At 68.7% G+C, this 91,168-nt stretch carries 86 protein-coding genes, 1 tRNA gene and 14 pseudogenes; 46 read left to right on the top strand and 55 right to left on the bottom strand.

Features of this window, described 5'->3' with window-relative positions:
- Window positions 1-234: hypothetical protein (locus tag ACFWJO_RS23215; protein ID WP_386867923.1), on the top strand; the 234-nt coding region annotated here is incomplete at its 5' end.
- A gap of 450 nt (window positions 235-684) precedes the next feature.
- Window positions 685-1,125 carry a pyridoxamine 5'-phosphate oxidase family protein gene (locus tag ACFWJO_RS23220; RefSeq protein ID WP_384414187.1) on the top strand — a complete coding sequence of 147 codons (441 nt, stop codon included), beginning with the start codon at window positions 685-687 and terminating at the stop codon, window positions 1,123-1,125.
- A 402-nt stretch (window positions 1,126-1,527) separates the two neighbouring features.
- Here ACFWJO_RS23220 and ACFWJO_RS23225 read toward each other — a convergent pair whose 3' ends face one another.
- The gene (locus tag ACFWJO_RS23225) at window positions 1,528-1,818 is read right to left on the bottom strand and encodes a barstar family protein (RefSeq protein ID WP_384414184.1); all 291 of its coding nucleotides are present in this window, start codon (window positions 1,816-1,818) and stop codon (window positions 1,528-1,530) included.
- Between the two features lie 289 nt (window positions 1,819-2,107).
- Window positions 2,108-2,971: a hypothetical protein gene (locus tag ACFWJO_RS23230; RefSeq protein ID WP_386867925.1), complete on the bottom strand. Its 864-nt coding sequence runs from the start codon at window positions 2,969-2,971 to the stop codon at window positions 2,108-2,110.
- A 452-nt stretch (window positions 2,972-3,423) separates the two neighbouring features.
- On the opposite strand from ACFWJO_RS23230, the pseudogene ACFWJO_RS23235 reads away from it, so the two are divergent.
- Window positions 3,424-3,930, top strand: a pseudogene (locus ACFWJO_RS23235) (DUF2716 domain-containing protein).
- Between the two features lie 615 nt (window positions 3,931-4,545).
- On the opposite strand, the gene ACFWJO_RS23240 reads toward ACFWJO_RS23235, so the two are convergent.
- Window positions 4,546-5,133 (bottom strand): SMI1/KNR4 family protein, encoded by a 588-nt coding sequence (locus ACFWJO_RS23240; RefSeq protein WP_386867927.1) that lies wholly within the window; start codon window positions 5,131-5,133, stop codon window positions 4,546-4,548.
- Between the two features lie 42 nt (window positions 5,134-5,175).
- Window positions 5,176-5,424, bottom strand: coding sequence for a hypothetical protein (locus ACFWJO_RS23245; RefSeq protein ID WP_386867929.1), 249 nt, complete (start codon window positions 5,422-5,424; stop codon window positions 5,176-5,178).
- 174 nt (window positions 5,425-5,598) lie between these two features.
- Between ACFWJO_RS23245 and ACFWJO_RS23250 the strand changes: the two genes are divergently transcribed.
- Window positions 5,599-6,354: a hypothetical protein gene (locus ACFWJO_RS23250; protein ID WP_386868101.1), complete on the top strand. Its 756-nt coding sequence runs from the start codon at window positions 5,599-5,601 to the stop codon at window positions 6,352-6,354.
- Between the two features lie 164 nt (window positions 6,355-6,518).
- Here ACFWJO_RS23250 and ACFWJO_RS23255 read toward each other — a convergent pair.
- From ACFWJO_RS23255 to ACFWJO_RS23290, 8 genes and pseudogenes are all read right to left on the bottom strand, one after another.
- Window positions 6,519-6,710, bottom strand: a pseudogene (locus ACFWJO_RS23255) (transposase); the annotation flags it as partial.
- 202 nt (window positions 6,711-6,912) lie between these two features.
- Window positions 6,913-7,047: pseudogene (locus tag ACFWJO_RS23260) on the bottom strand (transposase); the annotation flags it as partial.
- A gap of 253 nt (window positions 7,048-7,300) precedes the next feature.
- On the bottom strand, window positions 7,301-7,906 hold the full coding sequence (locus ACFWJO_RS23265) for a hypothetical protein (RefSeq protein WP_386867931.1): 606 nt from the start codon (window positions 7,904-7,906) through the stop codon (window positions 7,301-7,303).
- Window positions 7,907-9,110: 1,204 nt separating this feature from the next.
- Window positions 9,111-9,806: a hypothetical protein gene (locus ACFWJO_RS23270; protein ID WP_386867933.1), complete on the bottom strand. Its 696-nt coding sequence runs from the start codon at window positions 9,804-9,806 to the stop codon at window positions 9,111-9,113.
- Window positions 9,807-9,980: 174 nt separating this feature from the next.
- Window positions 9,981-10,316, bottom strand: coding sequence for a hypothetical protein (locus ACFWJO_RS23275; protein ID WP_386867934.1), 336 nt, complete (start codon window positions 10,314-10,316; stop codon window positions 9,981-9,983).
- A 23-nt stretch (window positions 10,317-10,339) separates the two neighbouring features.
- Window positions 10,340-10,636, bottom strand: coding sequence for a DUF3027 domain-containing protein (locus ACFWJO_RS23280; RefSeq protein ID WP_386867936.1), 297 nt, complete (start codon window positions 10,634-10,636; stop codon window positions 10,340-10,342).
- Window positions 10,637-10,688: 52 nt separating this feature from the next.
- Window positions 10,689-10,814 (bottom strand): ATP-binding cassette domain-containing protein, encoded by a 126-nt coding sequence (locus ACFWJO_RS23285; RefSeq protein WP_386867938.1) that lies wholly within the window; start codon window positions 10,812-10,814, stop codon window positions 10,689-10,691.
- Window positions 10,815-10,854: 40 nt separating this feature from the next.
- Window positions 10,855-11,127, bottom strand: coding sequence for a hypothetical protein (locus ACFWJO_RS23290; protein WP_386867940.1), 273 nt, complete (start codon window positions 11,125-11,127; stop codon window positions 10,855-10,857).
- 231 nt (window positions 11,128-11,358) lie between these two features.
- Between ACFWJO_RS23290 and ACFWJO_RS23295 the strand changes: the two genes are divergently transcribed.
- Window positions 11,359-12,159, top strand: a complete 801-nt coding sequence (locus ACFWJO_RS23295) for a barstar family protein (RefSeq protein WP_386868081.1) — start codon at window positions 11,359-11,361, stop codon at window positions 12,157-12,159.
- Between the two features lie 62 nt (window positions 12,160-12,221).
- On the opposite strand, the gene ACFWJO_RS23300 is transcribed toward ACFWJO_RS23295, so the two are convergent.
- Window positions 12,222-12,578, bottom strand: coding sequence for a hypothetical protein (locus ACFWJO_RS23300; protein WP_386867941.1), 357 nt, complete (start codon window positions 12,576-12,578; stop codon window positions 12,222-12,224).
- Between the two features lie 332 nt (window positions 12,579-12,910).
- Between ACFWJO_RS23300 and ACFWJO_RS23305 the strand changes: the two genes are divergently transcribed.
- From ACFWJO_RS23305 to ACFWJO_RS23320, 4 genes are all read left to right on the top strand, one after another.
- Window positions 12,911-13,327 (top strand): hypothetical protein, encoded by a 417-nt coding sequence (locus ACFWJO_RS23305; protein ID WP_386867943.1) that lies wholly within the window; start codon window positions 12,911-12,913, stop codon window positions 13,325-13,327.
- The gene (locus tag ACFWJO_RS23310; RefSeq protein ID WP_386867945.1) at window positions 13,321-13,893 is read left to right on the top strand and encodes a hypothetical protein; all 573 of its coding nucleotides are present in this window, start codon (window positions 13,321-13,323) and stop codon (window positions 13,891-13,893) included. The genes ACFWJO_RS23305 and ACFWJO_RS23310 overlap by 7 nt, the downstream gene beginning before the upstream one ends.
- A 177-nt stretch (window positions 13,894-14,070) precedes the next feature.
- Entirely contained in the window at window positions 14,071-14,220 is a 150-nt protein-coding gene (locus ACFWJO_RS23315) for a hypothetical protein (RefSeq protein ID WP_386867946.1), read from the top strand.
- Window positions 14,221-14,241: 21 nt separating this feature from the next.
- Window positions 14,242-14,961 (top strand): hypothetical protein, encoded by a 720-nt coding sequence (locus ACFWJO_RS23320; RefSeq protein ID WP_386867948.1) that lies wholly within the window; start codon window positions 14,242-14,244, stop codon window positions 14,959-14,961.
- Window positions 14,962-14,989: 28 nt separating this feature from the next.
- Here ACFWJO_RS23320 and ACFWJO_RS23325 read toward each other — a convergent pair whose 3' ends face one another.
- A complete protein-coding gene (locus ACFWJO_RS23325) occupies window positions 14,990-16,111 on the bottom strand; it encodes a hypothetical protein (RefSeq protein WP_386867950.1) in 1,122 nt (373 codons plus the stop codon).
- 257 nt (window positions 16,112-16,368) lie between these two features.
- Here ACFWJO_RS23325 and ACFWJO_RS23330 point away from each other — a divergent pair, with 257 nt between their 5' ends.
- Window positions 16,369-16,593 (top strand): hypothetical protein, encoded by a 225-nt coding sequence (locus tag ACFWJO_RS23330; protein ID WP_386867952.1) that lies wholly within the window; start codon window positions 16,369-16,371, stop codon window positions 16,591-16,593.
- Between the two features lie 296 nt (window positions 16,594-16,889).
- Window positions 16,890-17,030, top strand: a pseudogene (locus ACFWJO_RS23335) (site-specific integrase); the annotation flags it as partial.
- On the opposite strand, the gene ACFWJO_RS23340 reads toward ACFWJO_RS23335, so the two are convergent.
- The 8 genes from ACFWJO_RS23340 to ACFWJO_RS23375 form a co-directional block, all read right to left on the bottom strand.
- Window positions 17,030-17,185: a hypothetical protein gene (locus tag ACFWJO_RS23340; protein ID WP_386867953.1), complete on the bottom strand. Its 156-nt coding sequence runs from the start codon at window positions 17,183-17,185 to the stop codon at window positions 17,030-17,032. The pseudogene ACFWJO_RS23335 and the gene ACFWJO_RS23340 overlap by 1 nt on opposite strands.
- Before the next feature lie 62 nt (window positions 17,186-17,247).
- Window positions 17,248-17,808 (bottom strand): DUF6232 family protein, encoded by a 561-nt coding sequence (locus tag ACFWJO_RS23345; protein WP_386867955.1) that lies wholly within the window; start codon window positions 17,806-17,808, stop codon window positions 17,248-17,250.
- A gap of 386 nt (window positions 17,809-18,194) precedes the next feature.
- The gene (locus tag ACFWJO_RS23350) at window positions 18,195-18,542 is read right to left on the bottom strand and encodes a hypothetical protein (protein WP_384414156.1); all 348 of its coding nucleotides are present in this window, start codon (window positions 18,540-18,542) and stop codon (window positions 18,195-18,197) included.
- 207 nt (window positions 18,543-18,749) lie between these two features.
- Window positions 18,750-19,157, bottom strand: a complete 408-nt coding sequence (locus ACFWJO_RS23355; RefSeq protein ID WP_386867957.1) for a DUF4259 domain-containing protein — start codon at window positions 19,155-19,157, stop codon at window positions 18,750-18,752.
- A 62-nt stretch (window positions 19,158-19,219) separates the two neighbouring features.
- Window positions 19,220-19,867: a transposase gene (locus ACFWJO_RS23360; protein ID WP_386867959.1), complete on the bottom strand. Its 648-nt coding sequence runs from the start codon at window positions 19,865-19,867 to the stop codon at window positions 19,220-19,222.
- Between the two features lie 246 nt (window positions 19,868-20,113).
- Window positions 20,114-20,770, bottom strand: a complete 657-nt coding sequence (locus ACFWJO_RS23365; RefSeq protein WP_386867961.1) for an ISL3 family transposase — start codon at window positions 20,768-20,770, stop codon at window positions 20,114-20,116.
- A 259-nt stretch (window positions 20,771-21,029) separates the two neighbouring features.
- Window positions 21,030-21,572 (bottom strand): SMI1/KNR4 family protein, encoded by a 543-nt coding sequence (locus ACFWJO_RS23370; protein ID WP_386867963.1) that lies wholly within the window; start codon window positions 21,570-21,572, stop codon window positions 21,030-21,032.
- A 488-nt stretch (window positions 21,573-22,060) separates the two neighbouring features.
- Complete coding sequence (locus ACFWJO_RS23375) at window positions 22,061-22,654, bottom strand: TetR family transcriptional regulator (protein WP_386867965.1); 594 nt, start codon at window positions 22,652-22,654, stop codon at window positions 22,061-22,063.
- A 73-nt stretch (window positions 22,655-22,727) separates the two neighbouring features.
- Between ACFWJO_RS23375 and ACFWJO_RS23380 the strand changes: the two genes are divergently transcribed.
- From ACFWJO_RS23380 to ACFWJO_RS23395, 4 genes and pseudogenes are all read left to right on the top strand, one after another.
- Window positions 22,728-23,612 (top strand): SDR family NAD(P)-dependent oxidoreductase, encoded by an 885-nt coding sequence (locus ACFWJO_RS23380; protein WP_386867967.1) that lies wholly within the window; start codon window positions 22,728-22,730, stop codon window positions 23,610-23,612.
- Window positions 23,609-23,875: pseudogene (locus ACFWJO_RS23385) on the top strand (helix-turn-helix domain-containing protein); the annotation flags it as partial. The gene ACFWJO_RS23380 and the pseudogene ACFWJO_RS23385, both read left to right, overlap by 4 nt.
- A gap of 721 nt (window positions 23,876-24,596) precedes the next feature.
- Complete coding sequence (locus ACFWJO_RS23390; RefSeq protein ID WP_386867969.1) at window positions 24,597-24,842, top strand: hypothetical protein; 246 nt, start codon at window positions 24,597-24,599, stop codon at window positions 24,840-24,842.
- Window positions 24,785-25,288: a hypothetical protein gene (locus tag ACFWJO_RS23395; protein ID WP_386868083.1), complete on the top strand. Its 504-nt coding sequence runs from the start codon at window positions 24,785-24,787 to the stop codon at window positions 25,286-25,288. Before ACFWJO_RS23390 ends, ACFWJO_RS23395 begins: the two co-directional genes overlap by 58 nt.
- A gap of 257 nt (window positions 25,289-25,545) precedes the next feature.
- Here ACFWJO_RS23395 and ACFWJO_RS23400 read toward each other — a convergent pair.
- The 3 genes and pseudogenes from ACFWJO_RS23400 to ACFWJO_RS23410 all read right to left on the bottom strand — a co-directional run.
- Window positions 25,546-25,707: pseudogene (locus ACFWJO_RS23400) on the bottom strand (helix-turn-helix domain-containing protein); the annotation flags it as partial.
- Window positions 25,708-25,820: 113 nt separating this feature from the next.
- Window positions 25,821-26,519: a response regulator gene (locus ACFWJO_RS23405; protein ID WP_386867971.1), complete on the bottom strand. Its 699-nt coding sequence runs from the start codon at window positions 26,517-26,519 to the stop codon at window positions 25,821-25,823.
- A complete protein-coding gene (locus ACFWJO_RS23410; protein WP_386867972.1) occupies window positions 26,516-27,880 on the bottom strand; it encodes a sensor histidine kinase in 1,365 nt (454 codons plus the stop codon). Before ACFWJO_RS23410 ends, ACFWJO_RS23405 begins: the two co-directional genes overlap by 4 nt.
- Before the next feature lie 160 nt (window positions 27,881-28,040).
- Between ACFWJO_RS23410 and ACFWJO_RS23415 the strand changes: the two genes are divergently transcribed.
- Both ACFWJO_RS23415 and ACFWJO_RS23420 read left to right on the top strand, forming a co-directional pair.
- Entirely contained in the window at window positions 28,041-28,748 is a 708-nt protein-coding gene (locus ACFWJO_RS23415) for an ABC transporter ATP-binding protein (RefSeq protein ID WP_386867974.1), read from the top strand.
- On the top strand, window positions 28,745-31,096 hold the full coding sequence (locus ACFWJO_RS23420) for an ABC transporter permease (RefSeq protein ID WP_386867976.1): 2,352 nt from the start codon (window positions 28,745-28,747) through the stop codon (window positions 31,094-31,096). The genes ACFWJO_RS23415 and ACFWJO_RS23420 overlap by 4 nt, the downstream gene beginning before the upstream one ends.
- A 156-nt stretch (window positions 31,097-31,252) precedes the next feature.
- On the opposite strand, the gene ACFWJO_RS23425 is transcribed toward ACFWJO_RS23420, so the two are convergent.
- Window positions 31,253-31,894 carry an asparagine synthase-related protein gene (locus ACFWJO_RS23425; RefSeq protein WP_386867978.1) on the bottom strand — a complete coding sequence of 214 codons (642 nt, stop codon included), beginning with the start codon at window positions 31,892-31,894 and terminating at the stop codon, window positions 31,253-31,255.
- 126 nt (window positions 31,895-32,020) lie between these two features.
- On the opposite strand from ACFWJO_RS23425, the pseudogene ACFWJO_RS23430 reads away from it, so the two are divergent.
- Window positions 32,021-32,448 (top strand): annotated as a pseudogene (locus tag ACFWJO_RS23430) (ATP-binding protein); the annotation flags it as partial.
- Window positions 32,449-32,860: 412 nt separating this feature from the next.
- Here ACFWJO_RS23430 and ACFWJO_RS23435 read toward each other — a convergent pair.
- Both ACFWJO_RS23435 and dnaK read right to left on the bottom strand, forming a co-directional pair.
- Window positions 32,861-33,817 (bottom strand): NmrA/HSCARG family protein, encoded by a 957-nt coding sequence (locus ACFWJO_RS23435; protein WP_386867980.1) that lies wholly within the window; start codon window positions 33,815-33,817, stop codon window positions 32,861-32,863.
- A 74-nt stretch (window positions 33,818-33,891) separates the two neighbouring features.
- Window positions 33,892-35,769, bottom strand: a complete 1,878-nt coding sequence (dnaK, locus tag ACFWJO_RS23440; RefSeq protein WP_386867981.1) for a molecular chaperone DnaK — start codon at window positions 35,767-35,769, stop codon at window positions 33,892-33,894.
- Between the two features lie 613 nt (window positions 35,770-36,382).
- Here dnaK and ACFWJO_RS23445 point away from each other — a divergent pair.
- The 3 genes from ACFWJO_RS23445 (at window position 36,383) to ACFWJO_RS23455 (ending at window position 40,255) form a co-directional block, all read left to right on the top strand.
- On the top strand, window positions 36,383-37,771 hold the full coding sequence (locus ACFWJO_RS23445; RefSeq protein ID WP_386867983.1) for a LuxR C-terminal-related transcriptional regulator: 1,389 nt from the start codon (window positions 36,383-36,385) through the stop codon (window positions 37,769-37,771).
- A gap of 146 nt (window positions 37,772-37,917) precedes the next feature.
- Window positions 37,918-38,829, top strand: a complete 912-nt coding sequence (locus tag ACFWJO_RS23450; RefSeq protein WP_386867985.1) for an alpha/beta fold hydrolase — start codon at window positions 37,918-37,920, stop codon at window positions 38,827-38,829.
- Window positions 38,830-38,932: 103 nt separating this feature from the next.
- Window positions 38,933-40,255 (top strand): FAD-binding oxidoreductase, encoded by a 1,323-nt coding sequence (locus ACFWJO_RS23455; RefSeq protein ID WP_386868085.1) that lies wholly within the window; start codon window positions 38,933-38,935, stop codon window positions 40,253-40,255.
- Window positions 40,256-40,460: 205 nt separating this feature from the next.
- Here the strand turns inward: ACFWJO_RS23455 and ACFWJO_RS23460 are convergent, their stop codons facing one another.
- Entirely contained in the window at window positions 40,461-40,631 is a 171-nt protein-coding gene (locus tag ACFWJO_RS23460; protein WP_386867987.1) for a hypothetical protein, read from the bottom strand.
- Between the two features lie 653 nt (window positions 40,632-41,284).
- On the opposite strand from ACFWJO_RS23460, the gene ACFWJO_RS23465 reads away from it, so the two are divergent.
- The 5 genes from ACFWJO_RS23465 (at window position 41,285) to ACFWJO_RS23485 (ending at window position 47,240) form a co-directional block, all read left to right on the top strand.
- Entirely contained in the window at window positions 41,285-42,295 is a 1,011-nt protein-coding gene (locus tag ACFWJO_RS23465) for a quinone oxidoreductase family protein (RefSeq protein WP_386867988.1), read from the top strand.
- A 227-nt stretch (window positions 42,296-42,522) separates the two neighbouring features.
- Window positions 42,523-43,257 carry an SOS response-associated peptidase gene (locus ACFWJO_RS23470; protein WP_386867989.1) on the top strand — a complete coding sequence of 245 codons (735 nt, stop codon included), beginning with the start codon at window positions 42,523-42,525 and terminating at the stop codon, window positions 43,255-43,257.
- Between the two features lie 580 nt (window positions 43,258-43,837).
- A complete protein-coding gene (locus ACFWJO_RS23475; protein WP_386867991.1) occupies window positions 43,838-44,983 on the top strand; it encodes an SMI1/KNR4 family protein in 1,146 nt (381 codons plus the stop codon).
- Between the two features lie 448 nt (window positions 44,984-45,431).
- Complete coding sequence (locus tag ACFWJO_RS23480; RefSeq protein ID WP_386867993.1) at window positions 45,432-45,938, top strand: hypothetical protein; 507 nt, start codon at window positions 45,432-45,434, stop codon at window positions 45,936-45,938.
- A 576-nt stretch (window positions 45,939-46,514) separates the two neighbouring features.
- Window positions 46,515-47,240 carry a hypothetical protein gene (locus ACFWJO_RS23485; protein ID WP_386867995.1) on the top strand — a complete coding sequence of 242 codons (726 nt, stop codon included), beginning with the start codon at window positions 46,515-46,517 and terminating at the stop codon, window positions 47,238-47,240.
- Between the two features lie 175 nt (window positions 47,241-47,415).
- Here the strand turns inward: ACFWJO_RS23485 and ACFWJO_RS23490 are convergent, their stop codons facing one another.
- The 4 genes and pseudogenes from ACFWJO_RS23490 to ACFWJO_RS23505 all read right to left on the bottom strand — a co-directional run.
- On the bottom strand, window positions 47,416-47,580 hold the full coding sequence (locus tag ACFWJO_RS23490; protein WP_386867997.1) for a hypothetical protein: 165 nt from the start codon (window positions 47,578-47,580) through the stop codon (window positions 47,416-47,418).
- Window positions 47,581-48,175: 595 nt separating this feature from the next.
- Entirely contained in the window at window positions 48,176-48,814 is a 639-nt protein-coding gene (locus ACFWJO_RS23495) for an HAD family hydrolase (RefSeq protein WP_386867999.1), read from the bottom strand.
- 261 nt (window positions 48,815-49,075) lie between these two features.
- Window positions 49,076-50,365 carry an amidohydrolase gene (locus tag ACFWJO_RS23500; RefSeq protein ID WP_386868087.1) on the bottom strand — a complete coding sequence of 430 codons (1,290 nt, stop codon included), beginning with the start codon at window positions 50,363-50,365 and terminating at the stop codon, window positions 49,076-49,078.
- A gap of 240 nt (window positions 50,366-50,605) precedes the next feature.
- Window positions 50,606-50,779, bottom strand: a pseudogene (locus ACFWJO_RS23505) (DUF397 domain-containing protein); the annotation flags it as partial.
- 707 nt (window positions 50,780-51,486) lie between these two features.
- On the opposite strand from ACFWJO_RS23505, the gene ACFWJO_RS23510 reads away from it, so the two are divergent.
- Window positions 51,487-52,581 carry a pentapeptide repeat-containing protein gene (locus tag ACFWJO_RS23510; RefSeq protein ID WP_386868000.1) on the top strand — a complete coding sequence of 365 codons (1,095 nt, stop codon included), beginning with the start codon at window positions 51,487-51,489 and terminating at the stop codon, window positions 52,579-52,581.
- A gap of 268 nt (window positions 52,582-52,849) precedes the next feature.
- Here ACFWJO_RS23510 and ACFWJO_RS23515 read toward each other — a convergent pair.
- The 4 genes and pseudogenes from ACFWJO_RS23515 to ACFWJO_RS23530 form a co-directional block, all read right to left on the bottom strand.
- A pseudogene (locus tag ACFWJO_RS23515) lies at window positions 52,850-53,308 on the bottom strand (transposase); the annotation flags it as partial.
- A gap of 87 nt (window positions 53,309-53,395) precedes the next feature.
- On the bottom strand, window positions 53,396-54,571 hold the full coding sequence (locus ACFWJO_RS23520) for a Kelch repeat-containing protein (RefSeq protein WP_386868002.1): 1,176 nt from the start codon (window positions 54,569-54,571) through the stop codon (window positions 53,396-53,398).
- A gap of 476 nt (window positions 54,572-55,047) precedes the next feature.
- Window positions 55,048-55,725, bottom strand: a complete 678-nt coding sequence (locus ACFWJO_RS23525; RefSeq protein ID WP_386868004.1) for a class I SAM-dependent methyltransferase — start codon at window positions 55,723-55,725, stop codon at window positions 55,048-55,050.
- 52 nt (window positions 55,726-55,777) lie between these two features.
- A pseudogene (locus ACFWJO_RS23530) lies at window positions 55,778-57,033 on the bottom strand (IS110 family transposase).
- Window positions 57,034-57,468: 435 nt separating this feature from the next.
- On the opposite strand from ACFWJO_RS23530, the pseudogene ACFWJO_RS23535 reads away from it, so the two are divergent.
- Window positions 57,469-57,923, top strand: a pseudogene (locus ACFWJO_RS23535) (IS5 family transposase); the annotation flags it as partial.
- Between the two features lie 79 nt (window positions 57,924-58,002).
- On the opposite strand, the gene ACFWJO_RS23540 reads toward ACFWJO_RS23535, so the two are convergent.
- Window positions 58,003-58,665, bottom strand: a complete 663-nt coding sequence (locus ACFWJO_RS23540; protein ID WP_386868089.1) for a hypothetical protein — start codon at window positions 58,663-58,665, stop codon at window positions 58,003-58,005.
- A 468-nt stretch (window positions 58,666-59,133) separates the two neighbouring features.
- Here ACFWJO_RS23540 and ACFWJO_RS23545 point away from each other — a divergent pair, with 468 nt between their 5' ends.
- Window positions 59,134-59,472 (top strand): hypothetical protein, encoded by a 339-nt coding sequence (locus ACFWJO_RS23545; RefSeq protein ID WP_386868005.1) that lies wholly within the window; start codon window positions 59,134-59,136, stop codon window positions 59,470-59,472.
- Between the two features lie 346 nt (window positions 59,473-59,818).
- On the top strand, window positions 59,819-60,694 hold the full coding sequence (locus tag ACFWJO_RS23550) for an endonuclease/exonuclease/phosphatase family protein (protein WP_386868007.1): 876 nt from the start codon (window positions 59,819-59,821) through the stop codon (window positions 60,692-60,694).
- A gap of 217 nt (window positions 60,695-60,911) precedes the next feature.
- Here ACFWJO_RS23550 and ACFWJO_RS23555 read toward each other — a convergent pair whose 3' ends face one another.
- Together ACFWJO_RS23555 and ACFWJO_RS23560 are read right to left on the bottom strand one after the other, a co-directional pair.
- The gene (locus ACFWJO_RS23555) at window positions 60,912-62,063 is read right to left on the bottom strand and encodes an ATP-binding protein (RefSeq protein WP_386868009.1); all 1,152 of its coding nucleotides are present in this window, start codon (window positions 62,061-62,063) and stop codon (window positions 60,912-60,914) included.
- 276 nt (window positions 62,064-62,339) lie between these two features.
- Window positions 62,340-63,551, bottom strand: coding sequence for an FAD-dependent monooxygenase (locus ACFWJO_RS23560; RefSeq protein ID WP_386868011.1), 1,212 nt, complete (start codon window positions 63,549-63,551; stop codon window positions 62,340-62,342).
- A gap of 179 nt (window positions 63,552-63,730) precedes the next feature.
- Between ACFWJO_RS23560 and ACFWJO_RS23565 the strand changes: the two genes are divergently transcribed.
- The 3 genes from ACFWJO_RS23565 to ACFWJO_RS23575 all read left to right on the top strand — a co-directional run bounded on the left by ACFWJO_RS23565 (window position 63,731) and on the right by ACFWJO_RS23575 (window position 67,924).
- The gene (locus ACFWJO_RS23565; RefSeq protein WP_386868013.1) at window positions 63,731-64,693 is read left to right on the top strand and encodes a TetR/AcrR family transcriptional regulator C-terminal domain-containing protein; all 963 of its coding nucleotides are present in this window, start codon (window positions 63,731-63,733) and stop codon (window positions 64,691-64,693) included.
- A gap of 450 nt (window positions 64,694-65,143) precedes the next feature.
- The gene (locus ACFWJO_RS23570) at window positions 65,144-67,015 is read left to right on the top strand and encodes an ATP-binding cassette domain-containing protein (RefSeq protein ID WP_386868091.1); all 1,872 of its coding nucleotides are present in this window, start codon (window positions 65,144-65,146) and stop codon (window positions 67,013-67,015) included.
- A gap of 621 nt (window positions 67,016-67,636) precedes the next feature.
- On the top strand, window positions 67,637-67,924 hold the full coding sequence (locus tag ACFWJO_RS23575; RefSeq protein ID WP_386868015.1) for a hypothetical protein: 288 nt from the start codon (window positions 67,637-67,639) through the stop codon (window positions 67,922-67,924).
- A 577-nt stretch (window positions 67,925-68,501) separates the two neighbouring features.
- Here the strand turns inward: ACFWJO_RS23575 and ACFWJO_RS23580 are convergent.
- The gene (locus tag ACFWJO_RS23580; RefSeq protein ID WP_386868017.1) at window positions 68,502-68,831 is read right to left on the bottom strand and encodes a hypothetical protein; all 330 of its coding nucleotides are present in this window, start codon (window positions 68,829-68,831) and stop codon (window positions 68,502-68,504) included.
- A 272-nt stretch (window positions 68,832-69,103) separates the two neighbouring features.
- On the opposite strand from ACFWJO_RS23580, the gene ACFWJO_RS23585 reads away from it, so the two are divergent.
- The gene (locus ACFWJO_RS23585; protein ID WP_386868018.1) at window positions 69,104-69,415 is read left to right on the top strand and encodes a hypothetical protein; all 312 of its coding nucleotides are present in this window, start codon (window positions 69,104-69,106) and stop codon (window positions 69,413-69,415) included.
- 13 nt (window positions 69,416-69,428) lie between these two features.
- Here the strand turns inward: ACFWJO_RS23585 and ACFWJO_RS23590 are convergent.
- Window positions 69,429-70,135, bottom strand: a pseudogene (locus ACFWJO_RS23590) (transposase); the annotation flags it as partial.
- A 196-nt stretch (window positions 70,136-70,331) separates the two neighbouring features.
- Here ACFWJO_RS23590 and ACFWJO_RS23595 point away from each other — a divergent pair.
- Window positions 70,332-71,120, top strand: a complete 789-nt coding sequence (locus tag ACFWJO_RS23595; protein WP_386868093.1) for an SDR family oxidoreductase — start codon at window positions 70,332-70,334, stop codon at window positions 71,118-71,120.
- Window positions 71,121-71,133: 13 nt separating this feature from the next.
- Here the strand turns inward: ACFWJO_RS23595 and ACFWJO_RS23600 are convergent, their stop codons facing one another.
- From ACFWJO_RS23600 to ACFWJO_RS23610, 3 genes are all read right to left on the bottom strand, one after another.
- Window positions 71,134-71,292 carry a hypothetical protein gene (locus ACFWJO_RS23600; RefSeq protein WP_386868020.1) on the bottom strand — a complete coding sequence of 53 codons (159 nt, stop codon included), beginning with the start codon at window positions 71,290-71,292 and terminating at the stop codon, window positions 71,134-71,136.
- Between the two features lie 149 nt (window positions 71,293-71,441).
- On the bottom strand, window positions 71,442-71,654 hold the full coding sequence (locus tag ACFWJO_RS23605) for a transposase (protein ID WP_386868095.1): 213 nt from the start codon (window positions 71,652-71,654) through the stop codon (window positions 71,442-71,444).
- Window positions 71,655-72,000: 346 nt separating this feature from the next.
- Window positions 72,001-72,438, bottom strand: coding sequence for a hypothetical protein (locus ACFWJO_RS23610; RefSeq protein WP_386868022.1), 438 nt, complete (start codon window positions 72,436-72,438; stop codon window positions 72,001-72,003).
- Between the two features lie 460 nt (window positions 72,439-72,898).
- Here ACFWJO_RS23610 and ACFWJO_RS23615 point away from each other — a divergent pair, with 460 nt between their 5' ends.
- Window positions 72,899-74,014, top strand: coding sequence for an NADAR family protein (locus tag ACFWJO_RS23615; RefSeq protein ID WP_386868024.1), 1,116 nt, complete (start codon window positions 72,899-72,901; stop codon window positions 74,012-74,014).
- Between the two features lie 870 nt (window positions 74,015-74,884).
- Here ACFWJO_RS23615 and ACFWJO_RS23620 read toward each other — a convergent pair.
- On the bottom strand, window positions 74,885-75,385 hold the full coding sequence (locus ACFWJO_RS23620) for a hypothetical protein (protein WP_386868026.1): 501 nt from the start codon (window positions 75,383-75,385) through the stop codon (window positions 74,885-74,887).
- Window positions 75,386-75,880: 495 nt separating this feature from the next.
- On the opposite strand from ACFWJO_RS23620, the gene ACFWJO_RS23625 reads away from it, so the two are divergent.
- Window positions 75,881-76,258, top strand: a complete 378-nt coding sequence (locus ACFWJO_RS23625) for a hypothetical protein (protein ID WP_386868027.1) — start codon at window positions 75,881-75,883, stop codon at window positions 76,256-76,258.
- 468 nt (window positions 76,259-76,726) lie between these two features.
- On the opposite strand, the gene ACFWJO_RS23630 is transcribed toward ACFWJO_RS23625, so the two are convergent.
- A complete protein-coding gene (locus ACFWJO_RS23630) occupies window positions 76,727-77,338 on the bottom strand; it encodes a hypothetical protein (protein WP_386868029.1) in 612 nt (203 codons plus the stop codon).
- 173 nt (window positions 77,339-77,511) lie between these two features.
- Window positions 77,512-77,898 (bottom strand): barstar family protein, encoded by a 387-nt coding sequence (locus ACFWJO_RS23635; RefSeq protein WP_386868031.1) that lies wholly within the window; start codon window positions 77,896-77,898, stop codon window positions 77,512-77,514.
- A gap of 226 nt (window positions 77,899-78,124) precedes the next feature.
- On the opposite strand from ACFWJO_RS23635, the pseudogene ACFWJO_RS23640 reads away from it, so the two are divergent.
- A pseudogene (locus ACFWJO_RS23640) lies at window positions 78,125-78,238 on the top strand (DnaB-like helicase C-terminal domain-containing protein); the annotation flags it as partial.
- A gap of 82 nt (window positions 78,239-78,320) precedes the next feature.
- Here ACFWJO_RS23640 and ACFWJO_RS23645 read toward each other — a convergent pair.
- Window positions 78,321-78,506: pseudogene (locus ACFWJO_RS23645) on the bottom strand (DnaB-like helicase C-terminal domain-containing protein); the annotation flags it as partial.
- 209 nt (window positions 78,507-78,715) lie between these two features.
- Between ACFWJO_RS23645 and ACFWJO_RS23650 the strand changes: the two are divergent.
- Window positions 78,716-79,297 (top strand): hypothetical protein, encoded by a 582-nt coding sequence (locus tag ACFWJO_RS23650; RefSeq protein WP_386868033.1) that lies wholly within the window; start codon window positions 78,716-78,718, stop codon window positions 79,295-79,297.
- 24 nt (window positions 79,298-79,321) lie between these two features.
- Here the strand turns inward: ACFWJO_RS23650 and ACFWJO_RS23655 are convergent, their stop codons facing one another.
- Window positions 79,322-79,819, bottom strand: a complete 498-nt coding sequence (locus tag ACFWJO_RS23655) for a hypothetical protein (protein WP_386868034.1) — start codon at window positions 79,817-79,819, stop codon at window positions 79,322-79,324.
- 406 nt (window positions 79,820-80,225) lie between these two features.
- Between ACFWJO_RS23655 and ACFWJO_RS23660 the strand changes: the two genes are divergently transcribed.
- Window positions 80,226-81,005 carry a tetratricopeptide repeat protein gene (locus ACFWJO_RS23660; RefSeq protein ID WP_386868036.1) on the top strand — a complete coding sequence of 260 codons (780 nt, stop codon included), beginning with the start codon at window positions 80,226-80,228 and terminating at the stop codon, window positions 81,003-81,005.
- 254 nt (window positions 81,006-81,259) lie between these two features.
- Here the strand turns inward: ACFWJO_RS23660 and ACFWJO_RS23665 are convergent, their stop codons facing one another.
- Window positions 81,260-81,937, bottom strand: a complete 678-nt coding sequence (locus ACFWJO_RS23665; protein WP_386868097.1) for a helix-turn-helix transcriptional regulator — start codon at window positions 81,935-81,937, stop codon at window positions 81,260-81,262.
- A gap of 83 nt (window positions 81,938-82,020) precedes the next feature.
- Here ACFWJO_RS23665 and ACFWJO_RS23670 point away from each other — a divergent pair, with 83 nt between their 5' ends.
- Window positions 82,021-82,455: a hypothetical protein gene (locus tag ACFWJO_RS23670; RefSeq protein ID WP_386868037.1), complete on the top strand. Its 435-nt coding sequence runs from the start codon at window positions 82,021-82,023 to the stop codon at window positions 82,453-82,455.
- 1,023 nt (window positions 82,456-83,478) lie between these two features.
- On the opposite strand, the gene ACFWJO_RS23675 is transcribed toward ACFWJO_RS23670, so the two are convergent.
- Window positions 83,479-84,000 carry an ATP-binding cassette domain-containing protein gene (locus tag ACFWJO_RS23675; protein ID WP_386868038.1) on the bottom strand — a complete coding sequence of 174 codons (522 nt, stop codon included), beginning with the start codon at window positions 83,998-84,000 and terminating at the stop codon, window positions 83,479-83,481.
- An 88-nt stretch (window positions 84,001-84,088) separates the two neighbouring features.
- Here ACFWJO_RS23675 and ACFWJO_RS23680 point away from each other — a divergent pair, with 88 nt between their 5' ends.
- The gene (locus ACFWJO_RS23680) at window positions 84,089-84,394 is read left to right on the top strand and encodes a hypothetical protein (RefSeq protein ID WP_386868039.1); all 306 of its coding nucleotides are present in this window, start codon (window positions 84,089-84,091) and stop codon (window positions 84,392-84,394) included.
- A gap of 56 nt (window positions 84,395-84,450) precedes the next feature.
- On the opposite strand, the gene ACFWJO_RS23685 is transcribed toward ACFWJO_RS23680, so the two are convergent.
- Window positions 84,451-85,053: a class F sortase gene (locus ACFWJO_RS23685; protein ID WP_386868040.1), complete on the bottom strand. Its 603-nt coding sequence runs from the start codon at window positions 85,051-85,053 to the stop codon at window positions 84,451-84,453.
- A gap of 6 nt (window positions 85,054-85,059) precedes the next feature.
- Complete coding sequence (locus ACFWJO_RS23690; RefSeq protein WP_386868042.1) at window positions 85,060-85,746, bottom strand: DUF4142 domain-containing protein; 687 nt, start codon at window positions 85,744-85,746, stop codon at window positions 85,060-85,062.
- 351 nt (window positions 85,747-86,097) lie between these two features.
- On the opposite strand from ACFWJO_RS23690, the gene ACFWJO_RS23695 reads away from it, so the two are divergent.
- The 3 genes from ACFWJO_RS23695 (at window position 86,098) to ACFWJO_RS23705 (ending at window position 87,891) form a co-directional block, all read left to right on the top strand.
- On the top strand, window positions 86,098-86,721 hold the full coding sequence (locus tag ACFWJO_RS23695; protein WP_386868099.1) for a GNAT family N-acetyltransferase: 624 nt from the start codon (window positions 86,098-86,100) through the stop codon (window positions 86,719-86,721).
- Window positions 86,722-87,011: 290 nt separating this feature from the next.
- A tRNA-Met gene (locus tag ACFWJO_RS23700) sits at window positions 87,012-87,086 on the top strand.
- A gap of 364 nt (window positions 87,087-87,450) precedes the next feature.
- A complete protein-coding gene (locus ACFWJO_RS23705) occupies window positions 87,451-87,891 on the top strand; it encodes a hypothetical protein (RefSeq protein ID WP_386868044.1) in 441 nt (146 codons plus the stop codon).
- A 496-nt stretch (window positions 87,892-88,387) separates the two neighbouring features.
- Here ACFWJO_RS23705 and tap read toward each other — a convergent pair whose 3' ends face one another.
- Complete coding sequence (gene tap, locus ACFWJO_RS23710) at window positions 88,388-90,619, bottom strand: telomere-associated protein Tap (protein WP_386868046.1); 2,232 nt, start codon at window positions 90,617-90,619, stop codon at window positions 88,388-88,390.
- A 171-nt stretch (window positions 90,620-90,790) separates the two neighbouring features.
- On the opposite strand from tap, the gene ACFWJO_RS23715 reads away from it, so the two are divergent.
- Complete coding sequence (locus ACFWJO_RS23715) at window positions 90,791-90,979, top strand: hypothetical protein (RefSeq protein WP_386868048.1); 189 nt, start codon at window positions 90,791-90,793, stop codon at window positions 90,977-90,979.
- Window positions 90,980-91,168 lie beyond the last annotated feature (189 nt).

The following is a 91,168-nucleotide window of genomic DNA, read 5'->3' on the forward strand; positions in this document are numbered from 1 at the left end:
CTTGCCGGGCGATGCGGTCATGTCGCCCGGCAAGCGACCGCCGGCTTCATCAGGGCCAATGTCCCGGTCGGGTCGACCGTCGCGCAGTTCGGGGCGCTTCTTCCGGTCGGTGCGGCAGGCGAGGAGGGCTTGGCGGATCTCGGCGACAGTCTTGCGGGCATGCTCGGTGGCCGCGGGGCCGGCTGTGCCGGCAACGAACCGGTTCTCGGGCTGCTGGCAGTGCGGGCAGGGTGAATCGTTGTGGAGGAGGCGACCGTCTTCGCACGCGCGGTTCTCACAGCGCCTGGGCCTGACGAGGAACTCAGCGATCTCGTGGGGTGCCCAGCGGCGCCGGTCGTCTTAGTCGCGCTCGTGGATGGCGTGGGACCAGCAGGTGTACCAGCGGCGCTCGACCCGGTCGATGAGCTGGGCCGGAGTGTGATAAACGAGCTCGGCCCTGAACCCACCGGTCGACGACGGCGACCCCCACCCTTGAGTGAAGCCGAACCGGATAGTCTGCAACGAAACTATCTGCTACGGTCTCCCTTGCGGCAACCGGCAGGGGAGACCACACGTTTGCCGCATTCGACTCCGCACCATCGCGCGCCCCGCCAGCCGCCGATCAACTGGCTCGCCATCAACGCCGCAACTGTCCGACCTGCCCTCCCGCCCCGCCCCGCCCCAACCACCGAAAGGCTGACCGACATGAGCAAGCACACCGCCACGAAGACCACCACCGGCACCACCCAGAACGACGGCCCGGCCCCCCGAGCGCTCACCGACCAGGAGCTCTCCCAGCTGTTGAGCCAACAGCAGTTCGGCGTACTCGCCAGCGTCAGGAGCACCGGCCACCCGCACCTGTCGACCGTCCTCTACGACTGGAACGCCAAGGAACGCGTCCTGAGGGTCTCCTCCACCGCCGACCGCCTCAAGGTCCGCCAGTTGCGCCGCGACCCGCACGCCTCACTGCATGTCAGCGGCCCGGACATCTGGTCGTTCGCTGTGGCGGAGGGAGAGACGGAGATCGCAGATCCGGCCGACAAGGCGGCCCCTGACGAGCAGCCGCTGCCTGACCGACGCGTGACCATCCTGCTCCGGGTCTCGCGCCTATACGGGACCGCCCTAGACATCCCCACCCAGGACTGAGGAACCGCACCTCACCGGAACAGGAAAATACGACCAAAACCCCACGACTGGGGCGAGCAACGTCACCCGCCGCGCAGCGCAGCAAGAATCCCACACCCTTCAGCGCGACAGACAGCCTCACAACAGCGGCATAAGACATCGGTATGCCATCGCAGCTGAGACTGGGCCGCGAAAATTGCGACCCTACAGGTCTGTAGGGTCTCGCGGCTCGTGTCGGACGCCGAGGCTGTGACCTGCGGCTCCATCCGCCGTCTCACGCTGTGTCGGACGCTCAGCATCTCAGCTCCGTGTCAGAAGTCGATGGCGGCGTCGGCCGCTTGCGGCGGCCCGACCCGCTTGACCCGTCTCAGCGAAGTTTGACGCGTCTCAACGAAGTTTGACCGCTCGCCGTTGGACTCCACATCAGGTGAAACGCACGGTCAGCCTCTTGTCCGGCGCGTCCGACTCGTCTTCCGCGGCAGCTCGGACCAGGACGGACGCGATCGCCTCGAACGCTTCATCGCCCATGCGGCCACGACTGACTGCAGCGTTCTCCCAGACGATCTCGACCGGGCGCTCGACATCCCTGCTCAGACGGTCCCACAGGGCGCTCAGGTTGTGCCCGTAGTACGGACCGAAGTCCAGAGGCCCGGCAAGAACCCGGTGCAGGTCCGCCTGGCTTCCGATGTGTGCCCCGTCGATGGCGACCCGCATGCTCCTCCACCCCCTCGGCCAGCCAAGCGACTCTACGAAACCCCCGGCACCCCTGCAGGCACCGCGCCCCGTTGAACTGCGGTGTCTCACCGTCGATGTCGGATCCGACTTCCGTCCGACATCGACCGTGAGATTCCGACACGAGATCTGAGACCCTACAGGTCTCCTGTAGGATCTCGCGGCTCGTGTCAGAGACCACCGTTGTGACCTGCGGCTCCCGGATCCGTCTCACGACGTGTCGGGGTTGACCAGTCTCACCACGGGTGTCGGATCCCCAGGGCCGAACTCGTCACTCGTCATCGTCGTCGAAGTCGTAGGGCGGGATGGTCCATCGCATCACCATCTCACCCGCCTCGTCGGCTTCAAGCGTGACCGGATATACCTGGCCGGCGTCCCGCTCACCGCGGTGCCTCATCGAGTGGTCGCCCTGGTCCCATTCGATGCCAAGCACCTGGCAGCCGCCAACCCCGATCGCTCCGGCGCGTAGCGGATGGTGCCACCCGGCTCGCCGGAAACGATGGTAGTCGGTGTGCTTGTCGATCGAGACCACGAGGCCCTTGCCGTGGAGGCGGTCGCACCAGGCGGTGAGTTCGGCCGCACGGGCGGCCGCCTCGGCCAACGGGAGGTCGAGCCACCCATACGGTCCTGCGACGCCGTACTGTGCGATCCGCTCGCCGCCGAACTCGGCGTGCGCTACGTCCGCGTAGCGGCCCCAGTAGAAGACGTCAGCAAGCCCATCGGCTGGCTCACTGTCCATTCCCGTCCACGTGTCCAGCCCTGCGGCGTCGCCGATGACCATGCCGCACCGGTCAACGGGCAGGTCCCCAAGCCGGACCGGCACCGATCGTTCCGTGGTCTCGGGCCACGGAATGCCGAGGCTGATCTCCAAGGTTGCGATCGTCGGCTCTTCGTCAAACGGGGATGCCGAGGTACTCGCCCTCACTTTCAACGGTCGATCCGCGACGGCCGGCACCGCGACCGCCTCGCACAACCACTCGCGAAGATGACCTCCTCCCGACGACGCTGCCGCTCTGGCGCGCTTAGACAAGGGCTGCCCGAGCTCCCGCCAGTAGTCGATCCACCCGGCCATGCCGAGCACCAGCACGCCGGACGGCGCATCGACGGATCCCAGGTCAACGAAGGTCTCAGACATGCGCTGATTGTGCCTTCCCGGTACGACAGGATTCTGTGCGAGGTGCCGGCCCCGCCGCCAGAGGCGCGGGCGCCGCCGCTGTGACTACGACGCTCCCCATGCCTGTCCGGTGCACTGCCGAAGGTTTCTCTGCTGCCTGACAGTGGCTCGCGAACGAGGGAGATCGCGTTGGAAGACGAACCTGGCGCCGGTGCATCACCGATCGGTGGAACAATCTCGGGCCCGACCGCCAGGAGCTCGTGCTCCGCAGCGTGGCTGCCTTCACGGCGACAGTCCTGGCCTCTGCCGTGAGCAAGAGACGCGCATCTGCTGCTCCTCTCCGAGAGGAGCAGGGCAGTGTCCGGTGACCACGCTGAAGAGCTGCGCGTGGAGGCGGTCGTACGCGGCACGACCGCAACAGCGCCTTCGCGGAGGCGGAGAACGTCGCCTCTCTTCTGCCGTCCGAGCGCACGGTGCAACAGACGAGGGCACAGGTCGAGGCAGCGGAGACACAGCTCGACATCGAGCTACGCGGCCGCCTCCAGCCGAGCATGAGTCCGTCCAAGTGGCCGACCATCAAAGAGCCTGGTGCATCAGTCACATGGAATCTGGTGACGCTTCCCGACGAACCTGACTACGAGCGTTTGGACTGCCTGGTCGCCGTCGTCGAGCAAGGACTGTCCTCCTGCGCTGGCCCGTCGGGCACTCTGTTCGCCCTCGACTGGCAGCACCCGTCGTACCGCTTCGCACCGCAAGAGGTGGGCGGTCCTGCGCAACCGGCCTGGCCGCTGAGCCCGTATCCCGACGGGGACTAATTCAACTTCCTGGCAGAGGACTTCCGCTTCGGCAGCTTCGGACACCCCTGGGAAGAGTCTCTTTGCCTGTTCGGCGGGGAACTTCTCGACTTCGTGGCCACGGAGGTCGACAACGTTCTTGGCCCGCCGATCCGGAGGTCAGGCAAGGCAGTAGGCCCGGCCTGAGCCCGGTCCGGGCTTAAAGTCTCGCAAGAATGCGTGCCCGCAGCAGAGCGAATGTTGCGCATCCATACATGCTCCTGAGGGGACTGCTCGGTCTCGTGCAGCATCGTCTCGCTCACCGGCTGTCCTGACTCCCGGGCCAGAGCAGCTGCCGTACGGGCGAGCGCGGTGACGAGCTGGTGCTGCTGCCGACTCGCCAGCCGCAGCTGCCCAGCGTTAAGCGACCGGTGGACCTCCCGCAGTGTTTTCCCAGTGCCAGGAACTGCTGGTCTCCTCCGACAGCTGACGAGCGAGAAGGCTTGCGGCCCACGCCGCGAGCGTCGGCTCGCGGCGATCGCTGGGCGGCCGCAAGCACCGGCTCGGCCGAATGCCTGGACAGGTCACCCGCCCGGCGCGAACAGCACCGTTGCCGCAGTCCTCTCTGGCCCAGCGCGACATACGGTCGGAGCACGGCATCCGACAGAATGGACGGTGACCCCGTCGTGAAGCTTGCTCACGCCGTGGCCTCTACCCACACACGTGATCGCTCCACAGAAGTTGTGCCAGAACCCGGGCAGCGACAGCGGTTGTTCATGGGTTTGGGTTCTGGCTCACATTCCGTGGAGTGATTACGAAGCCTTAGATCTTCGGAGCCAGGCGATGGCGGTTTGGATGAGTGCGAAGCCTCGGCGAGGTGAGTTCCAGGGCCCGGTTGTCGCGTCCGGCGCTCATGTGGTTGAGCCAGCGTTCGTACCAGTCGAGGAAGTCGATGGCGGAGGAGACGTTGGGGCCCCAGTATCCGTCGCTGTTTCCGATGAGGACACGGCCGGTGAGGGGACCAGTCACTGCGATGACACATACATCGGTGCAGCCCATCTCGATGATGTGGAGGAAGAGATCGCCTCCGTGGCCCCTGGGGTTTCTACCGTCGAAGCCACGAGGTGTCCCTGGTTCTCCGCGCGGATTCATGACCAGCAAGGAGCATCGCTCCAGCGGCATGAGGCCGTAGAACGGCGCCGCGCCTGAGCCGCCGATGTGCGTCAGGAACTGCCGATAGGCGTCGGGCAGGGCGATGTGGGGCTTGGCCTCGAACGCAGCGACGCGCGCTTCCGGCAGCTTCGGACCAAGGCGAAACTCGTGTTTCTCTTCCCCGAAGGAATGACTGCGCAGGGGTTGGAAAGGGATCGCGGCCAGCTTGCGACGCAGGCGCGGTATGCGGGGATCCATCGTGCTCTTCTCTCGTCCCCGCCACCCTACGGGCGGCGGTCGTCAGCTGGCCAGAAGAACTCTCTTCCGCAGGAGAGCGAAGCCGGCCCGACCGAACATCTGGCGCTTGAGCATCTTGATCCGGTTGACGTGTCCCTCGACCACGCCTGAGTTCCAGGGCAGGGTGAGCCCGGCGATGACGGCATCGCGGTCACGTTCGATGCCCGCGGCAAGAGTGTGGCTGGGGAAGTCGTCGCGCCGGAGGGCATCAAGCCACTGCGGCAGCTCTTCGCCCTGGCGCTCGGTGAACATCTGGGCGAAGAACCGGACATGAGTGGTGAGGGCGTCGAGTTCGGGACAGTGAGCGTTTTCAGCAAGGTCCCTGATCGGGTGATGCCGTGAGGTTGAGGTGCGGGCTGCAAGGCACGAAGCCCCCGGGGCGGACGGCCGGCGAACCCTCCCGAGCCCTCTCCGTAAGGTGAGCTCATGTCCCTGTCTCCCTGGTCCCCGCCCAGTGCAGTCACCTCCCTCACCGCGCCGCTTCCGCCCGTCGACTGGATCGACCACGTCGACACGGACCCCATCCGTGCGTTGGAAATGCTTGTTCTAGGGTGGTACCCCGCCGAGGAGGCCGCTCCGGATCCCAAGGCGCCCACGGACGGTGATCTGGCAGGCCTGCCGTCCTCGCTCGCCGCCTTCCACCGCCTCGCTCGCCTGCGTCCCGCGCTTCGCCGCTTGAGCAACCCGGTGCTCCTGCAGCCCCAACGAGCTGATAGACCGCATGGCAGTCAGTTGGTCTTCGCGACAGAAAACCAGGGGTGCAGGGACTGGTCCATCCCTTGGCCACCTCAGGGCGGACCGACGGACTCCGATCCCCCTGTCTGGCTCACGGAGGACCCTTACTTCGACGACGATCCGGAGACGATCCTCGAAGCGGAACCCCTCAGCCGGTTCCTCCTCCAGTTCACCCTCAACGAAGCCTGCGACATGGCGCCCTTCAACGCCTGGACCCTGGTCATGCCCATCGAGCACCTCGAACCGCTGTGGGACTTCCTACGCCCCGTCCCCCTCAGCCCCTTCCTCCCCGCCTACACAAACGACCTGTTCTACGCCGCCCCCGGACTGCTGGCGAGCGTCAGCGCCGATGAGACCGAGGCAACCATCGCGTTCGGCGCACGCCACCGCGAAGCCCTCGCCCCTTTGCGGGCATACGACTTCCCCTGGCGACACTTCGACGAGTAGCCCTGGTATTCGCGGTCCTGGGCAGCGGCAGCATGTCGCTCACACGGGGCGTTTTCAGTGTTGTCTCTCCAAAGTGAGGACGGCTTTGGACATGACTTTACGGTGAACCCGCGGCTGTCGTCGCTGCGTCGGACGATGTCCAGGCGCAGGCCGAGCCGGTGGGCGGCTTCGGTGAGGACGTCGCCGGTGTAGGCACCGTCCGCCCAGATCAGCCGGAGCCGGCGGAAGCATTCCCGCAGCGCGGGCAGCATCCCGCAGGCGGCGTTGCGGTCCGTCACCGACGCGGGGGTGACCAGCACCGCCAGGACGAGGCCGAGGCAGTCCACGACCAGGTGCCGCTTGCGTCCGTTGACCAACTTGCCGCCGTCGAAGCCGCGGGAGGCCCGCGCCGACCACGGCGTCCCCTTTCACCGACTGCGAGTCCACGATCCCCGCGGTCGGCTCCGCGTCCCGGCCTTCCGCCTCGCGGACACGTTCCCTCAGCGGGTCGTGGAACTCCCTGATCAGAGCGTTGTCGCGCCAGCGTCGGAAGAACGCGTAGATCGCCCGCCGCTTGATCCCGTTCTCGACCAGATACCGCACCGCGTCGACCATCTGCCGGTGGCAGTAGCTCTCCGGCCTGCCTCCCCGGCCGTCCATCCATGCCGGGACTGGCAGCATCGTCCGCACCACGGCCCACTCCGCGTCCGTCATGTCCGACGTGTAGCGAGGCCGGCGGCCCGGTTTGTCGGCCGCGTTCCCGAACCTGTGAGCAAGACAGTCACACCCCGGGGTGAATAGGCTGGACTCCACCGGAACGGCCACGTACAACTGCGACAACAGGGCCTCCTGGCGCTCGGGCTTCGACAACCACGAGCTGTTCAGGAGGCCCTTCCTTCATGTCTGCCAACCGCGAACTCACCCGTTCCGGCCCCCCGTTCGAACCTGCGGGCCGTGCGCCTATCAGTCAGAAGGGAGGTTCGAGATCGCCGCGGCCATCGCTGTGTGGCCCGCAGTCCCAGGGCTCCTCCTGGAAAGGTTCAATGTCGGTGATGTCGTGGCCCCATGCTTCGAGGGCCTTCCAGGCGCCGCGCCGGTTAGGCTCGTCGCTGCTGGTGTCTAGGATGCGGCGCGCGTGCACGGCGAGGTGATCGCGGTGCTGGGCGAGCGCGGGGTGTTCGGCGAGGATGAGCGCGGCGAGGCCGGCGGCTTCGCGCACGTCCTCGTGAGTGTCCTGCAGGAAGGGCGCGACGGCTCGATAAAGCATCGGGCGCAGGTCCCGGAAGGCCGCCAGCGTGGTGTCGTGGGTGAGGAAGCCAGGGAAGTACTGCTCGGTACGGTCGACAATCTCGTCGGAGGCGTCGTAGGCCGTGGAAACCAACCAGTTCAACAATGTCGCGCGGATGGGGACGTTGCGATACGGCCGGAGGGTCATGGCCGCCGGGTGGGTGAGGACGCCGGCGACATACATGGCGACGGGGGCTGTGGCTTCGTAGATGCTGTTCTGGTGGCCGACCAGCTCACTCAGTTCCGACAAAGCGGTGACCTGCACCTTGGGATCAGGCTCCAGCAACCGTGCCAGGACTTTGGGAAGGCACTCACCGTTCCCGAAAGCCGTCTGGAGCGAACCCCAATCAGTCTCCGCTAGGACCACTTGATACGGCGGCAAGTCAGGCTCGCGGGGCGCCCCGACCTTGGAGCTGCTGTGGTTTACAGGCCAAACCTAGACCAGACTTCTGACACGATTCCCGTGCGGACCGGTCAGAAGCCGCTGTCCTTCCGAGAGTGACGGGCGCGTTTGCGCTGGTCAGGCATAGGGTCGGTGTTTCGGCGGCAGAGACGAGGTGTTGTGCCGTCTCTGCGGTGGAGGTGCCGGGATGCCGTCGGTAGGGCCTGCTGGTGTGCTCAAGGTCTCGACAACCCCGAGCTGCACCAGAGGCCCTGTCTTCATGCACGGACAGACCGAAGATCGCCCGACCGCGCCGCCGCATTCGAACCCCTGCTCACCAAGATCGGTACGACACCGGCTTCTTACCGAAGGTGTCGTAGTCGGGGACCCCTGGACGGAGGTGCCGTCGGGCCTGAGGCTGGCGACCAGGTCGATGTGCTGGTCGGTCACGGCCAGCTGGGCCTGAGTGGTGTCCGCCTTGGGGGCGGTGGCGAGGAGTGTGCCGCCAGGGGGTGCGGGTGTAGGTGGTGGTGTTGTCGGTGGTGAGGTTGTTGGAGCCTCCGTCGTAGGTGAACGGGGTCCCGCCTGCGGTGAGGACGCGGTCGAGGGAGTCGTAGGTGTAGGTGCTGGTGCCGTTGGTGCCGTTGGTGCTGGTGCGTTCGAAGGCGTCGGAGGTGACGGTTCGGGTGGTGCCGTTCTTGGTGACGGACTGGGTGGTGCCGCGGGGAGTGTAGGTGTAGCCGTCGGTGTCCCAGGTCTGGAGACGGTTGCGGGCGTCGTAGGCCGCGTTGGTGGTGCCCTGCTCGGTGAGGTTGCCGGCCTTGTCCCAGGTCTAGGGGACGGTGGTGGTGCCGTTGGTCCAGGAGGCCATGCGGCCGGCGAGGTCGTAGGTGTTGGTGGAGGCTCCGACGCTGCCGGTGGTGGTCTTCTTCGTCAGGCGGTCGGCGTTGTCGTAGCCGTAGCTGCGCTGGGCATCGATGCTGAACGTTTCTCCGGCGCCGGGGCGGGCCTACCGCTCCAGAGTCGCGCGGCCAGCGGCGTCGAAGTCGTAGCGGATCTGCGTGCCTGTGAGGGGGTCGTTGGCGACGTCGAGGCGCCCGGCCGTGTCCTAGGTCGCGGCGCCGGCCCCGGTTCCGGACTCGGCTATAAGGTTGCCCAGCCAGTCGTAGGTGCGCTGGCGCGTGACGTTGCCAGGCAGCAGCTCATTGATGACCTGACCAGCGGCGTCGTAGGTGGTGGTCCGGGAGCGGTCGCCGAGGGCGGGGCGCTGAGGAGTCGTGGGTTCGATAGTGGATTCGGACAGGTTCCAGGAGTTGAAGGTGTAGGTGGTGGTGTGGCCGCGGCCGTCGGTGAGGCGGGTGCGGTTGCCGTTCGCGTCGTAGCCGAAGGACGTGGTGATCTGGTCGGTCGCGGAGATTTTCTCGGTCTGGCTGGTCAGCTGTCCGAGCGCGTTGTACGTGTAGTCGGTGTGGCCACCGGCCGGGTCGTCGGCGGTGATCTGGTTGCCATCGGGGTCGAAGCCTGCCTTGGCCGAGCGCAGGACGGTGGTGCCAGTGCCGTAGTCCTTGGTCTCGGTGATGTTGCCCAGACCGTTGTAGACGGTCTGGGTCTTGCGGTTGGTGGGGTCGATCGTCTCGACCTTGCGGCCGAGACGATCGTAGGAGAAGCGGGTGGTGCCCTGAGCCGGGGTGGTGACCGCGGTGGGTTCACCGGCCGCGTTGTAGACGGAGGTCGTGGTACGGCCCGCCGGGGTGGTGGAGGCGATCTGGTTGCCCGCGTCGTCCCAGGTGTAGTCGGCGGCCAATACTGCGTCGCAATACGCCTCAGCCCCTGGTCAGCCGCCCGGTGCTCAGCTCGACTGCTCCGCCCTCAAGGGCGGCCAGTCCAGTCGATCGGACCGCCGGCACAGGTCAGTGGTCAGGCTCTCGCGATCCAGTGGCCTGCCTGCCGCCTTCAGACAGCCCTTTGTCCCCGCCTGTCATCGCGCGAAATCGCTGATGGTCGGTTCGAATGGAGTCATGGCAACGCCTACTCCCGGCGAACGCCCGAGAGGGTGGGGGCGGGTGGCCGCGTGGTCGTCGGCCTCCTGGTCGACGTCGTCGTAGCCGCCGTGGACGTCGCAGACGATGTCGTCACGGTGGTCCAGGTCGCTGGTGAGCGCGCGGTGCAGGCAGGTGACGCTGTAGGCCGACGTCCAGGCAGTGGCCCTGCACTCGGGGTCGAACGGGCACTGCACGCGCGCGTCGAACCCGATATCGCCCTCGCCGTCCATACGAAGGGCCAGGGTGAGGTGCTGGCCGAGGCGGATCAGCACTAATTGCTTCCTTGCAGCTGCCGTCAGCCGAGCGAGCCGTCTTCACGAACCGTGAAGGAGGCGCAGCCATCGTGCTCGAAGCGCACCTGTCCGTCGAACGTCGAGTCGGCATGGGCGCAGGCTCCCCAGTCCCGCCCCACCTCGCCGCTCAGCGCGATCCAGAACCGGCACCCGCCGCACTGCTCGTCATACCAATCGTCCCGATAATCGGGCGCTCCGGTCGACCTGTTCCGCAGCCGCAGCCAACGCTCGTGAGCCTCGTCGTTGTGTCCACGGTCATCACCTGTCCACGGCCCCCCAGACACCAGCTGATCCCCCACTCTCTCGAACAGATCGACAGGCTACAGATGGACTCAGCTCAGCGAACTTGACTTATGAGGCGCCTGAGGTGTCTGGGAGGCCGGCCAAGGTGTAGGTCAGGATGCTCTTCCCGGCACCGCTGCGGCCGATCAGCACGACGAGCGCGTTCTCCGGAAGTCGCGGGGGCATCTGGCTCACGTGTCGTCTCCTTGCGGGTGAAGGGCGCGGGCGGCCCAGTTCATGGCTGCCCGGCGTTGTCGGTGATCAGGGCGGCGGCCTCGGGCAGGTTGCAGGAGGCGTCACCCTCGCGGTGGGGCTCGAGCTGCTCCGCCCGGCGGGCGGCGGTGCTGACGAGCTGGGCGAGCGTGGGGAAGAGGCCGCCAGGGACGTCGATGTCCTCCTGGAGCTCGCACAGGATCGCGGCGAGCTCGAGGGCGTCGAGGTCGTCGGCGGTCAGGTCGTCCTCGACCTGCTGGGGGGCGAGCTGGGCGATGCCGAGCGAGGTGCGCACCCGGTCGAGGCGAGTGCGGGGCGTACGGTCACCGGGTAGTCGCCCCGATGGTGGCGACCAGCGCGGCGGCCGTCTCCCGGTTGTGGTGCCAGGCGCTGTCCAGACAGTACGGGCCTTCTCTGAACTAGGCGGTGAGACGAGTGCCGCTGCTTGTCAAGCCGACCTGTCGACTGGCTGAACTACGCCCGAGGGCTTCTCTGTAGGCTCTTCACCTCAGGAGGTGCTGTGGAGATGCTGGGCCTTGGTGGAGAAGGGTTTAAGTACGCCCTGACCAGCGACGAGGATGTGAGCGACTTCTGGGGCTTCGCGCAGGAAGCCAGAGGGTTGTTCAATGGAAGCGACGATGGACATCGCCAGGTCGAACTTCTGGGGTGCTCGCCTCGAGGCGCGCTGCTGACCTGCCTCGACCATCTCGGCGGGCGCCGCGCGACCGCGGGAAGTGCCTATCTAGCTCTCCTCGACGCCAAGGGCATTGAGATGGGTTCCTACTTCGTCAGCAACCTCTCCGCAATCGCCGCCAAGCCTTCCCATCGCGAGGAAGGGCTTCTCGACATCACTATGCGTCTGTGGTGCGACCAGCTCCTCCCCGGCTCGGAATGGGTGTGGGAATTGGTTCGAACTGGGCAGCTGAACCGGAAGGGCATGTGGCACTCCCTCCCTCCGGAAGACCGGAGAGCCTGGCTGTCCGTAGCGCTGTGGTCGCGGCAGTACCAGCGCCGAGACCACCCCGAGGACACAGCGCCAGGGCAGGTGTTCACCTTGGACGGTCTGCAGGTCGTCGATCCCGACAGCTTCTACTGCGCACTGGGTGAAGCCATCAACGGTCCCGGGGGCTACTTCGGCTGGAACCTGGCTGCCGTGGACGACTGTCTCGGCGGAGGGTTCGGTGCCGCGCCTCCGTTCACTCTGGAATGGCAGCACTCAAACACCGCACGGGCGCATCTCGTCAGTGACCACGGTGGCAATGGTGCCTTGTTCGAGGTGCTTCTAGAGATCTTCATGGACCGTGGTATCGACGTCCGACTGCGGTGACGAGGGAGCCATTGCCCTCGTGAGTGAGGGTCGGCACCAGGCGTCGGTCGTCGGCTCGCGAGTTAGGGCGCCTTCGCCTCGCTCATGCGAACAGCGAGTCTCCAGGAGCCCCGCCCGGCACCCGGCGGTCCGCGGCGTAGTGCGTGACGAATGACAGGGCGAGTGCGGCCGCGGCGGCACCAGGGGTGCAGCCGGATGCCCAGGACTCGGGCGCCGGCCCCGACCGCGAGGGCCTGGGTGGCGGTGTAGGTCAGGCAGTGCCAGGCGCACGCCTTGACGCCGTCCGTGGTGCCGTGGACGGTCGGCTCGTCGTCCGGGGTGTTGGCGAAGTGGACGGGCTTGTCGTCGGTGGCGCCCTTGCCCCGGGCGCAGTAGTCGGACTGCACGAAATTCGTCACTGCTTTCTTGCCGTGTCTCATTCCTCAACTCCCGTTGATCGCGCGCGGGGTAGCAGTTGATGAGTGTCGTGTCGCGGACGTACCGTCCCGCCGCGTGTTGGTGCACTTCTCCTCTGCCGAGGGCTGGCAGCCCTGGGGACTCAATGGCGAGCCGTTTGATCCCTGAGCGGATGCCGATGCTGGTCGACGACTACTTCCTGTTTGAGGACGAGAGCGGCCCCAGGGCGACGCGGGCGGTGAACGCGTGGCTTCGTACGCTGCCGTCCAGCGGAGCGCAGTCGCCGAATTCGTGGCGGGCGTAGGTGCTGGCGGCCCGGGACTGGCTTACGCATCTGCGGCGGCATCGTGTCGCGGTGTTCGGTACGCGGCAGGAGCTGGTGGCCGCGCTCGGTACGTACGCGGACCTTCGGCTGTCGGGGCCGTTGGACGAGCGGCTGGAGTTCTCGTCATGGGAGTTGCAGGTCACGGTGTTAAGCCGGTTCTACGACTGGGCCGAGAGCGAGGGCCTGGCCGCAGCGGTGCCGTTCACGGTGGCCACCGGCAAGCGGATGGTCCAGGGCCGTCTGGTGGAGACCCGGCCCAACCAGGGCCAGGCTGCGGCGGCCGAAGTCGTACGTCAAGGTGCAGTACCTGGGGTCCGACTTTGCCGATCTGTTCCGCTACGGCCTGCCGGGCTGGGCTCGGATGGGCTGGAGGACGCGACGTTCCGCGGCCGGTTCCCAGGCCGGAACGCGGCGATGGGCGGCCTGGTGCTGGGCAGCGGATGCTGAGCCGGGAGTTCACCCACCTCCTGGTTCATGAAGTCCCGCCGCTGCCCGCTGAGCCGACCGAGGTGCCGATCCCGTGGGTGGTCCCGGAGCTGGCGGCCAAAGGGCGGAAGTTCCGCACGACGTGGATCGACTACGCCTCGCTGGCGGCCGTGCACTCCTACATCGACCTGGACAGGGAGATGTCGCAAGGGACGCGGCAGCCGAGGAGGCCTCTGGTGGTGGAGGAGGCGGACTTCTACGGCGGCCGGGTCAACGGTCGGCGCACACGCTGGGCGGCGCTTCGGCCGGAGGAACGGCTGCGGCTGGTCGGACCGCAGGGCGGCTCGCTGCTGCTGGCGCTGAGCTACGACGGCCAGCCGTTCGTGGACTGGGGCACGCTGTTTCGCCGCACGGCCCGCCGGATCCGTGAGCGCTTCGAGCCGCGGTTCCCCGACGTCGCGCCGCACCGGTGCCGGCACACCTTCGCCATGGCCACCCTGGAGAACCTGGTGGAGGGCCACTACCGGCAGGCCGCCCAGCTCGCTGCGGTAACCGGAGATGCGTCCGGCTCGCGCTCTACCTGCTGAAAGCCGATCCACTGCTGATCCTGCGGGACCTCCTAGGGCACTCCAGCGTGGTCACCACGGAGGTCTACCTCAAGCGCCTGAATATCCACCGGATCTAGCGGCCTGGGAAAGCAGCCGTGCCGTCATCGATGCGGCCGCGCTCGCCGAGGCCGACGCCGAGTTCGCCGAGGAGTTCTGATGCCTGCCGAAGTCCTGCGCGATCCGCTCGCGCTGAAGCTGTCCCTGCCCGGCGAGACGTCGACGGTCATCGTCATCGGTGACCTGCCCAACCCGAAGCTGGCGGCCGATCTGACCGAGAGCCTTGCCGCCTCGATCCCTCCCCACTGACCGCTCGCCAAGCTGACCACGGTGAAGAGCTTCAGCTTCACCCTGCTCCGGATGGTCCGCGAACTGACCGAGGACGGCTTCACTGGTTCGGCGGCCGAGCCGACCCGACCCGTGCTCGGGGCGTTCTGGCTGCGCTCGCACTACTTGATCGAATACCGCACCCGCACGATCCTGCGCGCCTTGGACACCCGGCATCACGTGCTACCGGGCCGAGCACGAGCGGTCCATGCCTGGAAGAGATCGACACGGCAGCTGGAAAGACCGGATGACATGGCTCTCGGCCACCAGCAGCGCGACCAGATCGAGAGGCGCATCCGCGCGGCCATCGACCGGCTACTGGCCGGGCAGATCCCGCCCGGCGGCGCCTGCGACGTCAAGACGCTCGCCCGTGAGGCGGGCATCTCCCGCGCGTCCCTTTACCGGACCTGGGGCCACCTCAAGGACGAATTCGAGAAGCGGCGGGCAGCCGCCTGGGCGGCCGGCCGGCAACCCGACCCGCGCGAGGGTCGCATCGCCCGGCGGCGAGACCTCAACCAGCGACTCACCGGCAAGTTCGTCCGCACCCACACCGAGCTCACACAGCTCAAGGAGCGTCACCGGCTCCTCCTGTCCGTCCTGGCCGCCAAGGACGACGAACTTCACCGACTCCGACGCGAGCTGAGCACGTTCAGCGTGTCCCCGGCACCCGTTCTGAACGAGGGGAACAACGCCAGAAGCGTAGTCCCGCTGTCCCTCCCCTGATGGTGGAACCCAAGCCGTGTTGCAGGGGTCAGCCATCGAAGCTCCGCCAAGGGATGTCGAGCTGCACGAGCCGGTGCAGTGCGCTCCGGTGACTAGCACCAACGCGGACCTCGACCTTGCCCTCGTCCCAACCAGGCGTAACGGTGGCGACAAGCCCAGAAGCAACCAGGAGGTCTGTCGGCGCTACCGGTGCCAGGAACGGCTGCAGGGGAACGCGCTGCAGACAGCTCTCAAGCTGCGGCAGGAATCGCCTCGGAAGGTCGAAGGAATAGGCCCCGTAAGGTGCGGTGACCGCTGCTTCCTTCAAGGCGAACTGCAGGAGGAATCTACTCAGCGGTTCTTGTTCTGCCGCGGAACGGCGGTCCTCGAAGCGGGCGTCCTCAAGCCTTACGGAGGGATCAACATCGGTGTCACCCGCTGTCCGGGGTATCGACCAAGTCCAGCCTCCCTGGCACTCGACACCGAAGACAAGGAGTTCCGCGCCCTCCTCCGCGCGCAACTCAGGCATCGGCACGATCCGGTTGTGGCCGCCCATCATGGCCGGCCTCCGCGCGGCCAGCCGATAGAAGCCAGCCAGTGCCCTGGGGATGAAGTCGGGCATGGCGACGTCCGGGGCCTGTGTGCTGCTCTCCGGGTACCAACCGGTGACAAAGCCTTCCAGAGCCCTGCCGGGGTTCGCTCCTACGTCGCTGAGCCAGTCCAGGTCCGGAAGAGGCGTCAGCGTGACCGGAGGCCGCACCACGTCGAGGATCTCGCGTTTCAACGGAGGGCTGATGCACAGGTCGCAGCGGCTGAGTACGTCCTCGCTGGCTTCACACATCGAGACCTGCACCACGCCGAGGTACAGGCAGACGTCATCGAGCCGTACAAAGAGGTGGAGGGTGGCCTCCGCCGGAGCCCCTGCTGTGCTGAAGCTCATGGGCCCCATGAGCTTCGACGCGATCGGAGCAGGAGCAGGTCCGATCAGGCGGAACTCTTCGGCATTCCACACCCCGCTGGCCGCAGGGTCGTCGCCAGCCTCCGCAACGATGACCGTTGATGTGGCACCGAGGGCAACGGTTGCGCCGGACACCAGGAAAACGTCCGGGTCGGGGCCGGCCAGGGCAATGGCCTCAGTCTCATCGACGCGGTCCAAGAGGGTCAGCTGCACCTGGCAAGGATATTGGGGAAACGATCAACTGCTACCGCAATAGACGCTGCCAGCGGAGCGCCGACGTCGTGCGAGCTCCACCGTCAGGGGTGCATCCAAGCTCGGCACAGCGGCCACCTGCAGAGATTCAAAGCCAGACTCTGAACCCCCGCTCCGAGCACGCGTACGACCCGCCTCCGTCGAGGCGGGCCGTACGTCGTGTGAGAGCGAGACCGAGGCCGAGTGTCGATCGCGTCTCCGCCCGTACGATGATCAGCGTGACCAGCCGCCGCACCCTTGGCGCGGGCCCGCAGAACCTCACGAGCGTCCGCGCCGCCCAGGCAGACCTCCTCGATGAGCTTCCCGGCGTCCGCCTCCCCGACCTCGTAGAGCTGCGGGCCCGGGGTGTCCTGGTCACCCACCGCACCGAGGGTCGCAACGCTCGCCGTCTCCTCGGCGACGGAGTCCAGCCGGATCCTCCAGCACGGGAACCCACCGGCTAACCACCACAGCCGCGACAGGCTCCATCGCGGCGCCGGCCAGGACCACGAGCAGCGCAGGCCGGGGAAGAGCGCGGCGGCCAGGGCGGCGGCGATCGTGCGCAGGATCAGCGCGGGCCGGTACACCGTCGCCAGCAGGCGGGCCCGGGCTGGGCCGTAGCGCTGCGGCAAGGCGACGGCGAACGTCGCCGCCCGCGCGGACACCGACGTGCACCCGCACGACTGGAGACTGATCACCGCCGCCGACGCGCACCCGGTCACACGCCAGTCGGCGTTATCCGCCGCAGCATAGCCACGCCCTGCTGCCCCGGCTGATCAAGGGCCGTACCCGGGGGCCGGTGTTGGTCACCCACCGCAGGCCGGGTCCCGGCAAGGTTCTCAGCTCCCGTGATCTCTGCCCAGACACCTGGCTGGTGCGGCTGTCGTACGGGCTGGCCCGTCAGCCCAGGAGCGCGAGCAGCCGCCCCAGCGCCTCCATGACGGGCCGGCCCACCTCGCCCACGGTCGCCGCGATCTGCGAGACGGACGCCAGGATCATGCCGCGCTCGCGCAGGGCGGCCCGGTCGGGGGTGAGCGCGGGCAGCGCGTTCTCCACGGTCTGGGCCTGGTCCGGGGTGAGCAGGGGGCGCAGGTCGTTGAGGAGGCGGGTGAGGTCCGTCAGGCGGCTTGGAGCTCGGTGTCCTGAGCGGTGCCGTCGTTGTGGACGACGGTGCCGTGGTTGATGCCGATGACCTTTTCGCCGCCGTTCATGTTGACGACGGACCCGAAGTTGTTCGTGGTGTTGTGCTGCTCGAGGACGGCGGAGAACTCGTATTCGGGGTGGTCGATCGCGTAAACGATCTGCCCGGCGATCGCCCGCAGTTCATCCATGTTCGGCAGCGTCAGGACCACCCTGGAACCGCTGTTCCGCTCGACGACCAGCACCGGCTTCCTCGACCAAAGCAGGCCGACGCCGACAACGACCAGGGTGAAAAGGGTCGGGACGCCCAGGGCAGTCGCCCCGCCGTCGCCGTCCGTGGAGTCAAACCGGGCGGAGACCAAGAGAGCGAAGATCTCCAACAGCAGGAAGTAGACGCCGGCCTTGCCCCAGGCGGGCTTCCGCCTGAACACTTCGACCCAGGTGACATTGCGCAACGGAACTGCCGCCGACCCCACCCACAGGATCTGCCGCTGGACTCGGAGTTCCAGCGGCTTTCCCCTGCGGGGAGGCAGCGGCATCGGCGGTATCTGAGGAGGCGGCTGAGACGGGGGCCGGGGCGGAAGCTGGGGCGGAGGTCCGGAAGGTGTCCCGGGAGGTGGTATGCCGACGCCGCCTGTGTGATCCATGGTCCCCCCGTGCTGTCGTCACACCCACCCGCGCAGTGCGTGGCGCGGGAGCATCATTAAGCCTGTGTGGGATCGTGGGACGGCAGACGAGATACGGCCAATTTGCCTTGCTTCTGCACAGGTGAGCTGACGGCGACGGCGAACACCTCCGCCCGCACGGACACCGACCTCTGTCCGCACGACTGGCAGCCACGACCCGCTGTCCTTGCCGCACACCATTGGGACAGGCCAGGGGGAGCTGGGCGGCCCCGAGACGTGGTCGTTCCCGTGCAGCCTCGCTAAAGGTCCTCGCGGCTCGCGTCCAACGAGAGCTGTCGAAGTACCTCAGCCGTCGTCATTTGCACGCCTTCATCATGGATACGGCCGAGTTCAGAGAACACGAAGGCGAACGCCGACAACAGCTTGATTGTGTGCTTGGTCATTTCAGCTGAGAGGCGGTCGCTCAGCTGCTCAGCTGTCATCGGCCCAGGGATCTCGATGGTTGGCATCAGGTTCACCGCAAAGGAGCCGAAAGCTTCCATGTACTCGGGTTCGGGCTCCTCGACACCTTGGTTGATAACACTGGTGAGCAGCCCGATCAGATCAAGCGTGATGGGGCGAATGTCATCCGGGTCTTGGTCTGTCATGCATGCAGGGTAGGTAAACAGCGCCAGCAAGATGCATCCGCTTGGCCAAGCAGCAACCACCCCGCCCTCGCGCCACAGCGCCCCGTACTACCGGCACTGCGCCACCGGCTGCGCCCAGGCACCGCCGTGCATGATGATCGTCCCGCTGGCTTTGTCCATGAGTACGGGATCTGGCCCTTTTTTTTGTGGTGCCGATACGGTGAGTCATCACAGCTGGTCGAATGCGCGAAGGATAAGCTGAACTTCTTGGCGCCACTCCGCAGCGGTGCTGCTATCCACCCATCCTTGGGCGAGTTTGGATCCATCACCCAGGACGCGGCGGAGAGCTTGGCGGGCCATGGCACGCACCGGTTCTGGCATCTGGAGGAGTACCCCCTCCGGCGCGTCCTCAGGGTTCGTGGGTATATCGCTTCCCTCGGCGTAGCCGATGGCGTAGGCAGCGGCGGCCACTGCCTCTGCTCCGTCTTCGCCATCGACAACCGAGCCGGAGTCGACCACTCGCTGGAACGCTTCCTGGATGGCGGCCACGGCTTCCTGCGGCGGCAGACCGTGGAGCCAGTCCCTGAAGTCGTCGGCGAGGTCGCTTTGAAACGGTCCTGTTCCCCACGTGCCCATATGTGTCTCCTGATATCCGCTGACCGAGCCAAGGTCAGCATCTCAGCAGCCACTGACACCGTTCACGGCGCAAGGAGCACACGCTTGCGGAGCAAGGCAAAGCCGGCACGGCCGAACATCTGGCGCTTGAGCATCTTGATCCGGTTGACGTGGCCTTCGACGACTCCGGCGTTCCAGGGCAGGGTGAGGCCGGCGATGACGGCGTCGCGGTCGCGGGCGATGCCGGCCGCGAGGGTGTGGAGGCTGGGCAGGTTGTCCTGCCGGACGGCGTCGAGCCAGTCTGGCAGGCGTTCGCCCTGGAGCTCGGTGAGCATGGTCGCAAAGGAGCGGACGTGGCGGGTGAGGGCGTCAAGCTCGGGGCAGTGGGTCCGGACGGTCTTGAGCTGGAGGTGTTCGGGTTCGGTGAGGGTTTCCGGGCGGCTGAGGACCCATCGGGTGACTGTTCGGGGCGAGGGCGGCCGGGCGGTCACCGGCTGCGGTGAGGTGCGCTTGTCGTGCAGGTAGGCGCGAACGCGCTGGTAGCTGCCCATGTAGCCGAGTGGCACGATCTCCTCCCACAGCTTCCAGGCGTTGGTGCAGCCCTCGCTCCAGCGGTCGTCCAGGTAGGGCTTGTAGTCGTCGAGGACCGAGGGCCGGTTCTGCCACTGCCCGGTGAACAACTCCTCCGGGGCCGCAGCGTCGGCGGGCCGTTTGACCGTGCGCCAGGTCATGCCGAGCTGACGTTGGATCGAACGGTGGCTGTGCCCGACCGCCAGCAACGCGTGGACGGCCCCGTGCCGGGCCCGGACGCGGTCGGCGAACCGGTGGCCGGTCGGCCAAAGCGAGCCGGACGGCCTTTCGCCTTCTGGATCGGGCGCAGGCTCTGACTCGGAGGCCGTAGAGACGAGGACTTGCAGGCAGCGGCGGCGCTGGGCCACGGCCCGCTCGGCGGCTTCGCCCACGTTGTGCCACAAGTGTCACCGGTCCACTACCTGGACGGCCTGCGGGGCGCCGACGGCCGCACCCTCGGCGAAGAACGGAGCCCGGTCTCGGCAGACGACCTCGGTGCCCGGCCGCTCGGCGAGCCACGCGGCAAGGGTGGACGCCTCCCGATCGGGCAGCAGGTCGACTGGTCGTCGGGTCTCGACATCGACCAGGACGCTCCCGTAGTGCCGTCCCTTGCGGGTCGCGTACTCGTCGACACCGACCACCCGCGGGACGGGCAGATCAGGCTCGGGCAGCGCGCCGACCAGGCGCAGGACCGTGCTCCGGCTGACGCCGGCGCCGAGCCCCTGGGACATGCGGGCGCCAGCCCGGCCCGCCAGGGCCAGCCCGATGTCGGAGAGCGTCGAGCGGAGCCGTTCCGTTCGCTGGCCGTGGCGGCGCGTCAGCCCTGGCACCTGCTCGACGAATGTCCGCCGCCCACAGGAGGCGTTCGAGCAGGTGAACCGCCGCACTCTCAGCCGGAGGACCACGCTCCTTCCGCCACTCGGTACGTCGGCAGGAAACCGCAGGTAGGAGCCGTGAACGCGATCCGAGCACCTCCCGCACAACGGACATGACGCGCCAGCGGCCGTGCACCGGGCATCGACACGCACTATCGCGATGTTCACGTCCACCGACAGCACCGCCACATCCGCTCCGGACGGGACAACAGATCCTTCAGCCAAACCCCGAGGTCATCCACGGCCCCGAACCGTCATCCCAGCCACCCGAACGGAGAGGCATTTTCGGGCAACCTCGCAGACCTGCCCCACGACCTCTGCCGTCACTCAACGTGGCCAGACCACAGAACCTGAGCCAGACCTGAGTACGGACAGCGAATGTTCACCACTTTAGGAGGCACCCGAGATTCGAACAGCCCGTGACCTGCAGCGGGTCAGTACGGAGCGTTCAGTCCCACCAGTCGTTGCCAGTGTGCCAGTGCCGCACCCACTCCTCGAAGCCCCATGCCCGATCGCCAGGTGCCGGGACGGCGCCGACATCGGCGATCATCCACACCTCGCCGCGGCGGGGGCCGGTGGTCAGCAGGAGCCAGAACGACTGCCCGTCCTCGGATCCGAGAACGATGGATCCCTTGTTGAACGCGGCGTCGATCCGGGCATCTTCAGGGTCAACGCTCGCGTCGTCCTCCCAGGGCCAGGCTGCTTCCAGGGGGAACGGTTCTCCTGGCTGCCGCGGGCCAAGGTCGGGCCATCCGTCGGGCAGCCAGCCGAGCGGCTGCAGACCGCCGTCGCCGGCGGGGCCGAGGCTGGACCCGTTGCTGATCTCCGCGATGAACGTCCTGTACGGCTCGGGGAGGACCACACCGTTCTCCTGCTCCCAGTCCGCGACGGCTTCATGTCCGAGCGCCGACTCGCGCCATTCCGGTGGAAACGCAGAGCGCAGGAAGTCGAGAGTGGCTTCGGCGGGACGCTGATCACGGGTGTCTGTCACAGCAGCATGCTGGCAGAAGGGGCTGACACCCCATCGTGGCTACCTCGCTCCGGAGCTGTACTGCCACGGCCAGGAACATCGAACAGAGCCGGAAGCAGGTGCCTCCCGAAGTGATGAACATCTGCTGTCCGTTCTCATCGACAAAGCCATCGCCGCACGCGCACGTGTGCGTGCTCGCCAACGGGCCGCTGGTGGTCGGCCAGGTCGAGCGCGGCCTCAACCTGGCCGCGAGCGCCCCCAGCGACGCGCGCAACGTGCTGCTGCTCGACCTCGGACAGCGTCCGGAACGGTCCAGGCAATCCGGTGGACCATCCGGACAGCCGCAGGGCAGCCCGGATCGCGGTCCGCTTCGGCCCAGTCGGCCGCCAGCGCCGCGAGTCAGCCGCGTCCTGCCGCGCCTCTCGATTCGCCGTGCCCGGTCCTCCCAAGCGAGCCTCTCGCCCGCGTCTAGGCGTTGCGGGGCGGGACGTTGATGACGGGGAGGCGGGTCACACCTGCCGCGGGCTGGGATCAACGTGGACCTGATTGAACCCCTGGTCCAGCAGGGCGAGGCGGTCCGCATTCCCGTCTGATCGGGCCCATTGGCTTGATACCGCGTCGAGTACAGCCGTGGCGGCGTTGGTGAGCAGGTCCGCGGCGTACGGGTCGAGGTCGGTCCCCGGCCGATCTTGGAGCGCATCGCTGACCCGCCTGCGCCATTCGGTTCTGCGTTGGTGGAGTCGCCCGGCCAGTGCGGGCGTTGCCTCGATCAGGCGGATGGTTGCGAGCGCCTGCTCACTGGCGTGGATCTCTTCCTGCCAAGCCTGCAGGACCTGATGCAGGCACTCCCACGGCCCCTCGCCTGCTGGTCGCGCCGCGATGTCGGCGACGACGCTCTCTCCGGTGAGGTCGATGCCGTCGAAGACGACGTCTTCCTTGGTCGGGAAGTAACGGAAGAAGCTGCGCTTGGTCATGCCGGCTGCTCGGGCGATGTCCTCGACGGTCGTCTCGTCGAAGCCCTGGCGGGCGAACAGATCGATGGCCACCTTGGCGAGCTCCGCCCGCACTGCTCGGCGGGTGCGTTCGCGCAGTCCCTCTCTCATGCACCCAGTCTACTTTGCGTCATTCGATGACTATCATGTCACCAAGTGACAGGTCGCGAGTGGGGTGGTGTCAGTGGAAGGCAAGATCGTCCTGGTGACCGGCAGCACGGGTGGCATCGGCAAAGAGACCGCGCGACAGTTGGCCGCGCTCGGCGCGAGCGTGATCCTCGTCGGACGGGATAAGTGCCGCGCCGACGCGGCCGTGGCGGATCTTCGTCACACCAGCGGGAATGACGACATCACGGCGATCACGGCCGACATGTCCCGGCTGCGCGACGTCCGTCGCCTCGCCCAGGAGGCCGGCGGCCGGGCCGGCGGCGTGGTGGACGTGCTGATCAACAACGCCGGAGCGACCCGTTCCCACCGCGAGGTGACCGAGGACGGCATCGAGACCGCGTTCGCGGTCAACGTGGTCGCGCCGTTCTGCCTCACCCACTGGCTGATGCCGGCCCTGACCGCGTCCGGGCAGGCCCGGGTCATCAACATCACCGGCGGCATCCCCCGGGGGCAGATCGACATCAACAACCTGCAGGGCGAGAAGTCCTATGTCGGGCTGTCGTTCTACAACCAGACCAAGCTGGCGCAGATGGCGATGAGCTACCGCTTCGCCCAGGAACTTGCGGGCACACCGGTGACGCTGAACGTCGCCTACCCCGGACACGCCTATACCTCGATGAACAAGAACCTCACCGTCGGCACCTATCCGCCACTGGCCCGCCCGATCGTCCCGTTGCTGCGGCTGGCGATGCCCATCGTCTACGGCCACCGGGCGCTGCTGAGGGCCACGCGATCCAGCGTGTACCTCGCCTCCAGCCCCGAGGAGCGCAAAACGAATGGCGTCTACTTCAACAGCAGGGCCAAGCCGACCCCGTGGCCCGATGCCGTCCTGGACGACACCACCCGCAGCACCATCTGGCAGCTATGCGAGATGCAACGCGACCGTCCGACCACGGCATGACCCTGTCACCGACGAGAGTGGACGTGCTCAGGGTGCATCGCAACGCCCCGCTCAGCCCCGAGGGGCGGCGCCACCTGATTGCTCGGTGTCGGACCCGACCGATCGCTCACGTAGCAGCCGAGATGGGTATCTCGCGTACGTGCGCGTCCAAGTGGGTCAACCGATGGCGGCGATATGGCGCGGCCGGTCTTCAGGACCGCCCCTCGACACCGCACAGCAGCCCGACCGCGACGCCGCCCGAGGTGATCCAACAGGTCGAGGCATAGCGGCGTGAGCACAAGTGGTCCGCCCGACGGATCACCGACGAGCAGCCTGTCGTGGCTGCGAACACGTTTGCCGCCAGCACGAGCCGGTCTCCATACCTTCGCCGGCCACCGCTCTGGGGTCGTACTGGAGCAGCCGAACCACCCGCTGGAACAACTCCCCCAACCCATCCGGCACCAGACGCTCCACCATCGCTATCACGGCCGTCAGCCTAGTGATCAAGCCAGCTGAAACGACCTCTAAGACTGCCCGGCTCGGAGATCGTCATCGCGAAGTCCGCCACGACATCGACGGACTCTGCCCCAAGGTGCAGCAGCGGGCCCAACGAGTCGTGGGAACACCACCGATGCCCCCACCGGGCCCTCCCGCGGCGCGACGGCGAGCCCCGACCACCCGGCACGCGGCCAGCCGCCGTGCGCACCCTGCGCGACCGCACACCGCACGCTCGCGATGCAACTCCTCGGCCCACCGCTGCCACCGGGCAAGCTACGGCCGCCCAACGCGTAGCCCGCACCGACTCGTCATGAGCACACCTCGGCGAGCACTCATGACGGGGCTACCGCCCGCCCAGGAAGCCTGCAGATCTGAGGCCCGTAAATGTTCACGAGACGACGAGCGAATAGCTTCTCGGGTCGGCTGAGGATCCATTTCGTCACCACACCACCTACGACAACCTTAGGGCCGCCGTCGCCCAGGCGGCTGGGCCTCTCACGCCGCCGGGTGGAGGCCGCACGCTGGACCGCATTCCGGTCGCACTACGGGCTGGGTGCCTTCCACTGCCAGCCCGGCATCCGCGGCGCCGATGAGAAGGGCGGAGTCGAGGACCAGATCGGCTGGTTCCGACGCAACCACCTCGTCCCCGTTCCCGAAGTCGACACGCTTGCCGAGCTCAACGCCATGGTCGACCGGTGGGACCAGGAGGACGACAACCGCCCGCATCCGTTCCCGGGCCCACACGATCGCTGAGTACTTTTGCGACGGAACAGCCGCTGCTGGAGGATCCCTTCGAGACCGGCCGGCTCTCCACACCGCGGGTTGACCGCTACAGCCAGATCTGCGTCCGGATGAACCGCCACTCGGTCCCGGTCCGGCTGATCGGACGGACCGTCCGCGTCCTGCTCCACGCCTCCGAACTGGTGGTCTACGACGGACGCGCGAAGAAGTCGCCCGGTGGCGGCGGTGCAGCGAGCCGATGGCCTTGCTGGTGGCGTACTCGAGGGCGGCGAACAGGGTGGTCGTGCCGGCCCGGACGCAGTCGTGGCTGCGGCGTTCGGGTACGCCGGGCACCCTCGGCAGGGCCGGCTGGGACCGGTCCAGGGCCTGAATCTGTGACTTCTCGTCCACACAGAACACCAGGGCCTTCTCCGGCGGGTCGAGACAGAGGCCGACGACATCGCGGATCTTGTCGATGAACAACGGGTCCGTCGACGGTTTGAACGTCTGCGACCGGTGCGGGGCCAGCGCGAACGTCCACCAGATACGCGAGACGGTCGACTGCGACATGCCCGTTGCCGCGGCCATCGACCTCGTCGACCAGTGGGTCGCGTTCTTCGGGGTCTCCTCGAGGCTCTTGGCGATGACCCGCTCGACGTCGGCGTCGGTGATCTTCATCGGGACGCCGGGGCCTGGGGTCGTCGCACAAGCCGTCCAGGCCGCGTTCGGGGAACCGGCGCCGCCAGGTGCGGACCGTGTCCGGGGTGGTCCGCAGCCGGCGGGACACCTCCATGATCGAGTGACCCTCGGCGCACTCCAGTACGATCCGCGACCGCTGGGCCAGGGCCTGGGCCGTTGTCCGGCGACGTAGCCAGCTCTCCAGCACAGCCGCTGGCATCAGTGACCGACAACGGCGTAATCTTCGGGCCCGGACGACTCATGCCCACCCAACGACGAATCTCCGACTCAGGTCAGTAGGTTCCGGCTGCTGGTCCAGGTCTCGGGTTCGGTCTACGTCTGCTCGGTGGACTGCTGGGCGCCCTCGCCTGCGCCGATACTGACCAGACCTGTCTCGTAGGCGACGATGACGGCCTGGACACGGTCACGGAGTCCGAGCTTGGCGAGGATGCGGGCGACATGCGTCTTGACAGTCGCCTCGGCCAAGTGGAGTCGGGTGGCGAGTTCGGCGTTGCTCAGTCCTCGGGCCAGCAGACCGAGGACCTCCAGTTCGCGCCGGGTGAGCGAGGTGAGGTCGCGGTGGAGGGCGGCGGTGTCGCCGCCGCGCTGGGTGAACCGTTGCACGAGGCGGCGGGTGATGGCGGGCGCGAGGAGAGCGTCGCCGGTACGGACCGTGCGGACGGCCGCGGTCAGCTGCTCGGGGGTGACGTCCTTGAGGAGGAAGCCGCTGGCCCCGGCGGACAGTGCCGCGTAGACGTATCGGTCGAGGTCGAAGGTGGTCAGGATGATGACGCGAGGTTGGTCGGGTGCCCCGGTGAGGATGCGGTGGGTGGCCTCCAGGCCGTCCATCTCGGGCATCCGGACGTCCATCAGGACAACGTCGGGCCGGGTGCGGCGGACCGCTTCGACCGCTTCGGTTCCGTTGGTCGCCTCGGCGACGACGTCGATGCCGTCGGCCCTGAGGATCAATCGGAATCCGGTACGGACCAGGGTCTGGTCGTCGGCGAGGAGTACCCGCAGCGGCTCGGTCACGGTGTCTCCAAGGGGATCAGGGCCTCCACACGGTAGCCGCCTGTCAGGCGGCGGCCGGTGTTCAGGGTTCCGTCGTAGACGGCGAGGCGCTCGCGCAGGCCGATCAGGCCCCGGCCGTTTCCGGTGGTTGCGTCCGCGTTCGGGTGTCCACCGGTGTCGGTGATCTCGACCCGGAGCCGGTCCGGGCCGTATTCCACGGTCACGGCTGCGGTGGCGCCGGAGGCGTGCTTGACGGTGTTGGTCAGGGCTTCCTGGACCACGCGGTAGGCGGCGAGTTCAAGGCCGGGCGGGAGGGGCCGGGGCGGGCCGGTCACGGTCAGGTCGACGGGCAGTCCGGTGTCCCGGACCCGTCCGACCAGCTTTTCCAGCTGGCCCAGGCCGGGTTGCGGGGCCAACTCCGCCACCGTATTGGCCAGGTGCGCATCCCCGCCGGTTCGCTCGCCCTCGTCGGCCATGGTGAGCAGTCCCATGACGTGGCGAAGCTCGGTCATGGCCGCCCGCCCGCCCGCCTCGACCGCGAGCAGCGCCTCGTCGGCCTCATCGGGGGAGGATTTCATGATCTTGCGGGCCGCGCCCGCCTGGATGATCATCACGCTGACGCTGTGCGTGACGACGTCGTGCAGTTCGCGGGCGATCCTGGCCCGCTCATGCTCGACGGCCCGGCGCAGCGCCTCGGCCTGTTCCCGTTCCAGGGTGGAGAGCCGGGTGCGGCCCTCGTCGGTCCGGAGTTTCCAGGTACGCAGCCCGAGGGCGGCCACGGCCATCGGGACCAGGATCAGCAGGACGACGTACTGGTTCGGGATGATCGGTGTCACCGGGTTCCCCGAGGTGCCGACCAGGACGACCGACACCGGGAGCGCCGCCAGGGTCGCCACCCGGTACGGGCTGTACACGGCGGCGCTGTAGACGGCGATGACGAACGCGTAGAAAGTCAGCCGCAGGACGCTCTGCGGCGTGGCCAGTGTCGCGGCCGTCACGACGCACAGCACGGCGAGCGGGTAGCGGCGGCGCAACGCCAGGGCTCCCGAGGCGATGACCGCGAGGGCCACCATGAAGGCCAGGCCGCCGGGGCCGGACGGGCGCGGCATGACGTGCTCCACGCCGGGTGCGATCTCACGCACCACGACGACGCCGACGTTGTCGATGCCGTAGTGGACGGTGGCGATGCCGAGTGCCAGTGCCACCAGCGCGTCGAGCTGCCAGGCGCGCCGGGTGGGCCGCAGCGGTGGACCGCTCGGAAGCCCTGCGTCGCGGACCGTCTGGCGGGTGGCTTCCCGCAGCCTCTCCAGCGTCGTACGTACGTCCGTCACCGGTTCATTCTCGCCGCCGATCGGACCCGCGGAGTCCTTCCCCGTGGTCATTTCCGCCACACCGGATACATCACCCGCCTACATCGCAGGGATGACGTTTCTGGGGCTCAGTTCAGCGCGGTACCGCAATGGGTTCGAGCGGGCGACGCGTCGGGGCCGGGCCTGCTCCTAGCGTTCACTCAGCCAACTGTCCGTACACGAGGAGCCCTTCATGACCGTGCCGTTGATCGAACTGCGCGAGGTGAGCCGCCGATACGACAACGGCCCGCCCGCTCTGCACGAGGCGTCGCTGACCGTGCAGCCCGGCGAGGCCGTCGCGATCCTCGGCCCTTCCGGCAGTGGCAAGTCCACGCTGCTCAATCTGATCGCGGGCCTGGACCGGCCCGACACGGGGATCGTCACCGTGGACGGGGTGCGGGTTGATCAGCTGGGCGAGGCCGGATCGGCGCTGTACCGGCGGTCGAAGATCGGCATGGTCTTCCAGTTCTTCAACCTGCTCGACGATCTGACCGTCACCGACAATGTCGTCCTGCCCGCGCGCCTCGCGGGTATGGCACGTGGCGAGGCCGACCGCCGGACGGCGGAACTCCTGGAACTGCTGGGCATCGACCGGCATGCCCGCGCATACCCGGGGAGGCTGTCCGGCGGCGAGCGGCAGCGCGTCGCGGTGGCCCGGGCGTTGATGAACCGGCCGGCGCTGCTTCTGGCCGACGAGCCGACCGGAGCCCTGGACACGGCCGCCGGACAGGACGTCAGCAGGCTGCTCGCCAGCCTCAATGCCGAGGGTCAGACCATCGTCGTGGTCACCCACGACCTGGCGCTGGCACGGTCCTGCACGAACCGTACGGTCCGGATCTCCGACGGCCGGATCATCGAAGACGTCCGGTCGAGGGCCGGCGCGTCGGAGGCCGTCCGATGAGCGCGCTCGGCAAGGTGGTGCGCTCGGGGGTGGGACGACGCCGGGTGCAGACGCTGGTGATCGGGCTCGCCACGATGATGGCGGTGGCCGCCTCCGTCCTCGGCGGATCGCTGCTCGTGGTTTCCGGCGCGCCCTTCGACGACGCCTTCGCCAGGCAGCACGGCGCGCATCTGTCCGTGCAGTTCGACGCCGGCAAGGTGAGCGCCGGGCAGCTGTCGAAGTCCAAGGACGCCGAAGGGGTGAGCGGTGCGGCAGGGCCGTTCCGTACGGCGACGGTCACCCCGCGCCCGGAGGGGGTGGGCGGCCCCGCGTGGCCGATGACCGTGGTCGGACGGGGCGATCCCGGCCGGGACGTGGACGAGGTGGCACTGCTCGACGGGCGGTGGCCCACGCACTCCGGCGAGATCGTGCTGTCCGCCGACTCCTCGCTCTTCCCGACCATGGGCATGAAGATCGCCTTCTCCGATCTGCCCGCCGGTCCGACACTGACGGTGGTCGGTGTGGCCCGCTCGGTCACACAGACCGCTGACGCCTGGGTGGTTCCGTCCCAGATGCCGGCGCTCACCGCGCCTGGCAGCGGCGGCTACCAGATGCTCTACCGTTTCACCGACGCAGGCAACGCAGCGCAGATCACCGCCGGTGGCAAGGCCGTGACGCAATCCCTGCCGCCGGGAGCGGCCGTCGGTGAACAGTCCTGGCTCACTGTCAAGAAGACCGCAGAGCGCGACACCGCTGTCTACGTCCCGTTCCTTATCGCGTTCGGCGCCCTGGGCCTGGTCATGTCGGTGCTCATTGTCGGCAACGTCGTCGCGTCGGCCGTCGGCTCGGGAACGCGCCGCATCGGCATCCTCAAGGCCGTCGGTTTCACCCCGGCCCAGGTCGTGCGCGCCTACGTGGGCCAAGCGTTGATCCCGGCCACCGTCGGCACGGCTCTCGGTGTCCTCGCCGGCCACCTGCTCGCCGTCCCCGTACTGGCCGAGACCGAGGAGGTCTACGGCACCTCCTCCTTGGCCATCGCCCCCTGGGTCGACCTGGCGGTGATCGCCGGGGTGCTCGGCCTGGTGGCGGCGACCGCGTGGGCGAGTGCCTGGCGGGCCGGGCGGTTGCGTACGGTCGACGCGCTCGCCGTCGGGCGCTCCGCTTCGGCGGGGCACGGCCGCTGGGCGGCCCGCCTGGCCGGAGAGCTGCCGTTGCCGCAGCCGGTCGCCCTGGGCCTGGCCCGGCCCTTCGCGCGGCCCGCCCGCGCGCTGGCCATGGGCACGGCGGTCCTGTTCGGTGCCGTCGCCGTCACGTTCACCGTGGGGATGGGCGCCTCGCTCGACCAGGTGATGAAAGCCAGGGCACACGACGCCGCCGATGTCACCGTGCCCGCGCCCTTGCCGGACTTCGGCACCCAGGGCGCCGGCCACGAGAAGCAGCCCAGGACCGATCCCGCCGCGGTCGCCGCAGCCATCAAGGCCGCGGCCGGAACAGGGAAGTACTACAGCACCGCGACCGTACGGGCGACCGTAGCCGGCCTGACCGGCACCATCGACGTGAACGCCTTCACCGGCGACGCCTCCTGGGGCGGCTACACGATGGTCTCGGGCCGCTGGATCCAGAGGCCCGGCGAGGCCGTGGTCCCCACTCCCTTCCTGGCCGCCACCGGTGCCCGCATCGGCGACGCCATCACCCTGAACGGCCTGGCCGAGCCGGTCACGGTCCGGATCGTCGGTGAGGTCCTCGACCCCCGCAACGACGGCATGCAGGTCTTCGCCGACGCCTCGACCCTCACGGCCGCACATCCCGACCTGACGGAGACGAGCCATCACATCGCGGTCGTGCCAGGCACCGACGTGACTGGCTACGTCGACGCGCTGAACAAGGACCTGGCACCGCTGGAGGTCACCGCCCGGGCCGGCGGGCTCGACGCCGGCAGCGACATGGTCGTCACGCTCAACGCGCTGTCCGCGATCCTCACGTTGATGCTCGTCGCCGTCGCCGCGCTCGGCGTGCTCAACGGCGTGCTGCTCGACACCCGCGAGCGCGTGCGGGAGCTCGGTGTCCACAAGCCGCTGGGTATGACCCCCCGGCAGACCATCGCGATGGTCCTCACCTCGGTCGTCGTGACCGGCCTGGTCGCGGGCGGTCTGGGCGTGCCGCTCGGCGTAGCCCTGCACGGCTGGGTCATTCCCGCGATGGGCGAGAGCGTGGGGCTCCGCCTCCCAGGTTCCGTCATCACCGTCTACCACGCGGCCGAACTGCTTCCGCTCGCACTCGGCGGCCTGCTCATCGCCACCCTGGGGGCGCTCCTGCCCGCCGGCTGGGCAGCCAGGGCCCGAACCGCCACGGCCCTGCGCACCGAATAGAAGGTCAGGTCCAGAGCTCATGCCCTCGACCCCCACCTCAGGGAGCGGTGAGGGTCGAGGCTATCCGCCTTCATCAAGGCGGTGAGCGTGTACGACCAGCAGAGACGGGTGGAGAGGGCAAGCCGTAGGCGCATCCTCTCCGCCCACCCATCGGTGTCAACTGCACGAGCCGAAGGGGGTGGTGCTGATCGGGGGCGGGCAGTGGGCGGACGTTGTGATGGACCGCCGCTTGCTTGCGCAGACGTTCGATCTCGTCGTGTTGGGCGGCCAGCCGGGAGATCGCCAGGCTCTTGAGAGGCGGACCCAGCAGGAGCTGGAGGCGTCGAGCACGATGTCCCCGCCGTGCCCGGTCAGGTGGAGCGGTAGTCCTCGTACGGGGTTCAGGTGGACGGTGTCCATGGCGTACTTCGCCGCCTCCAGCATCGGCTCCGTCCCGGTCGGCTGTCCCGCGAGGAAGCCGAAGGGCAGCTGCTCGTCGCTGCCGGTGGCGACCGTGTGCCGGGCGACGGTGTGTGTGGCGACGCGGGCGGCGAAGGCCATGTCCTCGCCGCTGGTGTAGCCGTCGGTGTACGTGACCGCGTGGACGGTCCCGGCCTCGGCGGCAAGCACGACGGCTGCCGAGGAGTCCAGCCCGCCGGACAGGTACGCCCCTACCCTCCCGCCGGCGGCGCGGACGCGGTGCTGGACGGCGTCAGTGAGGACGCGGCCGAACCGCTCGGCGCCGACGCTTAGCTCGTCCACGGGTTCGATGCCCGTGATGTCGAGGAGCTGCGGCGGCGCCCCGGGCGCGAGCAGCAACCCGAGCCCGCCGGGTACCTGGCGGATCTGCTCGTACGGGCTGCGGTGCGGCTAGTGATGTTCCCCCGCCTACACGCTGCGCGACGAGGCGACAGCGTGGGCCAGCGAGCCGGGCCCCTCTATCCGGTCACCCTGCTGCGCGCCTCAGGCGGCAAGGAAACCGAACTCACCCCCCCCAGCCCACCCTCGCCGACCTCCGGCAGCTCATCGCCAACAGCGGCATCGAGACCGCCCTGACCGGAGAGCTTCCTCCCGGCATCAGCACCACCGCCCAGCGCACCGTCTACCGCACGGTCCAGGAAGCCCTCACCAACGTGCGCAAGCACGCACCCGGAGCCCGCGCCGACGTACGCCGCTGGCACGACGCACACCACTTCGGCGTCACCGTCACCAACACCGCCCCCACCCGCCCGACCGTCGCCCTGCCCAGCGCCCGCCACGGCCTCATCGGCCTGAAGGAACGCGCCGAACTACTCGACGGCACCCTCACCACCCGACCCACTCCCGACGGCGGATACAAGATCGAACTACGGGCCCCCGCCCGGCCTGACTGACCACAAACCAGCCGATGCTGCCGGATGCCTGGGCCATGAACCAGTCCGCCCCCCGCGCGCGGTGAGCAGTCCGCTCCCGGGATCCGCCCACGGCTCCCGTGCCCGCTGCTGGGCGTGGTCATCGAGTTCCCAGCCGTCGAGGCGGATGCGTCCCGCGTCGTCGAGGACCAGCGGGTTGCGGCCCTCCAGTTGGTCCCACAGGTCGACGGCCAGCTGGGCGAGGCTGCGGAACGCGTCGCCGGCGAAGCCGAAGGGGCGAGGCTCCCCTCTGAGCGAGGCCCACGCGGCCTCGCACGCCTGAGGATCTCCTCTGCGCCGCTCGATCACCGCGGGTCCGAGGCACGAGGGCCTCCGGCTCGGGATGCCCGCGCTGACGAGGGTGAGCGCGATGGCGGACTGCGACGGTCGGGTGTCATGCCCAGGTGGTGAGCAGTCTGCCGTGGTGGGCGGCGAGCCAGGTGGCGAAGTCCTGGAGGGCGGGGTTGAGGTCGCGTACCGCGGTGAGGTCGCGGGCGGCGGTGAAGCGGTGCTCGCAGTCCGCGTAGTACTGGAACATGTTGCCCGTTTCGTCAGCGCCGGGTGTGCCCTGCGCGCGCCATTCGTCGGGTGTGAGGGGCCGGTAGCGTACGGGTACGCCGAGGGACGTGGTGAGCGCCGCGGCCATGTCGGCGACCTTGAGGTGTTCTCCGGCGATGCTGATGGTGGCGGCGATGAGGTCGGCTCCGCGCCGGAGGATGGCGAGGGCGGTCTTGCCGATGTCGTCGACCGCGATCCCGGAGAGCCGGCTCTCGCCCATGGGGTAGGCGAGCTGGAGGGTACCGTCGGGGCCGCGCTGTGGGGCGAAGGTGCCGAGGAGGTTCTCCCAGTTGAACGTGGTGCGCAGGAACGTGGTGGGCACTGCCTCGTCCAGGAAATAGTGGTCGGCTTCGGCCTTGGCGTCGAAGTGCGGCACCTTGTAGTGGTCCTGGAGCGTGGGCATGCGGTCGTCGTCGAGCGGGACGCAGTCCCGGGTGTCCTCCAGGGTGGACCAGATTGCGTGCAGGACCCCCGCGTGCGAGGCGGCCCGGGCGACCGCCTGGGCCTGGGTCTTCTCCCGTTCGGCGGAAAGGTGCTCCCAGAAGTTCGTGACGACGAAGGCTCCGTACGCGTGCTCGAAGGCGGGCGCGAGACTGGGCGGATCATCCATGTCGGCCCGGACGATGTCGTCGACGCCGAGGCGCTTCAGTTCCCGGGCGGGTTCCCCGTCGCGGTGGCGGGTGACGGCGCGTACCGTGAATTCCTCCTCGCGGTCGGCGAGGACGGCCCGGACGAGTCCGCCGCCCTGCCTGCCGGTCGCTCCGATCACCGTGATGATCTTCTTCTGGGTCATGGCTCGATCGCCTCGCACTCGGACACGCGCTTCGGCTCGGCTGTCGTCCCGCTAGCCGTTCGCCTCGCTTCCTCTCACCGTTTGCCCTGCTTGCCCTCGTCCTCCCGTTTGTCCTCGTCGACGATCTCCGCGTCGACGATGTCCTCGCTGCCCGCTCCGCCTTCCGCTCCGGTGTCGGCTGTGGGGCTCGCGCCCCCTTGAGTCTCCTGCTGCGCGTACATCGCGGTGCCGATCCGCTGGGCGACCGTGGCCAGCCGGTCGACGGCGGCGCGGATCTCCGCGGTGTCCTCGCTCTTGAGTTTCTCCTTCAGCTCGGCGACCGCGGTCTCGACCTCGGTCCTGATGTCACCGGGGACCTTGTCCTTGTTGTCCTTGAGCAGCTTCTCGGTCTGGTAGACGAGCTGCTCGCCCTGGTTGCGGGTCTCGGCGGCCTCGCGGCGGCGCCGGTCCTCCTCCGCGTGAGCGTCGGCGTCGCGCATCATCCGCTCGATGTCGTCCTTCGGCAGCGAGGAGCCGCCGGTGACGGTCATCTTCTGCTCCTTGCCCGTGCCCAGGTCCTTCGCGGTCACGTGCATGATGCCGTTGGCGTCGATGTCGAAGGCGACCTCGATCTGCGGGACGCCGCGCGGGGCCGGCGGGAGGCCGGTCAGCTCGAACATGCCGAGCTTCTTGTTGTACGCCGCGATCTCGCGCTCGCCCTGGTAGACCTGCACGGTGACCGAGGGCTGGTTGTCCTCGGCGGTGGTGAAGACCTCCGAGCGCCGGGTGGGGATCGTGGTGTTGCGCTCGATCAGCCTGGTCATGATGCCGCCCTTGGTCTCGATGCCGAGGGACAGCGGGGTCACGTCGAGCAGGAGGACGTCCTTGACCTCGCCCTTGAGGACACCGGCCTGCAGGGCCGCGCCGACGGCGACGACCTCGTCGGGGTTCACGCCCTTGTGCGGGTCCTTGCCCGTCAGCTCCCGGACCAGCTCGGTCACCGCCGGCATCCGCGTCGATCCGCCCACCAGGATCACGTGGTCGACGTCGGACACCTTGATCCTGGCGTCCCGCACCGCCTGATGGAACGGTTCCTTGCAGCGTTCCAGGAGATCGGCGGTCAGCTGCTGGAACTGGGCGCGGGTGAGCTTCTCCTCCAGGTGCAGCGGGCCCTCGGCGGACGCGGTGATGTACGGCAGGTTGATCGTGGTCTCGGTCGCGGACGACAGCTCGATCTTCGCCTTCTCCGCGGCCTCGCGCAGCCGTTGCACCGCCATCTTGTCCTTGGACAGGTCCACGCCGTAGCCGTTCTTGAACTGCGTCACCAGGTGGTCCACGACCCGCTGGTCCCAGTCGTCACCACCGAGGTGCGTGTCGCCGTTGGTGGCCTTGACCTCGACCACGCCCTCACCGATCTCCAGGAGGGACACGTCGAAGGTGCCGCCACCGAGGTCGAAGACGAGGACCGTCTGGTCGTTCTCCTTGTCCAGGCCGTACGCGAGGGCGGCGGCGGTCGGCTCGTTCACGATGCGCAGGACGTTGAGGCCCGCGATCTCACCGGCCTCCTTCGTGGCCGTGCGCTGTGCGTCGTTGAAGTACGCGGGAACGGTGACCACCGCGTCCGTGACGTCCTCGCCCAGGTACGACGCGGAGTCGCGCTTCAGCTTCTGCAGCACCCGCGCCGAGATCTCCTGCGCCGTGTAACGCTTGCCGTCGACGTCGCCGCTCGCGGGGAATCGCCAGTCCGCCTCTCCCATGTGCCGCTTGACCGACCGCACGGTGCGGTCCACGTTCGTGACCGCCTGCCGCTTGGCCAGCTCACCGACCAGGACATCCCCGCCTTTGGCGAAGGCGACCACGGACGGTGTCGTCCGGGCACCCTCTGCGTTCGCGACAACCGTCGGCTCGCCGCCCTCCAGGACGGACACAACCGAATTCGTCGTTCCCAGATCGATACCGACCGACCGAGCCATGCCAGCCTCCCGAAACCCACTGAGGCGCGCCTTATACCCGTAATGCCCTGCGCCTTCCCCGCACGGCCAGGGGCATACCCCCTGGTGCTTCGTTTGCGAACCTCACAGCAGCTATTCGCCTGCGTGAGGGATTCATCCGTGGAAATGGGTGGGAGGTCTCATATATCTCTGCCGGTTCACCGTAGCGGTGCTCTGCAACGGCGCGGCCACTAACGCGCGATGAGCCGCGCGACGTCAACCGGCTCTTACCTGACGCCGCCCGCCCCGCCGAACAGCGAGCTGTCAGCGCGCATGGCTCAAGATCACCGCATACGCTGCCCAGGGGGGCTCGTCGCCCACGGGAGCATTCCTGGCCACCGTTGATCCACGTGCGCAGGGCCGCGAGGCGTACGAGCGGCTGGCCTGGCGGGACGCGTACGAGAGCCTGTCGACCGCCGATCGACAGGACCCCCTGGAGGCCGATGATCTCGACCGGATGGCGCGGGCGGCTTGTCTCATCGGCGCCGCCGATGCGGCGACCGGGACCTGGGAACGGGCCCATCACGCGTTCCTGGACCGAGGCGACCCGGCGGCGGCCGTACGGTGCGCTTTCTGGATCGGACTCACGCTTCTCATGCGTGGCGAACACGCCCGCGGTGGCGGGTGGCTCGCACGAGCGGAGCGCATCCTCGAGGACGCTGCGCCGGACTGCGCCGAGCAGGGGTACCTGCGTGTTCCCCTGGCATTGCGGACGCTGAGCGGCGGCGATGCCGAAGGGGCCTGCCGCTCGTTCGTCGAGATCACCGAGATCGCCGACCGGTTCGACGACGCCGATCTGCGGGCGTTCGGGAGGCTCGGCCAAGGTCAGGCCTTGATTGCCCAGGGCCGGACGGCACAGGGCGTGGCGATGCTGGACGAGACGATGGTGGCCGTGACCACGGGCGAGGTGTCGCCCGTCGTCGCCGGAATCGTCTACTGCGCCGTGATCCTCGCCTGCCGCGGGATCTTCGACCTCGGTCGCGTACGGGAGTGGACGGCCGCGCTGAGCCGCTGGTGCGCCACGCAGCAGGACCTCAAGCCGTACCGGGGCCAGTGTCTGGTGCACCGTTCGGAGATCATGCAGCTGAACGGCGAGTGGGCCGACGCACTGGAGGAGGCGCGGCAGGCGTGCGAGCACTTGTCCGAGCCGCCGGGTGACCCGGTGACGGGCATGGCGCTGTATCAGCGCGCGGAGCTGTTCCGGCTGCGCGGCGAGTTCTCCCGGGCCGAGAGCTGTTACCGCGAGGCCGTCGCCTGGGGGCACCCGGCGCAGCCGGGCCTGGCCCTGCTCCGGCTGGCACAGGGCCGCCTGGACGACGCCGCCACGGCGATCCGCAGGTCGTTCGGGGAGACCGGGGTGACGGAGGAGCGGCCCAGGCTGCTGGCCGGCTGTGTGGAGATCGAGCTCGCCACCGGGGCCGTCGAGGACGCTCAGCTGGCGGTGGACGAGCTCGGCAAGATCGCTGCCGGATTCGACTCGCCGTACTTGCGGGCGGTGGTCGCGTACGCACGCGGGTCGGTGCTCCTGGCCGCCGGTGAACCGGAGGCCGCGTGCGCGGCCCTGCGCCGTGCGTGGGTCGCCTGGCACGAGGTCGGTGCCCCTTACGAGACAGGGCGCGCACGGCTGCAGCTTGCGCGGGCGTGCCGTCGGCTGGGCGATCACGACACGGCCGAGATGGAGCTGGAAGCCGCCTGCAAGGTCTTCGAGCGGCTCGGGGCGATGCCGGCGCTGGAGGAGGCGCGGCAGCTCATGGACCGGGCGGGCGCGGCCTCGTTCGCGAATCCCGGAGGCCTGACCCCTCGCGAGGTCGAGGTGCTCCGCCTGGTCGCGACCGGCGCGTCGAACCGGGAAATCGCGGACAGCCTCGTCATCAGCGACAAGACGGTCGCCCGGCACATGAGCAACATGTTCACCAAGCTGGGCGTCTCCTCACGGGCCGCCGCGACCGCGTACGCCTACGAGCACGACCTCGTACCGAGGTGAGGCCGCTGCACAGAAATACCCACGCGGCGCGTGTCGGCCGAGTTGGTTGATGCGGCGGACGCGGACACCGCCACCGGAGGCGGACTCTTTCCTTGCAGGCCTCGCGGGTCCCGCGGGTCTGGCAGGCACAGTGGAAGGAGGCCGTGATGAGCACTCGGACCCATACGCCGCAAGGGGAGACGTCCGCCGGTCGGCAGGCGCGCGACCGGCTCCTCGCCGCGATGCCGCTGACCGAGCGGCGGCTTGAGCTGGGGACGGTGTCCACCTCCGTCCTGGAAGGCGGTGACGGCCCACCGCTGGTGCTGCTGCACGGGCAGGGCGAGTTCGCCGCCGTCTGGATCAACGTGGTCCCCGACCTGGTCCGGACCCACCGGGTGATCGCTCCCGACCTGCCCGGCCACGGCGCCTCGGAGGTGCGCGACGGTCGGCTCGACGCCGACACGGTCCTCGCCTGGCTCGCCGAGCTGATCGAGGAGACCTGCCAGGGGAGGCCGCCCGTACTGGTCGGCCACCTGCTGGGAGGCGCGGTCGCCGCCCGCTACGCGGTGCGGCACGGCGACCGCCTCGCCCACCTGGTCCTGGTCGACACGATGGGTCTGGGCTGGTTCCGGCCGGCACCCAGCTTCGCGGTGCCCATGATGGGCTTCGTCGCCCGCCCGACTCCGAAGAGCCAGGACCGTCTTTTCGACCGGTGCTTCCTCGACATGGACCGGGTGGGCGAGCAGGCCGGAGAGCAGTGGGAGCCACTGCTCGACTACGCCCTGGACCGGGCCCGCACACCGAGCGTGCAAGCGGCGATGCGCGGCATCATCCCGCGTGTCGGCGTGCCACCGATCCCGTCCGGCGATCTCACCGGCATCACGGTCCCCACAGATCTGATCCACGGTCGGTACGACCTCCAGGTACGGCTGCGGACGGCGGAGGCGGCGAGCGCCCGGTACGGCTGGCCGCTGCACGTCATCGAGGACTGCCGGGACGACCCCGCCGCGGAGCAGACGGAGGCCTTCCTCGACGCGCTGCGCGCGGCGATGGGGATGTCCGGAGAGGAGGAGAGATGAGGACAAGAACGTTCGACATCACCGCACTCGACGGCGGGTACGTCGGCCTGACCTCCGCTCGGCTCGAACAACTCGGCTCCCGGCTATCGACGGGCCGGTGCTCATGGCCGGGGACGAGGGCTGGGGCGAAGCCGTCCAGCTCTGGAACGCCACGGTCCCGTCGAGGCCCTCGCTGGTCGTCCAGCCGGTCTCCGCCCGGGACGTGGCCACGGCAGTGGCGTTCGCCGCGGACCACGGCCTGCTGCTGAGCGTCAAGGGCGGAGGCCACAACATCGCCGGCACGGCACTCGCCGACGGCGGGCTGACCCTCGACATGTCCCGGATGAAGGAGGTCACCGTGGATCCGGCGGCCCGCCTTGCGCGGGCCGGTCCCGGGTGCCTGCTGAAGGACGTCGACGGCGCGACGCAGCAGTACGGTCTGGCGACGGTGCTCGGGTTCGTGTCCGAGACGGGAGTCGCCAGCCTGACCCTCGGCGGCGGATTCGGCTATCTGACACGCCGGTTCGGCTGGGCGGCCGACAACCTCGAGGAGGTCGAGATCGTCACGGCGGACGGAAGGATACGTACCGCTGACCGGGCACGGAACCCTGATCTGTTCGGGGCGGTCCGCGGCGGCGGAGGCAACTTCGGCGTGGTCACCCGCTTCACCTTCCGGCTGCACGAGGTCGGACCCGTCATCACCGGAGGCCTGGCAGCCTGGAGCATGGACCAGGCGGACGAGGTTCTCGCGGCCTACCGGGAACTCACCGCGTCCGCTCCCCGCGAGCTGACGGCGGTGGCCATCGTCCGGCTCGCTCCGCCGGCGCCGTTCGTTCCGGAGGCATGGCACCTCAAGCCTGTCGTCGGGCTGCTCGTGTGCCACAGCGGCGCGAACGCCGAAGCCGACCTCGCCCCGCTGCGCCCCCTCGGAGAGCCGATCTTCGACCTGATCGGCCGGAAGCCGTACGCGGCCCAGCAGTCGATGCTCGACGCGATGGAACCCAAGGGCCTGAACCAGTACTGGAAGGCGGAGTTCCTCCCCGGTCTGCCGGGCGAGTACCTCCCCGTGTTCCGGGACGCGGCTCTGGAGGTCTCCTCTCCACTGTCCTTCTCCGCCATCTTCCACCTCGCCGGTGCGCTGAACGAGGCTGACGGCGACGGCGGAGCGGTCGGCAACCGGGAAGCCCGGTTCATCAGCGGCTTCTCCGGAGTATGGCCTCCGCACGCCGACGGCGAGGGGATCGTGGCCGCAGTCCGCCAGGGGTGGGAGAGGATCCGTCCGTTCTCGACCGGCGGAAACTACGTCAACTTCCAGCTGGCCGAGGACGACGACACCAGAACCGCCGACGCGTACCGCGGCACCCACGAGCGTCTTCGCCGGATCAAGGCGGAATACGACCCGGACAACGTCTTCCGCGTTAACCGGAACATCCGGCCGGGCAGATGACACAGGCACCGAAACGCCTGCCCAAGCAGCACATGTGGTCTGCGGCAGCGACTACGTCGCCGATGCGCGGAGCGTCCGCAGCGTCGTCCTCACCTCCCCCGAGACGAGTCCATGCTGTTCTGTGAGAACTCACCGCCGGTGCACAGGGGCTCATAGGTGTGCCCGATCACCTTGACCATGACCTCCTCGAGGGCATGCCCAGAGATCATCGGAGTACGGGCGATCTGCTCATGTCCACGATGAACGCCTCCAGCTTGCTGCGATACGTGCCCCCGTCCTCGATCAGCTCTTTCAGGTCGCTGAGCGCCCCGAAGTAGAGATCCCAGTCCTCGTGAGGTGTGCGCAGATCAACCACGCCTTCCTCGACTTCGACCAACCAGTTCGCTTCGGTGGCCAGGTACCGGCAGAGATCGGCTGCCTCTTCGTCCAGGCCTCCACCTCGCCGACCTGCTCCGCAGCCGCGAGCGCCTCATGTCTGCCTTCGAGGCCGACGGCTGGGCCCGAAACCAGGCGACAACGCCGGCGCCCGGGCCTCCCGGCTGTCCAGCCGGGTACAGCAACGGGAGAACCATCTGAACCAGCATCTCGGGCGGCAGGCATGGCGCGAAGCCGGCCTGGGCGCAAGCGCGGACATCGCCGAGCTGCAAGCCACCATCAGCCGCCTCGAGCAGCGCGAAATCGAACTGACCCGCCATATCGACGACCAGCAGGCTGAACTCGATGCGCCCGCGCGGCGAACCGGGAGCTCACGCGGGCACTCAACCACCGAGGCTGAACCCGACGCCGGTGGCCAAGCCCGCACCGGGCGACGGTCCCAGCCGCCCGGCGCGGGTGGTGCATTCGTCGACCCTTGACGGCCTCGATCTGCTGTCCCAGACCCGGGTGCAAAGCAGGCGTCTCCGCTCTCGGCAGGGGCGGCGGGCTTGTCTGCTTGCCGGGAATCGGATCGCCGTCAACGGGGTTGGTGGCGGATGAGCCATTAATCGCCATCAACGGGGTTGGTGGCGGATGAGCCGTTATTGGAGGGCCATGCGAGCGATACAGGTGTACGAAGTGGGCGGTCCCGAGGTGCTGCAGGAGGCCGAGGTGGACCAGCCGCGGCCGGGTCCGGGCGAGGCGGTCGTGGAGGTCGCCGCCTCCGGGGTCAACTTCCTCGACGTCTACCACCGTGAAGGCCGGTACAGCCTCCCGCTGCCCTTCACCCCGGGCGCTGAGGGCGCCGGCACGGTCGTCGAAGTCGGCCCCGGCGTCGCTGACGTCGCAGTCGGGGACCGGGTCGGTTGGGTGGAGATTCCCGGCACGTATGCCGAGCGGGCCGTCGTGGACTCCTCCCGGCTGGTGCCGCTGCCCGACGACATCGGCTTCGAGACCGCCGCCGCCGTGCTCCTCCAAGGCATGACCGCGCACTATCTCGTCAAGGACGCCTACCCGGTTCAGAGGGGCGACACGGTGCTCGTGCATGCGGCTGCTGGCGGCATGGGGCTGCTTCTGACCCAGCTCATCACCCATCTCGGCGGCAGGGTGATCGGCACGACGTCGACCACGGCGAAGGCCGAGCTGGCGAAGCGCGCCGGGGCCGCTGAGGTGATCCTTTCCTCCGCAGTCGACAATCTCTCAGCCGAGGTGAGGCGGCTCAACGGCGGTCAGGGACTGCCGGTTGTCTTCGACGGCGTCGGCGCGCACACCTTCGATGCGAGCCTCGCCAGCCTGCGAACCCGCGGCCATCTCGTGCTCTTCGGCGCGGCAAGTGGTGCCGTGCCGCCGTTTGATCCGATTCGGCTCGCCCACGGCGGTTCGCTGACCCTGATCCGGCCCAGCCTCGGGGACTTCATCGCCGATCGGTCCGAACTGCTCCGACGGGCCGCCGATGTGTTCGAGTGGGTGCGCTCCAAGGCGCTCGAGGTCACCGTAACGGGCCGCTACGCATTGTCCGAGGCCGCCCAGGCCCACAGCGATCTGGAGGCTCGGCGTACCACCGGCAAGCTGCTCGTCATACCCGATGCGGCCGCCATTGGACGCCGCGAGGAGACGCAGAGCTGATCGCGGGTGACGAGGTGGGCGGCCGTGATCGTTCTCACCGATAACCGCTGTACCGATGTTCTTCGAGGCCGGTAAGGCAATTTACGGGCAACCTCACAGAACCGCCCGCCATCCCCCGGAACCCGCTCTGCGTGGTGTGCCGTCAGGAGGTTCAGTGGGTCCAGAAGAAGCCCGCGGCAGCCGGTGTCTGACCTCAGGACCCGCGCACGCCGTGGCACAGTGACTCCATGTGCGGCCGCTATACCTCCACCCGCAGCCCTGAAGACCTGACCCGGCTCTTCGAGGTCACCGACTGGCGTCCCGACGAGGCACTGGCGCCGAGCTGGAACGTCGCGCCGACCGATCAGGTGTACGCCGTCCTCGAACGCGCCCCGCGCGACGACGACGGCGGCGAAGTGCGCCGTGAGCTGCGGACGCTGCGGTGGGGTCTGGTGCCGTCGTGGGCGAAGGACCCGAAGGTCGGCTCCCGGATGATCAATGCCCGGGTGGAGACGGTGCACGAGAAGCCCGCCTTCCGCCGCGCGTTCGCCAAGCGGCGCTGCCTGCTGCCGGCCGACGGCTTCTACGAGTGGGATCCGGTGAAGGACGAGACGACGGGCAAGACCCGCAAGCAGCCGTACTTCATCCACCCCGTCGACGGCCAGGTGATGGCCATGGCCGGCCTGTACGAATACTGGCGCAACCCCGACATCGCAGAAGGCGACCCCGACGCCTGGCTGACGACCTGCACGATCCTCACCACCGAGGCCACCGACGCGGCCGGCCGCATCCACCCCCGCATGCCGCTCGCCCTCACCCCCGACCACTACGACGCCTGGCTCGACCCCCACCACCACAACACCGACGACCTCCGCGCCCTGCTCACCCAACCCGCAGACGGCCGACTCGACGCCCGCCCCGTCTCCACCGTCGTCAACAACGTCCGCAACAACGGCCCACACCTCCTCGACGAAGTCACCTGACGCAGACGGCGACGCAGCCCGGTCCACCCACGCCCGAAGGGCGCTCCGGGTCGTCTCTCCGAACGGGGCGATGCCGTGCGGGTACGTGTCGAGGAAGCCCAGGCCGAGAGCAGTGTCGCCGGCTGTGGCCCGGCGGAGAGCGTCGAAACGGACCTCGTCGAGCCCGGCCACCTCTCCGAGGCGCGCCAGCAGTATCGGTGCCCAGTCCAGGTCCGGCACGTCGCACGCCGGCGGATCCCATTGGGGATCACGGCCCCGCGACGTACCGGCGGACTGGCGGCAGTCGGCGGATACTCCGCCGGGATGCGGGCGAGCTGCTGGGTGACGGCCATGACGGCCATGACGGCCATGACGGCAGTATCCCGGCCACGTCCACTGAGCTTCTTCGAGTTGGTCACCGTCGGGTGATTGCGACTGAGCGCTTCAGTGTCGAGTGGGCGGCTGCAGTGCCCAGTGCCAGCAGCTCGATGAGCCGGGGCAAGAGGCCACTCGAAGCTTGTCGGCCTGAACGCCGACCCAGCGGCAAGGCCGGTGAGCGACGATCAAGCTGTTGTCAGCCGCTGGCTCTAAAGTCGGCCCTATGACATCAGACCTGGTCCAGGACTCATGGACGCGCATCGACGCGTGGCTGTGCGAGCACGCGCCCCGCACTTTTGCCACGCTGCGGCCGCCCGCAGGAGACGCGGAGATCACAGCAGCGCAACAGGAACTGGGAGTCACCTTTCCTCCGGACCTGGTCGCTTCACTCCTCCGGCACAACGGAGCGCTGGAGGGACCTGAGGCCTTCCGCTTCAGCACGGGCGACCGCCTGCTCGGAGTGAGCGGGATCCTCAGGGACACCGGGTTCATGCGCGGCATCGGCCAAGGTTTCGACGGGGAGGCCGAGGACTACTGGCTTCACGACTACGTGAAGTTCGGTTCTTACGACGTGACGTCGGACGGTCTTCTGATGGATTGCCGTACCGGGCGGGACTCCTTCGGCGCGATCGGACGGTTCTTCGACGAGACCGGCACCAGTTTCGGCCAGGCCGACTCGCTGGGTGCGTGTCTGGCCGAATTGGCCGACAAGCTGGAGCGCGGCCAGGACGCTGGTGTCGTCACGTTCAACGGCCGGCTTTTCTGGGAGGGACTTCCGCCCGCCAGGCCGCAGTACAGTGCCGACGAACCCCTTCCCGGACCGGATGAGCAGCTGCCGGAGCTGGACCTGTCGTACAGTCCCACCGACCTGCTCCACGTAAGCCACCTGGACGGGCTTGAGGAACTCGGTGCGCTGATCGCAGTCCTGCCGTATGAGCGGGTGGTCGACGCCGCGCGGAAGCAGCTGCGTAGACTGGCGGTCGAAACGGGCCTGAACAACTACCCAGAGGTCAAGGCAGCCCTGGACGGTTGGGAGCGCGGTGCGGCCCCGCCACAGCCGAACCAGACCGGCCCGCTCGCCCTGCGCCTCCGCGCGGTGCTCGCGCAGGCCGACACCGGACGAGACCACCCGCGCAGGTGGGCCGCGGAGAAGATAGCGCTCGGGATCTGGGGGTCCCCGTACAGGTCCGTGTGCGAGAGCGCGGAGACCCGTAGCCACTTCACTCTCGACTGGCGTGCGGAGCTGCATGCGGACCTGGGCCATCCGCCACTGCCACCGATACCTGACGACCGATTCTGGGGAACCCTGAGCAACCCCGCCATCGACTCCAGTTGGTACGCGGCCCAGTACACCCAAGATCAGGACTGAACCCAGGGGTATGTTCAGCGCTGCCGCTCCGGCGTAAGGATGGCCTTGACCTCGAGCAACGCGATTGAGATGCCAGACATCTCAACAAACAGCTCGGGGGCCTCATTCGTTGCGCTGCACCGCCCATCACACGATCGGTGAGCAACTTGAAGAAGTCCAGGATGGGCTGGGTGGGCGAGGTGCAGCGCCCCAGCCGCAAGATGAAGACACCCACGCCGAAGAGAGCACAGGCTGAGACAGAGCGTGCAACCCTACGCACCCTTTGTGCCGGTTAGCGGCTACTCGAGCAAGATCTTGATCCCTCACTCCATGTCGCCGTACTCGTTGAGTTGCTCAGCCACATACGGATGAACCTGCTCAGCTCGATGTCCGGCAACCTATCGACCTTGCGGCAAGAGACCTCGGAGAAGGGGCTCCTTGTGAGCCAGGAAGAAGAGATGATCGATTCATGCCCATGAGCCGAGCTGCCTTCGCCGACATCCCTTGGACCACACTCTTCCCTCTGCTCTCGGCTGCCGACTTGGAGTCCCTGAAGCATGCGGCGAGGGCCGTCGATGCGGCTCGCGTCGACAGGGGCGGGGCGGACTGGGAATGGGCACTGCAGCACGCAGCATTCCCTGGCATGCAGCCGTGGACGCCGATCATCCGCGGGATGAATGTCATCGAGCGTGCGGCCAGGGGTGATCAGCTGGAGTTCCAGCTTCAGGTTGTGTGGACAGAGCTGGGCCGGCTCGCCGTCGACGCGGCGGTGAACGTGAGCTGCTGGTGCGACATCGATCACGCCACCCATGACGTCGACGGTCTCAGTCTTGTTGTCGGCGAGGAGAACTCACTGCCCGGCGCCTTCCAAGCATGCGCTGAACGTCTGATCGGATGGCTTGCCGACCCTCGCGACGCCGACTACTGGCGTACCCGAGCAGGCCTGATCGCCCGCCAGCCGCAGCCTTTTTCGTAGCGCTTGGAGATCACCTGGAAGACCAGGTCGCTTCGGCTCGCTCCAGCCACTGGTAGCCGACTTCGTTGACGACGAGGTCTCCGGGCCGGAGGTGGGTGCGAAGTTTGCCATCAGCGCCCTGTGCGGCTCGGGCTTGCGATGTACAGGGCGTGCCCTGGGGGCTGCCGCCGGGGAGGCGTGAGGGTGAGACCGCACAGGAGTCGGCGGCTTTGCGTCGATGAAACCGGGCGTGATCGAATCCCTGTGGGTGCAACGGTGAGGTGGTGTGGTGTGGAGGACTGGCGAACCGACCCGGCCTTCGCGGCATGCCGGGCTTTGGTGGACGGGGCCGATCTCTCCTCATTCGCGGGAGGCCCGTTCGACATTCGCGCTGTGGTGGCCGCCATCCGGCGCGATACCGCCCACGGAGCTTTCCTTGACGACCTTCCCTGGGGGAACTTCCCTTACGGGGAAGAGGCGCGGGAGGCCGTTCGCCTGCTGAGCGCCGGCGATGGGTCCGCTCGCCATGCGACGCGCGTGCTGAGCAGCAGGTGCGTGAACGACAGCCGGGCCGCCGCAGCTCTCGCAGTACCGTTCTTGATCCGGGTCGCCACCGACCACCACCACCCATACCATGCCGAGGCCCTTGGCGTTCTTGCCGCCCCGGCCCGCGCCCGTCACTTCGGCGTCGCCTCCCGCGACGAGTTCCTCCTCCACCGCTCCGGCCTCCATAACGACGCCCGCGACGACTACGACGACTACGGGGTCGAGGTGACCGGCTACCCGGCGGGCTGGTCCGTGGCCGCCGCCCGAGCCGCGATCACCGCCGAAGCCCCCGCACTCCTGCCGCTCCTCCACCACCCCGACCCCGCCATCCGCATCGACGCCTCCTACGCCCTCGCCACCGTCACCGACCTCGACCACACGGTCCGAACTGCCTTCGCCACCCGGCTCACCACGGAGCAGGACCCGATGGCCCGCGCCGCGCTGATTCTCGCCACTGCGGAGACGTCCCGCGCCCGCTCGAACCCGCCGACCACTGCGTGGATCCGCGAGCGGTGGCAGGATCCGGCAGAGGCCCCCGAAGTCCGCCTGGCCGCCGGAATCGGATGGCTCTGCCTCACCGACGAACCTGCCCCCGACGTCCTGCACGCCACCGTCGACGGCCTGGCCACGGACGAACGCGCCCGTGCCATGGACGTCCTGCCCTGGATGACCGCCGCCGGTGGATGCGGCGAACCGGGACTTCTGCGCTGCGTCCGCCGAATGCTCCGCCCGGAAGAGCCCGAACCTTACGACGACCCCTGGGCCCCACTGCCCTGACGACGTGCGGCAGGCCCGCGGCCATGGCGCCTGCGCAAACTGCCCGCGTTTGCGCATCGCAGTTGTCCGCCCGGGCCACCTCCGGTGCCGCGTCACAGGACCGTGCTCGCCGCGCCCGGCCTGAGGGGCAGCGCGCAAGCAGGAGTCGGAGGTCGCCCACCGGCGCCGCCTCCGTCTAGCCGCCGGCGACGAGGGCGGGCCCGCGGTGCTCGGCCTTGCCTCGGGCACCTCGTACAGAGCCGGGGTGAAGCGGTGTGAGCATGTCGCCGGCGTCATCCAGGTACTCGACGCTCATCACCTCCATCAGGCCGAGCGCACTCTCGATCTCCGCCTCGGTCAACTCGTCCCATGCCGGGCGACGGCGTCGCCGAGGGCCGGGTCCTCCGGGCGGGGCGGGGCGACCCCGTGGTGGGCTTCGAGAGTGCGGCGGTAGTCGGCCAAGGCGGTCTCCCATGTGCTCACCGGCCCGGCCGGACGAACGGCTGCGGCGCTCTCGGCAGTCTTCAGCGCCGCGCCGGCACCGTGTCGATCCGAGGCGCCTGCCGAGCGTCGTGGGTGCGTTGCCGAGGCAGCGCTGTTGCAGCGCAACGCGCGCAACGTTCACCAGCGCTGGTCTCCTGACCTGGCGCTGCGCCCCGACAGGCGGCTCACGGGGCGTTGCAGTCGAACGCTCCGTCGCTCCTGTTCACCGATCACGGTCTGCAAGACCTTGGGGGTCCATCATTCTGGATTCCCCGTTCCCGCAATCCGCTGAATGAGTGGCAAGTTCACTTGATCGCCGAGACCACCCCCGCGAGGTCCACATCAGCGGCGGGCGCCCGAGGCGCTGTCACTTCCCAGACGGCTGGGCCCAGGTCGGCGAGCGTAAGACCGCGGTGGCGGACGGTTCGCAAGCCGATTCACTCGGTGTGGCCGGAAACGACCCGCCGGCCGCGTCATCCGAGTGGAACGCGTGCCGGAGTCAAGGGCCCAGCATTCAGATGAGCGGCGATACGCATGATCGTCTCAATGTTGTTCTCGAACAGATGTGCCTGCATGCCCGCTGCCTGGGCGGCCTCAACGTTGACTGCGACGTCGTCCACGAAGAGACAGCTCTCCGGCCTCACCTCCAAGCTGGCGCAAACAGCTTCGAAGGCACGCACGTCAGGCTTCTCAATCCCGATCTCGTGCGAGTAGACGATCTGCTCGACCAGTTCGTCGAAGTGGTACAGCGCTGTCTCCCGCTCCCGGGCCCCGACGAAGCTGTTGCTCAGGATGCCCAGCCTGCATCGTCCCTGCAGCCCCCGCACATAGGCGATGAGTTCCTCGTTCGGCGTTCCCAGATACTCTGCCCAAAGGTCAGCCATGAAGGCTTCGACCTGGTGAGCGTCGAGACCCAGGCGTGATGCCACTTCCCCTTGCACGTCTCGTTCGCTGATGCTCCCGACGCTTCCAGCACGCCACACATCGCGCATCCGCTCGTGCACGGTGCCCAGCGGCAGCTCAAGCCGCTTTTCCCACCGTTGCACCCATCCGGTTTCCGGCGTGATCTCCAGTACGCCACCGATGTCGAGAATGACGCAGGTCGTTGTCACGCGTAGTCCCCCTCTTCGTCCCGCCTGGCCAGCGAACACACTCCTCTGATCTACGGAGACTGTTGTCCTTCCCCTGGGGTCAAGGTCAAGCGATCTTGGAACCTGTGACAGCCCTGTCGCGAGCCGCCGACACGACTCAGCCGCATCGACAGGTGCGGCAAAACGCGTGACGGCGAGCGCTAAGTGACGGGTGCCGGCCGGGCGCCTCCACATTGCTGTTGGCCACACCGCGGCGATGTACCTGCATCGCGGCTTCCGCTGTCAGGGCCCGAGATGCGCTTGGTCGAACCGGTTGAGCGCGGCGACGACGAGCGCCTGCACGCCGACGGTCAGGGTGGGTTGCTTGACCGGTCCGAAAAACGGGGAGTGGTTCGACGGAACTGGTTCGCCCTTGTCCTGGTACTGCTTGAGGACTGCCGGGTCGTCGCCGCCGATCCACCAGTAGTACAGGGGCGCCCCGGCGGCCGCGGCCAGTACACCGGCGTCCTCGCTGCCGCTGGCGGCCGGGGCCTCGGCGAGCCGGTCGGAGCCGAAGAAGGCGGCGAAGGCCTGATTCACCTCAGTGGCGACCTGGTCATCGTTGACCAGGACGGGGAAGGTGTTGAGGACCTCGATGTCCGGCTCCTGGTCTGCGCCGGAGGCCGTGGCCTCGGCTCTGGCGATGCGTGCGACCGCATCGATGAGCTTCGTGCGGATGTCCTGGTCGTAGCTGCGCAGGTCCAGCTTGACGACGACGCGGTCGGGGACGGCGTTGGGGACGTCGCCCCCGTGGATCGACCCGACCGTCACCACGGCCTCGGTGCCGGGGGCGATCTCGCGGGCGACGATGCCCTGCCAGCGCTGTACGGCCGCCGCGGCCATCAGCACCGGGTCGATGCCGGTGTGCGGGCTGGAACCGTGGGCGCCGTGGCCGTGGAAGGTGACGGCGTACCGGTCGGCGGCGGCCATGGCGGCGCCCGGGTGGAAGTAGACCGTCCCCGCCAGGCCCGGGATGACGTGCTGGGCCAGCACCACGTCCGGCGTGGGCACCTGGTCGTAGAGTCCGTCGGCGATCATGCCGTCCGCGCCCCCGCCCTCCTCCTCGTTGGGCTGGAACAGCGCGATCAGTGTGCCCGCCCAGGCGTCGCTGGCCGCGGCCAGCAGCCGGGCCGCACCGAGCAGGCAGGTCACGTGCACGTCGTGGCCGCAGGCGTGCGCCACGGGCACGGTCTTGCCGTCCAGGCCGGTCTGGGTGTCGGTGGACGCGTAGGGCAGCCCGGTCTGTTCCTTCACCGGCAGCGCGTCCATGTCCGCCCGCAGCAGCACCACTGGCCCGTCGCCGTTCCGCAGTACCCCGACCACGCCGGTCCTGCCGACACCGGTGAGCACCTCGAAGCCGTCGGTGCCCAGCTGCTTGGCCACGTTGGCGGCAGTACGGGTTTCCAGGAATCCCAGCTCTGGATGCCGGTGCAGGTCCTCGTAGAAGGCTTCAAGAGCCGACATCTGCGTGGCCAGCGGGCCCAGGACCCGGTTGGCGACATCCACACTGGTGCTCACGGGCGTGCCTTCCATCGTGTCAGCGCCCGGCGGGACGTTCACCGGGCCTCCTGACTCTATGGACGCGCCGGCCTGCCCGTGCTGCTGAGTGCCCCCGGCCGGGTGACCACCGGAACCCGAGCGAGCCTCAACGCTGCCGGAGGCCGGGTCCGGAGGCCGGCCACACCGATCACCCCAGGCCCGACACCGCCCCTCGGGCGTTCGGCCCCGGAAATCTCCCGCAGCGATGCCGCTGCGGGACGTAGACCAGTCGCCTGCAGTGAAGTGCAGCGCCTCACGTTCAGGGTTCTTGGAGTCCCGCACCGCCACCGCACCCCGCACCACCAGGCAACTGCGCCGCCGCCACGCAGTCCCCCGTTCGCCGCGCTGTAGGACAACATCTCCCACGTCAGGTCCGTGAGGTCTACGCGTACAGATCGCCATCTGCATGAGCCCTCCTCGTCACGGCCGGTTGTTGAAATCTGCCCGTGACCGTCGGTCCGGCTCCGGAGCTCGGGGGCGGCCCGGCCCACGAACGGGCGGCTTCGGCCTCGGTGTCCTCGTCGGCGTCACGGTGGTACCGCTCAGCGACGGCGGCGCACGCGTCCTCGGTGCGCGGCACGCGGGCCAGGGCGTCGGCGGAGCCGGTCGGGGTTCTTGGTGACCTCGACTCGGTCCCACCGGCCTCGTTGCGGAGCCGGGTGAATGGGTTGGGCCGCTCGGGTGAGACAGGACCGGTACGGCTCTGGTGAGTGTGTTGGGCAGGTTCGTGCTCGTCCTGCAGTTACGGGCCTTTCCTGTAGCGGGCGGCTATCAGGCGGTTGCCGTACTACCCCAGTCCGGGCCCGCAGCGTCCCGGTACTCGCGCTCGGAGGTACCCGCCTCCGTCTGGGCCTGGGAGCCTCCCTGGACGACGCCGTCCACTGAGGCTCGCGCCTCACTCCACCGGCGCACAGAGGAGTGCGGGATATGCCGCCGTCGCGTGCGATGGATGGGTGAGGATCCCAAGTCGAGGGGCGAGGCGGCATACCGTCCGGGCCCGCCAGATCAGGAACGGTCGGGGAAGGGGGGACGGCCGCTCGACCGGTGCGTGGGGACTGACCATCCTGGCGAGCCTGCCCGGGCTTACGGCGCTCATCGCGCTGCTCTTCACCTGGATGTCCGTCGGACAGACGCGCGAAGAGCTGCGGATCACAGAGCAGGGCCAGATCACGGACCGGTTCACCGCGGCGATCACCAACCTGGGCTCGGCGTCACAAGACGTGCGGTTCGGTGGGATCTACGCGCTGGAGCGCATCATGCAGGACTCCGCCCGCGATCAGCCGCGCGTCGTCTCGGTGCTGTCCGCGTATCTGCGCACGCACGCCGACGTCGCCAGGTCTGGTGGAAAGGCGGCCCCGCCCGAGGATGTTCAAGCCGTTGCGCGCGTCCTCGCCAGTCGCCCGGCAGGCCAGGACGGCACGGCGAAGGTCGACTGGACGGGTGCCAACCTGACCGGTCTGGAGTTGGCCCGCGAGGACGCCACCGACCACCGTCTGCTCCTGGACCACGCCAGGCTCACCCGGACAGACCTGCGGAAGGCGGTCCTCATGGGCGTGGACCTCATCGCCGCCTCCGGCGTCGGAGCGAACTTTGCAGACGCCTACCTCTCCGACGTCGACCTGGACCGAGCAAGCCTCCCGAAAGCCGATTTCACCCGCGCACGCCTAGAGCGGACCACGACCCTGGTCGGCGCCTACCTCGGCGACGCAACCCTCGCCGAGGCGGACCTCAGCAGTGTGGACCTGCACGGTGCGGACCTCCGCAACGCCGACCTGACCAAAGCCGATCTGACCGACGTGAACCTCTCCGGTGCCGTTCTGGCCGGCGCCCTCCTGCGTAACACCGAGCTGTACGGCGCCGACCTGTCCAAGGCGAACCTCACGGAGGCCCGCCTGCCCTTCGCTCAACTCTGGACAGCCAACCTGCGAGGCGTGGCCGCATCCCGGGCTGATCTGAGCGGCACGAATCTTTCGGACGCTGACCTGTCCGGAGCGAACCTGTCGGGAACGAACCTCAGTGGCGCGAACCTCTTTGAGGCCAAACTGACCGGCGCAAACCTGACCAACGCGAACCTTTCGAAGGCAACCCTCCTCTCCGCCGACCTGACAAGGGCGAACCTGACCGGCGCGAAACTCGATGGAGCGATCGCCTCCTCAGGGGGAAGCCTGACGGCGACTTCTCTCCCAGTTGCAGGCAATCGGCGAGATTGAAGACGACGCCTCCATCGAGGAGCACCAGCATGAAGCCGGCGCGCGGCCAAGCGGAGGTCACTCGTGATGGGCTGCCCGAGAGAGCGGTTTCGGCCTGGTCGAGATCGAGGGGCGCTCGCGCTCATGAAGACGACGACCCCTTGCTGTAAAGCGACGAGCGCCCAAGAACGTCACTTGGGCGCTCAAAGGACCACCAAAGTGGATTGTCACAGTAAGCGTTGTCCCGTAATCGATCACGGTTGTGCTCGCTTACCTGCCTGCTATCGGTTCAGCCGGTGAGGGCGAGGTTGTGAAGGCGGGCGATGCCGAGCATGGCGTGGTGGCCGCCGTCGCCTTCCAAACGGCAGCCGCGGCGAATTTTCCAGCTCTTTATCCGGGGCGAAGGCGTGCTCTACGCGGGCGCGGACCTTGCGGTGCGAGGCGTTGTGTTCCTCTTTCCAGGTCGGAAGTGTGGCCTGACCGGCGTCACGGCGGTGAGGGATGCTGAGGCCGTTGCCCCGGTAGCCGCCGACAGCGATCACGGTGGTCCGTCCGACGGCGTCCTTCGCGCCGGACAGTTCCCATGCCTCGCAGTCGTTGCGGTTTCCCGGGACCGGTCGGCTGACGGCAACGACCAGGCGGGAGTCGGCGTCGATGACGACTTGGTGGTGGTGAAGTACCTGTGGTTCTTCGACTGCTCGGCGATCGTGGGGTCACGGGTGGGGACCAGGGTGCCGTCGACGATCAATGAGGGGTGTCCAAGAAAAGGCATGTTCCACTTCGATGCCCATCGCGGTCGAGTGGTTGCGCTGCTTCGGGAGCGCGCGCCAGAGCCCTATGGGAGGGCCGACCGCGTCGGTCCTGAGTCGTCCGAGGGGGCCGGCGGCGGGTCCAGGGCTTCCAACGCGCCAGTGGAAGCGCCGCCCGCGACGACGCCGCCCACGGCGTAGACGCAGGTGCCCGTCTGGCCGGGCGGACACGTGGTGGTCGCCGCGCCCAGGGCGAACCGGGGCGTCGGCATCGACGGGAGTGTGGTCCAGACGTTGGAGGCGGGGTTGTACGACTCGACCGCGCCTGTCGCCCCTGGCGCCGAGCCGCCCACCGCGTACACGCAGGTGCCGCTCTGCCCCACCGGGCACGGCGCGGCGGCCGCGGCCAGGTCCGCGCGGGGCCCGGGCAGCGAGGCCACCGGGCTCCAGGCGTTGGTCGCCGGGTTGTACGACTCCACCGTGGCGACCCGGCCAGAGCCGTTGTCGCCGCCCGTGGCGTAGACGCAGGTGCCGCTCTGCCCCGCCGGGCAGGGTGCGGCCGCGGCCGCCAGGAAGATCCGGGGGGCGCTCAGCGGAGCCAACGTGCTCCAGGCGTTGGTGGCTGGGTTGTACGACTGGACGGTGGCCACGTTCGTGGTGCCGTTGTTGCCGCCGATCGCGTAGACGCAGGTCCCCGTCTGCCCGAGCGGGCAGGGGCCGGCCGTCGACGCCAGGATCGACCGCGGCGTCGGCATCGCCGGCAGCGTGCTCCAGGCGTTGGAGGCCGGGTTGTACGACTCCGCCGTGCCCACGGTCGCGTCGGCGGTGTTCAGACCGCCCAAGGAGTAGACACAGGTGCCGCTCTGCCCCACCGGGCAGGGTGCGGCGGCCGCGGCCAGGCGGCGCCGGGGTACGGACAGGGGGCTCAGTGTCGACCAGGCGTTGGTGAGCCGGTTGTACGACTCGGTCGTGCCCGTACTCGTACCGCCGCTGTTGCCGCCCACGCCGTAGACGCACGTGCCGGTCTGCCCCACGGGGCAGGGCGCCGCTGCCGCCGCCAGGCCCCAGCGGACGGTGGGTGTCGACGGCAGCGTCGTCCACACCGTCCCGTTGGTGGCCGCCGCCGGCAGGACACCGAGCAGGACGGCGCCCACGGCGAGCGCGGCGGTGACGGCCTGCAGCGGCCGGAACCGGGGAGAAGCGGACCGGACGCGACTGCGCCGGCTCCTCGTGTGCAGGAGAGAAGCGATTCTTCGTGGCAACGTCAACCTCCTCGACGTCGACCGGCGCCCGCGGCCGGTCCGTGACCTCAGCGGAACCGCACCGCAGGCGGCGTGCAGGCCGGGTCGGCCGGATGAGCCGCGGCCTCGACCGATGCGGGTGAATTCGTTCACCCCGATGCCCGTGTCCATCTGGCAAGCCGTCGCCCTGAGCTGGTCGGAGGCAGATACCGGACGACGTCGCCGACGAGGCACTCGGTGCAGTCTTCGGGAAAGCGTGACCACACATCCGTTGTCGCGCCCGGATTCACATCGGGCCATGCCGGCCGCGCCGCGGCACTGGAGAGCAGCACGGAGTTGATGGCCTGGCCGCCGCCCTCCAGCTGGGGCCGGCTGAGGGGCGGCTAGCGCCATGCCTGTCTCGAACGGCACGGCTCGAATCCGGCTGGACCACGACGAGCGGACGGGTGCGCGATCGACTCGGTGAGCATTCGTGCTCTCAAAGACATCTCAGGGGCCTAGGAAGTCAAGCTGGTCTCCTCGGTAGTCGGCTTGCAGGCCAGGAAATTGGCGAACTTCCAGTTCCGTTCCTCGTCGGGCTCCTGCAGCAGTTGAGCGGTAACGGTGAATTCGGCCTGGTTCAGCAGCTCGGCGAGTTGGTGTGCGGGCAACCGATACGACGTGTAGGACACGGGGTGGCCGCCATGGCCGTGTGTGGGACGGCGGTGTTCACCGGTGCCTACGTGGCCAGCGAGGAGGAGATGTCCGCCGGGTGCCAGGGCGCGGTGGAACTCGGCGAACACGACCGGTAGCAGCTCCGGAGGTGTGTGGTGGGTGGAGTAGTACGCCAGGATGCCGCCGAGCGTGTCGTCTTCGATCTCCAACGCGGTCATGGAGCCAACGGAGAAACGCAGGTCCGGGTAGGCGATTCGGGCCAGTTCGATCATCTTTGGGGACACATCGATGCCGAATGCAGAAACGCCGAGTCCGGCCATGTGCGCCGTCACTCTTCCGGGTCCGCAGCCCAGGTCCGCGACCGGCCCTCGGTCGGATGCCCGCACCAGCTCGGCGAAGGCGGTCAGCATCGAGCGAGACAGGGGGTCCAGCTCAGAGGGGGTTTTGACGAGGGCGACGTAGTCGTCGGCCATGGTGTCGTATGAATCCCGGACCGCGGCAAGGTAGGAAGGCTCAGTCACGCGGTGAATCTAGACGGGTGCACTGACATGGCCAACGGCCCGGGCTGCTGGGTCATGCTGGCGCCTGGAGGAACGGTGCGAAGGCGCGTTGTTCGTCGAACGGCTGTCGGGTCTTGAGGCAGTGGTGGAGCTGGCCGAGGAAGCGGTTCAGCAAGTGCCGTTGCGCGGCGGCGTGCCAGTCGCCGTGCTCGCGTCGGCGTCGGTAGTGCGCGTTCCCTCCCGGTGAGGCGGTGAGGGCGGCGAAGGCCCAGAGGAAGCCGGCGTTGATGAGGCGGTTGTTTTTGACGAAGCGGCGGCCGACGAAACGCTTCTTGCCGGAGGCGCGGGTGATGGGGGCGGATCCGGCGTACGACTTCAGCGCCCTGGCGTCGGCGAACCGTGCCCGGTCGTCGCCCAGCTCGGCGAGGACGCGGGCGCCGAGCAGGGGTCCCAGGCCGGGGAAGCTGAGCAGGATCTCGCTGTCGGCGTGCTGGTGAAAGGCGGTTGTGGTCGCCTCCGCGAGATCGTCTGCGGCCTCGCAGGTGGCTTCCAGCTGCTTGAGCAGGGCCAGGAGCTGGTGGCCGAAGGCATCCTCGACGCCGGGGAGCTGGTGGGCGTACTCGGCGCGGAATACGTCCCTCAGCCGCTCGGCCTCCGCGTCGCAGCCGCGGAGGCAGCCACTGCGTTTGAGGGCAGCCCGCAGCTGGGCGAGGGTGAGCTTCGCGGCCTTGGTCGGGGTCGGGGCCAGAGTGAGGATGACACGGGCGTCAGCCCTGGTCAGACCACCTTGCTTGCCCTGGAAGGCCAGCAGAGCAGCAGGGTAGTACTCGCGCAGGAGCGAGCGGACCTGGTTGGCGACCTGTTGCCGGGTCCAGACGGCGTCCTGCTGGCCTCGGGCCAGGACCGTGATGGCCTGGGCGAGGCTGAGTCGGCTGGCAGGGGCCGGTGGGCGTGCATGTCGGTGCGCAGGATGTTCGCCAAGACCAGGGCGTCGCCCGGGTCGGACTTCTTTCGACTGACGCCGTGGCGGTCCCGGCAGCGGGCAGCGGCGAGCGGATTGATCGCGAAGACCTGACGACTGCCAGTTCACAGGCTCGCGACCAGGAGGCCGTGGCTGGTCTCGATAGCCACCGGTATTGGATCGTCTGGGCTGTCACCGTGCTCGGCAAGGAGGTCCAGAAGCTGGTGGTAGCCAGCCGCGTCGTCGGTGATACGGGCCTTGGCGAGCAGAGTGCCGGCTTTGTCGACGAGGGCGACGTCGTAGTGGCGCTCTGCCCAGTCGATGCCGCAGAACACGATCAAGCTGTCCTCCCAGTTCCATCCGTTTATGCAGGTCACGAGCACATGCGGGTCACGCGGCGCCCTAATCCAAGGACTCGTTGGTCCGCCATCTCACTAGCCGTTCGTAACACCAGCGCACTCCAGGGGCTCGATCCTTCTGCAGAGCTCGCGGGCTCGCGAAGGAACAAGAGGTCGACCCTGGAGCGGGCTCGCGCCGTGACGATCAACGTCCGTGTAGCCCCCGCGAGTTTCGCGGTGATCGCGGAGGCGCCGGGCTGCGCCGCTCTTGACAGAGGCCTCACGGGCCTGGGGAAACGGAGGTATCAGCCCGGCACCCGCGTCATCACCGCGAGCCCCGCAACGGACAGCAATGCCGCTCTTTGAGGAGGCCTTGACGGCCAGGGGGGATCCAGGCATTCGCTGTCCTGTGCGAGCAGCTGCCCGGGCCGTTGCGTGGTCCCGGGCCGTCTGCTTACGCACTGGATTAGGGGGAATCCAACGGGACCGAATGCGACCGACCGCGGTAAGAAGGGGTCGAAGATCCATCTGATCTGCGACCGCACCGGCCTGCCGATCTCGCTCGCGATCTCGGGCGCCAACCTGCACGACAGCCAGGCTCTGGAGCTTCTGGTCCGCGGCATCCCGACGATCCGGTCGCGCCGTGGACCGCGTCGGCGTCGCCCGGCCAAACTGCACGGCGATACGACTACGACCATTTGCGGCAATGGCTGCGCGAACGCGGCATCGTGCCGCGGATCGCCCGACGTGGCGTCGAATCCTCGCAACGCCTCGGCAGCCATCGCTGGGGCGTGGAACGCACAGTGTCCTGGCTTGCCGGCTGCCGCCGCCTGCATCGGCGTTACGAACGCAAGGCCGAGCAATTCCTCGCCTTCGCGGTTATGTCCGCAGCCCTCATCCGCCTCCGCCGCCTCGTTCGTGCGAATGCGCAGAAGCAGGCAGCGTCGTCATCGTTGGCTCGGCTGCCAATCAGGGAGGTTCGGCGGCGCCAGTTGGCGGTCAGCGGCCGTGGAGACCCCACTCGTCAAGGCCACCGTATACATGGGCTTCAAGGCATCCTGGGGCGTCCATGGCGACGGCCTCGCCACGGTAAAGGGCGATGAGTGAGTCCTTGCCCCGCCACCAGGTGTCGGTCAGGCCCCGTACTTCGGGTACTGGCTCGTACCCTTCGAGGTCCAGGGAGTCGACGGCCTCGCCGGTGATTCTCGTGATGGTCTTGGCCCAGCGTCTCGCGTGGCTGGCCAGCGCCAACGACTCCACCCAGCCTTCGGTATTGGCATGCAGCGGTGCCCAGTGGTAGCCGTGAATCCCGAACTCTCCACCGGGGCCGATCATGAATCCGTAGGCCATGGACACCCGACAGTCTCCGGCCGGGATCCACCAGCCCTCAGCGTCCGAGCCCTCGGGAACGTCCGCGCCCAGGACCCGCGGACCGCTCTCGTAGAACGGCGCCGGGGGCAGCGCGAGACCGCCCCAACGGTCGTCGAAGGCCACCGCGCGATCGATCTCCGCAGTCGGGACGCCGTGCTCGATCCATGCCTCGCGGTGACGCCCGATGTCCTGCTGAGGAACAAAGAGGCCCTCCACCACGACGAACGCCTTGGCCCTGCGGGTCAAACCGGGCGGCGCGGTCGGGACGGGCGATACGGGAGCGGCAGCCATCATGGCGCCGGAGTCTACTGGCGAGGTTCGGTATAGCGCCTCGGGCGGAAACCCGCCCGCTCCGTTGCGGCCCAGAACTTGCGGCCGCCGGTAACAAGCATCCTCGGGAATCGACTTTCTCGTTAAGAGCCACGCACCGGCAAGTCGCACCTGCTTCGTGCTCGGCACCAAGGCCGCAATGGCCGGTCACCAGGTCACATGCGTCCTGGCGACAAAGCTGGTCAACCAGTGCGCCGAAGCCGCCGCCGAGAAGCCCGTCATCCAGCTGACCGCAGGCCACCGCACATCGGAGGTCCGCTGTCGTCATGCCGCCCTGGCCGTCGTGTCTGCGGCCTGGCGTAGTTGGTTCATCCGTCTTGTGACGAGATGCTGTAGAGGACATTCGGGTGGAATGCGCAGCGCGCCGCAACCTCCGTCAGGCTCCTTCCAGTCGTCTTCCGCAGTGGTACGACGACCAAGGAGGCACTTGTGACCGGGTTTCAGGCATTCATCACAGGCACCGCGGCGCTGCAAGACCTAGACCCGTATCGGTTTCCGGCCGCGCTCATCGACGGTCAGCCGGAGCACGCGTCGACGGCCGGCGCTGTCATCGAAGCCGGTGACTACCTCCTGCCGGCACCGGACCCGGCCACCCGCCTGTGCGCTCCGCTCGCCCCGGCCGACCGTCGGCGTCTGGAGCTGCATGCCGCTCTGACCACCGCGGGCGTCACACCCCTGCCCGGCGACCTCGACGCCATCGAAGCTCTGTGCACGCTGGACGATGCCACCCATGCGGTGCTCCGGCGTTGGATCAACCACTCCATGTGACCGACAGCGCCGGATGCATGCCGACGCCCGCTCGACGGTGTTGCGCTCGGCGGGGTTCCCCAGCCGGTCGATATTCGTTAAGCGTCGGATGCCGAGGTCTGAGCGGTTGCACAGTCGCGGCGGGATGCCGGCTGGCGAAACCGATGTGTCTCGGAACCCGTCTTGGGCAGCGAGGTCAGACAGAAGGGACGCCGTAGTGGGCGAGAAGGCGACCGTGGCCCGGTGGACGCGGCGACGATCCGGGCCGTGGGCTGCGGACGCGAGCACGAAGCGGGCGCCACGGTGGCCGCCGGACTGGCGACGGGGGCGAGTGCCCGCTGCGCTCGCGGTGCTGACAGCCGGACTCATGGTCTGCCATCGAGCGGTGCCCAACTCCGTCGGTCGTCTGGGAAGTTTGCTGGAAGCGTTCCTCCCATGGCTCGGTGTGGTGGTCGTGGCGCTGCTCGTGCCGGCCCTGCTGCGCCGTTCCGCCACCGCGCTGGTGTCGCTGCTGCTGCCTGTGGTGGCCTGGACGCACCTCTTCGGCAGGCTGCTCCTGCCCGGGGCGGGGCCCGGCCCGCGGGAGCTGGTCGTGGTGCAGCACAACGTCAGCGACGAGAACGCCGACCCGGCGGGCACGGCCCGCGCCCTCGCCGCCGCCGGGCCCGACCTCGTCGCGTTGGAGGAGCTGGTGCCTCCGGCGCTGGCGGTGTACGTGCAGACCCTCGCCCCGGACTACCCGTACCACGCCGTCCGGGGCACCGTCGGACTCTGGTCGAAGCATCCGCTGGCGGATACCCGGCTCGTGGACATCAAGCCCCGGCAGATCGCAGAACCCTGGAGCCGCGGGCTGCGGGCCGTGGTGCACACGCCGCACGGCGACATCGCGGCGTACGTGGCACACCTGCCCTCGGTCCGTGTCCAGGCGAGCGGCCTTGCCTCCGCCAGACGGGACGCGAGCGCAAGCAGGCTGGGCGAGGCCATCGCCGCCGAGAAACTGGCAACAGTCCTCCTGCTCGGTGATCTCAACGGCACCGCCGACGACCGTGGCCTGTCCCCGCTCACCTCGCGGATGAACACGGCGGAGCGGGGCTTCGCCTTCAGCTTCCCCGCCGCTTTCCCCATGGCCCGCATCGACCAGGTCATGGCCCGCTCAGCGACGATCAGCCACATACGTACCCTGCCCGCCACCGGCAGCGACCACCTCCCCGTGACCGCCCGGGTCAGACTGGGCGAAGAATGAGCTCGGTGATCGGTGACAGCGAGCCTGCCCGTAGGTCAACCGTCGCGCTTCGGCCCATGACCGGTCCAGGTCGAGCGGAGGTGGTCAGCTTTCTCAGACCGTGTTTGAGATGTGCCATGGTCTGCGGCTCGTGAGGGTGTTGCGGCCGTCTGTGCCGTCGAAGCCCAGGCCGGGGATCCGCCCCGGCCTGGGCTTCGGTGTCTTCGGTGTGCTGCTGTCAGGGGTGGGCGGCCATCGAGATCCGGGTGAGGACGGCCGTCGCCTGCGCCGGGTTGGCGCGGAGCCAGGCGGTCAGGTGCTCTCGGACGGCCTCGGTGACGCAGGCGCGGACGGGACCGTTGCCCAGCCGGTCGCGGGTCGCGCCCTCGAATTCGGGCCGATCCAGCTTCACCGACACGACCGCCGTCAGGCCCGCGCCGAGCCGGCTGGGGGTGAAGTCGGGGTCGGACGGGCCGAGCATCTGCTGCTCCCGGGCGTACGCGGTGAGCGCGGCCGCCAGGCCGTGGCGGAAGCCGAGTTCGTGCGTGCCGCCGCCGGTGGTCGGCAGGCTGTTGGCGTAGCTTGCGATCCGTTCGTCGCGGCTGTCGCACCAGCGGAAGGCCACCTCCACCGTTCCCTCCATCTCGGCGTACTCGCGCTCGAAGCCGATCACGTCCGGGTGGAGCGGGGCACTCTGTTCCGCGATGTAGTCCCTTGGTCCGCCCGGGAAGCGGAAGCGAACGGCCCGGGGCGCCTCGGGGTCGCGGTCGTCGGTCAAGGTGATGTCCAACGTGCGGTTGAGGAAGGACAGTTCCCTGAAGCGTGCAGCGAGGGTGTCGAACGAGAACTCCAGCGTCTCGAAGATCTCGGGGTCGGGCCGGAAGGTGATCACGGTCCCGCCGGCGTCGGCCGGCCCGGTGTGGGCGGGCCGGCCGACGGGCACGCCTTGCTCGTACTCCATCACCCAGCAGGCGCCGTCGCGGCGTACCTCTGCCGTCAGGCGGCTCGACAAGGCGTTGACGACGGCCAGTCCCATGCCGAAAATGCCGCCGGACAGCAAGCGTCGGTCAGCGGGTGGTGTCCCGCCCCAGAGCTCGGTCAACCGGGTTTCCAGCGGAGGGCCGTCGTCGTGGCCGGCGTACCCGACCGCAAGACCCGTGCCGTCGTCGGCGACACGGACGCCGCCGTCGGCGGTGAGGGTGATCTCGACACGGCTGGCGGTGCCGCCCAGGATCTCGTTCAGCGCCCGTTCGGCAGCCTCGAGCACCAGGTGGTGAAGGCCGCGTTCGCCGACCGATCCGATGTACATCCCGGGCCGCTTACGAACGGCCTCCAGGCCCTCGAAAACCACGATCATGCTGGCGTCGTACGTATGGGATTCCTCGCTCATGATGCCCCCTCCGAGAGTGTCCGACAGAGCTCTCCCAACTTAGGTGATTTGCCATAAAGCACCAGGTCAGAGCCGATGGGACGAGGCCGCGAACCGGCTCCTGAAGGGCGATCAGGGGCGGTCGGCCGGAGGAGTACGCGCCGACGCGGCAAGGCCCGCCGCGGTCGGCCGAGCGTCGTCTGCGGCACTGTTTCGGGCGGCCGCGGAGCCCCGAATTTCAAGAAACTCTCCCCTCTCTCGGTCCGGTGTGGAAAGGGGGCCCGTGGGTGGAGCCGCTCAGCGCATGTCCGCGGCGATGCTGTATTCCGGCAGTGCGATGTCTCCGGCCTTGGCGAACTGTGCGGCGAGCAGGTTCCGCATCGGCCACCGGGTCATCTGCCGCATGGAGAGGTCCCGCAGGCGAATGCCGAGCCGGCCCAAAGGCGCGAACCCCGACGCACCGCCCGGCGGGAGCTGCTGGGCCTGGCTCACGTACGGGCGCATCACCTCGTCGTAGCGGCGAAAGGCGATGCGGTGGTCGTCGGCGGCTGCGTCGAGTTCACCGGCCAGGACGTACGCGCCGACCAGGGCGAGGCTGGTCCCGAGCCCGGTCAGCGGGGTCGCGCAGTATCCGGCGTCGCCGAGCAGCGCCACGCGGCCGCGTGACCAGCGGTCGAGGCGGACCTGGCCCATGGAGTCGAGGAAGAAGTCCGGGGCGGTGCGCATGGCCCGCAGCAGGCGTGGGGTCTCCCAGCCGACTCCGGCGAAGCGCTGGGCCACGAGTTCCTGCTGGGCGGTGATGTCGCGGCGGTCGTACGCGATGGGTGGCGAGCGGAAGCTGAAGCCGGCCTTGATCTCGCCGGGGAGGCGGCCGGGCCGCGCGGAGGCGACCAGGCCGCCGGGCGCGTTGTGCATCAGGTACCAGCCGTCGAGTTCCAGGTCGTCGATGGCGGTGAACCAGGCCGTGTAGAGGCCGAGCGGGTGGACGAACTCCCGCTCCGGGCCGAAGGCCAGCGCGCGCACCACGGAGTGCGGCCCGTCCGCGCCGACGACCAGCCTGAACCGGCGCGGCGCGGCTTTCTCGAAGGTGACGGTGGCTCCGTCCGCGTTCTGATCGATCGCGGTGACGGTGTCGTCGAAGAGGTACTCCGTGTCCGGCCGGGTGGCCTCGTACAGCAGGCGGGCGAGGTCTCCGCGGAGGATCTCGATCTCGGAGACGATCCCCTCACCGCCGAAGCTGTCGGCGGGCACCCGCGCGGTGACCCGGCCGGAGGCGTCGACGAGCGCGAACCCGCGCTGGTCCACGCTGTCCGCCCGCGCCCGGTCCATCAGACCCATCCGTTCGATCACCGTGCGGCCGGCGCCGCGCAGATCCACGGTCTGCCCGCCCGGCCGAGGTGCCGGCGCGCGCTCCACGATCGTGACCGTGAAGCCTCCCTTGCGTAGCCAGTACGCCAGCGCGGGCCCTGCGATGCCGGCGCCGCAGATGAGTATCTCGTTGTTCGGCATGGCGCGAACGTACGCCGTACGCAATGTAGGGCGCAAGTGTGAAATGGCTTTACAGTGTGACGTGTTGGGGAGTACTGCACTAGTGCGGAGAGATGGAGGAGGCACACGGACACGGGGATCACCCAGTGCGCGCAGCTAGGATGGCACCCCGTCAGGTGCACTAGTGCGGAGGGGTGTCGATGGGTGAACAGGCGGTACCGCGATACAGCCAGATCGTCGCCGAACTGCGGCGGCGGATCGAGACGGGCGAGCTGACGCCGGGTGATCGAGTGCCCTCGACCCGCGAGATCATGAAGCAGTGGGGGGTCGCCATGGCGACCGCGACCAAGGTGATCACCGAACTGCGCCGCGAGGGCATGGTCCGCGCCGTCCCCGGCGTCGGAACGGTCGTGGCGTCCCCGAGCCGCCCGGTGCGCGCCCCTCGACCGGCTGCCGCTGCCCGCCCGGGCACGCCGCCCGACGCGCCATCGGGCCAGATGTCACTCACGCTCGGACGAATCATCGTCGCCGCCGTCACGGTCGCCGACACCGAGGGGCTGGCCGCGGTCTCGATGCGCCGGGTGGCCGCCGAGCTCGGGGTGGCGACCATGTCGCTGTACCGGCACGTGGCCGACAAGGAAGACCTGCTGACACGGATGATGGACACGGTCATCGCGGAGAGCCCGTTGCCGACCGATCCGCCGGAGGGCTGGCACGAGGCGATCGAGCTGGCGGCGCGGCAGCTCTGGGACCTGTTCCGTCGCCATCCGTGGCTCGCACCCGCCCTGTCGGTGACCCGCCCTCAGATGGTCACCTCGGCACTTCCGTACAGCGAGTGGATGCTTGCCACCCTGCACGCCCACGGACTGGACTTGCAGTCCGCCTTCACCGCGCACCTCATGGTGCTCAATTACGCCCGCGGTATCGCCGTCAACCTGGAGTCGGAGCGGGAGGCGGAGGCGCACAGCGGCCTCGACAGCGAGGAGTGGATGGACACCCAGGAGCCCGCACTCCTGGCGATTCTGGCCAGCGGCCGGTTCCCCGCGCTCTCCCGCCTCGCCAGGGCCGGTTACGACCTCGACCTCGACGCCCTCTTCGAGTTCGGCCTCCAGCGCCTCCTTGACGGCCTCGCCTCACTCCTTGAGGAGAGCTCCGCCGGCTGAACGGGGAGCTTGCCCTGGGGTTGGGTTGGCCTGGGATTTGGTTGCCCTGGGGTTGGGTTGGCCTGGGGTTGAGCCGTCGCTCGGCGGATCGCGACTCCAGGACATCGTGCGAGGTGCTCGACGAGCAGGAACTCGGCGCGGCGGACGCCGTCGCGGACGAGCGAGGCGCCGACGGTCATATGGGTGCGGAAGGTGCGTCGGGAGGGCGCAGGCCGAGGCCGCCCGTCCTCGCCGCAAAGGCGTTGCCATCGGCGTTTCGGCCAACCGCCCTGCCTACCTGGTCCGTTGGGAGACGCGGATCGGTGCATCCTCCACGCTCCGACACGCGCCGAATCTCGGGGATCCGACGGAGTCCGAAAGACACCAGTTCGATATCTCGACGAGGTCGTTGAGCTTCACGAACCGCGCCGGACGACCGCTCAGGAGGACCCGCCGTTGACCTCGACGCCCATGAACGAGCAGCAGACCACACCGCCTCCACCCCCGCCCGCGGAGATCACCTACAGCGGCCATTACGCGATCAACCCGCTCGCCGAGGTCTCCTTCCGGCGCATGTGCGCGCAGATCCCCGCCGTCCTGGGCCGCATCGCGCGGCTTTCGTGGCGGACCGACCGGCGTGCCGTGCAGCTGCTGCTTGGCTGCCAGCTGGTCACCGGCGCCTCCGCCGCCGTGCTGCTGACGGCCACCGCGCGGGCCATGGAGCCCGTCCTCGGGTCCGGTTCCGCCGGAGAGCGGCTGCGTGGCGCGCTGCCGGCCCTGCTGGTGGTGGCCCTCGCCGCGGCTCTGGCTCGTACGGCCGGGGCGGTGGCCTCGTACGCGGAGCGGCGGATCACGCCACGTCTGACGACGGAGACGGACTCGGCGCTGGTCGAGGCGGTGTGCCGGGTGGAGGCGGTGGCGTACGCGGAGGACGGGTTCGCGGACCGGCGCGAGGCGGCCGAGATGGGCGTGATGCGGACCCATGTGATGGTGGCCGACGCCCAGCGGTTCGTGTCGTCCGTGATTCGCATGGTCACTGCCGGGGGCGTGCTGTCGGTGCTGAACCCGCTGATGCTGCCGCTGCTCCTGCTCGCCGTTCTTCCGGCCGGTGTCGGGGCCGTGCTGAGCGCGCGGGTCGACTACGAGATCCACTACGCGAACGTGGCGGACCGCAACGTGAGGGGGATGATGCGCTGGTGGGCCACCGAGTCCCGTTACAGCGACGAGGTCCGCGCGAACTCGATGACCGACTACCTCGTGTACTGGTACCGGGCCCTGTCCGACCGGTGTGACCGGCGCAGCCTGGGCGCGGCGCCGCGGACCCTGCGGATCGCCCTGCTGTCGGCGCTGGCCGGCGGCGTCTTCCTGCTGGCGACGTGGGGCGCTTTGGCGTGGCTGGCCGTGTCCGGCCGGATCGATCTCGCGGTCGCCGCGACGGCCGTGATCGCCGTGCAGACCACGCTCGCCGCGCTGTCCCAGGTGGTCATCGGCGGCGCCGCGGTCTTCCACACCAGCCTGTACCTCGGCGACATGCAGTCCTTCCTCGACGACGCCGCCGCACGCGCCCCCAGACGAGGTCCCGACCGTATCGCCGCCCCGGTCGACGAGATCCGACTGGAGGAGGTCGTGTACCAGTACCCGGGCAAGGACAAGCCTGCTGTCGACGGCGTCTCGTTGACCCTCCGGCGCGGCCAGATCCTTGCGATCGTCGGGGCGAACGGGTCCGGCAAGTCCACGCTCACCCGCCTGCTGACCGGGGTCTACCTACCGGAAAAGGGTGCGGTCTCGTGGAACGGCACCGACCTTTCCGGGGCAGACCCCTCCACGGTGTGGGCGTGCACCGGTCTGGTGCCGCAGATCTTCGCGCAGTGGCCGCTGCGCGTCCGCGAGAACGTGACCCTCGGCCAGCCCCGTACCCACGACGACACTCCGGTGTGGGAGGCCGTCGACGCGGTCGGGCTGCGCGACGCCGTCGAAGACCTCCCCGCCGGTCTCGACACCCTCCTCGCCCGCGACCTCTGGGGTGGTACGGAGCTCTCCGGCGGCCAGTGGCAGCGCATCGCCTGCTCAAGGGCGCTTTACCGCCGGCCCGAGCTGCTGATCCTCGACGAGCCCACCTCCCAGATGGATCCCCGGGGCGAACACCAGATCTTCGAGCAGATCAAGGCCATCTCCGCCGACCGCATCACCATCGTGGTCACCCACCGCCTGGAGAACACCAAGATCGCCGATCACATCATCGTGATGGAACACGGCCGGATCACCGAGCGCGGCACGTACGACGACCTGGCCCATGGGGGCGGGACCTTCGCCGAACTCCTGGAACTCTCTCAGGACCGGTGATCCGTCTCGCCGTCATCAGTCCTGTCGCGATCGCACAGCGGAGACGGGCAACGTGAAGGGAGAGTGGTGTGGCTTCGCCGGCGCATTCCAGCTTCTGGCACAGGTCTTGGGGCCATCGCGGAGCCTTACCGATGCGTTCGATTGCGGGGAGTCTGACTCGTGCGAGACGGCGTACGCCTTGTAGCTGGGCGGTTGGAAGGCGCTCCCTCAGGGCGCTCGCATTCGATGCCGTGGTCGGCGTCGGCGTGGGACGCGCTCCGGGGGTCTCGAGGGCGCCGTCAACCGCATCACGAACATTAGACGGCAGGTCTAATGCCGTGCCGGATTCGAACTCCTCCGCAAAAGGATCCTGCTCCAGCACGCTCCGAGACGTGCCCGAGATCTGCATCAGAACCGAACAGTAGGAATTCCTGCTGCGGCCGAGCGTGTCAACCGGGGGCCATGCAGCTGCCCAGCCGTGGCAGGATGGCCTCATGTTGATCCGAAAGGGCGATGCCGCGTAGGCGTCCCAGGGCCGTCCGCGCAGAGCGGTGGCGGCCACGATGGCAGTATCCTGTCCTGCGAGTCCGTGGTGTCTCCGCGCGAACTCGTGCAGCGATCCGCCGGGTCGAAGACCAGGAGATGTGGAGCAACGCGGTCGCTCATGCGCTCTCTCGTTTCGAGCGGGCTTTCAAGCAGTCTGGACGCTACTTGAACGCCTCCGAAACCTGTTCGCCCGGGATGGAGGTGGAAGATGCCCGTGACGACCTGGAGAGGGCGATGCTGCACCTTCCTCCCGGAGCCAAACGTGACTTGGGCCGCCTGATCACACGCATCGATGCGGAGTTCGAGCGTCGCACCTTGCCGGAACCCAACAACATCGAGTTGGCGATGTTCGGCTGGTGGTGGACCAGAATGCGTGAACGGTGACGGGTTGCGAGCCCTTTCCGGCAATCGAACGCCACCGTCAGGCTCCGCGATGGATTCCCAAGATCTGTGCCAGAACTGCAGCGTCGCCTGACGGCGGGAGCCGGCCGGCCCGCCGTCAGGGACGACAGGCCTCGCGGACGTGGCCGGCGATCGCTGCGGCCAGGTCGCGGGCCGCTGCTCGTACTGCAGGATCCACGTCGCTGATCAGCGTGCCGACCGCCGCGGCGCAACCTGACTGACTGACTGCCCGCCTGGCTGCCTGCCGGTTTCTCTCTCTGCCTGACTGACTGACTGCCTACCTGCCTGCCTGCCCGTCTGTCTGCCTGCCCGTCTGTCTGTCTGTCTGTCTGCCTGCCTGCCTGCCGCCTGCCTGTCTGTCTGCCCGGCAAGCACTCTCGAACACGCGGAGATTCGAAAACCCGAACCGCGCGACGACGGTGCGTGCTGCTCTGCAGCCTGGGGCCAGGCTGCGTGACTGGCTCGTCGAGGACGCCCAAGGTCGCGCGGCGGCGACTCTGCACCGGCCGTACTACGCGCCGCACAGCGGCTCGTGATGCGGACCACGGGTACCGACTTGTTACCTGCCGTATAGGAACGCCCGTGCGGGTACGAAGATTTCGTGGCCCTTCGGGAAGCGGACCCGTACGCCTTCTCGCGTCCACTCCGTCGACTCCACACCCTGCTGCCCGAGCGCGGCGTCGACGTCGAGCCAGTGTCCGTAGGCGGGAGTGGGCTGCCTGCCGATGAACAACTGGAAGGTATCGCTCCCGGACAGGCTGCTGCGGCGGACCAGGGCCAGGTGGTGTGGTGCCTCGTCCGGATAGATCAGCGAAGGCGGGGCGGCGCTGCGGTAGGTCACTTCCTCCGTCGGCCAGCGCAGGACGGCGACCAAACAGCCGGTCAGCACGACGCCGCACACCAAGCCCAGCAGGGCCGGCCCCAGCCATGACCTACGGAGGGGACGTACCTGCGATGGGTTGAGGGCGGTCACGGGCATGCTGACGGGAACCTCCGGGATCGATGCGGCTCGGTACCAGCCGCAAGCGTCGGCTCACGAAAAGGACGCGGAGCCGCGGACGGGGGTTGCAGGCCGCGGCCGCGTGTGACGATCGGGTCGCGTGGGCCCGTAGGGCCTGCGGTTGCAACGCGATCGTCCGTAGAGGCAAGGAGGGGTGCCGAATGGTCACCGGAGGAACAGTGCGGCTGCTGCTCAGCAACGGTGGTGAGGCTGCGCTGGAGCTCACCGTGGAGCCCTGGGCGGATACGTACCAGCTTCTCCCGAAGCAGACGTGGGTCGTTGTCACCCACTCGCCGGCAGCAGATGGATCATGGTCCGGGACTCTGCGAGGTGACGAGCCATTCCAGGTCGACCATCGGCCCGAATCGGTCACGGTGTGGGTCAACGGCAACTGCTTCCACCTCAGCGACGCTGAGGGGAACGAAATCGACGCGGCCGACTGGCAATGCCCGGCTCAAGGCTCCGCCTCCTGACCTGGTGTGCGCAGGAGTCGCGCCGGTTCGGCATGGATTCGCGGGTGAGCCGACCGCTCATGAGGTCGACCATGGCCACCTTAATCATGGCTTCGGAGCCGTGGGGTGGGCCTCGTAGTCGCAGGCGAGGCGGCGGTGGTGCATGAGCCAGCCGAAGGTCCGCTCGACGACCCAGCGTCGCGGGATCACCTTGAAGCCTTTCTGGGCAGGGTCGCGGCGGGTGGCTTCGACGTCGATGCCCAGGTGGGCGCCGTGGTCGATGACTTTGGTGCGGTAGCCGCTGTCGACCCACGCCTTGGTGAAGCGGGGGTGGGCTTCGGCGATCTTCGAGAGCAGGTGGATGCCGCCGGCGTTGTCGGAGACGCTGGCGGCGGTGACCAGTACGGCCAGGAGGAGGCCGGCGGTGTCGACGCCGATGTGGCGTTTGCGGCCAGCGATTTCCTTGCCCGCGCCAATGCCCTGGTCGGCCGCGGGCACGTTGGCCGAGGTCTTGATCCTCTGGGCGTCAAGGACGCGGGCGATCGGCTCGGTGGCGCGGCCCTCGGCTTTCCGGACCAGGCGCCGCAGGAGACCGTTGAGCTGGTCGAGAACCTCGCCCTTCTGCCGGGCGGCGTCAGAGTTGGTTCCGGCAGTTTCCAACGGGCGTCGGACAAGTCCACTCGGATACGGCCGCTGTCTGCGAGGCGTGTTTCTGTAGTACCGACGGCCGCCGTTCGTCACAGGGCAAACAGCCCCTGACCTGGGGCGCGTTGGGATCAGACTCTGTTGCGGCAGTTGGGGGCGGGTGACGTCCTTCGAGCATCCGTCTGGATCCCTTCGCTCCCTGGTTTTCGACGGAGCAATCGTCAAGACTTGTGGATGAGCTGAAGGAAAATCGGGTTGCCGTCCCCGCGTGGAGGCCGAACGATTGCGCCTCGTGACGACTGCTGATGAGAAACCGCTGTTCGACGCCGCCAGGCCGGTCGCGTTGGTGACCGGCGTCGGCCGGTCCATCGGAATCGGTGCGGGGATCGCTCGCCGACTGGCCGAAACAGGCTGGAACGTCGCCTTCACGTACTGGACGCCGTACGACGCGCGCATGGCCTGGGGCATCGAGACCGACGCCGCGGACACCATCGCCAAGGCCCTGGAAGAGCGGGGCGCCGACACGGTGGCGATCGAGGCGGACCTCGCCGATCCTGATGCCGCAGGGCGCGTCTTTGACCAGGCTCAGGGCCGCCTCGGCAACGTCACCGCGTTGGTGATGTGTCACTGCGAGTCGGTGGACTCCGGCCTGCTCGACACCACCCTGGAGAGCTTCGACCGCCACTTCGCGGTCAATGCGCGTGCCTCCTGGCTGCTGATTCGTGAGTTCGGCCGACGCTTCCAAGGAACCCAGGGAGCCGGACGCGTGATCGCCCTCACGAGCGACCACACCGCCGGCAACCTGCCCTACGGGGCGAGCAAGGGTGCACTCGACCGCATCACCCTGGCCGCCGCCCACGAACTCGCCCACCTCGGAATCACCGCCAACGTGATCAACCCCGGCCCGATCGACACCGGCTGGATGTCCGACGACATCCGCGATCACGTACTGCGCCAGACACCGCTGGGACGTCTGGGCAGCCCGCAGGACACCGCTGACCTGGTGGACTTCCTGTGCTCACCGCAAGGGCAGTGGATCAACGGGCAACTGCTGAAGAGCAACGGCGGTTTCGCCAGCTGACCAGCCGACCTGACTACGCGGCCTCCTCGCGTTCGACCAGGACGCCGTTCTTGAACCTGGCGCCGGACCGGACCAGGGCGACGAGCGAGGCTCCGCTGATCGCCCGCCAGCGGTCCTGGGCGGACGCGACGAGCTTGAACACCATAGCGAGGGCGGCGGCGGGCCGGGCCATCCTTCGCAACTGGGCCGACATAACCGACACATGGGAGCACCGTTCGTTCCTGGACGAGATCGCCAACGCCTTCATCTGGCGCCCCCCATCCAGCAAGACCGCCCTGCCTGCCTGATCCCAGGAAAGGTGCCACTTTGCGGTGCTCGAACTCACTGCCTGGAGGCGACGCTGGAGATAAGGACCGCTGCTATGCCGACGACGGCGAGGAAGTGCTCGTCCTTCCGTTCATAGCGCCGATGGAGCCGACGGCAGCCGGCCAACCAGGACAGGGATCGCTCGACCACCCAGCGGTGAGGGCCCAGCCGGTGTGAGACCTCTCTATGGTGGAGCCCATGACCGATGCGATCCCAACGGATCCGCAGGAAGAAGCCGCGCAAGGTCGCATAGCTCTCTGGCTCACAGCAGAGGACCTCCGGTGGCTGGGAGGCCACTGCTGCTGCCCAGAAGACGCATCACCCGAAGAGAAGGACCGGTGTGGCCGCCTCCGATTCCGAGCGAACGCCGCCCTGCACAAGCACAGCCAGTCCGACTGACGCTGATTGACTCACCGCGCGATGTGCGCCCTGGGGCTGTGGCTGCACGACGTCCCTCTCGTAAACGACCGTCTGGACCAAGCCCGTACGGTCGGACACCTGACCGACGCCGTGCGCGAGAGCCTCGCGCACCAGGGCGACGACCTTGCCCAAGGGTTAGCAGGTCGGGAGCGGATCAGATGGTCTGCGCGGCCGAACGCGGGTCGGAGGCGTCGATGCGTTCGGCGAACCGACGGACCTGGTCCTCGACGGGTTCGTTCCCGGTGACGGCCATGGTGTAGCGGCGGTATGCCGTCGCGAGGACGGAGTCCTCGACGCGGAAATGCATCGTGATGTGGGCCTTCTCGCCACGGTCGCCCACCGATATGCCGAGGCCCCAGGACGGGGGCAGGCAGTTCCACCGCTGGTACCAGTCGAGGGCGACCAGTTCCCGGGCCAAGAGGCGTACGGCGGTGTCGACCGGCTCCTCCCAGCTGTGGTCGGCGACGAAGCGGTCCAGCTCGGCGTCGTACCGGTCGGCGTCGAAGTGGGAGTCCGATGGCAGCGGCACCCGGATGTCGTCCGTGTTCTCCCATGTCCACACCACCAGGCCACCACACCGCTCGATGGTCACGAAGACACCCCCGCAGCAGTCGGTGTCGCAGTAGTTGTTCGAAAACTCAACCCGCCGCGGTTCGCCGCCGGCTCTCAGCGGCCACGTTTCGCGCGGGCCGATCAGCATCTCGTGAAAGAGACTCGAATCGCTGTCGGGGTGGATCGTCTCCACGACATCCACCCCGTCGACCATCACGCGGATCCGCGCCGACGATCGCCATGACCCCGGACCCGCGGGGACATGGCGAAGGGAAAGGACGTTGAACGGCCCGGACGGTTCCATCTCCTTATGATCACACCTTCGGGCCCTGCACTTCCCGGTACCCGTCCGCACCCGTGTCCCGGTAGCCGTCCACACCCGTGCACCGCGGACGGTGTGGCGCAGGCCGTCGGCCGCCGAGCGGTTCGTGGAGGTTCTGATCTGCGGCAACGGATTAATCGGTGTGCTTCCCCGCAGGCCCGTCGGGCATCATCACGGGATGATCGGCAATCGGATCACCCATCGCACGGCGGACGGCGTCCGTGTCCCCGGAACGTGGCGTCACGCGTTCATATGCAACGGCGGCACCTACTTCCTCACCGACCTCTTCATCTACGCTGACGGCATCGTCGACTGCTGGGACCTGGTCACGCTCGACGAGTTCGAGAAGAAGCTCCGCAGCGGGTGGGTGGCCACCAGCCTTCCCGACGGTGGCCGGGCATCCGCACACCACCTGGCCTCGTGGACCTTCGACGAGCCGGCCACCTGGCTGACTCCGGAGCTGCTGCTCGCCGAAGTCCGCGACACCATCGACAAGCTGAACGGTCGCCCCGATTCGACCGGCCGCTGTCTGGCGGCGGTGGATGCGTTCCTCGCCGAGCGGACGGAGGAGAACCGCTCCGCGGCCAGGGCCGCCTATCTGGCCATCCCCGAGACGGTGCGTCACTACGCCCTCGGCGACATGGACCGCAAGGACCGTCCTCTGCAGGTCCTGGTGACGGGCCCGGGCGGTCGCTTTCCCCAATGGCCTGAGAAGAGGGTTTCGCAGGACGAGTACGACCAGGCCGTCGCGTACTTCGAGGAGCGGAGCCGATGGCGGGCCGAGGCACCCTCGCGGGTGCCTGCGGACGGGGCGGTGAACTCCTTCGCCCCCGCGTTGAAGCTGCCCCACTCGTACCCGCAGCGCGCGCTCGAGCACCCGGACAAGCGGTGCCTGCGCAATGACTATCCCGCCCCCATCACCCTGGACGACGTCACTTATCCATCAGTGGCGCACGCCTACTGGGCCCAGTCCGTCGCCGATCCTGAAGCACGCATCGCAGTCGTCACCGCGGAAACGGGGGCGAAGGCGCACACACTCGCGGCCAAGGCGACGCGACTCGAGGGCTGGGAGCGGACCCGAACGGCAGTCATGGCCCGATTGCTGCGCGCCAAGTACGAGCAGCATTCCGACCTCGCCGCGATCCTTGTGGCCACGGGCGACGCGACCTTGATCTACGACGACGCGGACTCGGACTTCTGGGGCGACAACGGAGGACGGGGCCGGAACTGGACGGGCCGCCTCTTGGAACTCGTCCGGTCCGAACTGCTGGCCGGGCAGGCCCGCCTCGGCTAGGAAAGATACGAGATGAGGCGCTAGATCAGGGCTGCGCCCGTCCAGCCGATCATGCCGCTGTCACTTGCTCTGCTCGTTCTTCAGGTATGGGGCGGGATGAACGCGGTGATCTGTCGGACGCGGAGTGGGAGAGGCTTCGGCCGCTCCTGCCAGTCAGCAGTGGTCTCTGCCGGCGTTGGCGTGATCACCGGCAGGTAATCGACCGGATCTTGCCTGGCGCTGACCGCTTCGGAAGGCCTTCACTCCCCCGACGGCTCGCGGAGATCCTGTCCGTGGCTTCAGCGCCGTACGCGAGGACGAGCGAGACGAGTACCTGCGGCGCCTCGATAAGTCGTCCGTACGGCACGGCGAACGCCTGGCGGAGATGTTGGTCGTGTACGGGCCGGGCAGTGCCCCCGGCCACACATGGCCGCTACGTGCTGGTCGGCCCAGCCGAAAGGTCTGGTCATCGGCGAGCGAATGGAGACTGACCCGTTCTCACTGGGCAGCCGGTGGAACGACGAGCTGGAGGACGTCCTGCTGGCCGATGCGGAAGTCGCTTGGGGACCGTGGACTCCCGGGCGGACGGCGAGAGGGTCGCCGGTGCGAAGCGCCCGCCCGGGTCCGAGGGCCGGGGTGAGCAACTGGCCGAAGGGATGCGCGGGTGCTCACCCCGCGCGGGGAGTACGGGTGCTCACCCCGCGCGGGGAGTACGGGTGCTCACCCCGCGCGGGGAGTACGGGTGCTCACCCCGCGCGGGGAGTGCGGCGTGGCCGGGCTCGGCAGTCTGACTGAGGCGCACCACTACCCATGGGCACGACGGCGTCCGCGAATCCGTCCAACCTCGCTCACCCACGTCTGGGCCGAGTCGACGACCAAGGCCGCGCCGACCTACCACCAGTCCGTACATGCGATGTCGTTGACGCCGGTCAGCGATGCGCAGACCCGAAAGGCACGGCTCGACGAGGAACTGGTCGGGTAGGCCGCGGTCGTGATCCTTTTGCCGGGGAAGAACTCGCTGAAGGGGCCGCACTGGATCCACGTGTTCCCGCCGTCGTTCGTGACGTCCATCCAGACGTCGGCACGGCCGTACCAGGCCCAGGTGGTAACGGTTTTCAGATAGCCCCAGCCCAACTCTCGTCCGTTGATGTAGCCGGCCTGCATCCCGTAGGAAGCGGTGGCGATGACGGCGCCGTTGTGAACGAGCACCAGGCTGCCCGCGCCCCCGACCCCGCGGCCTTCCTGGCTGTTGGGAATGTCGGTGAAGCCGTTGACACCTCCTTCACAGTCCGACGCTGCAGCCTGAGCGTTGGCCGGAGACGCAGCTACCAGCCCTGCCCCCAGCAGAGCCGATGCTGCCATCAGGCTGAGCAGCCGACGGATTCCACGCATGCTCGTTCCTCCAGTTGAAGAGGTGGTGCCGCGTGGGACGCTTTGTTGCACGGGCGCGCACGGAGCGCCTCACAGGGGTCCGCAACGGCTGCTTCGGAGCCCTGGTTGGAGCTGTCGGTGGCATTGCTCATCAAGGCTCTCGACGCTCAGCCTGGGTTGGCCAGCCTTGCGAATTCTCTCGAAACGTGTCGGCCGAGGGCCTGCTGCGGCACGGACCATTCCGCACGGAATGCGCGAAGGTGATGGTCGGTGGTCTGTGGTCGACCCGTACCTGTCGCCCCGCTACGGGAGACGCTCAGCCGATCACCTTCTCGGTGATCACCTTCTCGCCCTGCGCCTGCTCGAGGGCATCGAGAGCGAGGAGGGCTTCGGCCTCGGGAACGGTTCACTCGGCCTTGCCGAGCTGGTATCAGGGAATGTTGCTCTCGGACGGCGCGGGTGACCGAGCGGAGCTGGGGACTGTCTCTTTGCACGGTCTGTGAGATCGTCCTGATCGTGATCGAGACCTGGGTGATCAATGACGGCAGTCCTGGGCCTGTGTCGTCCGAGACGGTGCTGGAAGCACTTCAGGCGAGGATCGACAGCGGGCAGCTCGAGACATGGCTGACCAGCTCGTCCGGACGATCGCTGGCCTTCGTGACGAATACGCAGCGCGCGATGCTGATGCTGCTCGAGGAAGAGGGCGATCCCGGCGAGCATGCCGTGGATCCCGGCGCTCAGGGATCGAGCAGCGGGTTCGTCCTCTCCAACGGGCAGGACGACGAGTACCCGGGTGAGGACACCGTCCCCATGCACGAGGCGTTGAGGCTCGTGAAGCAGATCGTGTGCTCGGGATCCTGGCCGACGGACGCACGTCGGGTGGTCGATCGCTGAGCGGGCCATCGCCCCGTCCACATGAAAAGGCTCACGAGTTGGCGTGCGACCCGGTAGGCGAGGCGAACTTGTGCGTTCGCAAGGGCAGGCCGCGGCACTGCTTGAGCCGGTTGGTGCATCGCTCGACCGCGTCGTGCTCCTGGTGGCCCTCGGCGTCGAAGGCCGGCGGTGCTCGGCGATCCAGTCGCCTCGTTCGCGAGGACGGGCCCAAGGCCGAATCCCCGGATCGACCGGTCGAGTGGACCTGATACAGGAACAGGAGGGCGCCAGCCGACGTTTCGATCGCATTGTGGAAGTCGTCGCTGGTCCTGCCTTGTGGTCTCCAGGCACTGGCCCTGCCCTGGTCTCCATCGGCACGGTCGTAGCCCGTCCACTGCTGCTGCCGCCATTCGACGAGGCCCCGGCCCGGGATGTCGTGTCCTTGGCCGAGGTCTCCCCGTCATGACGCGTTTCCGCCCGCGGTGGTCTCTAGCCGAGCGGCAGGCCCAGGAACTTCGCCGGTGCCAGGGCGAGGAACTTCGACATTGCAGTGGCGAGACGGGCCGCCTCCGGGCCGTCGGGCTCGGCCGCGAGGCTACGGAACGTCAGCTCCAGGGCCCGGTCGCCGTCGCGCACCAGAAGAGTGGTGATCTGGGCCTGCTGCCCAGCCGGGCCGGCGAGCATCGTGCGCATCAAGGCCTCGTCACCGTACTTCTGCTCCACCTTGAGCGGCTCACTCGGGTCGTCGGCCGGGTCCACCAGCTGAACGGTGATCTCCTGATCGCCGACGCTCATCGTCCACGCTGTGCACTCGGCGTAGACCTGTCGCATGTCGGCCATCCAGGTAACGGCAGCCCCTGCTGCCCGCTCCGAGACTCCCTCGTCGACGACGATCGTGGAGTCCGCATTCATGAACGAGGTCCTGACCTCCCTCGCGGCCTTGTCGGTGAACGCCCTGTTCAGTAGGGCCGTGAGCTCTGGGGTCGCACCGGTCATCGGCGGCGGGTCCTCGTCGGACGAGGGCGACTCCAGTTCGGCGAAGTCATCGAGGCCCGCCTCGGACAGGTCCGCTGCCGCGACCAACAGCTCGTCGAGGTCCACCGGCCGCTCGGACGGCGAAGACTGGGAATCGCCAAATGTGCTCACGAAGTTGCCTTTCCTCAGGGGTGGTTGGTGCGCCGGGCATCACCGTAACCGCTGCACCGCAGAGACGATCATGAAATTCGGTATGCGGTGGTAAGCGAAGCCCCAGGAGGAGAGGGGTGCTCACAGCGTCACTGAAGTCGCAGGACACCCGGGGCTCGGTCTTCGAAGATCTCGATCAACCAGTCAAAGACGGTCGATCCGCGCTCTTCACGCGCCGCGGCGAGATGGGCACTGACCGCCGGGCGGTTTGTGGGGTGGCAGCGCGACAGGCGGAGCTCCAACTGCCGAGCGGTCTCCGGATAGCTCAAATAGTCGCGCGACACCTGGTGGTCCCGCCACTCAACCACGTAGTCATCGTCGTCGGGCGCCCCGAAACCACCGGCGAGACAGTCGGCGAAGGCGTCGAGGTTCCTGCCAAAGTAGCCGCCGGGACCGTTGATCACCTCACCGATGACTCGCCAGAAGTCTTCCAGCGTCCTGATCTGGGTGCCATCCAGCACGTACGTCGCGGTCACAGCCTGCAGAATACGTGCGGATCCGGGATGTGCCTCTCCATTTGAAGCCGTGCTGTCAAGGCACTGCTTCGCACGGGTTCGCCGGAGGAGGTCTCCCTCAGGTCGGGGCCATGTCGACGAATCGGGAGTGGTGCCCTTGGAAGGTCACGGTGATGGTGGCGGTGGGCCCGTTGCAGTGCTTGGCGACGATGATGTCGGCTTCGCCTGCTCGGGGTGATTCCCTGTCGTAGGCCGCGGAGCCGAACAGCGCACCGACAAGAGGCCGATGCTCAGAGACCTCCGTGACTCAGGGGCCCTGGAGGACAACGCCGACCTCGTCGTACTCCTTCACCGCGAGGAGGTTGGCCTGGAGACGGCGACGACGGGGGTCTGCAGTTCGATGGCCAGCAGTTTGGCCGCGCGAGATCTTGGAGGGCGGTCCGCAGTAAGTCCAGGGCGAGGGTGGAGGTGCCCATGACGGGTCGGGCTGCGATGACGGCCAAGTGGCCGGGCCGCAGTCCGCTGGTGAGCGCGTCGAGGTCGGTGAAGCCTGTGGGGACTCCTGTGAGGGCAGCTGTGCTGTGCGCTGCCTCGAGCCCGTCCAGTGCTCCTTCCAGGATGTCACCGATCGAGTGAGGGCGGGCGAGACCTCCGAGTTCGCCTTTCGCCGTGAGCGCCGGTACTGCACCATCCTGGCCGGCCGGGTGGTCGACGTCCTGCCCGACCGCACCTCGGAGACCTTCGCCGCCTGGCTGACCTCCCGCCCCGGAGCAGAGACCATCTGCCCGGTTTACGCCCGCGCCTGCACGAAGCGATCAAGGAAGCCGCGCCGGATGCCATGGAAGAGGCGGACCGCTGGCATCTGCTCCAGAACCTCTCGGACGCGGTCGAGAAGACCTGCCATCAGCACCGGCCGTGCTTGAAGAAGCACGCGGAACGGAGAAACGACCGCCCGATCCAGATGCCGCTGGTGGACGCACTCCCGCGCACGCGGATCGTGCAGCGCGTTCTCCAGCACCACGCCGAGGTCACGCGCATGGTCTCGGTCGGCCACCCGCTCAGTGACATCGCACGCCGCCTTGGTCTCGACCGCAAGACGGTCCGCCGCGACCGCGACACCGGCCTCGACCACCTCCTCGACAGCGCCCGCGACCGCCGCCCTGAGAAGCTGGACGCCTTCTGGCCCTTCCTCCGGCAGCAGTACGTGGCCGGCATCCCCAACGGCCGCACGCTGTTCCGGCAGATCCGCGAACGCGGATTCCGCGGCGGCTATTCGACACTCACGCTCTACCTGCGAACCCTGAAAGCTGGCACGGCCCCGGCCGCGCCAGCGGAATCCCGAGCCCGCGCCGGATCACTCCTGGATCATGCGCAACCGCGAGCGCCTCAGCGCCGAGGAGGTCGATCACCTCGACCTTGAGTCGGCTCGCCCAGCGGCCAACAGTCAGTGCTGGCCGCGGATCTGCCGAGCGAGCCCCGCGAAGAACTCCTGAAGACTGGCTGCAGCGAGGTCGAACTGATCGAACCACGAGGCAGTGGTCGACTTCCAGACCCGGCCAGAGCCTGCCAGTGCGAACAGGTGGCCGCCGCCGTCGCTGGCGAAGACCAGAGCAGGCTCTTCCCCGTCGATCCGGACGGCCCCGTACTCGCGGAAGTGGTCCGCGACCAGCGAGGCCGGGTGAACGAAGTAGCCGTTCTCGACATCGGGCAAGGAGACCTCGTCGATCACCCAGTACATCGTGGTCAGGTCCGAGGGAATCGGCGTCAGCTCCACGAGCGCGCCGGTGGCCTGATGGCTCTCCTCCGTAGCGAGCACGACTGCGTTCCTGCCCGGCTCGAAGCCGTACCGTGCATGGAACGACTGCATCAGCTTCGCGAGCGCCGCACTCGCCTGCCCGCACCAGCCGCGAAGCCACTCAGCATCAAGACGTTCGTCAGCCACGGTCACTCCTTGGTGCCTCCGGTGGAGAATCGCCCCGCGCGAGTCTCAAGGAACCTACAGGAGCGTTCACGAGATCCGGTCAGAGCCGGATTCAGGGAGCCCTACCAGCCTTCGTGGCCCTGGCCCTAGGTCGTGCCGCCCGCCATGCGGCGTCGGAGCGCTTGGATTCTCGCGTGGCCGTCGATGTGGCGGTTCGCCGAGATGTCGGGCTTCGGTAGCCGCCGGCTTGGGCGGCGCCGGGATGCTACGTCGGCCAGCGCCGGGTCCGGAAAGCGAGCGGCAGCCCCGGCGTACGCGCGCCCTGGGGACGCACGTACGCTCGCCGCTCGTGATGTTCGATCGAAGATTGTGGAAGCTGTCCTTGTGGCGAACGTGGCCGAGGGGCTGGGCAGCACCGTGGCACATCGTGGCGGCGCAGGAGGCGGATGCGCTACTGGCGGCGGGCCGCTACGAGGAGGCCGAGGAGAAGGGTCGGGCCCTCGCGGCAGTCCGTGGCCGGGGTTCAGAGCGGCGCTTGCTGGCGGCACGGTGGGGCGTCTCCGTGGCCACGGAGGCGGCGATAGCCCTCGGACGTGGCGTGGAGGTCCTCGAGGAGCTGGAAGCGCTGATCCAGGAGACGAAGGGATTGGTGGGCTGGCCCCGTCAGATTCTCCTCGCGGCGCGTCGGAGCCGGGTGACCGTTCTCGTCCAGCAGGGACGGCTCGACGAAGCCGAGGACGAAGCACGCTCCGTGCTGCGTGAGGTGGCCCGCCTTCGGCACCTCGTCCGGGTGGACGCGATCGAGTCGGGGGCCCTGATCGGTCTCGCCGTCGCCCTGTGTGAGCGGGGCCGTTACGAGGAGGCCGAGGCGGTGGCCCGGGGAAACCTGGCGCGGATGGCCACTGGCTGGGCGCCTCCCCTGCACACCGCGCTCGTACACGCCCTGTGTGGGCAACAGCGGTATGCGGAGGCCCTTGAAGAGGCCGGGCGGGCCGGCCGCGATGCGGACCCGGCACGCGCCGAGGCGGGCGAACTGGGGATGGCCATAGCCACGGCACTGCACGGGCTCGGCCGCCACCAGGAGGCGGAGCAGGAAGCACGACGTGCTGTCCAGGATTGCGCGGAGCAGCTGCATCCGACGCATCCGCGCCAGAACAGGGCGTGCTCCCTCCTCGCCAGGATCAGTGGTCAGCCGCTGGCCCCATGAGTTCGGCGGCCGTGCCCGGCTGCCGCATTGTCCGACCAGGGAGCCTCCGGGACAGCCGTCGGTCGATGGCGTACGCCTTCTCTCCTAACTCATCTCTCCCACCATGAACGCGGCGTCGGCCGGGCCTTTGATGCAGGGGCCGCGCCAGATGACGCGGTGCTCCTGGGTGCTCGGATACCACTGGCGGACCTTGTGCATCCGCAGCTCCACCGGTGGCAGCACGGTGATCGGCGATGCCGCGGACTGCGCACCCGTCAGGCGGCCGGCTGGAGTCGGACGCAGCATCGTCCGGGAGCGGGGGCCAGGCAGGCCTCGATCCCGGTCTCGCCGGCGCCCTTCAGTACGCCGCGGAGGAGGTGGAGGTTCATGCCGCATACCGTCTGCCTGTGCTCCTGGGCCAGGGCGTGGAAGGGGCAGTTGGACAGGACGACGGCGTCGTCCTCGCGGTGCGGCTCGAAGCCGTACCGCTCGAGCAGGTCGAAGACATCCGTCCGGTGCTGCTCGCCCAGTTGCGCGCCGTACTCCTCAGCCTTGCGGTGCAGGACCTGCCGCACCGGCTCACCGGTCGCGTCCGACTCCTCCACGGCTTGGGCGAGGAGCCGCCCGGCCAGTTCGTAGCGGCGGTCCGGGAGATTGAAGGTGACCTGCTTCCCCGAGCGCCGGTACAGCTTCGCCGGCCTGCCCGCGCCCGGCCCGGAGCGGCCGCTGCGGCGTTCGTAGACGACGTCGAGCAGCGACTCGTCGGCCAGCCGGTCCAGGTGGAACGCCGCGGTCTTGCGGGCCAGCCCCAGTGCGGCGGCGGCCTCGTCCCGGCTCACCGGGCCCGACTGGCGCACCACGTGGTCGTACAGCCTCCTGCGGGTCGGCTCGTCGAGGGCGGCGATGGCGGAGACGTCGGGGTCGCGTACTTCCTTCGGGGTGTCCACGAACACCAGTGTAAAACCCACAGCCATTGACTAAAGAACGAGACGGAGCTTCTATAGGAAGTGAAACTTGCCGATAGAAGGAGTGGGTCATGACCTCCGTCACCACAGACACCAGCTCCGCCGCAACTCACAGGCGCAGAACCTTCGCCGACCCCGGCTACCAGGCGTTCCTGATCCTCCGTGCCGGTTTCACGGTGGCGCCGATCCTGTTCGGGCTGGACAAGTTCGCCAACCTGCTCGTGGACTGGCCGACCTACCTCGCGCCGTGGATCGACGACATCGTCCCCGGCAGCGCCCAGGCGGCCATGTACGCGGTCGGCGCGATCGAGATCGTGGCCGGCCTCGCCGTGGCACTGGCCCCCCGCTTCGGCGGCTGGCTCGTGGCCGGCTGGCTCGCCGGCATCATCGTGAACCTGCTGACCGTCCCGGGCTACTACGACATCGCGCTCCGCGACTTCGGGCTGCTCCTCGGCGCCGTCGCGCTCGCACGGCTCGCTCAGCGCTACCACGTCGACCGGGGATGACGAGGACGGGCCGGTCGCGCGCGAACCGGGAGCCATTACTGAGGCCACCTGCCGTCCCGCCGCAGTTGCCATGAGGTGGTCTTGCGCTGCTGCTCGCGCCTGGCTGCGGCGTGGCCGATGGTGCCCACGGGGTGCCTCGAGGGGTCGGTTCACGCCCGGGGAGCAACTTGGCATGGCCCGTCGCCGGGTGGTGAAACTCAGGTCACCGGTTCCGGGCCGGGGCCTGGCGAGGGAAGTGGTCCCGGTTGCGGAGACGGTTCCGGACGCGGACCGGGCGCGGGCGGATCCGGCTCAGGCCGGGGCGGCGCCGGGGGAACAGGGTCGGGCCCACCTGGCCCTGGCACCGGCCCTGGCAGGGGACCCGGCCCAGGCCCAGGCCCAGGCCCAGGCGCCGGTGTGGGGTTGGGCGGGACTGGATCGTTCGGAGGCGTGCTCATGCCCGGCGCGTACCCCCTCGACGACACGCCAGTCGTCCGCTGCTCTGCAAGCCGCTGGTAGTCCAGGAGGGGCGAGCCCGCCCCTGCGGCGGCGTGCGACCGCGGCCGAAGTTCGCCGGCCCGTGGTCCCGTATCGCCGGCCCGAGGTCGCGCTGGCGGCCTCGACCGCACGTAGTGCACCTGTCCGGGGTGATACCTCGGTATGACCCGGCAGTTGGCTCCGTAGTGCGACGACGGCGAGGGCGTACGGGCGACACGGTTCGGGGCGTCAGCCCAGCGAGGGTGAGGAGCCCCCGATGCCCCCGATCATCCACACGGCCCGCACCGACCTGCGGAGTGCTGCCCGCGTCTTCCTGGCGCTGCCCGCCGGTGTGGCCGCCGCCGTCCTCACTCTCGTCGGCCGCCCCGCCTCCGCCGCCCGGCTGCGGACCCGGCTGTCCGGCCGCACCGGCTGGACGGGCGGCCGGACCCTGTCCCGTACCGCTCTCGGCCTCCCGCTGGACCTGACGGCCTTCGCGCTGATCGGCTACGCGCTGTTCAACTCGATCCGCAACTTCGGTTATCCGCCCTGGTACTTCGACACGGACTACCACAACGCCTGGGGCGGCCCCACCATGGCCGGCGTCTGGACGGTCCATGCCCTCGGCTGGCTCGTCTGCCTGGCCGTCCTGCTCCACTGGCCGGTCCGCTGGCTGGCCAAGGGCCAGCGCGCCCTGGACCGCCGCCTCACTCCCGCCGGCCTCGTGCCGCAAACGCCGCCGACGCGCACGGTGCCCGCGTCCACGTCGTAGAACCGTGCGAGCAGCTGCACCAGGGGGCTCTTGCCCGCACCCGACGGGCTGACGACGGCCAGCCGCTGCCCGTCGGGAACGGACAGGGACAGGCCGTCGAACTCCGTGTGGTCGTCGTGGCGGAAGGCTACAGACTCCAACTCCAGGCTGTGGCCGAACTGCTCGACCGGGCCGCAGGCCTGTGGGAGCGGCTCGGTGCGCAGTACGGCGTCGAGCCGGGCCAGTTCGCCGCGTGCGGCGCGCAACTTGCCGCCGAGGTCGGCCAGGGACAGCAACGGGTCAGCGAAGCGGGCAGCCAGCACGAGGACCGTCAGCACCTCCGGGCTCCGACGTCTCCGCCGACCGCTTGGTACGCCCCCAGGACGAGCACCGCGGTGAAGGCCGCCTGCACCGTCAGGAGTGGGCTTGCTGCACGAGGCAGGCTTCCCCCTTCCCAGAACGCTGGACGTCCTCTACTCGCTGACCAGCCTCGTCGTCGGACCCGCCGCCGCCCAGGCCGGCGAGGTCGGCGAAGCCGGCAGCATGGCCGTGCTGGACCCCGACACCTACCCCTTGCTCGCCGGCGCCGCCCGCGAGCTGGGCGAGAACGCGGCCCAGGCACGCTTCGACTTCGCCGTCCACGCGCTGCTGTCGGGATTCGAAAGGGAACTTGCTCTGACTCCGACGCTGACCACGGTGACGGCCACGACCACGGCCACGACCACGGCCTGAAAGCGCCGCCCGCCCAGGTCCGTCACCGCCCTCAGCCGGGCAGCCCCTGCGGCCGGTCAGGTGGCTGAGACGGGAGTGGCGTAGAGGACGAGGTTCTCGGCGTACTGACCGGTGTCGGAGTCGTAGTCGCCGGAACAGGTGAGCAGGGCGAGGCGGGGCGTTCCGTTCGCGGAGAAGAGGTCGGCGGGAAGCTCGCTACGGAGGTACGTGCGGCGCGCCGTGATCCGGTACGGGTGGATTCGGCCGTCGGCTCCCTTCACCTCGACGCGGGTTCCGAGGTCGAGGTCATGGAGTTCCGCGAAGGCGCCGAGTCCGGCCTCGGTATCGACGTGTCCGGCGAGCAGGACGGTGCCTCGGACCGATCCGGGGGCGGCGCCCAAGGGCCACCAGCCCACGCGGTTGCCGTCCCGGGGCAGGGCGAGGTCTCCCTCACGGGTGGCGGCCACCGCACTGACAGCGGCGTGCAGCCCGTGCGGCCCGTCGGCGGCGACGGCCACCGGCGGTGAGTACGCGAGCGGCCGCGCGGGAACCGAGGCGGCGGGCAGCTGCCCCTCGTTCCCTGAAGGTCCGGAGACATCGAGGAGTACCGACCCCGCCGCCATCAGCACCGTGCCGGCGCCGAACGCGGTCAAGGCGCCGGCACGGTGTGCTCGCAGCATGTCAGGTCAGCTCCTGCCGGTGGCCCGGCGGCGCGCCCGTACGGTCCACCATCCGCCGCCGGCCGCGAGAAGGAGCCCGCCGGCGACAGCCGCCGTACCGATCGCTTCACGGTTGGCGGTGGCGGCTGCGAGGTGCCCGCCGCTGCCCGCGTGAACGGTCTTGGGGGTCTTCGCGGCGTGGCAGGTACCGCCGCGCACCATGTCCAGGTGCATGGCGACGACCGGGCGGGCGGACTGGGCCGCCGCGTAGACCTCGCTGTTCTTCCCGGCCTCGAGCTCCTGGTCGATCAGAGCGAGGGTCTTGTTGTGCGCGGCCTCCTGAGCGGCCAGCCAGGCCGCGTCGTACCCGGGCGTACCGGCCTTGGCCTGGACCGCCTTCAGCTCCTCTTCGTCCTCCGGCGCCGGCCGTGCCGGCAGGGACACGCCGAGCTTCTTCGCCAGCGCGGTCACATCCGCGTCCAGCTTTCCGTGATCGCGAACGAGCACTGCGCCGACGGCCTTCACACACGCGGTGGTCGCATGCTGTCGTGCGTCTTGCCCGGCGGCGATCTCCGCAAGGTTGCCCTGGTGCGCCGCTTTCATGAACTTCCGGTCCCGGTCACCGACCTCAGCGGCGACGGCCTGCGGCGCGCAGACGAAGGCCGTGGCCGCAGCCGCTATGAGCGCGGTGGACGATATGACGCTGATCCTCATGGGAATGACTTCCTTCCGCCCGCAGACGCATCCGCCGGGCACGGCAAGCGGGCGCCCCTATAGCTCCCGCACACCATGTCTCCCGTCACAACACACTCCCGTTTCACTCTGCGTATATATTTCACTGCAAAGAGTGACGGCCGAACGCGCTGGTCCGTGACTTCGCCTGGCAACGAGGGCATCCAGAGGATGGGCATGGCGATCCAGGCGATCCAGAGGATGGGTAAGGCGGGCGTCGGCAGGCCCAGGACGGCAGCCGGGGCCGGCACGTCTGCCGGCGCGCCGAGTAAACCCGTTGCGGGTTCACCTCCTCGGATGTCTGATTGGGCGGTCATCGACCTGGGAGGGAACATGGAGGCGTCTCTGCCTGCCCCCTCGTTGCACACCGCTCGTCTTCGACTGCGTGCCTTCGAAGACGCGGATGCGAACGACCTTTTCGTGCTGCAGAGCAGCGCCCACATCCTGCGTTACTGGGACTCGCCACCCTGGACCGAACGCTCGCGCGCCGAGGAGTTCATCGCTGCTTGCCGGCGGATGGAACAGGAGGGCACCGGGGTGAGGTTGGCCGTGGATCGTGTCTCCGACGGGGCGTTCATCGGCTGGTGCACGCTCAGCAGATGGAATCCGGACTTCCACAGCGCGTCGCTCGGCTACTGCTATGACGATGCAGCGTGGGGCCAGGGCTACGCGACCGAGGCCGCGCGCGCTCTGCTGGGATGGGCGTTCGAGACGCTGGACCTGAACCGCGTCCAAGCGGAGGCCGATACGCGCAACGTGGCTTCTGCCCGCGTGCTGGAGAAACTCGGCTTCGTCCGTGAGGGGACGTTGCGGGAGGACTGCGTCGTCAACGGCGACGTGTCGGACTCGTGGGTCTACGGGCTGCTCAGGCGGGAATGGCAGTCGTCGTCCGAGGTGGTTCCCACCCGCCCGAGTTCCGTCTCACCGCAGGCGGTGTCGACCAACCCCACTACCTGATCACCGCGCCGCACTCGCGACTCGCAGGCAACGGCGAGCCGGGCGAACAGTCACACACACGTGGCCGGCACGGGGCTTCTGGCAGGGCAGCGCCCCTGGCCCGCGCCGACGGCAAGGGATCGGCTCTGCTGGGGCGCGGCGCCGCGCCCGTGAGTCTTGACGGCGGGTGACCGTAGCACTGGGCCGGCGCGCCATCGCCGACGCTGACGATGTGACGATCTGGTCGCCGGCGGCCGCCGTGGAAAATCCTCTGCGGCCGGGGCCGATATTGCGTACGGTGGAGGCACCGACGCGGGGTGGAGCAGCTCGGTAGCTCGCTGGGCTCATAACCCAGAGGTCGCGTGGTTCGAATCCCGCCCCCGCTACGAAGACCCGGTCTCTGGCCGGCCAAAGACGGCCGGCCAGAGACCGGGCCCATGAGCAGGAGTCGTACGAGCCGGCCCGGCCCAGGCTCGGCATGGTCCGGTCTCCCTCCGACCGTGCGACGCTGATCACTTTCCCGGCGGCGTGGTGATGTCGGCGGACAAGGATGGCGTCGAGCGCGCGGAGATCGCCTGCTCAGCGGTGTGGGACTACGTCCACCGGCGCCGGCAGGAGATCGCCGAGGTCGCCGGGGCGGCACCCGCAGCACTGCGACGTCGTCGGCGGCATGCCTAGACCAGGGCAACGCAGCAGCGAGGCCACCGATAATCTCCCGGGCGTCGACACATCCCGTGGGAGACTGGGGGCATGGCGCCCCTCGACGATCAAGAACTGAGCACCGCGATTCAGGATGCCGACTCGTCGGCATACTCTGTCCGCGGGGCTGCTGGGCGGCGGCTCGCGGGTTCGGACAAGATCGAGGAAGTGGCGGACGTCATCCACCGTCTTCTCCTGGACGCCCAGGACACCTGGGTCATCCAGGAAACGGCCGAGGCATTGCTCGAACGCAAAGACACCATCGGCCTGCGCTATGTCCTGCTGGCCTACAGCCAGGCGGGCAACGACGACGCGGTGGACCATCTCAGTGCTGCCCTGGACTGCGACCCCGAATGGATGACGACCGAAGGCGCGGACCGGCTGATCGAGCAGTACCGAGAGCTGGCAACGGACCCCGACGCCGGCGTCCGCAGCGAAGCGCAAGAGGTCCTGGCACAGCTGCGGCGGCGCGAGGAATGGGCGCGCGACTGAGAGGTCGGCTCTTGATTCTCGGTTGATCAGGGTCGGCTGGGCGCCACGCGAAACCGCAACCCGGCGCCGCCTCAAGCCGGAACACCGACTCTCCGCATGGTCACATGGGCCACCTGAACCCGGATAAGTGAGGCCAGTTCGGGCCGTTATGGCTACGGCTGTGTGGCCGGCGGTCAGCGGCGTTCGTAGGACGTGGAGGGTTGAGTCCAGGACCCCTACAACTCGTCGCAGGCGCCGATGAGCCGGCCCTTGTGCGCATTGTGGTCCGTGCGGTCCGTGCGGTCCGCCTGCCGGATGGGGCGTCGGTCAGCTGCGTAGTCATGTCTGCTTCCCCGTGCGTGTCGCCGTGAACAGCCCGCAGACCTTCCTCGCGTTCCTCGGCGGCGATCGCCATAGGGAGCCGGTTCGCCACGAGCGTCGAAACCCAAGTCGGCTGTCCCGCGTGAACGCGCGCCACAACGCCTGGTCGAGCTCCGAGCCGACCCGCGGCCATCGATCACTCCCCCTTGGCACCGCCCGTCTTGATGTAGCGGGCGAGGTTGGTTGCCTTGCCAGGGGTACCGAGCCTTTCTGAGAGCTCCGCGCCCCACAGCATGCTCCGGGTGCCCTCGTGTACGACCATGCCCGGTGACACTCCGAGACGGAAGCTGCCGGACACGGTCCTGCCCTCGTCGTCGTAGGGCAGCACGTCGAGCGGCGAGGGGCCGTCGGCTGCGTACACCACGCGGTCGGACAGGATCGCGGCCGGGTACTGGCCGGTGGCCGCGGCCAGATGGAGCATCTTGCGGTGCATGTTGATGCGGACGCGGGAGATGACCGTGGCGTGGATGTCGGGGCGCCAGGTCGGGCGGGCAAGAGCCGGCCAAGGTCGGCCCGGGCGCCAGCCGTCTGCGCGTGCTTCCTCGCGGAGACGGGCGATGCCACCCTCCGCCGTCATCTTGACGGCGTCCAGGACGATCGCGAGCTCCGGATCGCGCTGCCTGTAGCCGTCCATGGCCCGAAGGAACTCCTGAGGTGACAGGTTCTCGCCGACGCCGAGGTCGGCCAGGGTGTGGACGTACGCGTCGCGCAGGCGCTTGTACCAGCCGTCGAGGAACCTGCCGTGGTCCCGGCGCAGCCAGGCTTCGAGCGGGGTGACGTCGTAGCCGAGCTCTCTCGCGTACGCGATCGTGGGTGTCGCGTACCAGGCGGGTCCGGTGGGACGCTCGCCGGTCGGGGTGAACGGGCTGGGCAGGAGTTCGCCCTCGAGCCGGCGCCATTGCCTGCCGACCAGGACATGGCAGAGGTCGACGTGGGAGAGGTCGACCAGCCAAGAGCCGGGCACTGCCGGGTCGAAGGCCGGGTTGATGGCGTGCTCCGGTGGCGTCGCAAGGCCGACGGCGGCGCTGTTCGCGGCAGCGGCGGAGGCGAGGTTGACCTCGATGCCGACCAGGTAGCGCTTCATGCCTTCGCCGGCGGTGAGTTCCCGGGCCCAGTCGTAGGGTTCTTCGAAAAGCCTCTCCTGCGGGCCGCGGACGTGGGAGCCGGGCAGGGTCGCCAGGACGGGGTGCCCGTCGGTCGCCTCGCACGGGGCGGGGTCCATCGGTTCCGTGCCGAGCGAGCCGCGCCGGTGCTCGCGATGCCGCTTGCCGGCCGCGTCCGGCGCGCTCGCCTTCGTCGGCGGATTGAGAGCCGTCATCAGCTCCAGACCCGTGACGGCGGGAGCGCCGGCCGGTGTCATCACCCGGGCGGCGTACACGCCGAGCACCCGGGCGAGCTCTGCCGGCGGCAACTGGGCGGCATGACCCCAGGCCCGGTCGTCGAGGGCGTGCCAGGAGGGTACGCACAACTGCACACACTGCCGCGTCCGCCCCCGAGCGGGGCGGTAGATCCGTGCCCATGGGCCGAGGCCCCGCCTGGTGAGCCGCCATCCGTCCAGGTCCAGCTGCTCGATCACCTCGTGGCCGTCCTCGAGCCTTCCGGCAAGCCGCTCCTCGCGCGACAGCGCCACCGGCAGGCCGTACCGCTCGCACGCGGCCGGGGTCAGGACGAGCAGCGGATCGGCGTCCCTCCCCCAGCGGTGCAGCTTCTCTGCGCCGAACCTCGCCGTCGCCAGCGTCCATTCCACAAGTGCGGCCAGCGACTTCGCCGGGGCGTCGTGGACCAGGCCGTCGACGCCGTACGCGGACACCAGGTCGCCGGGGCCGGCGTCGACCACGGCGAGCGGGCCGCGCGCAAATCGCCCGCCGGCCGCGGAGGTGGAGGTGGAGGTGGAGGTGCGTCGCCGTGTGCTTCCTGCGGCCCGACGGGGGGCGACTGGCGCGCGCTGTGGTGTCGGGACCAGGGCGGAACGCGCCTCAAGCGGTGCCGCGGCGGCGAGGGACTGCCAATCAACCGATGCGGGCACGACGTGCGGGGAAGCAGGAGGGAACGCCGGGTTCTGCGGCGCCGAGGACGAGTCGCGCTCCGCAGCCGCCTCCTCGCGCCGGGCACGCCACCAGTCGATCCCCCGCGGTGCGACGCCGGCCTTCCTCGCCCGGGCCTCCAGCAGCTGGATGAGGTATCTGAACGCGGCATCGTCGTCGCTCTGCGGGACATTCGTGCCCGAGAACCAGGAACTGAGCTTGCTCCGGCCGAGCTTCACCGGCGGCGTCAACCTGCCGGCCTGCGACGCGATCGCGCCGTACGACAGGCCCGAAGCATCACGCAGCGCCCGCAACTCCGCAGCAAGCCGGTATCGCGCCGACATCTCCCCCACAGACCTTCCCCGTTCAGTCTGAACCCCTCGCTGAACACTATCTGCACCCGCTGTGGCCTGGCACGACGAGCTGTTCAGGTGTTCAGAGCCGTCGCTGAACACCCCCGCTCTGCCGTGCAGTTGCCCTCTCAGCGCAACAGGGACGACACCAGGAAGCAGCAGATGACGAAGTCCACGAAGCAGGGATACGAGCCGCAGCCGCAGCCTCAGCCTCAGCCGCAGCCGCAGAGGTCCGAGCGGCGGATCGTCCGGGTGGCGAAGAAGCTGGGCAGGTGGGCAGTACAGGGAGCCGCCGCCGGCGCCGCCCGGGAGGTGATCCAGTACGTCCTGGACCTGTGGACCCAGATGTGACCGGCCCACGCCGGTGCGGCACGGCATGCATGGACCGGCACGACATGCCTGGGCCACACGGCCCGCGCGGCACCGGATCGGGGGGGGGGGAAAGGGGGGGGGGGGGGGGGGGGGACGACGCGTAGGTGCGCCCATACGAAGTGCCCCCCCCCCCCCCGCCGCCGCCCTCCGCCGCCGCCGGCACCGCCG

The organism is Streptomyces sp. NPDC127092 (assembly GCF_042722475.1).
Lineage (GTDB): Bacteria > Actinomycetota > Actinomycetes > Streptomycetales > Streptomycetaceae > Streptomyces.

Coding starts and splice junctions, on each gene's coding strand:
- ACFWJO_RS23220 (WP_384414187.1), top strand. CDS start 685: ATGAGCAAGCACACCGCCACGAAGACCACCACCGGCACCACCCAGAAC.
- ACFWJO_RS23225 (WP_384414184.1), bottom strand. CDS start 1,818: ATGCGGGTCGCCATCGACGGGGCACACATCGGAAGCCAGGCGGACCTG.
- ACFWJO_RS23230 (WP_386867925.1), bottom strand. CDS start 2,971: ATGTCTGAGACCTTCGTTGACCTGGGATCCGTCGATGCGCCGTCCGGC.
- ACFWJO_RS23240 (WP_386867927.1), bottom strand. CDS start 5,133: ATGGATCCCCGCATACCGCGCCTGCGTCGCAAGCTGGCCGCGATCCCT.
- ACFWJO_RS23245 (WP_386867929.1), bottom strand. CDS start 5,424: ATGTTCACCGAGCGCCAGGGCGAAGAGCTGCCGCAGTGGCTTGATGCC.
- ACFWJO_RS23250 (WP_386868101.1), top strand. CDS start 5,599: ATGTCCCTGTCTCCCTGGTCCCCGCCCAGTGCAGTCACCTCCCTCACC.
- ACFWJO_RS23295 (WP_386868081.1), top strand. CDS start 11,359: ATGCTGGGCCTTGGTGGAGAAGGGTTTAAGTACGCCCTGACCAGCGAC.
- ACFWJO_RS23300 (WP_386867941.1), bottom strand. CDS start 12,578: ATGAGACACGGCAAGAAAGCAGTGACGAATTTCGTGCAGTCCGACTAC.
- ACFWJO_RS23310 (WP_386867945.1), top strand. CDS start 13,321: ATGCTGAGCCGGGAGTTCACCCACCTCCTGGTTCATGAAGTCCCGCCG.
- ACFWJO_RS23315 (WP_386867946.1), top strand. CDS start 14,071: ATGCCTGCCGAAGTCCTGCGCGATCCGCTCGCGCTGAAGCTGTCCCTG.
- ACFWJO_RS23345 (WP_386867955.1), bottom strand. CDS start 17,808: ATGCCGCTGCCTCCCCGCAGGGGAAAGCCGCTGGAACTCCGAGTCCAG.
- ACFWJO_RS23350 (WP_384414156.1), bottom strand. CDS start 18,542: ATGACAGACCAAGACCCGGATGACATTCGCCCCATCACGCTTGATCTG.
- ACFWJO_RS23355 (WP_386867957.1), bottom strand. CDS start 19,157: ATGGGCACGTGGGGAACAGGACCGTTTCAAAGCGACCTCGCCGACGAC.
- ACFWJO_RS23360 (WP_386867959.1), bottom strand. CDS start 19,867: ATGACCTGGCGCACGGTCAAACGGCCCGCCGACGCTGCGGCCCCGGAG.
- ACFWJO_RS23375 (WP_386867965.1), bottom strand. CDS start 22,654: ATGAGAGAGGGACTGCGCGAACGCACCCGCCGAGCAGTGCGGGCGGAG.
- ACFWJO_RS23410 (WP_386867972.1), bottom strand. CDS start 27,880: ATGACCACGGGGAAGGACTCCGCGGGTCCGATCGGCGGCGAGAATGAA.
- ACFWJO_RS23415 (WP_386867974.1), top strand. CDS start 28,041: ATGACCGTGCCGTTGATCGAACTGCGCGAGGTGAGCCGCCGATACGAC.
- ACFWJO_RS23420 (WP_386867976.1), top strand. CDS start 28,745: ATGAGCGCGCTCGGCAAGGTGGTGCGCTCGGGGGTGGGACGACGCCGG.
- ACFWJO_RS23435 (WP_386867980.1), bottom strand. CDS start 33,817: ATGACCCAGAAGAAGATCATCACGGTGATCGGAGCGACCGGCAGGCAG.
- dnaK (WP_386867981.1), bottom strand. CDS start 35,769: ATGGCTCGGTCGGTCGGTATCGATCTGGGAACGACGAATTCGGTTGTG.
- ACFWJO_RS23445 (WP_386867983.1), top strand. CDS start 36,383: ATGCGTGGCGAACACGCCCGCGGTGGCGGGTGGCTCGCACGAGCGGAG.
- ACFWJO_RS23450 (WP_386867985.1), top strand. CDS start 37,918: ATGAGCACTCGGACCCATACGCCGCAAGGGGAGACGTCCGCCGGTCGG.
- ACFWJO_RS23455 (WP_386868085.1), top strand. CDS start 38,933: ATGGCCGGGGACGAGGGCTGGGGCGAAGCCGTCCAGCTCTGGAACGCC.
- ACFWJO_RS23465 (WP_386867988.1), top strand. CDS start 41,285: ATGCGAGCGATACAGGTGTACGAAGTGGGCGGTCCCGAGGTGCTGCAG.
- ACFWJO_RS23470 (WP_386867989.1), top strand. CDS start 42,523: ATGTGCGGCCGCTATACCTCCACCCGCAGCCCTGAAGACCTGACCCGG.
- ACFWJO_RS23475 (WP_386867991.1), top strand. CDS start 43,838: ATGACATCAGACCTGGTCCAGGACTCATGGACGCGCATCGACGCGTGG.
- ACFWJO_RS23480 (WP_386867993.1), top strand. CDS start 45,432: ATGCCCATGAGCCGAGCTGCCTTCGCCGACATCCCTTGGACCACACTC.
- ACFWJO_RS23500 (WP_386868087.1), bottom strand. CDS start 50,365: ATGGAAGGCACGCCCGTGAGCACCAGTGTGGATGTCGCCAACCGGGTC.
- ACFWJO_RS23510 (WP_386868000.1), top strand. CDS start 51,487: ATGTCCGTCGGACAGACGCGCGAAGAGCTGCGGATCACAGAGCAGGGC.
- ACFWJO_RS23540 (WP_386868089.1), bottom strand. CDS start 58,665: ATGGCTGCCGCTCCCGTATCGCCCGTCCCGACCGCGCCGCCCGGTTTG.
- ACFWJO_RS23550 (WP_386868007.1), top strand. CDS start 59,819: ATGGTCTGCCATCGAGCGGTGCCCAACTCCGTCGGTCGTCTGGGAAGT.
- ACFWJO_RS23555 (WP_386868009.1), bottom strand. CDS start 62,063: ATGAGCGAGGAATCCCATACGTACGACGCCAGCATGATCGTGGTTTTC.
- ACFWJO_RS23560 (WP_386868011.1), bottom strand. CDS start 63,551: ATGCCGAACAACGAGATACTCATCTGCGGCGCCGGCATCGCAGGGCCC.
- ACFWJO_RS23565 (WP_386868013.1), top strand. CDS start 63,731: ATGGGTGAACAGGCGGTACCGCGATACAGCCAGATCGTCGCCGAACTG.
- ACFWJO_RS23570 (WP_386868091.1), top strand. CDS start 65,144: ATGAACGAGCAGCAGACCACACCGCCTCCACCCCCGCCCGCGGAGATC.
- ACFWJO_RS23575 (WP_386868015.1), top strand. CDS start 67,637: ATGTGGAGCAACGCGGTCGCTCATGCGCTCTCTCGTTTCGAGCGGGCT.
- ACFWJO_RS23585 (WP_386868018.1), top strand. CDS start 69,104: ATGGTCACCGGAGGAACAGTGCGGCTGCTGCTCAGCAACGGTGGTGAG.
- ACFWJO_RS23600 (WP_386868020.1), bottom strand. CDS start 71,292: ATGGCCCGGCCCGCCGCCGCCCTCGCTATGGTGTTCAAGCTCGTCGCG.
- ACFWJO_RS23615 (WP_386868024.1), top strand. CDS start 72,899: ATGATCGGCAATCGGATCACCCATCGCACGGCGGACGGCGTCCGTGTC.
- ACFWJO_RS23620 (WP_386868026.1), bottom strand. CDS start 75,385: ATGCGTGGAATCCGTCGGCTGCTCAGCCTGATGGCAGCATCGGCTCTG.
- ACFWJO_RS23650 (WP_386868033.1), top strand. CDS start 78,716: ATGGAAGAGGCGGACCGCTGGCATCTGCTCCAGAACCTCTCGGACGCG.
- ACFWJO_RS23670 (WP_386868037.1), top strand. CDS start 82,021: ATGACCTCCGTCACCACAGACACCAGCTCCGCCGCAACTCACAGGCGC.
- ACFWJO_RS23685 (WP_386868040.1), bottom strand. CDS start 85,053: ATGCTGCGAGCACACCGTGCCGGCGCCTTGACCGCGTTCGGCGCCGGC.
- ACFWJO_RS23690 (WP_386868042.1), bottom strand. CDS start 85,746: ATGAGGATCAGCGTCATATCGTCCACCGCGCTCATAGCGGCTGCGGCC.
- ACFWJO_RS23695 (WP_386868099.1), top strand. CDS start 86,098: ATGGAGGCGTCTCTGCCTGCCCCCTCGTTGCACACCGCTCGTCTTCGA.
- ACFWJO_RS23705 (WP_386868044.1), top strand. CDS start 87,451: ATGGCGCCCCTCGACGATCAAGAACTGAGCACCGCGATTCAGGATGCC.
- tap (WP_386868046.1), bottom strand. CDS start 90,619: ATGTCGGCGCGATACCGGCTTGCTGCGGAGTTGCGGGCGCTGCGTGAT.
- ACFWJO_RS23715 (WP_386868048.1), top strand. CDS start 90,791: ATGACGAAGTCCACGAAGCAGGGATACGAGCCGCAGCCGCAGCCTCAG.